Source organism: Acidovorax lacteus, from assembly GCF_039540375.1.
Classification (GTDB): domain Bacteria; phylum Pseudomonadota; class Gammaproteobacteria; order Burkholderiales; family Burkholderiaceae_C; genus Acidovorax_G; species Acidovorax_G lacteus.
The window spans coordinates 1-114,659 of record NZ_BAABEX010000007.1; the positions used below are offsets into that span (position 1 = coordinate 1).

The following is a 114,659-nucleotide window of genomic DNA, read 5'->3' on the forward strand; positions in this document are numbered from 1 at the left end:
GTACCGCTTGAGCGACTTCAGGAACAGCCCCAACGGATCTCCATGCGGCTCCATTGCGTGCACGCTTACGTTCGTCGATATCGTCGGGAGAACCATGTCTGTTCCAGAGCTTGGTACCGCTCTCGTGCGTGCTAGCAGCCATAGAGGCACAACGCTATACTGTATATAAAAACAGTATTGCCGTGTTCTGTAGTCCTCATTTCGGTCTTCGTGCGGGGGGAGCAAGCATCTCCCCACTGCCATTGCCTTCTCATTTGCAGGGCAGGGTTTGGCGCGGAAGCGAATTGCTTGCTGCGCATGCGCTGACGAACACCAGTTCAACGGGATTCGCACTGTTGGATGCTGAGCTTCCGGGTCGCGGATGGCCCCGCCAAGGGTTGATTGAAATTGGTGTGCCAGAAGGGTTCCACTGCGAATGGCGGCTTTTGCAGCCCGCACTTCAGTCTTGTGTGCAGTCACCGAGCCATGTGTACCTGGTAACACCTCCTGCTGCTTTGCAGGCAGCAGGCGTTGCTGCCTTGGGGCCGTTCTGGCGTTCTGTTGTGGGCTTGCATGCGCCTCGGTTGGCAGATGCGTTGTGGCTGGTGGAGCAGGTGTTGCAAGCGCAAGCCGATGGCATCGTCATGTTGTGGATCCCCCATTTACGAAACGATCAAGTCCGCAGGCTGCACACCAAAGCAGAGGCAGGAGGACTTCCTGTCTTTTGGTTTCGTCCCATCAAATCCGGGTCGTCCGGTGTTGCAACGCCAGCGCCCTTGCGCTTGTGGATCGAGCCTCACGACCCTTGGCATCTGGCGGTGCGCATTCTTAAGCGCCGTGCGCAACCGTGTGAGAAAACCTTGCTGATCCGAGCGTTGCCCGCAGGCGTAAAAGATGCACTCCCGTTGCCACGTGAGCAGGTCTTGGCTGCACGGGTGCAGGGTGATTCGATGCAAGGGGATGTACATGGCTGGCCACTGGGTCGCACTGAAGTTCAGTCCACCGAGCGGCGCGTTCTCACCGCCTGAGCAATGTCCGCTGGTGCAGTGGCTGTGGACACTCACCCCTCGGGTGGCATGTCTGCAGGGCGTCGTCCTGGCCGATGTGTCCATGAGTCTGCGCTTGTTTGGGGGGGAGGGCGCATTACAGCGGCGAGTGCGGGCCTGGGCGCGCGAGCAAAGCGTTCTGCTGGCGTGGGCACCCACGGGCCTTGCGGCCCAAGCGTTGCTTTCTCAGGCTTCGCACAGCACGATCCCCAAGGCTTTCGGCCCGCGGTGGTGGGAGGTATTGGATTCTTTGCCTCTCAGTGCGTTGCCTTCACTCGAAGCCTGCATGCCCGACCTGCATGCGATGGGCTGTCAGACACTCGGGCAGTTCAGGCGACTGCCCCGCGTGCTGCTGGTGCCGCGCGTGGGAGCAGCCCCCCTGGGGTTGCTCGATCAGGCGTACGGATTGCAGCCAGAGGCGTACCAGTGGCTGGCCCCAGCCGAACACTTTGAACGCAGCCTGGACTGCCCAGAGGGCGCAACCACCGTCGAGCAGTTGTTGGCGTTCGCCATCCCTTTGCTGCAAGCCTTGCAAGAATGGCTGGCAGCCCGCCAGCAGGGGGCCACTGCTTTGGAGCTGCGATGGCGATACGAGCACAGGGCGCGCGATGAGCGCGACATGCCAGGTCAGGTCTGGGTTCGTTCTGCGCATCCGATGCACCGCGTCACAGATTTCTCTGCGCTCCTGACGGCCCATCTGGCGCAGCAGGCTTTGCGTGCGCCCGTCAACCGCTTGACATTGCGACTGGAGACCTGGGTGCCTGCCGTCGCACACAGCCACTCCTGGTTGCCCGATCCTGCCCGACAGCAGATGGCGGTGGATCAGATGCTGGAGCGCATTCAGGCGCGGCTGGGTCCAGATGCAGTGCGGGTTCTGGTGCCGCATTCAGACCACCGGCCTGAGCGCATGCAGACCTGGCAGCCTGGTTTGCCTGCGCGTGCGCGCCCCAACAAGCCTGTCGCGCCCTCGCCGCCCCCGGGGTTGGTGCCTGCCTGGCTCCTGCCGGAGCCACTCGCCCTGGCGGTACGCGCGCATCGCCCGGTGTACCGCGGTCCCTTGCAGTTGCTGCTGGGGCCTGATCGGGTTGAGGTGGGGTGGTGGGAGCAGGCTCAGGGCTCGGCAGCACCGCGGGAGCGCCGAGATTACTGGCTGGCCTACAGCCCTGCAGCCGGCCTCCTGTGGGTGTTTCAGCGGCGGATGGGGCACGCGCCACCCCAGTGGTTTTTGCACGGCTTCTTTGGGTGAGGGCGGCGGACCATGACCGAGCCGCTGGCATTGCCAGACTATGCAGAGCTTTGGTGCCTTTCCAATTTTTCCTTCCTGAAAGGTGCAAGCCATCCGGAGGAACTGGTGCAGCGCGCCCACCAGTTGGGCTACCAGGCGCTGGCCATCACCGACGAATGCAGCATGGCCGGTGCAGTCCGCGCGCATGTGGCGGCCAAGGCCGCGGGTGTGCGCTTGTTGGTGGGGGCGCATTTCCATCTGGCGGCAGCGCCGCCTGGTCATGCGCCAGGCTTACCCGCATTCGCGCTGGTGGTCATTGCCTGTCATCGGCAGGGCTATGGCAACCTGTGTGCCTTCATCAGCCGGTTGCGGCGCAGCAGTGCCAAGGGCCAATACCGTTTGCTGCCAGACGAGGTGCAGTCCGACACGCTTGCAGACTGCGTGGTGCTGGCTTGCCCGGAGCGCTCTGCCACCGATGCGTCTTTGCACGCTTTGGGCCGCTGGCTGTTGGCCCGGTTCCCGGGGCGTTGCTGGATCGGCGTTGAGCAACCCTGCCGTCTGGACGACATGCGCTGGCTCCAGCGGCTGCAGGTCGTGTCGGCGAACACCGCCATTCCCTTGGTGGCGGTCGGGCATGTGCACATGCATGTGCGATCTCGCAAGCCGCTGCAGGACGTACTGACCGCCGTGCGGCACGGTCGGCCGCTGCGCGAATGCGGGGTGCTGCTGCAGCGCAATGCAGAGCAGCACCTGCGCCCCCGCATGCGGCTGGCCCAACTGTTCCCACCGGATTTGCTGGCCGAAAGCGTACGGGTCGCCGACCGTTGCCGCTTCAGTCTGGACGAACTCCGGTACTGCTATCCCCAAGAGGTGGTGCCGCCTGGCTGCACGCCCATGCAGCACCTGCGCCAGGTGACGCACGAAGGGGCTGCGCGCCGCTGGCCAGACGGCGTGCCCGAACGCATTGAGCATCAGATTGCGCATGAGCTGGATCTCATTGGCGATCTGGGCTACGAGCACTACTTCCTCACCGTGTACGACATCGTGCAGTTCGCGCGCGGGCGCGGCATTCTGTGCCAGGGGCGCGGCTCGGCCGCCAACAGTGTGGTGTGTTATTGCCTGGGCATCACCGAGGTGGATCCGGCCCGCATGTCGGTGCTGTTTGAGCGCTTTATCTCGCGCGAGCGCAACGAGCCGCCCGACATCGACATCGACTTCGAGCACCAGCGACGCGAAGAGGTGATCCAGTACCTGTATGCCAAATACGGGCGTGACCGTGCGGCCCTGACCGCCACCGTGATCCGCTACCGCCCGCGCTCTGCGCTGCGCGATGTGGGCAAGGCGCTGGACCTGCCGCCCCAGTGGCTGGACGCTGTGGCCCAGGGGCACCACTGGTTTGATGGATTGCAGGTGCGCGAAGAGCGACTGACAGAGCTGGGCCTCGACGCGCAGGACCCGAGCATTCGCCAGTGGGTGGACCTGACCGAAGCACTGATCGGCTTTCCCCGGCATCTGTCGCAGCACACCGGCGGATTTGTGCTCACGCAGGATCTGCTGTGTCGCACCGTGCCCATTGAAAACGCCGCCATGCCCGACCGCACCGTCATCGAGTGGGACAAGGACGATCTGGATGCCGTCGGGCTGCTCAAGGTGGATGTGCTCGCGCTGGGCATGCTCACGGCCCTGCGCCGGGCGCTTGATCTGATCGGCGAGCGCCGCGGCCAGCCGATGCGCCTGCAGGACATTCCGGCGGAAGATGCCGCCACCTACGACATGATCTGCGAAGCCGACACCGTGGGCGTGTTCCAGATCGAAAGCCGGGCGCAGATGAGCATGCTGCCCCGCCTGCGGCCGCGTTGCTTCTACGACCTGGTGATCGAGGTCGCCATCGTGCGGCCCGGCCCCATCCAGGGTGGCATGGTCCACCCCTACCTGCAGCGTCGGCAAGGGCGCGAGCCCGTCACCTATCCCAGTCAGGCCCTGCGCCAGGCGCTGGAGCGCACTTTGGGGGTGCCCGTGTTCCAGGAGCAGGTCATGCAGATCGCCATGCTGGCCGCCGGTTTTTCGGCCGGAGAGGCCGACGGCCTGCGCCGTTCCATGGCCGCCTGGAAGCGCAAAGGCGGGCTGGGGCATTACTACCACCGGCTGGTCGATGGCATGGTCGATCGGGGGTACGACCGTGCCTTTGCCGAATCCATCTTCGAGCAGATCAAGGGCTTTTCTGAGTATGGCTTTCCGGAAAGCCACGCCGCCAGCTTTGCGCTGCTGGTCTATGCCTCGGCCTGGATCAAGCGGCACGAGCCCGCAGCCTTTCTGGTCGCCTTGCTCAACAGCCAGCCCATGGGCTTCTACACCCCCAGTCAACTGGTGCAGGATGCGCGCCGCCACGGGGTGGAGGTGCTGCCCGTCGATGTGCAGCACAGCGAGGTCGGAGCCACGCTGCACGGGGCGGCCGTGCGCCTGGGCTTGGGCATGGTGCACGGCCTGGGGGCCGCAGAAGCCCGGCGCATCGTGCAGGCACGGGCGGTGCGGCCCTTTGCCGGCGTACAAGACCTGGCCGAGCGTGCGCAGGTGGATCGGCACATGGTGCAGCGCCTGGCAGCCGCAGGCGCGCTCGAAAGCCTGGCCGGGCACCGCCGCCAGCAGGCCTGGGCCGCCGCCGCCACCCACCGCCTGCCGCCCTTGCTGCAGGGCTCCCTGCCAGCCGATCTGCCCGTGCCTCTGCCCCCTGCGCCCGAAGGGGAGGAAGTGCTGCGCGACTACGCAAGCCTCGGGCTCACGCTGCGCTCACACCCCTTGGCCCTGCTGCGCCCGCGGCTGCAGCAGCACCGACTGCTCACGTCGGCCGAACTGCGCCAACTGCCCGACGGGGCGCGGGTCCGCACCGTGGGCATCGTCACCGTACGCCAGCGACCCGAAACCGCCAAAGGCACGATGTTCGTGTCGCTGGAGGACGAATGCGGCTCCACGCAGGTCATCGTCTGGCCGCATGTGCGCGAGGCACAGCGTGCGGTGCTGCTGGAATCGCGCCTGCTCGCGGTGCGCGGCCGCTGGCAGCGCGAAGGGGCCGTGTGCAACCTGGTGGCCGACCGCCTCGCCGATCTGAGCCATTGGCTGGGTAGCCTGGCCACGAGCAGCCGCGATTTCCGCTGAGGCGAGACACCGTCCAGACACTTTTCGGGTCGATGCATTTGTTTTTATAAATGCTGCGGTGCGATGGAATCCATTTAACAGGATGCTTGAATCTCCCTAGCATTCGCCGGAATTGGAGAAACCTCATGCAAAGCCTACTGGACCCCGCAATCCTCTTCTTCGTTTTTGGCGTGTTGGCCGGAGCCGTCCGTTCCAACCTGGAGATTCCCCCGGCCATCTCCAAATTCCTGTCGCTCTACCTGCTGATGGCCCTGGGCATGAAGGGTGGTTTTGCGCTGTCGCAGACCGGGCTGGACGCGCAGGTGTTTGCCAGCCTGGGGGCCGCCATGGCCATGGCCTTCATCGTGCCCGCCCTGGGCTATCAGCTGCTCAAGCGGCGCCTCAGTGGTTTTGACGCGGCCGCCATCGCCGCCTCGTACGGCTCGGTCAGCGCCGTCACCTTCGTCACGGCCACCCAGGTGCTTGAATCCCAGGGCCTGGCCGCCCCGGGCCACATGACGGTGGCCATGGTGCTCATGGAGTCACCGGCCATCGTCATGGCGGTGCTGCTGGCCAGCGCCATCCGGCACAACGCCGCCGCACCGGCCAGCGTTACCGTGGGCAGCGGCGGGCAGGCCGTGCTCACCGCCGGAGGCGGCAGCGGCTCGGGCGCAGCCGTGCGGCGCATCCTGCACGAGTCGTTCACCGACGGCACGCACCTGCTGCTGCTGGGTTCGCTGGCGGTGGGCTACCTCAGCGGCGAAGCCGGCAAGACCATGATGCAGCCCTTCACGGGCGACCTGTTCAAGGGCATGCTCGCTTTCTTCCTGCTCGACATGGGTCTGCTGGTGGCGCGTCACTTTGCTGCGGCCCGGTCGCAGTCGCCGGTGCTCATCGTGTACGCGGTGCTGGGCCCGGTGGTCCATGCTGGCATCGCCCTGGCACTGGCCCAGCTGCTGAGCCTGCCGGTGGCCGATACGGCACTGCTGATGGTGCTGTCGGCCAGCGCGTCGTACATCGTGGTGCCAGCCGTGCTGCGGCACGCGATCCCGGAGGCCAACCCCTCGCTGTACTTCGGCCTGTCGCTGGGCATCACCTTTCCGCTGAACATTCTGCTGGGCATTCCGCTGTACGTGCAGGTGGCACGCTGGGCCGCCGGTTGAGGCTGATTGCTATCAAAAAGTGAGCTGCTCGTGCTTGATTAATAAGCACGAGCGGCCTCAACGCCTTTGAAGCTGCCTTTGTGCCAATTGGCCAGTGTTGCGTGTGGTTCGGGAGGCTTGGGCTCCCGGGCCCGGGAGCAGTGCGCAGTCGCTACGGTCTGTGGGCCCAGGCCATGATGGGCAGGCCGCAGCCAATGTGCGCCGCGTAAGCAAAAGCCCGGGCCACTTGCGTGACCCGGGCTTTCATGTGTGGCGGAGAGGGCGGGATTCGAACCCGCGGTGGGGATTAGCCCACACACGCTTTCCAGGCGTGCGACTTAAACCGCTCATCCACCTCTCCGGAAGCCCTCTATTATAGCCATGCAATCAGGGTGTTCCCCGCAACTTGGCTGGAACGCTCCGGCACCGGGGCCGCTCATGGCGTGCGCTGCTGCGCCTGCACCATCTTCATGGCCGAGCTGATGAGCGCCGACACCTCGGTCATGTTGCTCGGCACCACCAGCGTGGTGGTTGCGTCGGCGGCCACGCGGGCGTAGGCGTCCACGGCTTTTTCGGCCACTTTGAGCTGAACGGCCTGCTCGCCGCCGGGCTGGCGGATGGCTGCTGCCACGCGCTCGATGGCTTGGGCGGTGGCATCGGCCACGGCCTTGATGGCTTCGGCTTCGCCCAGGGCCTTGTTGATCTCGGCCTGCTTCTCGCCTTCAGAGCGGGCGATGAAAGCTTCGCGTTCGCCCGTGGCAATGTTGATCTGCTCTTGCCTGCGGCCTTCGGATGCGGCGATGAGTGCGCGCTTCTCGCGTTCGGCGGTGATCTGGGCCTGCATGGAGCGCAGGATCTCGCTGGGCGGCGTCAGGTCCTTGATTTCGTAACGCAGCACCTTCACGCCCCAGTTGAGCGCCGCCTCGTCGATGGCCGACACCACTTGCGCGTTGATCATGTCGCGCTCTTCGAAGGTCTTGTCCAGTTCGAGCTTGCCGATCACGCTGCGCAGCGAGGTCTGGGCCAGCTGCGTCACCGCCATGATGTAGTTGCTCGATCCGTAGCTGGCGCGCATCGGATCGGTGACCTGGAAGTACAGGATGCCGTCCACCTGCAGCTGGGTATTGTCCTTGGTGATGCACACCTGGCTGGGCACATCGAGCGGAATCTCCTTGAGGCTGTGCTTGTACGCCACGCGGTCGATGAAGGGGACGAGGAAGTTGAGCCCCGGGTTCAGGGTGCCTGCGTACTTGCCCAGCCGCTCCTTGACCCACGCGTTCTGCTGGGGCACGACCTTGACCGAGCGGGCGATGAAGATCACCGCGATGATGAACAGGACGGCTGCGATTTCCATAAAAGCCTTTCGGAATGAGACGAGACCGCCGGCAACTTCAGTGCGGTGCCGACACGACGCAAGAACGCATTGCGGCCCTGTGGGCGCGCCGTCAGACCGGCTCGACCACCAGCCGGTTGCCCATCAGCTCTGCCACGCGGTGCAGCCCGGTGGTGGGCACCACGCCTGGCCGGTGCACAGCCACCCAGCTCGCGCCGCGGTAGCGCACCGTGGCTGTGCCATCGGGGTTCCAGTGGTCGATGTGCAGGGTCTCGCCGATGTCCAGGCTGGCGCTCTGGCCCGCGCCTAGGGCGGCATCGCCCGCGGCGCGGCGCTGGCGCACCAGCGTCCAGATGGCCACTGCGCCGCCGCCCACCAGGGCTGCTGCGAGCAACTGCACCGTGAAGCCAGCCCCCAGATGGGCCGCCAGCGCAGCCGCCGCCAGACCGAGGGCCAGCATCAGCAAATAGAAGGTTCCGGTCAGCAGCTCGGCGATCACCGCCGCGCCTGCCATCAGCCACCACAGGGTGGATTGCTCCATGGGTGTGTCCTCCGCCCGTGTTTTGTTTGTGTGCAGTGCACCACATTCTGGGTCAAAAGAATGGCAGAACCAAGGCGGGACACACAGATTCCGTACACTTCGCGCCTATTTCGTTTTTTTGGGCCGGCGGGGCACGCCTGGCATGGAGGCTGCGCATGAAATTCCGCTTTCCCATCGTCATCATCGACGAAGACTACCGCTCCGAAAACACCTCGGGCCTGGGCATCCGCGCATTGGCGCAGGCGATTGAGGCCGAGGGCTTTGAGGTGCTGGGCGCCACCAGCTATGGCGACCTGAGCCAGTTCGCCCAGCAGCAAAGCCGGGCCAGCGCGTTCATCCTGTCGATCGACGACGAGGAGTTCACCCCGGGCCCCGACCTGGACCCGGCTGTGCTGAACCTGCGCAACTTCATCACCGAAGTGCGCCGCAAGAACGCCGATGTGCCGATTTATGTGCACGGCGAGACCAAGACCGCGCGCCACCTGCCCAACGACATCCTGCGCGAGCTGCATGGTTTCATCCACATGTTCGAGGACACGCCGGAGTTCGTGGCCCGCCACATCATCCGCGAGGCCAAGGCCTACCTCGAAGGCGTGCAGCCGCCGTTCTTCAAGGCGCTGCTCGACTACGCAGAAGACGGCTCGTACTCGTGGCACTGCCCCGGCCACTCGGGCGGCGTAGCGTTCCTCAAGACGCCCGTGGGCCAGATGTTCCACCAGTTCTTCGGCGAGAACATGCTGCGCGCCGACGTGTGCAACGCGGTGGAAGAACTGGGCCAGCTGCTGGACCACAACGGCGCGATCGGCGAATCCGAGCGCAACGCGGCGCGCATCTTCAATGCCGACCACTGCTTCTTCGTGACCAACGGCACGTCCACCAGCAACAAGATGGTGTGGCACCACACCGTGGCCCCGGGCGACGTGGTGGTGGTGGACCGCAACTGCCACAAGTCCATCCTGCACAGCATCATCATGACCGGCGCGATCCCGGTCTTCCTCAAGCCCACGCGCAACCATTTCGGCATCATCGGCCCGATCCCGCAAAGCGAGTTCGAGCGTACGGCCATCGAGGCCAAGATCCGCGCGAACCCGCTGCTCAAGGGCGTGGACCCGAAGACCGTGCGCCCGCGCGTGCTCACGCTCACGCAGTCCACCTACGACGGGGTGCTCTACAACACCGAAACCATCAAGCAGATGCTCGATGGCTATGTGGACAACCTGCACTTCGACGAAGCCTGGCTGCCGCACGCGGCCTTCCACCCCTTCTATGGCAGCTACCACGCCATGGGCAAGAAGCGCGCGCGCCCCAAGCATTCGGTGGTGTATTCGACGCAGTCCATCCACAAGCTGCTGGCTGGCATCAGCCAGGCCAGCCATGTGCTGGTACAGGACTCGCAGACCGTCAAGCTCGACCGCCCGCTGTTCAACGAGGCGTACCTGATGCACACCTCGACCAGCCCGCAGTACAGCATTATTGCCAGCTGCGACGTGGCAGCCGCGATGATGGAGCCGCCCGGCGGCACCGCGCTAGTCGAAGAAAGCCTGCTCGAAGCGCTGGACTTCCGCCGCGCCATGCGCAAGGTGGCCGAGGAGTTCGGCAAGGACGAATGGTGGTTCAAGGTCTGGGGCCCCGAGAAGCTCGCCGAAGAAGGCGTGGGCCGGGCCGAGGACTGGATCATCCGCAGCGATGGCAAGGGCAAGAAGAACGGCAGCAAGTGGCACGGCTTTGGCCAACTGGCCGACGGCTTCAACATGCTGGACCCGATCAAGTCCACCATCGTCACGCCGGGCCTGAATCTCGACGGCAAGTTCGACAAGACGGGTATTCCGGCGTCCATCGTCACCAAGTACCTGGCCGAGCACGGCGTGGTGGTGGAGAAGACGGGCCTCTACAGCTTCTTCATCATGTTCACCATCGGCATCACCAAGGGCCGCTGGAACACGCTGCTGGCCGCGCTGCAGCAGTTCAAGGACGACTACGAGAAGAACCAGCCGATGTGGCGCATCCTTCCGGAGTTCTGTCAGCAGCACAAGCGCTACGAGCGCATGGGGCTTAAGGACCTGTGCCAGCACGTGCACCAGCTCTATGCCAAGTACGACATTGCGCGCCTGACGACCGAGATGTACCTGTCGGACCTCACGCCCGCGATGAAGCCCAGCGACGCCTACGCCCACATCGCGCACCGCAAGACCGAGCGCGTGGAGATCGACCACCTTGAGGGTCGCATCACCACCAGCCTGATCACGCCGTACCCGCCGGGCATTCCGCTGTTGATCCCGGGTGAGGTGTTCAACAAGAAGATCGTGGACTATCTCAAGTTCTCGCGCGAGTTCTCCAAGCTCTGCCCGGGCTTCGAGACCGATATCCACGGTCTGGTCGAGATCGAGGACGACGAGGGCAACGTGCGCTACTACGCCGACTGCGTGGCCGTGGAACCCGCGGCCAAGCCGGCAGCGGCCCCTCGTCGCAGCCGCAAGAGCGCGCCGGCGGCCTGAGGCTCGGCGCAGCGGCCTGTGCCGCGGTGCGCAGCCTCAGTGCCTCACTCACTGAGGTCCACACAGGCGCTATCGAAAACAGAGCGGCCCGTGCCTGCCAGACAAGCACGGGCCTTTGTTTTGGCACAGGGGTTTGGTGGGCCGGGGCACGGCCGCATGCGCAGGCGAGTGGCGCGGCGGGCGTTAGAACCCCTGACAGGGGCAGGCCATCGCACAGACGCCCCGCCTTCATGGCGCTGATTCGCTATCAAAAAAATAGCTGCTCGTGCTTGATTGATCAGCACGAGCAGCCATTTTGGTGCTCAGTCTGGATCCGGCCGCCCAGGGCCGGGGAGCCATCAGCCCACCGTGTCGCGGCTCACGCCCGCCGTCTGGCTGAAGCCGCCGTCCACGTAGGTGATCTCGGCCGTCACGCCGCTGGCCAGGTCGCTCAGCAAAAACGCGGCGACGTTGCCCACGTCTTCAATGGTCACGTTGCGGCGCAGCGGCGAGGCGTCGGCCACGCGCGAGAGCAGCTTGCCGAAGTCCTTGATGCCGCTGGCGGCCAGGGTCTTGATCGGGCCGGCGCTGATGCCGTTGGCGCGGATCGCGCGGCCGTCGGCGGTGCGGCCCACGGCTTCGGCCAGGTAGCGCACGCTGGCTTCCAGGCTGGCCTTGGCCAGGCCCATGGTGTTGTAGTTGGGGATGGAGCGCAGCGCGCCCAGGTACGACAGCGTGAGCAGCGAAGACTTGTCGTTCAGGTAGGGCAGGGCGGCCTTGGCCATGGCCGGGAAGCTGTAGGCGCTGATGTCGTGCGCAATGCGGAAGCCCTCGCGCGACAGGCCTTCGAGGAAGTCGCCCGCAATCGCTTCGCGCGGTGCAAAGCCGATGCTGTGCACGAAGCCGTCGAACTTGGGCCAGACCTGCGACAGGTCGGCAAACAGGCGTTCGATCTGCGCATCGTCGGCCACGTCGCAGTCAAACACCAGGGTGGAATCGAACTCGGCCGCAAATTCGGTGATGCGGTCCTTGAAGCGCTCGCCCACGTAGCTGAAAGCCAGCTCGGCGCCCTGGGCGCGGCAGGCCTTGGCAATGCCGTAGGCAATCGAACGGTTGGACAGCACGCCCGTGATCAGCAGCTTTTTGCCGGTCAGAAACCCCATGTGTGTTCTCCTTGGAATGTGGTCAGATCGCAGTGGACGCAGCGCCGGGGAGGGCGGCCGGGGCATCGGGAAATGCCCGCAAAGCCGCAGCGGCGCCGCCTGCGTGGTGCAGAATTGTCGCATGCGCCTGTGGCTGTCCTGTCTGCTCTGGATGTGTGCGCTGCCCGCCTGGGCAGCCCATGCCTATGCCCTGTGGGGTACTCCGCGCTATGCGGCCGGATTCGCGCATTTCGACTACGTGAACCCGCAGGCCCCCAAGGGTGGCGAGCTGCGCTTGGTCAGCAACCTGCGCACCTCCACCTTCGACAAGTACAACCCGTTCACCATCAAGGGCAGCGCACCGGCTTACCTGTCGCAGCTGATGTTCGACAGCCTGCTGATCGGCGCGCTCGACGAAACCGCCACCGGCTACGGCCTGCTGGCCGAAGACGTGCAGGTGGCGCCTGACGGGCTGTCGGCCACCTTCCGCCTGCGGCCCGAGGCGCGTTTTCACCACGGCAAGCCGGTGCTCGCGCAGGACGTGAAGCACAGCTTCGACACGCTGATGGGCCCGCACACCTCACCGGCCTACAAGACGCTGCTGGCCGAGGTGGCCGGGGTCGATGTGCTGGACGACCGCACGGTGCGCTATCGCTTCAAGACGCCCAACCGCGAACTGCCGCTGACCGTGGGCGGCCTGCCCGTGTTCAGCCGCGACTGGGGCGTGGAAAACGGCAAGGCCAAGCCCTTTGACCAAGTGGTCACCGACATCCCGCTGGGCAGCGGCCCCTACCGCATCGGCCCGGTGCGTTTTGGTAAAGACATCACCTACGAGCGCGACCCGAACTACTGGGCGCGCGACTTGAACGTGCGCCGCGGCACAGCCAATTTCGACCGCATCGTGGTCAAGATCTACAAAGACAACACCGCGCGGCTGGAGGCGCTGAAGGCTGGCGAATTCGACCTGATGCGCTTTTTCAGCGCGGGCGACTGGGCCCGCCGCGTGACGGGCCGCAAGTTCGACAGCGGCGAGCTGGTGAAAGGCGAATTCCGCCACCAGCTGCCCTCGGGCTTTCAGAGCTACGTGCTCAACACGCGCCGCCCGCTGCTGCAGGATGTGCGCGTGCGCGAAGCGCTGGGCCTGGCGCTGGACTACGAATGGATGAACCGCCAGCTGTTCTACGGCGCCTACCAGCGTGTGAACGGCCTGTTCGGCAACACCGCCTGCGAAACGAGCGGCACGCCCTCGGCCGCCGAACTGGCGCTGATGGAACCCTGGCGCAAGCACATTCCGGCAGCCGCTTTCGGGCCCATGACGGTGCCGCCACGCACCGATGGCGATTCGTCGCTGCGCGCCAACCTGCGCCGCGCGCAGGCCCTGCTCAAAGACGCGGGCTGGGAGGTGCAGGACGGCGTGCTGCGCAACGCGCGCGGCGAGCCCTTTGTGCTCGAATACATGGACAGCAACGAGGGCGGCATCCGCACCATCAGCCCCTGGGCGCGCAACCTGGAGAAGCTGGGCATTACGCTGCGCTTCCGGTCGGTGGACTTCGCGCTGTACCAGCAGCGGCTGCAGAAGTTCGATTTTGACGTGACCTCGCTGGCCTTCCAGGGGACGCACAACCCCGGCCAGGAGTTTGCCGACATGTTTGGCAGCCAGGCTGCCGACACCGAAGATTCGGGCAACTTCGCCGGTGTGAAGAACCCGGCCGTGGATGCGATGATCCGTGCCATGACGGGCGCGCGCTCTGAGCAGGAATTGCTGCCCGCCTGCCATGCGCTCGAGCGCATCATTGCCCACAGCCATTACCTGGTGCCGCAGTGGACGGCCTCCACCCACCGCATGGCCTACAACACCTGGCGGCTGGCGCGGCCCGAGAAGATGCCCCCGTACGCCAGCGGCGAGGGCTGGGCCATTGACACCTGGTGGGCCCGCAGCCCTGCAGGCCCGGCCGACGCACGGCGCTGACCCGCTGCCCTCAAACGCCTTGCCCACGCCCATGCTGGCCTACATCCTCAAACGCCTGCTGCTCATGGTGCCCACGCTGTTCGGCGTGCTGCTACTGACCTTTGTGGTGATCCAGTTCGTGCCCGGTGGCCCAGTGGAGCAGTACCTGGCCGAGGCCAAGGCTGGCGCGGGCGGCGGGGCCGAAGGCGGTGGCTTTGCATACCGCGGCGCGCAGGGGGTGGATCCGAAGCGCATCGAGCAGATCAAGGCGCTGTACGGCTTTGACAAACCCGCGCACGAGCGGTTTTTGCAGATGCTGGGGCAGTTTGCGCGCTTTGACCTGGGCAAGAGCTTCTTCCAGAACAAGGACGTGTGGACGCTGGTCAAGGAAAAGCTGCCGGTCTCCATCAGCCTGGGGCTGTGGACCTTCTTCATCAGCTACCTCGTGGCCGTGCCCCTGGGGGTGGCCAAGGCCGTGCGCGCGGGCTCGCGGTTCGATCTGGTCACCACGCTGATCATCCTGGTGGGCTATGCGATTCCGGGCTTTGTGCTCGGCGTGGCGCTGCTGGTGATCTTTGGCGGTCAACTGCAGTGGTTTCCGTTGCGCGGGCTCACGTCCTCCAACTGGGAGGAGCTGAGCTGGGGGGCGCGCATCGTGGACTACCTCTGGCACATCACGCTGCCCGTCACGGCCATGGTGCTCGGCAGTTTTGCCGTGACGGCCATGCTCACCAAGAACGCGTTCCTCGAAGAAATCCGCAAGCAGTATGTGCTCACGGCCCGCGCCAAGGGCTTGAGTGAGCGCCAGGTGCTGTGGAAGCATGTGTTCCGCAACGCGCTCATCCCGATCATCACGGGCTTTCCGGCCGCGTTCATCGGGGCGTTTTTTGCAGGCTCGCTGCTCATCGAAACGCTGTTCTCGCTCGACGGCCTGGGCCTGCTGAGCTACGAGAGCGTGATCCGCCGCGACTATCCCGTGGTGCTGGGCACGCTGTATCTGTTCACGCTGATCGGGTTGGTCACCAAGCTCATCAGCGACCTCTGCTACGTGTGGGTGGACCCCCGTGTCAAATTCGACTAGCGCCCTCGACCACGCCGCCGAGGCCCCCAGCCCGTCGTTGCCCACGGCCGGCGCGGCCATGTCACCGCCCTCGCTGTCGCCCTCGCGCCGTGCCTGGCTGCGCTTCAAGCGCAACCGGCTGGGCTACTGGAGCCTGGTGGCGTTCTGCGCGCTGGTGCTGCTGTCGCTGTGTGCCGAGCTGATCAGCAACGACCGGCCGCTGGTAGTGCGCTACGAGGGGCAGACCTACTTTCCGATGCTCAAGGACTACCCCGAGAAAACCTTCGGCGGCGACTTCGAGACCCCCACCGACTACCTCGACCCCTTCATCCGCGAACGGCTGACGGCGGGCTCCAACTGGGCCCTGTACACGCTCAATCCTTACGGCCCGCAGACGATCAACTACTTTGCCAAGGCGCCCAACCCCTCGGCCCCGTCGCGCGACAACTGGCTGGGCACCGACGACCGGGGGCGCGACCTGCTTGCGCAGCTGATCTACGGCTTTCGTGTGAGCGTACTGTTTGCGCTGGCGCTCACGCTCACGGGGGTGGTGCTGGGCGTGCTCACGGGGGCCATCCAGGGCTTTTTCGGGGGCAAGACGGACCTGGCCTTCCAGCGCTTCATCGAGATCTGGGGCTCCATGCCCGAGCTGTACCTGCTGATCATCTTCAGCGCCGTGTTTGCGCCCAGCGTGTCGCTGCTGCTGGTGCTACTGTCGCTGTTTGGCTGGATGGGGCTGTCTGATTACGTGCGCGCCGAGTTCCTGCGCAACCGCCAGCTCGACTATGTGAAGTCGGCCCGCGCGCTGGGCGTGGGCAATGCGCAGATCATCTGGCGGCACATCCTGCCCAACAGCCTCACGCCCGTGGTCACGTTTTTGCCGTTCCGCATGAGCGCGGCCATCCTCGCGCTGACTTCGCTCGACTTTCTGGGCCTGGGCGTGCCGCCGGGCACACCCAGCCTGGGCGAGTTGCTGAGCCAGGGCAAGAACAGCATCGACGCGTGGTGGATTTCGCTGTCCACCTTTGGCGTGCTGGTGACGACGCTGCTGCTGCTCACCTTCATGGGCGACGCGCTGCGCGATGCGCTCGACCCGCGCAAACAATGAACACGCCCCTGACCGCATGAGCGAGGCTCCCACCCTTTCTTCCACGCCGCTGCTGCAGGTCCAGAACCTGTGCGTGCGTTTTGGCCCCAAAACCGTGGTGCAGGACGTGGGCTTCACCGTGCGCGCGGGCGAAAAGCTGGCCCTGGTGGGCGAGTCCGGCTCGGGCAAGACCATCACCGCCCTGAGCCTGCTGCGCCTGGTGGCCGATGCCGAGATCACCGGCCAAGCCCTGCTGCGCGGCCGCGACCTGCTCACGCTGCCCGAACGCGACATGCGCGCCGTGCGCGGCGGCGAGATCGCGATGGTGTTCCAGGAGCCCATGACGGCGCTGAACCCGTTGATGCCCGTGGGTGCGCAGATTGCCGAGGTGCTGCAGCTCAAAAAGGCGCTGTCCGCCGACGCCGCGGCCCGCGAGGCCGTGGCGCTGCTCGCGCGCACCGGCATCCCCGAGCCCGAGCGGCGCGCCCGCGCCTACCCGCACCAGCTCAGCGGCGGCCAGCGCCAGCGCGCGGTGATCGCCATGGCCCTGGCCAGCGAACCTGCGTTGCTGCTGGCCGACGAGCCAACCACCGCGCTCGACGTGACGCTGCGCGGCCAGATCCTCGATCTGCTGGACGCGTTGCAGCGCGAAACCGGCATGGCCGTGGTGATCATCACGCACGACTTGCCGCTGGTGCGCCGCTTTGCACACCGCGTGGCGGTGATGGAGCGCGGCCAGGTGGTCGAGCAGGGGCCGGTGGCCGAGGTGTTTGCGAACCCCGCGCACCCCTACACCCGCAAGCTGCTGGCCAGCCGCCCCCAGCGCGGGCCTGAGCCCCCGTCGCCGGGCCCCGCGGCCGCGCCGCTGCTGCGCGCGGCCGACCTGCGCGTGGTGTATCCGGTGCCGCTGCCCGGCGTGCGCGGCTGGTTCCGCAAAGGCGAGTTTGTGGCGGTGCAGGGCGCGTCGCTGCAACTGCTGCCCGGGCGCACGCTGGGCGTGGTGGGCGAATCGGGCTCGGGCAAGTCCACGCTTGCGCAGGCCTTGCTGGGCCTGCTGCCCAGCACTGGCACGCTCGAAGTCGCGGGCCGCGGCTGGCAGGCCCCAGCCACGCGCAACAGCCCGCCCAACCAGGCGCTGCGCCGTGTGGTGCAGGTGGTGTTCCAGGACCCGTTCTCGTCCCTGTCGCCGCGGCTCACGCTTGAAGAAATCGTGGGCGAGGGTCTGCGCGTGCATGCGCCCACGCTGCCGCTGGCCGAGCGCCGCACGCGCGTGCTGTCGGTGCTGGCCGAAGTGGGGCTGACCGAGGCGCAGTTTCCGGGGCTGCTTGCGCGGTATCCGCACGAGTTTTCGGGCGGGCAGCGCCAGCGCATTGCGGTGGCTCGGGCGCTGGTGGTCGATCCGCAGGTACTGGTGCTCGATGAGCCCACCAGCGCGCTGGATGTGACCATCCAGCAGCAGGTGCTGGGTTTGTTGCAGCGTCTGCAACACGACAAGGGGCTGGCGTATCTGCTCATCACGCACGACGTGGAGGTCATCCGCGCGATGGCGCACGAGGTGCTCGTGATGAAGGACGGTGCCGTGGTCGAAGCCGGGTCGGTGGACGCCGTGCTGGACGCACCTCGCCACCCCTACACCCAGCGGCTGGTGGCCGCCGCGCTGGGCTGAAGGCGAGCGGCCTCGCGGCCGCGCCGGACCCTGACTGGCCTCTGGCTGACTTCTGCGCGCGGGGCGGTGCATACCAGGGCGGGCAGGCTGGCGTTCCCGGTCGCATTGTTTTCAGGCATTTGCTATACATTTGATAGCTGCTCGTGCTTGACTTATAAGCACGAGCGGCCGTTTGGGCTTCAAGTCTGAAAGGGTTGGGGCTGGTGTGTGTGCCCGCAGCCTCTGGCCGCCGTGGGCATGCGCGTGGTGCGGGTGGGCTGGGCGACAGTGCCCGCGCAGACCGTTCAGCCTTCCAGTTCGCAGGACAATCCCCCCATGCTTGTCCGATTGTTTTGCCGCCAGGCCGCCCGCGTTGTCGGGGCGGCTTTGCTCGGGGGGCTGCTGGGCGCAGCGGTGGCCGCCCCGGCTGCGTCCTCGTCCGCCCCCTTCGCTGCTTCCGCGCCTGCGGCCCGCACCACAGCCGTCGATGCCTCGATGGCCCCGCGCGTGCTGGCCTGCACCGTCTGCCACGGCAAAGAGGGGCGCTCCACCCCCGACGGCTACTTTCCGCGCATTGCGGGCAAGCCTGCCGGCTACCTGGCCAACCAGTTGCTCAATTTCCGCGACGGGCGGCGCAGCTACCCGCAGATGACCTACCTCATCGAGCACCTGACCGACGACTACCTGCGCGAGATGGCCGCGTACTTTGCGGCGCTGGACCTGCCGTACCCGCCGCCCGCTCGGTTGGACGTGTCTGCCGCGCAGATCGAGCGCGGCCGTGCGCTGGTGCACCAGGGCGATCCGTCGCGCCAGTTGCCCGCCTGCGTGCAGTGCCACGGCGGCAGCATGACCGGGGTGGCGCCCTCCATCCCGGGGCTGCTGGGCCTGCCGCGCGACTACCTCAACAGCCAGCTCGGCGCTTGGGCCACAGGCCAGCGCCGCGCCCATGCGCCCGATTGCATGGCCGACATCGCCCGCCGCATGACGGCCGAGGACGTGAGCGCTGTATCCGCCTGGCTGGCCAGCCAGCCGGTGCCGGGCCGGGGCCATCCGGCCACGCACCTGCCAGCGCCGCTGCCGCTGCGTTGCGGCGGGGTGGACGATGTGCGCATCGCCCCCGGGGGCCGCTCATGAGCGCGCGCCGTTTTCGCAAGGCCTGGCTGGGCGCCGGGCTGCTGGCACTGGCCATGCTGGCCGCAGCCTGGGTGGCGTGGATCAACCAGGCGGGCGAGGCCCCGCTGGGCCCCGACGCCGCACCCGACACCCCGGCCCAGGTGGAGCGCGGCGCCTACCTGGCCCGCGTGGGCAACTGCATGGCCTGCCACACCACCGTGGGCGGGGCCGCCTACGCGGGCGGGCGCGGTATCGAAACGCCGTTTGGCGTGGTGTTCAGCTCCAATCTCACGGCGCATCCTGAACATGGGGTGGGCCGCTGGACGCGCGATGCGTTCTGGCGTGCGATGCACCACGGTCGCTCGCGCGATGGGCGGCTGCTGTACCCCGCCTTTCCGTACACCGAATACACACGCATCACGCGCGAGGACTCGGACGCGCTGCTGGCCTATCTGCGCACCGTGCCCGCGGCCGATACGCCCCAGCGCGCGCACGCGCTGCGCTTTCCGTACAACACGCAGGCCGCGCTGGCCGTGTGGCGGGCGCTGTACTTCCGCCCGGCCGAGCACACTCCTGACCCCGCGCAATCGGCCGACTGGAACCGCGGCGCCTACCTGGTGCAGGGCCTGGGCCACTGCGCCGCCTGCCACGCACCGCGCAATGCGTTGGGGGCCACGCAAGCGGCCGAACGCCTGGGCGGAGGGCTGATCCCGGTGCAGAACTGGTATGCACCGGCGCTGAACCGCGAAGACGAGGGCGGCCTGCAGCACTGGACCGAAGCCGACGTGGTGGCGCTGCTGCGCACCGGCGTGGCACCGGGCGCATCGGTGATCGGCCCCATGGCCGAGGTGGTGTTCCGCAGCACGCAATACCTGAGCGACGAGGACGTGCGGGCCATGGCCGTGTACCTGCAGGCCTTGCCACCCGAAGGCGAGGCGCGGCCCAAGCCCGCCGCACCCCCGGCGGCCGTGATGGCGCGCGGTGCCAAGGTGTACGAGGCCCAGTGCGCCCAGTGCCACGGCAGCGACGGCCGCGGCGAGCCTGGGGCGTTTCCGGCGCTGGCGGGCAATCGCGCGGTGCTGCTACACGACCCGACCAATGTGGTGCGCGTGTTGCTGCTGGGGGGCTATCCGCCCGCCACGGCGGGGCATCCGCGCCCGCATGGCATGCCGCCGTTCCAGCAGGTGCTGGGCGACGAAGACATCGCGGCGGTGACCAGCTTTGTGCGCAACAGCTGGGGCAATCAGGCGCCTGGAGTCGGTACCATGGAGATCTACCGCGCCCGCGAGCGGCGCGGCCTCTGAGGCCCCCTGCGTGACCGAATTGTCTGCCCCCCCTGTATCGACCGACAACACCCAGCCCGCTTCGCACTGGTGGGTGGTGTGCCTGTGCGCGGGTTGGTGCGGCACTTGCCGTGAGTACCGGGCGCTGTTCGACGGCCTGGCCGCTGCGGCTTCGCCCTACGAGCGTTGGCTGTGGGTGGATATTGAAGACGATGAAGACCTGACCGGCGACCTCGACGTGGAGACCTTTCCCACGCTGCTCATCGGAGAGGGGGGCAACGCCCGTTTTCTCGGGCCGCTGCTGCCGCAAGCCGCAGTGTTGGAGCGTCTGCTGGAGAGCCTGCGCGCCAGCGCCGGGCGTCCGGGCACCGACCCGCAGGCCCAGGCGCTGCTGGCACGCATCCAGCAAGCGCACGCCTGAAGCGCTGCGCGCGGCGCAGGCCCTGGCCCGTGATGGGCATCGCCTCTTGCGGGCGATGCGGTGGCGCGGCTGCCGGCCTTCAGCAGGCAGGCAGGGCTGTGCCCTGGTTGACCGCGCCCACCGTCTGCACCAGCGTGTTCCAGTACGGGGGCAGCCCTGCCCACGGATTGCCCGTGTTGGTCGCAAAGTCGTATTCGAGCGAGGTCATGAACACATGGCCGACATTGGAGCTGGCCAGGGCGGCGCGTTGCACAGCCGCCTGCATGTCGCCGCAGGTCAGGGTGTCGTGCACCAGCACGGCGTTGCGGCGGTTGGGCTGGGCCACCATCCAGCCATTGTTCGGCAGGGGGGCGTAGGTCCGGAACGCGCTGTTGCGCCCTTCAAAGGTGACCAGCGTGTCGGCCACCGTGGCGTAGTCGGCCACCGGCCACATGCCGGGGTTGCCAATGACGCGCAGCGCTGGGTCGCGCGACTTGATGTGGTCGTAGATCGCGCGGTAGAACGCCAGCCGGTCTGTGGTGGCGGCCATCTCGTCAATGAAGAACCCGCTGACCATGCCGCGCCCGTACAGGCTCAGGTACGCGTCGATGTTGGCCCGGATGCTGTCGAGCGAACGGGTGCCTGTGCCGTAGCGGGTGAACACATAGCCCACCACTGCGCCGCCGGCCGCCGTAAAAGCCGACGCCGCGCGCTGGATGTTGGCGTCAGCACTGGTAAAAACGCCGTTGGCCGGGTTCAGGATGGCCGTGATGCGCACACCCGGCTGGGCTTGTGCTGCGGTGGCCAGCGCTTCCCAATCGCGAGTGCCATTGCCGCTGGGGTAGAAGTAGGCGGGCACCAGCACTTCGAGCGGTTGCGGCGTGGGGCGTACCCACACCGTGCGCTGCGCAGACGCGGTTTGCCCCGACACGCTGACGCTGGCCTGCAGGGTCACCGCGCCCACCGGGGCTGCGCTCCACGAGAGACTGGCCTGGCCGGTCTGGGTGCGGGCCGTTCCCGCTGACAATGCGTTGGCCGAAAAGCTCACCACGGTGCCGTTGTCCACCACCGCATCGCCTGCGAAGGCGCGCACGGCCAGTGCCAGCGTCTGGCCTTGGTTGGCGACGCTGTCTGGTGCGGGTTGCAGGAATTCCACCCGCACAGCGGGCGCTGCGGGCTCGCTGCTGCCTCCGCCACAGGCCGCAAGGCCGCCCGCCAGGGCCAGCAGGGGCCAGAAAAACGTGGGGGTGGTGCGGCGCGTGGGCATGGTCGGGTCTGGAGCAAAAGGTCAAAAACCAGACCATACCGAAATCTGCATCGCTTCGGGGGCTGCCAGACCCCGCGCCAAGGCTATTGCAGCATGAAGGTCTCGTATTCGAGCCGGTTCAGCTGCCGCGACAGCAGATACAGGCCCGTGCACAGCGTCAGCAGCGTGGACAGCGCAAAGCCGTAGCCGTACAGGGCCGCGCCTGCGTACAGCGTGAAACCCGTGAGTGCGATGTTGAGCAGCACGAACTGCAGGCACAGCAACAGCACCACGCGCCGCTGGTCGAGATAGAAAAACACGTTGAGCACCGCCATCAGGCCCACCTGCAGGCCTGCACCGATCACCTGCACATGCAGCAGCGGAAGGTACAGGCGCGAGATACCCAGCCAGGACAGCAGCCACGGGCCCGCCACGAAGGTGACGAGAATGGCGAGCGTCTGGATCTTGCCGATCTCGGCCAGCCCTTGCTGGATGGAGTACACCATTTCGTCGCGCATCGACTCGATGTATTCGAGCGATCCGCCGCTGCGCACCGCGTCGTAGAACTTGTCGTAGTACTCGACGAAGTCGGTCTCGATCCGCACCAGAAACACCGCCATGCCCGGAATGATGGACAAGTAGGCCAGGAACACCGGAATGTCGTAGATCACCGACGCACGCAGCGCACCGATGATGGGCTCCGACGTAGGGGTGAAGTACCAGAACATGAACTTGTCAGCCCAGATGCCCAGGTTGTAGAGCAGCCCGATGGCCATCAGCGAGGGGTACAGCAGGCGCTTGTCCGCAAAGTTGAAGGCGATGAGGGGGCCGGGTGTATTGAACTCGCGCACCACCAGCACCCACATGCCCACCAGCAACACAAAGTTGCCCAGTACAAAGCCCCCGAGCAAGCCTTCGAGGCCCCAGGGGCGCATCAACAACGCACTGACCACGATGAGGGTGTAGGCCATCGCGAACAGCCCGACGATGGCCTTGTAGCGCTTCATGCCGGACAGCAGCACAGTGAGCACCCATACGGCGCACATCAGCGTGAAGCCCGCAAGCATCAGCAGGCGATAGAGCACGCCTTCGTTGTCCAGCACGGTGAACAGGCCAAGCGTGCCCAGCAGCGACGACACCGCGAGCACCACCAGCAGCAGCCCGTGCAGGTTGGGCAGGATGCTGTCGCGCCGTTTCTCGAACAGCCGGTCTGAAACAAAGCGCGTGAACGCCAGTTGTACCAGGCCTGTGAGGATGAGACTGCCGGCCACGAGGTAGGTGACCGATGTCTGAAACTGCGTGACCAGCACCGATGGCGTGACCACGCTGGCGCTGAAAATCCCGATCAGCAGGATGCCCACAATCGAGAACACCCACGGGCCCGAGCCAATCACCCCCGCGTAGGCATAGGCCTGCAGCAGGCTCACCAGCGTGTTCCTGCGCAGCATCTTGCGCAGCTCAAAACCAATACCTGCCATCAGTGCACCTCGGCCGATCGGGCGAAGGCGTCTTCGTACACCTTGCGGTACCGGTCAAACATCATCGTATCTGTGTAGTACCGTTCGACCCGCGCAATGGCCGCGCGGCTGGCGGCCTCCCAGGTGGCGGTGTCCTGCAGCAGCTCTAGAGAGGCATCTGCCAGCCTCTGCGGGTCGGCGATGGGGACGATCCGGCCCGAGGCACCCAGTGCCCGGTCGTCATCGTCCAGTCCTTCGACGAGCTGCCGGCACGAGCCCACATCGGTGCTGACCACGGGCACTCCGGCGGCATAGCCTTCCAGAATCACCAGCGGCAGCGCTTCGCTGATCGACGACAGGATGGTCAGCCCGATGCGCGGCATCAGGTCTTCCACCTTCTGGAAGCCCAGGAACTTGACCTGCGATTCCAGCCCCAGGCTGCGCACGAGGTTGTGGCATTCCTGGGCGTAGGCCGGGTCCTCTTCGGCCGGGCCTGCGATCCAGCCTTCGGCTTCGGGCATCTGGTTGACCACACGGCGCATCGCGCGGATGAAGGTCTTGATGTCCTTGATGGGCACAACGCGGCCGATCAGGCACAGCACAGGCGGCGGCGTGGCAGGGCGCTTGGCCCGCATCGGTACAAAGCGCGACAACTGGATGCCGTTCGGGATGTTGAAGGTGCGCTCCGGACGAGCGCCGTCGGTGACCTGGCGCAGCCGGTTCGCTTCGTACAGCGCAATGATTGGATCGGCCGCGTCATAGCAGAAGAACCCCAACCATTCGAAAAACTGGATCCACATTTGCCGGAAGTACGACAGCTCCGTCGGATCGCGCTGAAAGACGTTGCGGTTGTCCCGGATCCACTCGCTCTTGAAGAGGTCGATCTTGCGTTCTTTGGTATAGATGCCGTGTTCCGAGAGGATCAACGGGATCTTGCGACTGCGGCTCAGGAGTGCTCCCAGGTAGCCCGCGTAGCCTGTGGAAGCGCAGTGCACGACCTTTACCGGAATCAGCTCACGGGCCACCTTGGACAGCATCCACAGGGGCTGGTACATGATGCGCACCGTCCAGAAGAAATCGACGAAGGACGGATCGGTGCAGTGGCGGCGGTAGCTGTCGCAGATGATCTCCCAGGCGCGCTCGCTGTAGAGAAAATCGTCGAGCTGCAGCTTGCCCCCGGGCTCCATGTGTCGCGTGATCTCCTGAAAGATGGACATGGCCGCCTCGCGGCCACCGGCGTTCTCGAAGCGATCCAGCAGTTGCCGCACGAGCTCGAAGGCTTCGCGATCTCCTTTGCGGCGCGCGGGTAGCCCGTGGGCGCCCAGGTGTCCGTACAGGTAGTGCTCTTCAAAGTGCACCACGTTGTCCGGCAGCTGGTAGCGGAAGGCCTGGTAGTCGTCTCTTCGGCTGCCCAGGAAAACGATGGCGAAGCGGTACTCGGGGTAAGCGCGGATGATCTGGTTGATCCAGCTGGACACCCCTCCGCTCACGTACGGAAAGGTGCCCTCCAGAATCAGTGCGATATCGGCGTCCTGGGCGTGGGGATGGCTCATGACTGCTTCCAATAATCCACGACCGGCCGCAGGCGGGGCAGGGCACTCCATTGGCTAAGCTCCTGCACCAGCGCCTGGGTGCCGCGGTAGTCACGGCGCTCAAAGCAGATCTCCGCCTCGTAGGGCAGAACCCGTGTGGCAGGAAGTCCCAGCGCGCGGGCCCGTTGATAGGCCTGTTCGGCGTCGCTCAGGCGTCCCTGCAGGTGCAGCAGGCGACCGCGCCGCAGAACCAGGGCCGGTGTGTTTGGCTCCTCCTGCAAAACCCGATCGCAATAGCGCAAAGACTCCTGGATCGCGTGCAACCGGAGGTCGCCTTGCACGAGGTCCTGGTAGATCAGTTCCCAATACAAGTCGGAGAGCCGTCGCGCAGATTCGCTGCGGGCGGCCCGGGACGCACTGCCGTCTGCCAGGGCCTCTGCCTGGCGCAGGGCGTCCAGTTCGGCATCGATAGACCGGTTGATGCGCTTTTCAAGCGTATCCAGCATGCCGTACGCCAGCAAGCGCAGGTCTTCGCTGGGGTCGCTCAGCACGGTGCGCAACAGAGGCGATGCGACCCTGCCCGAAACATACTGAAGGGCGACCATGGCGCGCATGCGCGCAGACATGGGCGCTTGGGCATTGCCGAGGAACGAGCGCAGTCCTGCTTGGCGGAAGCTGCCTTGCATGCGCTGATGCAGATCGAACTGCGGCAGTACGACCGAGTCGAATGCGTCGGCAAGCATGGGGCTGCGGTACACCCGCAAGGTGATCACAGCCAGCAGCACGCCGACAAAGCCAGCCACCGGAATGGCAAAACTCAGGCAAGCCATCAGCGAAGCGACGGCCCAGCGGGGGCGCGCGCGCGCGCCTCGTACCAGTGGAAGCAGAAACAGCGACAGCAGTGCGCTGGCCAGGGCGTGCGCCGTCAGGTAGGCCACCAGGGCGGTGTTCGAGTGACCGTCCAGCGTGAGCACGCCGGTCCACGCGGCGATCTCGAGCGACAGCGCCCCGGCGCCCAGCTTATAGCTAAGCATGGGCAAGATCCTGAATACGTTGCAGGGCCTCCACAGGGGCCTGTGCAGGCAAGGGGATCACGTGGGCGAACACGCCAGACTCCGCCAGAGGCTGCCCGCTTTTTTGTTGTGACCAGTTCTCAATCCGGCTGATATACCCCTCGGCTGTGGCGGCATCTCCGAGAGGCATCAGCAGCGCCAAGACCTGCCGCTGCGGCCCTTCAATCAGCCAGCTTTCGTCCAGTTCGCGTTTGAGTCGGAGGATTTGCTGAGGCAACTCGCGCGCCACCGCGCGCGGCAAAAACTCCAGGGCCACGATGACGCTGGGAACCCGCGTGGTTTGGCCAATGTGAGCGAGACGTTGCACTTCAAAGGCGAACTCTGCAGGACACTCTGGCAGGCGCTCGATCACCGGCTGCGCGAGGGTCTGAACGGACAGACCGTCCGTGTAGTAGCCGAGCAGCAGGTTCAGCGTTTGCAGATTTTCCTCTTGCAGCGAGAAGAACGGCATCTCGTGGACGACGAGCAGCCCGTAGGTGGTGCCACCCAGGTCTTGCATGGGCGCGACGATCAGGTATTGGCTCTGTCGCTGCGAGGCCAGGGCCTGGCTGATGTGGCAGAGCTTGCCGGTTTCGAGCGCTTGTACGACGAGGGGATCGTCGAGTTGCACCGGTCGGGGCGTGCCAATCTCCGCCAGTGGTTGCGCGATCGCTGCATCGTCGACAACCGCATGAAGCGTGGCGGTCTCCAGTTGGCAGTACTGCGCCAGCAACCGAAGCAACAATTGCGCGCTTTCAGCGGGGGCATCACTGGGGCCTAGCCGCTGGAGGGACGAAAGGGCATCCCGCATCGACATCGGTCGGCCGATCAGCTCTTGCTCCAGCCGGTCATGCGATAGCCGCAGCAGGTAGTACTGTCGCACCAGGTGCTCCAGTCGCTGGTCCAGATACATCTGGACCGTTTCAGCCCGGCGCGTTCGTGCTTGCCACAGGCTCGAAAACTCGCCCACGAGCATGACCAGGATCAGGCCGCCCAGGAAGAACACCTTGGGAAACTCCGCGAAGTGCCCGATGTTCAGTGCCAGCCAGCACAGCAGCACGATGCAGGCGCCGCCCAGGCCGGCCAACGGGCCGTACCGCAAAGCCAGAATGACGGGAGCGAGCCACACCCATGGAAAGCCTGCCTGTACGCCCAGCGGATCTTCTGCGTTGGCATACAGGCCGATCGCGACCGTCACCAGCGGCAGCAGCAGCATCTCCACGAGCATGACCGTTGGGCGGGTCTCGGTCGTGGTGAGTCGCCCCACCAGCGCCCCGGTCAACTGAAACACACGCCCCATCGTGCGTGCTTGCTCTTGCGGCGCCGCACCAACGCGGCGGCGTGCTTGCGGGGCTGTCGTGTCTTCCGTCATGTCGCAGCTCAGGCCTTGCGTGGTCAACGGGCGCTGGCCAGACCGGTTTGCAGTAGCTCACGAATCAGCTTCTGCGCCACTGCCGCCAGGGCTTCGCGGCTCCAGCCGCTTTTGCCGCCCGCAGCGCTCCAGATCACGCGTCCAGTGCCCACGTCGACGATGCGCAGGGTCACGCCAACGGCTGGCTCACCGTCAACCCCCACCTTGTAACGCCACTCTTCCACGCTCCCCGTGAGGGCATAGCGGGCCTGCTGCTCGCGAGCCCAGGCAAGAGCCTCTTCTTGGCGACGCTGGTCGCCTGCGTCGAACAAGGCTTCCTGCTGAGCACCTGCGGGGGGCCTGCCGACCGTGCCCACGCCCCGCGCGTGCAGCAGGGCCTCGGCGATGGCTTCTGCGCGCTGTCCTGCGAGCGGGGTCTCTGTATGGTTGGCAAACGGCAGTACCACCCAGCTTGCAGACTTCTCAAGCGCCGGCGGTGTACCGCGGTCGAGCGTCGTACAGGCGGAGAGGAAAACGAGCAAGCCCGCAAAGGCGGCGATCAGGAACCGGTGAATGAGAGGTCGAGAGTGGCGCATAGTCGTCTTTCGTGCAGCAGAAAACTCAGAAGTGAAGGCGGTAGGTCACTTGCAGGTCGCGGGTGCTCCCCAGGGACTGCAGACCAGATTTGCCGATGGCCCACCGGATACTCAGGTGGTCTGGCCCCAGAACGCTGCCGGCCAAGCCCAGCCGCAATCCGTACCCAGGGCCCAGTTGTGTATGCCAGGTGCGACTGACAGCAGCAAACGGCTGCAGTGCCCGGCTGTACTCGGTTTCATACCGCACGTTTGTCGAGGCCTGCAAGCCGTAGTAGCCGAAGCTTTCCGGCAGGAAATAGCCAGGATCGGTGGGGCCCGATTCGGGGGGGAGGAGCCGACGATATGCTTGGTCGATAGGGCCAAGACTGGCAGGGTCCGTGCGGCGGAATTGATGGTATGAACCAAATGCGCCGAACTCGACGCTCGGTGTCTCAATGCGCCAGGCATGCAGGTAGTCAAGCCAAGCGCGCCGACTGCTGCCGACGAGGCCCCCGGTCTGCAGATGGAAGCGTTCACTGGCCAGCGTAAGTGCCAGTACGTCGCGTCGCGTCGCTTGTAGCCGTACCGTGATGGACGCTCGGTCTTTCATTCCGGCGAGCCGGAGTGGCAGGCTTTCGTCGGACTGCAGATCACCGCCTAGAGACACTCGCACCGATAGCCCGTGGTCGAGGCGTTGTTCATGCTCGATCTGCCATGGCGTGTAGCTGGCCAGACTCTGTCGGCGAGCCACCCGCAACACGGACTCGCCATGTCGATGCGTCCACAGCCATTGGGCCGTGAATGCTTTCTCCTGGGGTGGATCAATCAGCACCCGCTGCGCCGTACTGACCCGCCGCCGACTCTCGTGGCCCAATTGGAGGGTCAGCCGCGGGTGGATGGCGATATGCACGTTTTCGGCCAGCGTCTGTTCCTCCATGCCTCCCAACCGCTCGTTGCGCGCCGTGACCTTGGCCTGGTGGCTGAAAGCAAGCAGACTCTCGGTGAGCTGCAGGTGCGTGGGGTTGTCGTCGTACTGTGCGTCCTGCGCTTCGAACGCTGCACTTTGTGCCACGCGCATGTCGCGCACGGCGCGGGCTGCGTTGACACGGTCGTAGCGGGGCAATCGCTCGTCGAAGGTTTCGAGAAGACGTCCAGAGGCTTCGCGGTCGTCTTCTGCAAGCGCCACGGTAATGTCGGCCCACAGGGGGCGGTTCACCCTCTGACTGCGGTTGCGCGCGTACTGATGCCAGAGAAACGCGCGTTCGGCGCTGTATTCGCTGGCGTCTTGCAACCATCCGATCGCGGTCTCGGCCGCAGCATTGGAGAAGCCTTGCCGCGCATCCCGATCGAGACGCAGCAGCTCCCGCAGCACCTCATGGGCGGGGTCTCCGCGCTGTTGTGTCAGCACCAGCCGGGCGCGCGCGACGCGGCGTGTCTGGTCCAGCGATTCCTCGGTCAGCCAGCGTTCACGAATCTGCGCAGGGGTCAGCCGCTGGCCATCGGGCCCCTGGCGCAGCGATTCCCATTGCCGTGCCATCAGCGTGCGACGCAGCCGCCAGGCGCGATCACTTTGCTGGTTCTGGTCCAGGGCATCGGCATAGTTCATCAGCCACAGAAAATCGTTCTCATGCTGAGGCACCCGGGGGGTCAGGTACCGGTCGAGCGCCGTTTGGGGCAAAGACAGTGCCTGGTAGGCTGCCGCGAGCGCGTCGTGCATGCTCGCATCGCGGGACCAGCGCGGCTCATGCAGTGTGAGCAAGGTGCGCAGCGATACGGCATCGTTGCCATCGATGAAAAGCCAGATCAGGGCTTGCCGCATGTCCGCCGATTCCGGGCTGATGCGCAGCCCAGCCTCGAAGTGGCTGCGGGCTTCCTGCATGCGACCCGCTTGCTGGTGGTAGCTTCCCACCAGGCGCAGGAACTCGGGCTCCTGCCGCAAGCGCGACAAAGACCTCCGTTGGGCCTTGGGGCTTCCATCGATGCGTGCGAGCAGTGCGGCGAAGCGGTCCCACTGGTTGCGGTTCTGATAAATCGTAAGGGCCTGCAGCACATGGCGTGGCTGGTCAAAACGTTCCCAGGCATGCACGGCAATCTGTGCAGCGTCCAATGGCTGATCGAGCAGCAAGAGCCGGATCAGCGCGTCATGGTCGCCCAGATCCGCATCGGGTTGTGCAAGCAGTGCGCGGTAAGCCTTGATGGCCAGAGCCTGCTTTTGCCGACCCTCGGCCAGTTGTCCGGTCAAGCGCCAGTAGTCGGCAGCGTCTTCGTCGGCTTGTGTGGGCGGGGCTGACGATTCGAGCCAGCGCAGCCCTTCATCGGCGTGGCCCTGCAGCAGGGCCAGCACCGCTGCCCGCATGGCGCGCTCTGCCGTATTCTCGCCCGGCATGGCCAGCAGCTTGCGCCAGGCCTCCAGCCCCATGGCAGGCTTGCCAGCACGCTCTGCCAGATTCGCAAACAGCTCCAAGGTGTCTGCATCGTGGGCTTGCGCGCTGAGCAGTTCGAGCGCCGGTTGGGGGTCGCCGATCCGCTCGTAGGCGTCCACCAGTTCTTCCAGGAGTTGGCGGTTGCCAGGCTCCTTGCGCAGCTGGTAGCGCAGGCCCTGCACCAGGGCCTCATCGTCAAACTGGCCCGGTGCAAGGCGCAGCACCGCTTGCCATGCGTCGTCGCGCTGCGTTTTCTGGGCCACATACAGCCAGTTCTCCAGGGCTACGTCTGGGCGTTGCGTCCAGTCTGACACTCGGGCAAGACGCTCACGCCAGAGCAGGCTGTTCGGTTGCTGCCGTACAGCAGCCTGCGCCACAGCCCAGGCATCTTCCTGCTTGCCATTTTCCAGAAACACCTCGTAGCCGAGCGTGTAGATGCGGTCATCAAAGGGCAGGGCTGGTGCCTGAGGCTGGCGTGGCCGTGCGGGCGCAGTCTGTGGCGCACTGGCTGCGGTACGCAGCGTGAGGGTCGAGCCGCCGAGCCAGGATGCGCCGTCATCGAAACGCCGCTGCGCCACGGGCTGTAGGGTCCCTGCTTGGGCCACCCCGGCCGCCGCTATGTCATCCGCCTGCAAGGCCGTCTCCGTGTCCCACTGGCGCGCCAGTGCCAGGCGCAGCAGTTGGCGCACGTAGCGGTCTGCCACGTCCGGGCGGCCTGCTGCGCGCGCCAGCTCGGTCATGAAAATCAGGATGTCGCGGTCTCCCTCCAGATCGCCGATCTCCCGCTGTGCCAGTTCGAGAGCTTCGCGTGGCTGGTTGCCGGACTGCAGGGCGCGCACCGCAGCCAGAAAGTAAGCCCGAGAACGCTGCGGGTCCTGTGTGGCGCGCCGGGCAAGCAGGTACAGATCTGCGCTGCCGGCGTAGTCGCCCACACCCAGGGCCTCCCGCGCTGCGCGCTCATAACGTGGCTCTGCTTCGACGGGATGGTCGGGGTCCATCGCCATATCACGGCTGATGCGAGCACTCAGTTGGCGTTCTCCGAACTGCGTCGCCAGCCGCATGATGGCCATCTGACGCTCAAGGGGCCACTGTTCGTTGGCGAGCGCATGCAACTGCGCACGCAAGGCGTTCATGCGCTGTTGCCGCAGTTGCGGCTCAGTGTCCGGCGTCCGCTGGTACTCGATGTATGAAAGCTCCCACAAGGCCCACAGTGCATCGCGATGCACCTCGGGTCGGGGCGACTGCAGGGCGGGTTCGAGCGTCTTGCGGGCTTCGTTCAGTTCGCCATGTGCCAGTTGACGCTGGGCCAGCAGCAGCCGCAGTTGCGGGTTTTCCGGATCGCTGCGCAGCAGGTTGTGCAGATAGGCGACCGAGAGTGCCGACTCGGAGGTCTGTGCCAGGCGACGCTCCAGATCCTGACGGGGGTAGAGCATCCACAAACCCCCGCCCACCAGCGATGCCAGCAGCGTGATCAGCCACGCGGGCGCCAGAATGGGCCGCTCAGCGGGACGCGCACTGTAGGACGATTTGCGCTGCAGCATGGGGGATACGGAAAGAAACTTGTCCAGGAACGCTGGAGGCTTGGGCTTTCGGAAGAGGCGTTGGCGCAATCGGCCGCTGGTCGGCCAGCGCGGAGCAGCCTGTCATGCCCGCGAAGCTGACCTCGATGGGCCCGTGGCCGCGGAACTGCGCTTCCACGCGCCTGCCGCCGTCGGAAGTTTTCCAGCCGACCAGTCTGGCATTGGCCTCGGTCAGGTAAGGGCCGGTGGGAGGCTCCTGAGTCGGACGGCTCACAAACCAGGCGCTGGGGCTTGCCAGGTGCGCATACACGCCCTCTGCCCCGGGTGCGAACCCCGCGACATTCCGGCTTTGGCCGAGTGTCGGGGTCCCGAGCGCGGAGGGCAGTCGCAGGGTTCGCAAATGACCGTCACCACGCACGCGCCAGCCGCCGCCTTCCTTGGCCAAGGCATAGCCATGAAAGTCTCGCACCTTGTGAATGAACTCCGAGGCAAAGATCGGATGCAGCGGCTGCGACAGCGCCCAGTTGTAGACGGTATGCAGCGCCCTGAGGCCGGCGCGCTTGCTGGCTGAATAGGTGTGGTAGTAAATGCCCACAGGCTTGATGCGCCGGGGCTTGTCGGTCATTTCGAATGTTTCCAAGACGCGCTCGAAGCCATAGAAAGGCCCGCGCCACAGGTTGGTGTACAGGTTCTCGTTGGTGATGGGTGCGTACACCTGAAGTTGCCCGTCCATCAGCAGTCCGTGTGCACCAATGGCCGTGATCGAGGGGTTGGCTTTGGTGATCGTGGTGTCACCACCGTTCATGTTCAACAAACCTGCGTCCTCCGTGATTGCGAGCGCGCGGGCATTGGGGGCTGTGTCGCCAGACCACAGCATGATCTTGACCTTCTTGCCCGGCGGTGCCAAACGTTCGTTGATGTACTGCGACGAGCCCACGATTTCACGGGTGAGGTCCATCTTGTAGCCAGGCAGGGGCAAGTGCTGGGGGAGCCTTGGGTCCTCCAGGAATCGGCCGTGAGGTCTGGACGGGTCCCACAGGTAGGGGTGGGCGAAGCTGTGACTGGCCACTTCGACGTGCGGCAGACGGAACATCCGGCGCGCGATGTCTTCCATTTCCTTGCTGTCTGCGGGATGCAGCCCGTGCGGTGCGGTTTCACCCTCCACCACCGACATGGCCGTTGGCAACTTGTAGCGCTCTAGTACCTCTTGCAGCAGCACCGCCGGAGCGAGGGGGCTGCCTGCGAATTCAGCGCGAGAGGGAAAACCGTCGCCGTCGATGTGCACCAACAGCAGGCGGCGGCCGTTCTCAGTCGTGATGTCTGGCACGGGCAGCGGCTGAAGACGCAGAGCCTGTGTCACAAAGGCAAACGGATCAATGACCCAGCGCGCAAAGTCGGTGCCTGGTACCTTGGCAAGTACGTACGGATCCAGCGCCAGCCCCCCCCACGGAGTGATCGCAGCGCCTGTGTACTCTTGGCCCTTTGCATCGCGCAGCTGCAAGAGCGAGCGGGCTTCCCGACCCACGGCGTTGTCCAGCCGGAACGGATCGGCCTGCTCCAGGTTTTCGAGTGGCATCTCGAATCCCATCATCGGATCTTGCCGAAGGATGCGCAGCGGCGAGCGTGGCGCTTCTGCTCCCACTTGCAGGCCCAGGCGTTGGGCCAGGGCCCGATCGGGGGCCAAGCCCAGGTCGCCCAGGATGGCCAGAGGCATTCCTTCGCCCATGCGCGCTTGCAGCCAACGGCTGAGTGGCCGGCGATGGGGCTCCGGCAGAAAACCCGAGAACCACGTGACCACCCCCGCATAGCGGTCTGCAAGCACACCTTCCGGCAGCGGCTCGCGTGCGTCGGCGTAGTCCACCACGTAGCCCAGGTGATTCAACGGCATCTGAAGGTAGCGATGCGGGTTCGAATACCGAAGGGCCGGTGATTCCGCGCTGCTGTAGAGAATCAGGATTCGCCGAGGCACCGGCTCGATGGCCCCCATGCCAATGGTGTGCAACTGGCTGTCGGTCACCCAGGGCGTCAGCCCGTGGGAGCGGATCTGTTCGGCTGTCTGGCGGGTCAGTTCGCGCTGGTGTGGCGGAACATAGTCGATCACCAAGCCGGGAATGCCGTGCTGCTCCTTGGCCGTGCGCAGTTGCTGCAGCAGCCACGCGCGGTCGTTTTCGGGAACTTCCTCGTATCGTTGGGCTTCTGCATTCCAGCGGCGATACAGCGACTCGGCTGCCACCATCTGCACCTTGCCCGGTACCCGTGGCAGGATTTCGAAACCGCGGTTGAGGATCAGCCGGATGCCCGGAAAGCGTCGGTGCAGCGTCTCCAGCAGACGCACCAGCCCATCCTGCTGCGCTGCTTCGTCGAACTGCTGGGCCAGGCGGTACGAGTCCAGCGTGTCCAGGAAAAAGCCTCGGTAGCCCTTGGCCCAGAGCGGGCCGACCACCTCATTCGCGAAGAACTCCGGCCACTCGGCAGGGGTCTGGTCAATGACATCGGTGCGCCAAGCGCCGTTGCGCGCCATTTTCCAGGCGGTCGGAATGCGGGCGTGGTACGGCCGGCTGGGATGGGCTTCTGCCACCGATGCATACGCATAGAGCTCCAGGCCTCGTTCGCGCCAGGTCTTCGGGTCGTGGCCGTGGTCTGCTTCCACGACCACGATGTCGAATGCCCGCCATTCGGTCAGCGGAATCGAATGGCCGTAATACAGCGCGACGGCTGGCGTGCCAAGTGGCTGCGCCTGGGCTGCGGGCCAGAGCCCCAGCCCGGCGGCACCCATCAGGGCCCAAAGCAGGCGTTTGAGAGATCGCATCAGAAAGGCTCGTGGCTTTCGTTGTGGCCGCTTGCCAGATGGGGCAAAGCGCCGATTGGCTGGAGCTTCCGCACATTGTGCGCCGCACGTGTGGCGGTCTGCAAAAAATGTGTCTTTATGTAATTATCTATCAAATGAAGCTTGGCGATTGTGGCGTAAAGTTCGGCTGCGGCAGCACATCAGCCGGATGATCGGCATGGAAGAGCCACCGGACGGCACCGCGCCGTCGCCTGAAGACCCGCGCAGGTGGCTGCGCTTGATTCAAGGAGTACCGACATGATTCTTGTGACCGGAGGGGCTGGATTCATTGGGTCACACACCTGTGTGGCGTTGGCAGAGGCCCAAGTTCCGTTTGTGATCCTGGACAACTTTTCCAACAGCCGGCGTTCGGTGGTGGATCGGCTGTCCCGGATCCTGGGCTTTGCCCCTGAGGTGGTGGAGGCAGACGTGCGCGACCGCGCTGCGCTGGACGCGGTGTTTGCGCGCTATCCGATCAATGGGGTGATCCATTTCGCAGCTTTCAAAGCCGTGGGGGAGTCGGTGCGGGAGCCGCTGGCGTACTACGACAACAACGTGGCGGGCACCGTCACGCTCTTGCAGGCGATGCGTGCGGCCCAGGTACGCACGCTGGTGTTTTCATCGTCCGCTACGGTCTATGGTGAGCCCGCGTCCTTGCCCATCCGTGAGGACTTTCCCTGCTCTGCCACCAATCCGTATGGCTGGTCCAAGCTCATGATGGAGCAGGTGCTGGCCGATCTGGACACCGCGGAGCCCGGGCAGTGGCACATTGCGCGCCTGCGGTACTTCAACCCGGTGGGGGCACACGCCAGCGGCCTGATCGGCGAAGACCCGCAGGGGGTGCCCGGCAATCTGCTGCCCTTTGTGGCCCAGGTGGCGGCCGGCTGGCGCGACCGGTTGGCGGTGTTCGGCAACGACTATCCGACGCCCGACGGCACGGGGCTGCGCGACTACATCCATGTGACCGATCTCGCGGCAGGCCATGTGGCGGCCTTGCGCTACCTGAGGGAGCATCCGGGCTTGCTCACAGTCAACCTTGGCACGGGCCGGCCGGTGTCGGTGCTCGAGATGGTGCGGGCGTTCGAGCGGGCGAGCGAAAGCCCCGTGCCGTTCGACGTGGTGGCGCGCCGGCCGGGGGATGTGGCGCGCTGCTGGGCCGATCCGGCAAAGGCCGAATCGCTGTTGGGCTGGCGGGCCGAGTTGGGCTTGGACCGCATGTGCGCCGACGCCTGGCGCTGGCAGAACGGTGTGGCGCGCATGCTGCGGGACATGGACACCCAGGGCTGAGCATCCGGCAAGGCCATCGGATGGTGGGCAGAGGCTTTGAGCCAAATGCAAGGCTTGTGCTTTTGTATGCTGGATTCGGTGCTATTTATTCAATAGCATTTGTAAGGAATCGCCTCGTGGCGGGTGGCGGGACTCTGCGCAGCCCACGCGGCCGCAAGGTGCGGCGGATAGAATGTGTGTTTTTCCCGACCAGCAAGAGCGAGAAAGGCATCCTGGTTATGACACCGCGAACTACTACACCCTGGAGGATGTCCGGCCTGTGAGCCGGTGGTTCGCGCCTGCTCGAGATCGTCGACTCCCTCATCAAAGCGCGGACCGGTTCCGCGCTTTTTTTTGCCTGCTCTCAAGGCGCGCCTCTCGGATCGACGCCCCCCATCATTCCAAAGGATTGTTCCCATGGTTCACATCACGCTTCCCGACGGTTCGCAACGCGCCTTTCCGGGCCCGGTCACGGTGGCCGAGGTGGCTGCATCGATTGGCGCAGGCCTTGCCAAGGCTGCCTTGGCTGGCAAGATCGGCGACAAGGTCGTGGACACCAGCCATCGCATCGAACAGGACAGCCCGCTGTCCATCGTCACAGCCAAAGACGCCGACGGCCTGGAAGTCATCCGCCACTCCACCGCCCACTTGCTGGCCTATGCCGTCAAGGAGCTGTTCCCCGATGCGCAGGTCACCATCGGCCCGGTGATTGAGCACGGCTTCTATTACGACTTTTCCTACAAGCGCCCGTTCACGCCCGAAGACCTGGCCGCCATCGAAAAGCGCATGGCCGAACTGGCCGCAAAGGACGAGCCCGTGGTGCGCCGGGTGCTGCCCCGCGATGAGGCGGTGGCCTACTTCAAGGGCCTGGGCGAGCACTACAAGGCTGAGATCATCGCCAGCATTCCGTCGAACGAGGACGTTTCGCTGTACCGCGAAGGCGGCTTCGAAGACCTGTGCCGTGGCCCGCACGTGCCCAGCACAGGCAAGCTCAAGCACTTCAAGCTCATGAAGGTGGCGGGCGCCTACTGGCGCGGCGACCACCGCAACGAGATGCTGCAGCGCATCTACGGCACGGCCTGGGCCAGCAAGGAGGATCTGCAGAGCTACCTGACGATGCTGGAAGAGGCCGAAAAGCGCGACCACCGCAAGCTGGGCCGCGAACTGGACCTGTTTCACATCGACGAGCACTCGCCTGGCACCGTGTTCTGGCACCCCAAGGGGTGGACGCTGTGGCAGGAGGTGGAGCAGTACATGCGCCGTGTGTACCGTGACAACGGTTACCAGGAGGTCAAGGGCCCGCAGATCCTGGACAAGACACTCTGGGAAAAAACCGGCCACTGGGACAAGTACCGCGACAACATGTTCACCACCGAATCGGAAAAGCGCGACTACGCGCTCAAGCCGATGAACTGTCCGGGCCACATCCTGATCTTCAAGCAGGGCATCAAGAGCTATCGCGATCTGCCCCTGCGCTACGGCGAGTTCGGCCAGTGCCATCGCAACGAGCCCACGGGCGGGCTGCACGGCATCATGCGCGTGCGCGGCTTCACGCAGGACGACGGCCACATCTTCTGCACTGAGGACCAGATCCAGTCGGAGGTGAAGGCCTTCACCACGCTGCTGCAGAAGGTGTACCGCGACTTCGGCTTCACCGACATCATCTACAAGCTCTCCACGCGGCCCGAAAAACGCATCGGCACCGAAGAGAGCTGGGACCGTGCCGAAAACGCGCTGGCAGAAGGCTTGCGCGCTTCGGGCTGTGAGTTCACGTATCTGCCGGGGGAAGGGGCTTTTTACGGTCCCAAGATCGAGTACACCCTCAAGGATGCATTGGGTCGCGAATGGCAGTGCGGCACCATCCAGGTCGATCCGAACCTGCCCGAGCGTCTGGAAGCGGAGTTTGTGGGTGAAGACGGCCAGCGTCATCGGCCCGTCGTGCTGCATCGCGCCATTGTTGGCAGCCTGGAGCGCTTCATCGGGATCCTGATCGAGCAACATGCGGGCGCACTGCCTGTCTGGCTGTCGCCGGTGCAGGTTTCGGTGCTCAACATCACCGATGCGCAAGGCGATTACTGTCGTGAAATCGCTGCACGGCTGCAAAAAGCGCTGCCAAATCAAGACCTTAGGGTGGTGACCGATCTGCGTAACGAAAAGATTACGTATAAAATACGCGAGCACGCCCTGAAAAAGACTCCGTACATCTTGGTGGCCGGAGACAAAGAGAAGGCGGCAGGCGCGGTCGCCGTTCGCGCCCGGGGCAACAAAGACCTGGGTGTGATGCCGGTAGAGGCCTTCGTGGAACTCATCGCCAAGGACATCGCCGCCAAATCATGATGCGAATCCGCTGCACGGCATTGGGGCTGTGCAGCGGTTCAATGTTGCCGCCTCGGGCGGCGTTTGATCGAAGGTGAGAGCCATAGCTACTGAATTTCGTGACCGTCGGCAGCGGGAAGAGCGCAAGCACCGACTGAACCGGGAAATCATGGCCCCGGAAGTGCGTCTGTCCGGCCCGGAAAACGAGCCCCTGGGCATCGTGAGTCTGGCCGAGGCCCTGCGCATGGCAGGTGACCTGGACGTGGATCTGGTCGAGATTGCGGCCACGGCGAATCCGCCAGTCTGCCGCCTGATGGACTATGGCAAGTTCAAGTACCAGGAGCAGAAGAAGGCTGCCGAAGCCAAGGCCAAACAGACGGTCATTGAAATCAAGGAAGTCAAGTTCCGCCCTGGCACTGACGACGGCGACTACAACATCAAGCTGCGCAATATCCGCCGTTTTCTGGCGGACGGTGACAAGTGCAAGATCACGCTGCGCTTCCGGGGGCGCGAGATCACGCACCAGGAACTCGGACTGGCGCTGCTGAACCGCATCCGGGATGATCTGGCCGATCTGATCGTAGTCGAGCAGTTTCCGAAGCTTGAGGGCCGCCAGATGATCATGATGATCGCCCCTGGCAAGAAGAAGCCGGCCCCGGCGGCAAAGGCTCCCGGAGAAGGCGCAGCGCCTGCGGCCTGAGACCCGCCCGAATTTTGGCTGGTCAGCAATGTGGAAGGACCTTCGGGTTCTTCGACGGCATCGCAAGCCTGGCTTGCGGTGGACGCGGAGGGAAACCTCCGCATCAAAAGTGGCTCGGGGCCAACAAGTTTGCAGATCGGTTTGCAAACGCCTCGCGAGCACAAACAACGAGGAGCATTTCAATGCCCAAGATGAAGACCAAGAGCAGCGCGAAAAAGCGTTTCCGCGTTCGTCCCGGTGGCACCGTCAAGCGCGGTCAAGCCTTCAAGCGTCACATCCTGACGAAGAAGACCACCAAGAACAAGCGTCAGTTGCGCGGTGCAGTGGCGGTGCATGAGACCAACATGGGTCACATGGCACAGATGCTGCCCTTTGCTGGCCTGTAATAACTGACGAACAAGGAGTACACACATGCCTCGCGTCAAACGTGGTGTAACGGCTCGCGCCCGTCACAAGAAGGTTCTCGCCCTTGCCAAGGGTTTCCGTGGCCGTCGTGGCAACGTTTTCCGCATCGCCAAGCAGGCGGTGATGAAGGCGGGCCAGTACGCCTACCGTGATCGCCGTACCAAGAAGCGCGTGTTCCGCCAACTGTGGATCGCTCGTATCAATGCGGCCGCTCGGGAACTGGGCCTGACCTACAGCCAGTTCGCCAATGGCCTCAAGAAGGCGTCGATCGAAATCGACCGCAAGATGCTGGCGGATCTCGCCGTGCACGACAAGGCTGCCTTCGGCAGCATCGTGGAGCAAGTCAAGGCCAAGCTGGCTGCTTGATTTCACGATGGGGTGGCTGCCCGCAGCCACCCCGCGCCATCAGCAAGGGCTAGGGCTTGAAAAGGCGCTAGCCCTTGTTTCTTCCCGGGGAGCACTATGAACGAGTTGGACACCTTGGTCGAAAGCGCCACGCGGCTGTTTGCCCAGAGCGCAACGCCTGCCGAACTGGAAAACGCCAAAGCCCAGTACTTGGGCAAGTCGGGCCAGATCACCGAACTGATGAAGGGCATGGCCCAGCTGTCGGTCGAAGACAAGAAAACCCGGGGCGCTGCCATCAACGCGGCCAAGCAAGCCATTGAAGCGGCGCTGACGGCACGCCGTCAGGCCATGGCCGAAGCGGAACTGCAGGCCCAGTTGCAGGCGGAGGCCCTGGACGTGAGCCTGCCGGGTCGCCAGCGTGGCACGGGGGGATTGCATCCGGTTTCGCTCACGCTGGAGCGTATCGAGCGCATCTTCGGCTCCATGGGCTTCGATGTGGCCGAAGGGCCTGAGATCGAAACCGACTGGTTCAACTTCACTGCGCTGAACACGCCGGCAGACCATCCGGCACGCTCGATGCACGACACCTTCTACGTGGAAGGTGGCACACCTGAGGCGCCGCTGCTGCTGCGCACCCACACCAGCCCGATGCAGATTCGCCATGCGGTGCAGCATGTCAAGCGCCACCGCGGACTGCTGGATGCAGGACAGACCATGCCCGAGATCCGGGTGATTGCACCCGGCCGCACCTACCGCGTGGACAGCGATGCCACACATTCGCCCATGTTCCACCAGTGCGAGGGCCTGTGGATCGGCGAGAACGTGAGCTTCAAGGATCTGAAGGTGGTGTTCACCGATTTCTGCCGCACCTTCTTTGAAAGTGACGACCTCGTCTTGCGCTTTCGGCCCAGCTTTTTTCCGTTCACCGAGCCCAGTGCCGAGATCGATATCCAGTTCCAAACAGGGCCACTGGCGGGTCGCTGGCTGGAGGTTGCGGGTTCCGGTCAGGTCCATCCGAATGTGGTGCGGAACATGGGCCTCGACCCCGAGCGCTACATCGGTTTTGCCTTTGGCATGGGGCCGGACCGCCTGACCATGTTGCGCTATGGCGTGAACGACCTGCGCCTGTTCTTCGATGGCGACATCCGCTTCCTGTCGCAGTTTCAGTAAGCCTTTTCCGCCGACGACCGAATATCCGGGGCCCCGGGCCCCGGCAGACACGAGCTTCCACTATGCAATTCCCAGAATCCTGGTTGCGCAGCTTCTGCAACCCTCCCCTGAGCACGGCCGAGTTGGCCGACACCTTGACCATGGCCGGTCTGGAAGTCGAAGAACTGCGCCCCGTGGCACCGCCGTTCAGTGGCGTGGTGGTGGGAGAGATCAAGGAGGCGGTGCAGCACCCGGATGCCGACCGCCTGCGTGTGTGCCAGGTGGATGTGGGGCAGGGCGCACTGCTCAACATCGTGTGTGGTGCGCCCAATGCCCGTGTGGGCATCAAGGTGCCTTGCGCCGTCGTGGGGGCCAGCTTGCCTCCGGGTGCCGACGGCAAGCCCTTTGCCATCAAGGTGGGCAAGCTGCGCGGCGTCGAAAGCCACGGCATGCTGTGCTCAGCGCGCGAACTGGGGCTGTCGGAAGACCACGGCGGACTGCTGGAGCTCGATGCTCGGTTGCCCGTGGGGCAGAGCGTGCGTGAAGCCCTCTTGCTCGACGATACGCTGTTCACGCTCAAGCTCACGCCCAACCTGGCCCACTGCCTGAGTGTGTACGGCATTGCACGCGAACTTTCGGCGTTGACCGGCGCGCCCTTGCAGCACCCCGCGTTTGCCGCCAATACGGTGGGGCATTCAGATCGTCTGCCGGTGCGCATCAGCGCGCCCGACCTGTGCGGGCGGTTCTCAGGGCGCATCGTGCGCAACGTCAACACGGCAGCCCCAACACCGCAGTGGATGGTGGACCGCCTGGCACGCTGCGGTCAGCGCAGCGTCTCCCCCCTGGTCGATATCTCCAACTATGTGATGTTCGAGCTGGGGCGCCCCTCGCACATCTTCGATCTGGACAAGATCCACGGTGGTCTGGATGTTCGCTGGGCGCGCGAAGGCGAGTCGCTCAAGCTCTTGAACGGAAACACAGTCGCACTCGATGGCAGCGTCGGCGTGATCGCCGACGACCATCAGGTGGAGTCGCTGGCTGGCATCATGGGCGGCGACGCCACAGCGGTGTCTGACGACACCCGCCACATCTACATCGAGGCCGCCTTCTGGTGGCCACGCGCAGTGGCCGGCCGCTCGCGCCGTTTCAATTTTTCGACCGATGCGGGGCACCGCTTCGAGCGTGGTGTGGACCCGGAGCTCACCGTTGAGCACATCGAGCGCATCACCCAATTGGTGCTCGAGATCTGCGGTACGCCAGACACCAGCTGCGGTCCGATCGACGACCACCGGGTGAATATGCCGACACCGCAGCCGGTGACGCTGCGCGTGGCCCGTGCCGCCAAGGTGATCGGTATGCCGTTGTCGGCCGAGCGTTGCAGCCAGGCGCTGGAGCGCTTGGGGCTGGCCCCGGCGCCCGCAGGGGAGGGTGTTCTGGCCGTCACGCCGCCGAGCTACCGTTTCGACTTGCAGATCGAGGAAGACTTGATCGAGGAAGTGGCGCGCATGGTGGGCTACAACCAGCTGCCCACCACCCCGCCGCTGGCCCCCATCACGCCCAAGCTCGCGCGCGAGGCCTCGCGCAGCGCGTTCGCCGTGCGCCGCCTGCTGGCCCAACTGGGCTATCAGGAGACCATCAACTTCAGTTTTGTGGAAGAGCGCTGGGAGCGCGAACTGGCGGGTAACGCCGAGCCGATTCGGCTGCTCAATCCCATAGCCAGCCAGATGAGCGTGATGCGCTCGAGCCTTCTGGGTTCGCTGCTGCAGGTGCTCAAGTTCAATACCGACCGTCGCGCGGACCGCGTGCGTGTGTTCGAAGTGGGCCGTGTGTTCCTGCGCAACCCGGCGGCCGTTGGCAGCGACAGTACGGTCGAGGGTTTTGACCAGCCGATGCGCGTGGCCGGGCTGGCCTATGGGGGCGCATCCAGTCTGCAGTGGGGTATCAAAGACGCTGGCGTGGACTTCTTCGACGTCAAGGGGGATGTGGAGGCCTTGCTCGCGCCCTTGCCAGTGCGCTTTGAGGCGGCCGAGCACCCGGCGCTGCACCCAGGCCGCTGCGCGCAGGTCGTGTTCGACGGACAGGTGATCGGTCATCTGGGCGAGCTGCACCCGCGCTGGCGGCAGGCGTGGGATCTGGCCCATGCGCCGGTCCTGTTCGAGCTGGACCTGGCCGCCGTGCTGCGCCGTACGGTGCCGGTGTTCGCGCCGGTGAGCAAGCACCAGCCCGTGCAGCGCGATCTGGCCGTTGTGGTGGCCGAGTCGGTGACGTACGGGCAGGTGGTGGCGGCTGTCGAATCGGCGCTGGATCGGCAATTGCTCAAATCCGTGGTGCTGTTCGACGTATTCCGTCCCAAGCCGGTGCGGGCTGGCGAAGCGCCGGCAGTCTCAGGCGGCATCGCGCCGGGTGAAAAGAGCTTGGCCCTGCGGCTGACCCTGGGCCGCGACGATGCCACCCTGACCGATGCCGAAATCGAAGCCGCCTGCCAGGCCGCGCTGCAGGCTCTGCAGCACCAGGTGGCGGCACGCCTGCGGGCATAAGCACGCCGAGAACGACGAAGGAGGGGATATGGAATTTGCAGTGGAAAGCCTGGAAACGCCCGCACTCACCAAAGCCCAGCTGGCCGACTTGCTGTTCGACCAGATCGGTTTGAACAAGCGCGAATCCAAGGACATGGTGGACGCCTTCTTTGACCTCGTTTCGCAGCGTCTCGTAGAAGGGCAGGACGTCAAACTTTCGGGTTTTGGCAATTTCCAGATCCGGACCAAAGCTCCGCGTCCCGGCCGCAATCCGCGCACCGGCGAGGCGATCCCGATCCAGGCCCGCCGTGTGGTGACCTTCCACGCCAGCAGCAAACTCAAGGAGCAGATCCAGCAGTCCGCGCCGACCGCTGCGTCGGGCACGGCGCGCGTCGATTTGTGACGCAGTTGCATCTTTCTGCGCTGCGTGGACTCCTTGGACTGGTCGTGGCGCACTGACTGCAGTACGCTTGCACCTCTTTGCGTTGCGACGTCTTTCCCTTGGGCATCATGGGCACCGTGCTTCCTCCGATACCAGCCAAACGCTACTTCACCATCGGTGAGGTGGCCGATCTGTGCGGCGTGAAGCCGCATGTTCTGCGCTACTGGGAGCAGGAGTTCACCCAGCTGCGGCCCATGAAGCGCCGCGGAAATCGCCGGTACTACCAGCACCACGAAGTGCTCATGATCCGGCGCATACGGGATCTGCTGTACGACCAGGGGTTCACCATCAGCGGTGCGCGCAACCGTCTCCAGGAGTGGGTGCAGTCCGGGCGTTCCCTGGCCGACTTCGATGCGAGCGTTCAGGTGGTGGGGAGCGCGCTGCCCACCGTCGAGCCAATCACACCGACGCAGCCGCTCGAAGGCGTGGGTGATATGCAACCTCCGGTCGCCGTGCCTGAGCGTCTTTGGACGCAAGACGAGGTGCGTCGCGAACTGCTCGAAATCCGCTCGCTTTTGTCGGTGGCCTGATTTACTTGGTATATAATCTAAGTCTTGTCGGCGTGTAGCGCAGCCTGGTAGCGCACTTGCATGGGGTGCAAGGGGTCGCGAGTTCGAATCCCGCCACGCCGACCATTCATATGAAAGCCCGGTTCCGAAAGGAACCGGGCTTTTGCGTTTGCGGGAGCTGATCGGCCTGCTTGGTCAGAAAATGCTTGGTCGTCTCCCCAGATCTGTACAGGGCCTTGCCACCTGCACCATCGTGGGGTGCGCACATGCATGTGCAAGCCCCTCGGCACACAGCTTCGGATTCCAGGCACTCTGCCTGCCCCGATCAGCGCATCACCAGCCTCGCGTCAGGAGTAGATTGCTATAAAAATCATAGCTGCTCGTGCTGATCTTTAGGGCACGAGCAGCCAAAGCGGTCTCAAGGCGTCTGTGTACCGATCTTGGGGCTGATCGGGGGCTGGGTGGGCTGGGATGGCGCCGACGGTTCAAATCCGAGTGCGCGCAGCTCTTCTTCAGTGACTTCGATCTCCACCATCTCGGGCTGCCGGGGCTCAATGGTCGTGCGTCGCTCGTTGGAGCCCGGCGGCCCCAATTCGGCTTGGCGACGGTCTTGGCCGCTGCGGCGGTCCTGGGCTTTTTTCAAGGTCATGGCAGCGCTTCCAACGCTTATGCAGGGGCTTGAATATAGCAATGCGCAGCCATCTCGGATGGCGCGACTTGAAAGGGCTGTGCCGCACCTGCGAGCCGGGTAGACGGCTGGCCGTAAGCGTGCAGCTTTTTTTGCATCTGCCCGCTGTGCACCGCGGTGCAGCGCGCGGGCACTGTGGCTGTGTACGGCCGCGCCCGCTGGGACGGCACCGCGATGGTGCTTCAGGCCTCATGACTGCAGGCCCACTTCTTGCTGGCATCTGCAGGTGCGCCCTGCTTCACGGACTGTTGGTGTTTTCCCTGTATAGACAGGTATGGCTGACTGGCCATGATGGCAGGGTCTTCATGTGGTCGTTTTTACCGAGAGAGGAGTTCCCGATGGTGCGTTTCTGGAAGCAAGGGGCGGCTGCGGCCGCTGTGGTGGCGGGCCTGCTGGGGGGCATGGGGAATGCCTTCGCGCAGGAGACCAAGATCGTGCTCGGCATGTCGGGCTGGACCGGTTTTGCGCCGCTCACGCTGGCCGACAAGGCGGGCATCTTCAAAAGGCACGGCCTGGATGTCGAGATCAAGATGATTCCGCAGAAAGACCGGCACCTGGCGTTGGCGTCCAAGTCCATCCAGTGCGCGGCCACCACGGTGGAAACGCATGTGGCCTGGAACACGAACGGAGTGCCCATCGTGCAAATCTTCCAGATGGACAAGTCCTTCGGGGCCGATGGCATGGCCGTGCGCGGCAATATCAACAGCTTTGCCGACCTCAAGGGCAAGACCATTGGCGTCGATGCGCCCGGCACGGCGCCGTACTTTGGCCTGGCCTGGATGCTGAGCAAAAACGGCATGAGCATGAAAGACGTGAAGACCGTCACACTCTCGCCGCAAGCCGCTGCCCAGGCCTTTGTGGCGGGCCAGAACGATGCGGCCATGACCTATGAGCCCTACCTGTCCACCGTGCGCGAGAACCCCTCGGCCGGCAAGATTCTGGCGACCACGCTCGACTACCCGATGGTGATGGACACCGTGGGCTGCGACCCGGCCTGGCTCAAGGCCAATCCCAAGGCCGCACAGGCGCTGACCAACGCCTACTTTGCGGCGCTCGAGATGATCAAGGCCGAGCCCGCCAAGTCGCACGAGATCATGGGTGCGGCCGTGAAGCAGACGGGCGAGCAGTTTGCGAAATCGGCGTCCTTCCTGCGCTGGCAGGACAAGGCGGCCAACCAGAAGTTCTTTGCGGGCGAACTGCAGTCCTTCATGAAGGAGGCCAGTGCCATCTTGCTGGAGGCCGGCGTGATCCGCAAAGCGCCTGAGGACTTCTCGGCCATGTTCGACGCCAGCTTCATCAAGTGATGAGCATGCGCACGGTGCCTTCCACTCCGGCGGCCCAGGCCGCCGTGCCGGTGGCCGCCACGCCTGCGGCGCGGCGGCGCTCGCTGGCGCCGCTCGAGCCCGTCAGCGCCCGCGCGCGCTGGCTGCTTGGGCTGGCGTTCTTCGTGCTGTTCTTTGCCGTGTGGGCGGCCTTCACGCTGGGCGGCTACGTGTCGCCCACGTTCCTCGCAAGTCCCGTCACCATGGTGCGCGAGGGCTGGGCCTTGTTTGCCGAGTACGGCTTCATCAAGGACATCGGCATGACCGTGTGGCGGGTGCTGGGGGGCTTTGTGCTGGCCGCCATCATCGCGGTGCCTTTGGGCATTGCGATGGGTGCTTACAAGGGCATCGAGGCCTTTTTCGAGCCCTTCATCTCGTTTTGCCGCTACCTGCCGGCCTCGGCCTTCATCCCGCTGCTGATCTTGTGGGCGGGCATTGGCGAGGCGCAGAAGATCCTCGTGATCTTCATCGGCTCGGTGTTCCAGATCGTGCTGATGGTGGCCGTCACGGTGGGCAGCGCGCGGCGCGACCTGGTGGAGGCCGCGTACACGCTGGGCGCGGGCCACCGCGGCATCGTCACGCGGGTGCTGATTCCGGGCGCTGCGCCCGAGATCGCCGAAACCCTGCGGCTGGTGCTGGGCTGGGCCTGGACGTACGTGATCGTGGCCGAGCTCATTGGCTCTTCGAGCGGCATCGGCCACATGATCACCGACAGCCAGGCGCTGCTGAACACGGGTCAGATCATCTTCGGCATCATCGTCATCGGCCTTATCGGTCTGGTGTCGGACTTCGCCTTCAAGGCGGCCAACCGCCGCATCTTCGCCTGGAGCTATCTGCGATGAGCCATGTTTCGATTGAAGGGGTCTCGCGGGTGTTCGACACCGGCCGGGGCCAGCGCACGCAGGCCCTGTTGCCGGTGGACTTCAAGGTGCGCGACAACGATTTCGTGACCATCCTCGGTCCCTCGGGTTGCGGCAAATCGACGCTGCTGCGCATCGTGGCGGGGCTGGACCAGGCCAGCACGGGGCGTGTGCTGCTCGACGGTGCGCCGGTGGATGGCCCCGGGGCCGACCGCGGCATGGTGTTCCAGAGCTACACGCTCTTTCCCTGGCTGACCATCGAGCAGAACATCCGCTTCGGTCTGCGCGAGCGGGGCATGCCTGAGGCGCAACAGAAGGAGCGCGCGGCCTACTTCATCGCCAAGGTGGGGCTGCGCGGCTTTGAGCAGCATTACCCCAAGCAGCTGTCGGGTGGCATGCAGCAGCGCACGGCCATTGCGCGCGCGCTGGCCAACGACCCCAAGATCCTGCTGATGGACGAGCCGTTTGGCGCACTCGACAACCAGACGCGTGTGCTCATGCAGGAGCTGCTGCTCAGCATCTGGGAGGCCGAGCGCAAGACGGTGCTGTTCGTCACGCACGACATCGACGAAGCCATCTTCATGGCCAACCGCGTGGCGGTGTTCAGCGCGCGGCCCGGGCGCATCAAAACCGAACTCGCGGTCGATCTGCCGCACCCGCGGCACTACACCGTCAAGACCACGCCTGCATTCATGGAGCTCAAGGCCCGGCTGACCGAAGAGATCCGCGCCGAGTCCATGGCCGCTGACGCGCACTGAGGCAAGATCGCCGCATGCCCCGATCCTCTGCCCCTAAGACCGCACGGCCTGCCCGCAAAGCCGTGCCTGCCACGCCCGCTGCACGCAAGCCGGTTGCGGCCGCTGCAAGCCCTGCGCGCCGCGCTGCGTCAGCGCCCCGGCGCGAGGGCGCATCCCCCGCCCAACCCATGGCCGGCGCGCCTGCAGCAGCGCTGTACCAGCAGCTCAAGGATTTTGTGGTGCGCAAGATCCAGGAGGGCGTGTGGCAGCCCGGCGACCGCCTGCCGTCTGAGAGCGAACTGGTCACGCAGTTCGGCATGTCGCGCATGACCGTGAACCGCGCGCTGCGCGAACTGTCGGAGCAAGGCCGCATCGTGCGTGTGGCCGGCGTGGGCAGCTTTGTGGCCGAAGACAAGCCCCAGTCCACGCTGCTGCAGATCGCCAACCTGGCCAGCGAAATCCGCCAGCGCGGGCACGACTACCGCTGCGACGTGCTGGTGGTCGAGCGCGTGTCGGCCGCGCTGGAAGTGGCCGCGGCGCTGGATGTGCGCACCGGCGACTCGGTGTTCCACACCCTGTGCGTGCACCGCGAAGACGGCGTGCCCGTGCAGCTCGAAGACCGCTACGTGAACCCGGCCATGGTGCCGCAGTTCGGTGCGCAGGATTTTGCGCAGCTGCAGCCCTCGGAGTACCTGGTGCGCAACGTGCCGTTCGACCAGATCGAGCATGTGGTGGACGCTGTGATGCCCACACCCGAACAGGCCGCACTGCTGGAAATGCCCGTGGGCGAGCCCTGCCTGCTGCTCACGCGGCGCACGTGGTCGCGTGGCGCGGTGATCACGCTGGTGCGCTGCCTGCACCCGGCCACGCGTTACCGGCTGGGCAGCCGCTTTCGCGCCGACGGGCACCCGCTCAACGGCTGAACGGCCGCTGCGGGCCCGGCCCGATTGCATGGTTTTGCGCTGCGTGATACGCTTGTATGAGCTTGTATATACAGGACTGATTCATGACCCTGGCCACCCCTGAAATCCAGCGCCCCGCCGCCGTGGGCGCTACCGCCGACACGGCCACAGCGTTGGTGCTGCAGCCCGGCCACGTGACGCTTGCGCAGCTGCGCCGTATTGCCGCTGGAGGCGTGCGCCTGCAGCTCGATGCCTCGGCGCAGGATGCGCTGCTGCAGTCGCAGGCCGTGGTGCAGCGCATCGTGGACGAAGACCAGGTGGTCTATGGCATCAACACCGGCTTTGGCAAGCTCGCGAGCACCAAGATCGCGCACGACCGGCTGGCCGAACTGCAGCGTAATCTGGTGCTGTCGCACAGCGTGGGCACGGGCGACCCGCTGCCCGACGCCGTAGTGCGCCTGGTGCTGGCCACCAAGGCTGTGAGCCTGGCGCGCGGCCATTCGGGCGTGCGGCCCGCGCTGGTGGATGCGCTGATCGCGCTGGCCAATGCCGAAGTGCTGCCCGTGATCCCGGCCAAGGGCTCGGTGGGCGCCTCGGGCGACCTCGCGCCGCTGGCGCACCTGGCCTGCGTGCTGATTGGCGAAGGCCAGGCCAAGGTGCAAGGCCGGGTGGTGAGTGGCCGCGAGGCCATGGCCGCTGTGGGCCTTGCGCCCTTCGTGCTCGGGCCCAAAGAAGGGCTGGCGCTGCTCAATGGCACGCAGGTGTCCACCGCGCTGGCGCTGGCCGGGCTGTTCGGGGCCGAGGACGTGTTTGCCGCCGCGCTGGTGTCGGGCGCGCTGTCGCTCGAAGCCATCAAGGGCTCGGTCAAGCCGTTTGACGCGCGCATCCACGAGGCCCGCGGCCAGCCCGGGCAGATCGCCGTGGCCGCGGCCGTGCGGGCTTTGCTCGAGGGCAGCGAGATCGACCCTTCGCACCCGCACTGCGGCCGCGTGCAAGACCCGTATTCCATCCGCTGCATTCCGCAGGTGATGGGCGCGTGCCTGGACAACCTGCACCACGCCGCCCGCGTGCTGCGCATTGAAGCCAACGCCGCGTCGGACAACCCGCTGGTGTTCACCGACACGGGCGAAGTGATCTCGGGCGGCAACTTCCACGCCGAGCCCATGGCCTTTGCGGCCGACATCATTGCGCTGGCCGTGGCCGAGATCGGCGCCATCACCGAACGTCGCCTGGCCCTGCTGCTCGACCCCGGCCTGTCGGGCCTGCCGCCATTTTTGGTGCGCGACAGCGGCGTGAACTCGGGCTTCATGATTGCGCAGGTGACGGCCGCCGCCCTGGCCGCCGAAAACCAGTGCCACGCACACCCCAGCAGCGTGACCAGCCTGCCCACGTCGGCCAACCAGGAAGACCATGTCTCCATGGCCACGCACGGCGCGCGCCGCCTGGCGGACATGGTGCGCAACACGGCGGTCATTGTGGGCATTGAGGCCATGGCCGCCGCACAGGGGCTGGAGTTTGACCGCCGCCCCGATGCCGTTGCACCGGGCCGCTGGCTGCCCAGCTCGCCGCTGATGGAGGCGCAGTTTGCCGCCATCCGCACGCGCGTGGCGTTTCTGGAGCAGGACCGCTACCTCGCGCCCGACATCGAGGCCATGCGCCTGTGGGCCCAGCAGGCCGACTGGCCTGCACCGCTGCTGGCCTGCCTGCCCAGCCACGCGCCCCGCGCCTGACTTGTTTTGTCGTCCCCCGTCCACCGATTTCACGTCCGGAGAGCCCCATGAACGCCAACGACGCCATCCTCCACGCCGCCCAGGCCACCGCCGCTGCGGCCGACCCGCGCCATGACCCCACCCGCGTGGTGCGCGCCCCGCGCGGCAGCCAGCTCACCTGCAAGAACTGGCTCATCGAAGCGGCCTACCGCATGATCCAGAACAACCTCGACCCCGAGGTGGCCGAGCGCCCGCAAGACCTGGTGGTGTACGGCGGCATTGGCCGCGCGGCGCGCAACTGGGAATGCTTTGACCAGATCCTCGCCTCGCTCAAGGATCTGAATGAGGACGAGTCGCTGCTCATCCAGTCGGGCAAGCCCGTGGGCGTGTTCAAGACCCACGCCAACGCCCCGCGCGTGCTGCTGGCCAACAGCAACCTGGTGCCCAAGTGGGCCACGTGGGAGCACTTCAGCGAGCTGGACCGCAAGGGCCTGTTCATGTATGGCCAGATGACGGCGGGCAGCTGGATCTACATCGGCACGCAGGGCATCGTGCAGGGCACCTACGAGACCTTTGCCGAAGCCGCGCGCCAGCACTTCGGCGGCTCGCTCGCGGGCCGTTGGATTCTGACGGCCGGCCTGGGCGGCATGGGCGGCGCGCAGCCGCTGGCCGCCACCTTTGCGGGCGCGGTGTCGCTCAACATCGAATGCCAGCAAAGCAGCATCGACTTCCGCCTGCGCACGCGCTATGTGGACAAGCAGGCGCGCGACATCGACCACGCGTTTGAACTCATCCAGCAGCACACGGCGGCCCAAGAGGCGGTGTCGATTGCGCTGCTGGGCAACGCCGCCGAGATCCTGCCCGAGCTGGTGCGCCGTGCCAAGGCCGGTGGCTTGAAGCCCGACCTGGTGACCGACCAGACCTCGGCCCACGACCTGGTCCACGGCTACCTGCCCGCAGGCTGGACGGTGGCGCAGTGGCGCGCGGCCCAGCAAGACCCGGCGCAGCACGCTGCTCTCAAAAAGGCCGCGGCCCAGTCGTGTGCGGCCCATGTGCGCGCCATGCTCGACTTCCAGCACATGGGCATCCCGGTGGTGGACTATGGCAACAACATCCGCCAGGTGGCGTTTGACGAAGGCGTGAAGGACGCGTTTGACTTCCCCGGCTTTGTGCCCGCCTACATCCGCCCGCTGTTCTGCGAGGGCAAGGGCCCGTTCCGCTGGGTGGCGCTGTCGGGCGATCCGGAAGACATCCGCAAGACCGACGCCAAGATCAAGGAACTGTTCCCCGAGAACAAGCACGTGCACCGCTGGCTGGATATGGCGGGCGAGCGCATCGCCTTCCAGGGCCTGCCCGCACGCATCTGCTGGCTGGGCCTGGGCGAGCGCCACATCGCGGGCCTGGCCTTCAACGAGATGGTGAAGAACGGCGAGCTCAAAGCCCCCATCGTGATCGGCCGCGACCACCTGGACACCGGTAGCGTGGCCAGCCCCAACCGCGAGACCGAAGGCATGCAGGACGGCACCGACGCCGTGAGCGACTGGCCGTTGCTCAACGCGCTGCTCAACACCGCGGGCGGTGCCACCTGGGTCAGCCTGCACCACGGCGGTGGCGTGGGCATGGGCTACTCGCAGCATTCGGGCATGGTCATCGTGGCCGATGGCACCGACGCTGCGGCCGAGCGCCTGGCGCGCGTGCTGGTGAACGACTGCGGCAGCGGCGTGATGCGCCATGCCGATGCGGGCTATGCCCTGGCGGTGGAAACGGCCCAGAAGCAGGGCCTGAAGCTGCCCATGGTGCCGGGCGCCCACGGGGTGCGCTGATGCCAAGCTCCGCCCGCCAGGCCGAGCCGCCTGCACACGCCGCAGGCGGCAGCATGCCCGCTGCGGACGCGGCCGCCGCTGCGCTGCCGCAGGCCGGCGGGCTGCAGTGGTTCGACCTGCGCACCGTGCCCGCCACGCCCTGGAAGAATGGCGGCGGCAGCACGCGCGAGCTGGTCTGCTGGCCGCCCGGCGCGGGCACCGACGCCTTCGGCTGGCGCGTGAGCGTGGCGCGCATTGCCACGCCCGGGCCGTTTTCGCAGTTTGCGGGGGTGGACCGGCAGATCATGCTGCTCGATGGCGACGGCGTGACCCTGCACAGCGAGGACGCAGCCCTGCAACACCGCCTGCAGCAGCGGTGGCAGCCCTGGGGTTTTGCAGGCGAGCAAGCGCTCGATTGCCGCCTGATCGGCGGGCCCTCCACCGACTTCAACCTGATGCTGCGCCGCGGCCACTGGCAGGGCGCCATGCGGGTGCTGCATGAGGCCTGCACCGTGGGCGCGGCCGGTGCCGGGCTCTGCCTGGTGCTGCAGGGCCAGTGGGCCGTGCTGGGCGGCGACAGGGCCCGCGTGCTGCACGCAGGCCAGGGCCTGTGGTGGCCCGCGCCGCCCGGCGCGCGGGTGCTGCAGCCACTGCACCCCCTGTCGCCCGAGATGGCGGCCGCACAACCGTTTGCGCCCGACGCGCGGCCCGCGCTGGTGTGGGTGGATGTGCAGCCAGTCCGTTCTTAGCCAGAATGGCTGCCTGTGCTGAATAATCAAGCACAAGCAGCTATCAAAAATATAGCATCAGGTGCCATGAACGATTCCCGTGTTGACCCCGATCCCGTGAGTGCCGATGGCCTGTGGCACGGCCTGGTGCCAGTGCCGGGCCTCGTGGCGCCCGATGTGCCGCTGCCGCCCGGTGCGCCGCTCAGCATCGCCGTACAGCAGGGCCAGATCCGCTGGGTGGGGCCGGATGCTGCCGTGCCCGCGGCCTGGCAGGCGCTGCCGCGCCGGCAGGGGGCGGGGCGGCTGCTCACGCCCGGGCTGGTGGATTGCCACACGCACCTCGTCTACGGAGGACAGCGTGCCAACGAGTTCGCCATGCGCCTGGCCGGTGCCACCTACGAAGAAGTCGCCAAGGCCGGGGGCGGCATTGTGTCGTCGGTCCAAGCCACGCGGGCGGCCACCGAAGACGAACTCTTTGCCCAAGCCGCCCCGCGCCTGCAGGCGCTGCTGGCCGAGGGCGTGTGCGCCATCGAGATCAAGTCGGGCTATGGTCTGGCGCTGGAGCATGAGCGCAAGCAACTGCGCGTGGCCCGCCGCCTGGGCGAAGCCTTTGGCGTCACGGTGCGCACCACCTTTTTGGGCGCGCACGCGCTGCCGCCCGAGTACGCAGGCCGCAGCCAGGACTACATCGACCTCGTCTGCCACGCGATGCTGCCCGCGCTGGCCGCCGAGGGGCTGGTGGATGCGGTCGATGTGTTCTGCGAACGCATCGCCTTCACGCTGGCCGAGACGGAGCAGGTGTTCCAGGCCGCGCAGAAGCTCGGCCTTCCGGTCAAGCTGCATGCCGAGCAGTTGTCGGACATGGGCGGCGCGGCGCTGGCAGCGCGTTACGGCGCGCTGTCGTGCGACCACATCGAGCACCTGTCGGCAGAGGGCATTGCGGCCATGCAAGCCGCAGGCACCGTGGCCGTGCTGCTGCCCGGCGCCTACTACACGCTGCGCGACACGCACCTGCCGCCCATCCAGGCGCTGCGCGATGCGGGTGTGCCCATGGCGGTGTCGACCGACCACAACCCGGGCACCTCGCCCGCCCTGAGCCTGCTGCTCATGGCCAACATGGCCTGCACGCTGTTCCGGCTGACGGTGCCCGAGGCGCTGGCGGGCATCACCCTGCACGCCGCGCGCGCGCTGCGCCTGCAGGATTCGCACGGCCTCGTTGCGTCGGGCCGGCCCGCAAACTTTGTGCTGTGGCCGGTGGCCGATGCGGCCGAGCTGGCCTACTGGTTCGGCCACAAGCCCGCCTGCACCATCGTGCGCCAGGGCCGCGTGTACGGAGCCCCGGCATGAACCAGATCTTTGCGGCCGATGCGCTGCTGCCCACCGGCTGGGCGCGCAATGTGCTGGTGGCCTGGGATGGGGCAGGGCGCATCACCCAGGTCACCCCCGATGCTGTCACCCCTGCTGGCGTGGCCACCGCTGCAGGCCCGCTGCTGCCCGGCATGCCCAACCTGCACTCGCACGCCTTCCAGCGCGCGTTTGCGGGCCTGACGGAATACCGCGGCCAGGCGCACGACAGCTTCTGGAGCTGGCGCAACCTGATGTACCGCTTTGCCCAGCGCACCACGCCCGAATCGCTGGAGGCCATTGCCACCTGGCTCTACATAGAGATGCTGGAGGCCGGCTACACCAGCGTGTGCGAATTCCATTACGTGCACCACGACACCGACGGCCGCCCCTATGCCGACGACGCCACCTTGTCGCTGGCCCTGCTGCGCGCCGCGCAGACAGCGGGTATGGGTATCACGCTGCTGCCGGTGCTCTACCAGACCAGCGGCTTTGGCGCGAAGCCGCCCCGGGCCGACCAGGCGCGCTTCATCCGCAGCACCGACAACATGCTCTCATTATTAGAGCGGCTCACGCCCGCTGCACAAGCACAAGCGGCGGTTTTGGGCCTGGCTCCGCATTCGCTGCGCGCCGTGCCGCCTGACAGCCTGCATGCCGCCGTGCAGGGGCTTGCGGCGCTCCATCCGCAGGCGCCCATCCACATCCACATTGCCGAGCAGACGCAGGAGGTGGAGGACTGCATCGCCTGGAGCGGCCAGCGCCCCGTGCAGTGGCTGCTGAACCATGCGCCGGTGGATGCGCGCTGGTGCCTGGTGCACGCCACGCACATGACAGCGGACGAATACGCAGGCGCGGCGCGCACCGGCGCGGTGGCCGGCATCTGCCCCACCACCGAAGCCAATCTGGGCGACGGCGTCTTCGACATGCCCCTGTGGCTGCAGCACGGCGGGCGCTGGGGCGTGGGCTCTGACAGCCATGCCTGCGTGAACGCGGCCGAGGAATTGCTGATGCTCGAATACGGCCAGCGGCTCGCGCGCCGCCAGCGCAACGTGCTCGCGTCCGACGCGCAGGCCGAGGTGGCCACCGCCATGACGCTGCAAGCCGTGCAGGGCGGGGCGCAGGCCGCGGGCCGCCTGCCGCCGGGCGGCACCGCAGGCATCGCCGTGGGCCAGGCAGCCGATTGGGTGGTGCTCGATGCGCAGCACCTGGCGTTGCAGGGCCTGCCAGCACCGGCGATGCTGTCGGCCCATGTGTTTGCCAGCCACCGCACGTCGGCCATCGACAGCGTGTGGGTGGGCGGGCAGCGCCGCGTGGCCCAGGGCCGCCATGCGCTGCACGATGCCGCCGCCGCAGCCTTTGTGGCGGCCCGTTCCACGACGGTGGCTGCTGCTTGAGGGTTTGATTCTCCGTACCGGGTCTGTATGTCTGAAACCGCACCGCCTCCCTTTGTCTTCCACCAGGGCACCGCGCCTCTGTTGGTCTCCATGCCCCACGCGGGCACCTACGTGCCGCCCGCGCTCGCCGCGCGCTTCACGGCCGAGGCACGCCAGGTGCCCGACACCGACTGGCACATGGAACGCCTGTACGCGTTTGCCAGGGAGATGGGCGCGTCCCTGCTCGTGGCCACGCATTCGCGCTACGTGGTAGACCTGAACCGCCCGCCCGATGGCGCAAGCCTCTATCCCGGCCAGAGCGTGACGGGCCTGTGCCCTGTGGACACCTTCGACGACACGCCGATCTATGCCGCAGGCGATGTGCCCGATGACGCCGAAATCGCCGCCCGGCGCGACGCCGTCTGGGCCCCCTACCACGCGCAGCTGCGTGCCGAGCTGGACCGCATCCGCGCGCAGCATGGCGTGGCCGTGCTGTGGGACGCGCATTCCATCCGCTCGGTGCTGCCGCGCTTTTTTGCGGGCAAGCTGCCCGACCTGAACCTGGGCACGGCCGACGGCGCGAGCTGCGACCCGGCGCTGGCCCAGGCGCTGCTGCATATCGCCCAGGGCGCTGAAGGCTACACGGCCGTGCTCAATGGTCGCTTCAAGGGCGGCTACATCACCCGCCACTATGGCCAGCCCGGGCAGGGCGTGCACGCGGTACAGCTGGAGATGACGCAGTGCAGCTACATGCAGGAGTCGCTGCCGTTTGACTACCAGCCTGCGCTGGCCGAGCGTGTGCAGCCCGTGCTGCAGCGGCTTTTGGCACAGGCGCTGGCGTTTGCGGGCAGCGCAGGCTAGAGCCGCCGCACACCCTGTTCGCCCGGTTTGCCCCACGGGCACCGCGTTGGGGCGCAGCGGTTACCATGTGCCTTCACGTCCGCTGTGCCTTGTGCAGCGCCCGCCGCAGCCCCCGTGGCCGCGGCCCCAGTCGCTGCACCGCACCATGTCCGATTCCGACCACTTCCACATGCCGCTGTTCCGGCCCGGCACCGCCGTGGCCTGGCACGGCCAGCCCGAAACCGTGAGCCATGTGATCCTGCGCCGCGGTGGCTTGTTTGTGTACCTGGTCGGGCATGAGGCCCCTGTGGCCGCCGAGCGGCTCGCGCTCACGCCCTCGCGTTTCACCGCGCTGCGGGTGGAGTGAACCTGCAGGCCTGCGCGCCCGGCACCATCCGGGTGCCTGCAAAGGTGCAGGTGCCGGTCAGACTGCTGCGCTGCCCGCCAGCAGCGGCCAGCTGGCCATGGCCTCGCCCATGCGGATTGCGCGGGCCGGGGCCCAGTCGGGGTTGAAGCGCATGGGCCCGCGCGGCCACAGCATGACCACGGTGGAGCCCAGCAGAAAGCGCCCCATCTCGTCGCCCTTTTGCAGCTGCACCTGGCCCGGGGCGTAGTCCCATTGGCGAACCTGCCCGGTGCGCGGCGGGTTCACCTGGCCGTGCCACACCGTGGCCATGCTGCCCACGATGGTGGCGCCCACCAGCACCAGCACGAACGGGCCGCGCTCGGTGTCGAAGTGGCACACCACACGCTCGTTGCGCGCAAACAGGCCGGGCACACCGCGCGCGGTGGTCGGGTTCACCGAGAACAGGTCGCCCGGCACGTACACCATGCGGCGCAGCGTGCCTGCGCAGGGCATGTGGATGCGGTGGTAGTCGCGCGGGCTCAGGTACAGCGTGGCGAAGTGGCCGCCCTCGTAGGCGCGTGCCGCCTCGGCATCGCCCGCCAGCAGGGCCGTGGTGCTGTAGCGGTGGCCCTTGGCCTGGAAGATCTGGTCGTGCTCGATGGGGCCGAACTGGCTGATCGCGCCGTCCACCGGGCACAGCAGGTCGGCCTGCGCCAGCGGGCGGACACCCGGCCGCAGGGCGCGCGTGAAGAAGTCGTTGAAGCTGGCGTAAGCCGCAAAGTCCGGGTTGGCGGCTTCGCTCATGTCCACGCCGTAACGGGCCGCAAAGCGCCGGATGGCGGCGGTGGTCAGGCTGCCATGCCGGCCCGAAGCCAGCCGACCGGCCAGGGTGGTGAGAGCGCGCTTGGGGAGCAGGTACTGGGGCAGGACGGACAGGCGATCGGACACAGGGGCTCCCCGTAGGATGCGGAAGCCGCGCATTCTACTGACCGCCCCGGGCCGCCTGCCGGGGGCGATCGGGTGCGGCGCAGGTGGCACGCCTTGTGCTGCACGGTGGCAACGCCCGCCCGCGCGCCACATCCAACCGGCCGCGCAGCGTGCGCTACGCTGTGCAGCGGCTGGAGGGGTCTTGCCGAAAGGGTGGTGGCAGTGGTGGTGAGGTGGTTGCGACGTACGCTGCCGTGGCTGCGGCGGTTCTGGCCTGCCCCGCTGGGCATTGATGGGGCCGAGCGGCTGCGCTTTGCCGCCGGCGCAGGCCTGGGCCTGCTGCTCACGGTGGGCCTGATGTGGTGGGCCGCCGGGCCCACGCCCGCGGGCCCCTGGGTGGCCGCGTCGTTGGGCGCCAGTGCGGTGCTGGTGTTTGGCATGCCGTCGAGTCCGTTGGCCCAGCCGTGGCCGGTGCTGGCGGGCAGCCTGCTGTCGGCCGCCATCGGCCTGCTGTGCGGCCACTGGGTGGGGCCTCCGCCGCTGGCCGCTGCGCTGGCGGTGATGCTGGCCGTGGCCTGCATGGTGCCGCTGCGCTGTCTGCACCCGCCGGGCGGCGCGATGGCGCTGTCGGCCGCGCTGTGGCCCCCGGCCGACGCGGGCTGGCTGTTGTTCCCGGTGGCCACGGGGCTGGTGCTGCTGGTGCTGCTGGCCATGGCCTACAACCCGCTCACGGGCCGGGCGTACCCGCGCCGCCTGGCGGCCGAGCCGGGCAGCCCGGGGCCTGTGGGGCAGTTCACGGCCTCCGACATCGACACCGCGCTGGCCCGCTACAACCAGGTGCTGGACGTGAGCCGCGCCGATCTGGAGGGCCTGCTCCAGTGGGCGGGCCGCGCGGCCTTCCGGCGCACGCTGGGCGAGGTGCGCTGCGCCGACATCATGTCGCGCCCGGTGATCACGGCCGCGCCCGACACGCCCCTGCGCGACGCCTGGGAGCAGCTGCGCACGGCGGGCATCAAGGCGCTGCCGGTGGTCGATGCCGAAGGCCGCGCGCTGGGCATCATCACCGCAGCCGACATGGCACGCGCCACACCGCCCGAACTGCCCGAGAGCCTGGGGCAGCGCCTGCGTTCGCTGGTGCGCGGGCGGCCGGGGGGCCCGCAGTGCGTGGCCGAGGCCATGGCCCAGCCGGTGCAGACGGCGCGCGACGACCAGCATGCGATGGACCTGATGCCCCTGTTCTCGCACGGCGGCCACCACCACCTGCCAATCGTCGATGGCGAGGGGGTGGTGGTGGGCATCCTCACGCAGACCGACCTGATGCGCGTGCTGGCCCGCCTGCTGCCGCCCGACCTGGACGCGCCGCCCGCAGACTGAGACCTGCGCACTCAGGATGCGACGGCCATGGCGGCTGCGACCACCGTGCCCGCCACGGCCGCGGGGTGCCTGTGTGCAGATGTATCGGAGCGCATCGCTGCTCCAGGCTGTTTGCTATGCATTTGATAGCTGCTCGTACTTGATTTTGAAGCACGAGGGGCCGATTTGACCTTGAAGTGCTGCAGCGCTGCCGGTGCCGCAGCGCCCGCTATCATCCGCCCCATGCGCACCCGTCTGCCGGGCCTGGACTGGCCGCAACGCTTGGGCACCACGCTGTGGGGCTGGGCCGTGGCGTGGGGGCGCATCCTGCACCTGGGCGCGGTCATGCTGGTGCTGCTGCTGTCGCCGTCGAGCTACGGCCGCCCCATGCGCCGCCGCCTGGCCTGGCACCTGGTGGCCACGGCGCTGCCCGGGCTGCCCGGGTTCGCGGTGCTGGCGGCGCTTATCAGCCTGGTGCTCACGCGCATCGTGGTGGTCACGGCCGACAGCTACGGGCTGTCGCGCTACGCACTCGAAATGGTCATCCGCGTGCTGGTGATCGAGCTCATCCCGCTCACGGCGGCGCTGTTCGTCGCCATGCGCAGCACCATTCCGGCGGGCACGCAACTGGCCAGCCTGCGCGCCACCGGCCACCTGGACGCACTGCGCGAGCGCGGGGCCGACGTGCTGCGGCTCGAAGTGCTGCCGCGCGTGGTGGCGGGCATCTTCGCGTGCTGCCTGCTCGCGGCCGTGAGCGGCGTGGTCGCGCTGGTGCTGGCCTATCTGGGCGTGTACGGCTTCACACTGGCCGGGTTGCCAGGCTACACACGCATGTTCGGCCAGGTGTTCACGCCGCCGGCCACGCTGCTGCTGGTGGGCAAGACGCTGGCCTTCAGCCTGGCCGTGGCGCTTACCCCCGTGGCCACCGCACTCGATGCGCGCCGGCCCGGCCATCCGGGTTGGGAGCTGGGCGGGCTGGCGCGCATGTTTGCCGTGCTACTGCTCATCGAACTGGCCTCGCTGGTGGGCCACTACATCTGATGTTTGCTTGACACCCCATGCCGCACACCGATCCCACCCCGTTGGACGCCACCCCGGCCGCCGCACCCGCCCACGAGGCCGCAGACGCCCTGCTGCGCCCCGTGGCGCACCTGGAGCTCAAGGCTGCGGCCCTGCTGCTGCTGGCCCTGTTGTTGGTGGCAGGCGGCGCGCTGTACCTGCTGTATGCGCGCGGTGCGTTCGAGCCCACGCAGACTCTGGTGCTCACGGCCGACAACTCCGAAGGCGTGGTCGTGGGCATGGACATGACCTTCTCGGGCTTTCCCATCGGCCGCGTGCGCCGGGTGGAGCTGGCCGAAGACGGCAACGCCCGCATCGTGGTGGACGTGGCCCGCAAGGACGCGCACTGGCTGCGCGAAAGCAGTGTGTTCACGCTGGTGCGCGGCGTGGTGGGCGACACGCGCATCCGTGCCTACAGCGGCATCCTGACCGACCCGCCGCTGCCCGCTGGGGCCGTGCGCCCGGTGCTGCGCGGCGACTCGACCGAGGCCGTGCCCCAGCTCATGGCCACGGCGCGCGAACTGCTGGCCAATCTCACGGCCATGACGGCCGAAGACGCGCCGCTGCGCGCCAGCCTGGCGCAGGTGCAGCAGCTGTCGGAACGCCTGAACGGCCCCCAGGGCGCGCTGGGCGTGGCACTGGGCAACGAGGCCGATGCGCGCAAGGTGGTGGCTACAGTCGAGCGCACGCAGGCGCTGCTGGCGCGGCTGGACGGCCTGGCCGCACGCACCGATGCGCAGGTGTTCGGCCAGGGCGGGCTGGTGCCCGAACTCACGGCCACCGTCACGCAGCTGCAGGGCCTGCTGGCCGACACGCGCGGTAGCCTGCGCAAGCTCGACGCCGTGCTGCTGGAAGCCCAGGCCGTAGGCGCCCAGACCCGCGAGGCCACCACCGATCTGGGCGCGCTGCGCGCCGAGGTGGAAAGCAACCTGCGCAAGATCGAAACCCTGGTGGACGACATCCAGCGCAAATGGCCGTTTGTCCGCGACAAGGAGCTGCGCCTGCCATGAGCCTTCGACCCATTCTGGTGCAGACGGCCCACCGCCCACGCCGCCCCGGGCGCCTTGTGGCAGCGGTGGCCGCTGCACTGCTGCTGGCCGCCTGCGCCAGCACCCCGCCCGAACCCGCCTGGCAGGCCCGCGCCAGCGGCGCGGCAGAGCGCGCACTGGCCGCCCAACTGGAAGGCCGCACAAGGGTGCAGGCTCTGGAATGGGCCAAGGCGCGCGCCGAGCTGGCGCGCACCGGCCGCGCCGACTGGCTGGCACGGCTGGAGCTGTTGCGCTGCGCAGCCGATGCCGCCGCGCTGGCGCCACCGGCCTGCGCAGCCTTCGAGCCCTTGCGCGGCGACGCGGCTGCGCCCGAGCGTGCGTATGCCGAGTACCTCGCAGGCCAGCCGCTGAGCGCCGCCGATCAGGTCCACCTGCCAGCGGCGCAGCAGGCGCTGGCGGCACTGCCCCCGGGGGCAGTGCCCGATGCTGCGCTGGCCGCCATCGAAGACCCGCTCTCGCGCCTCGTGGGCGCCGCTGTACTGTTGCGCACCGGGCGTGCCACGCCGGGTGTCATCACGCAGGCGGTGGACACGGCCAGCGCGCAAGGCTGGGCACTGCCACTGCGGGCCTGGCTGGGGGTGCAACTGCAACGGGCCCGCGCTGCGGGCGATGCCGATGCCACGGCCACCGTGCAGCGGCGCATTGCCTTGGTGGAACAAGGCCTGGCCGGGCGCTGAGGCCACGGCCGCTGCGCACTATTGCAGGCGGGCGGCCAACTGGCGTTCGATTTGCTCGCGCACCTGCGAGAACTGCTGGGCGTCCATTTCACGCGCTTCGTATTTGCGCGCCACCGACAGCAGCAGCACAGTGTTTTCGAGGTAGGTGTCCTGTGCCATCGACGGCGGCATGGCGGTCAGGCGGTCGAAGCTCTGCTGGTAGAGCGTGCTCCAGTGGAGCACGCCTTCAAGCGCCTGTCGGCGGGCGTCCTGCTGCCAGGCCACGAAAGCGGCCCAGCCCGAGTCGGAGGGCTCGGCACAGCCTGACAGGCCCAGGCAGGCTGTCAAGACCGCGCCGGCCAGTGCAGCGCGCCATGCCGTCGGGCGCGGTTGCGGGAATCGAATCGGTGGGTTCACGATCGCCCTCCACAGTGCTGGCGGCCGCCGCGATGGCGGTTGCGCTGCGCCACATGGTAGGGCCTTGCTACAGTTTTTGACAAGCCCAGTGGCTCTGCGCGAGGCGTTCCGGCCACAGTGGGCTCATCACCCCCTGTGGGCGATGGCTCTTTCGGCATCAGGGCCCGGGGATCTCGGGTCACCATTCACCCAGGGTCTCGGACAGTTGTGGCAGGGCGTCGGCTGAGCGCACGACCTCGACTGGATCGAGCAGCAGCAGGGTGGCGGCCACAGCCAACGCGACTGCGGCTCCAAAGCGCATGAACGCGTGGGTGTGGCGCGAGGGCGAAGGGTGTGGGCCTTGCATGGGGACCTCCTGGACGGCTGGCGCAGGCTCCAATGGCCCGCACAATACGGCCGCAATGGCCGGCTGCAGGTATTGCACCAAGGCCGGGTCGGGTTGTCTGTCAGACAAGCTCGATACTGGTGCCCTGACAAGCACGGCCTTCTTCAGGAGGGGCCAGTGAGAACGATGTGGGGAAGATGGTTGTGGAGTGCGGCGGGGTGTTTGCTGTCCGCGGGGGTGTGGGCGCAACCAGCGGCGACGGCAGAGGCCCCCGTGCGCCTCACGAGTCCCACTGCGCAGGGCGGCCCGCACGGCGTGGCGCCTGAGTATCCGGTGCGCAAGCGGCCGCGCGTTGGCCTGGCCCTGTCGGGCGGTGGTGCGCGGGGGGCGGCGCATGTCGGTGTGCTCAAGGTGCTCGAATCGCTGCGTGTTCCGGTCGATTGCGTGGCGGGTACCAGCATGGGCGCTGTTGTGGGTGGGGCCTATGCGGCTGGCAACTCGCCGGAGCAGATGGAACGCCTGATCGCCGAGACCGATTGGTCCGAAGTGTTCGTGGACCGGCCGCCGCGCGACGAGATCTCGATGCGCCGCAAGATCGACGAGTACAAGCCCCTGTTCTCGCCCGAACTCGGCATCAGCAATGGTCGTATCCAACTGCCCCGTGGAGTGGTCGCGGGGGTCACCATTGAGGGCTTTCTGCGCCGGCTCGCTGCTCCTGCCAGCCGCCAGAGTCAGTTCTCCGACCTGCTGGTGCCGTACCGCGCCGTTGCCGCCGACATCACGACCGGCGAGGCCGTGGTGCTGTCGCAGGGCAGTCTGGTCCAGGCCATGCGGGCCAGCATGGCAGTGCCTGGCGCGGTGGCGCCGGTCGAGATCGGTGACCGGTTGCTCGTGGACGGCGGCATTGCCAACAACCTGCCCATCGACCTTGTGCGCGAGATGTGCGCGGACGTGGTGATCGCGGTCAATATCTCGACACCGCCGCTGCGCCGCGACGAAATCACCTCGGCCTTGAGCATTGTTGGCCAACTGGTCAATCTGCTGGGCAAAGAGACCGTGGACCGGCAGATCGCATCGCTGCGCACCCCGGATGTGCTCATCACGCCCGACCTGGGCACCCTGTCCGCCGCGAGCTTCGAGCGCCAGCCCGAGGCTGTGGCGGCGGGGGAGGCGGCGGCCCTGGCGCTGGCGGACCGGTTGCGAGGGCTCGCGCTGGACGAGGCCGCGTACCAGCGATTTCTGGATGCGCGTGCCCAGACCCAGCGCGATGTGGCCGCGGTGGACGCCATCCGCTTCGAGGGGCTGCTTCGTACCAATGAGCAGGTCCTGTCCAGTCTGGTTCAGACGCGCCCGGGCGAGCCGCTGTCGCTGCGCCGACTCAATGCCGATCTGCGGCGCGTGTTCGGACGCGGCGACTTTGATGCGGTGGACTACCGCATCGACGAAGCGGATGGACTGCGAACCCTGGCGATTCCGGTGAAAGAGAAAGAGACCGGGCCGGACTATCTGCGCCTGGGGCTGGGCCTGAGCTCCGACTTTCACGGCAACGCGTTCTTCAATGTGCTGATGAGCCACCGGCGAACCTGGCTCAACCGCTACGGCGGCGAGTGGCTGACCGAGGCCCAACTGGGCCGCACCAACTACCTGCAGACCGAGTGGTACCAGCCCGTGGAGCCCGCCGGGCGCTTTTTCGTGGCACCGTATGCGCAATGGGGGCGATCGTTGCTGGATGTGTTTGCGGCCGACCAGCGCGTGGCCAGTTTCGAGCTGTCGCAGCGCCGGCTGGGGGTGGACGTGGGCGGGGTTCTGGGCACCTGGGGCGAGTGGCGCGTAGGGCCGTCGCTGCGCTGGGCCCGGGCGTCTTTGTCCACCGGGTTCAGCAGCACACGCACGGGCCGGGAGGACCTGCGCGCCTGGCGCGCCCAACTCGTCAGCGACACCTACGACAGTGCCTGGTTTCCCCGCAAGGGGCATCGGGTGGCCCTGTCGGCCACAGCGGGTGCTGCGACCAGTACCCAGCCCGCCTACCGACGCCTGGAAGGATATGGATCGGCCGCATTCAGTGTGTCTGAGCACACGCTTGGCGTGACGCTGCATGCGGGCAGCGGTCTGCACACACAGTTGCCGGTCACTGAAGGGTTTAGCCTGGGCGGCCCCTTGCGGCTGTCCGCTTTCCAGTCGTCGCAGTTCACAGGCGAACGCATGGGCTTCGCCATGCTGCGCTACTACCAACGCCTACAGCGGCTGCCCTCCTTGCTGGGGTCGGGCGTGTTCGTGGGCGGGTCGCTGGAGGCCGGACGAGTGGACCGCAGCTTCCTGGGGGGCGGCTCTTCGGGTTTGCAGCGCTCGGCATCGCTGTTCGTTGCGGCTGAGACCTTCATGGGGCCCGCCTATCTAGGGCTAGGGCTCGGACCGCGCGGTCATCGCACCTTGTACCTGCTCATCGGAGTGTCCGGATCATGAAATTTCTCTCCCTTTCACGCCACTGGCCCGTGATGTGGGCGGCTCTGGCGTGGGCCGCGCTGGCCATTGCACCGGCCTGGGCGCAGAGGGCTGTCCCGCCTGGCCCACCTGTGGCGGCGTCTGCGTCCAGCGCAGCCGTGACGCTGCCCGCTCACTATGCGCCGCCTTCCGCGGCGGTGGCCCCGGCCACCCTGCGGGTGTGGCAACGGGATGTGGTGACGTTCCGCGCCGTGCTCGCTGGGATGGACCCGGCGCAACGCGTAGAGCGAGCGCGTGAGCGCTTGCGAAGGCTGGGCCCCGCGGATGTGGATCGGCCGCTGCTCACGGTGCCAGTCGTGATAGACGGGCGCCCCGCGGTACAGATCACCTTGCAGGGCGACGTGCTCTTCACCCTGACCCAGGGAGATGTGGATGCTGCGAGTGGCCAAAGCCTGTCGGACCTTCTCACCGAAACGCTTGCCCGTCTGGGTGAACTGCGCCGCACCTGGCACGAAGCTCACGATGCGGGCCTCTGGCTACGGGGTGGGTTCTGGAGTCTGTTGGCGACGGCGTTGCTTGCCGGTGTGCTGTGGGGCGGTTTTCATCTGCAGCGCCGCTTGCGGCTGGCCCTCGGGCTGCGCTCGGTAGCACGCAGCGCAGGGGTACAGCCGTCGATCGCACGGGCTGTGATCGAGCGCATCGGCGGCGTGCTGATGGGCCTTGCCTACTGGAGCACATGCGGTATTGCCGCCTATGTGTGGCTGGCGTTTGTGCTCGGCAGCTTTCCGGTCACGCAGCCGCTGGCGCAAGCCCTGGGCCAGTGGCTTTTGTTGCGCGGGCAGGGCTGGTTGAGCGCAGCGCTGCTGAGCATCCCAGATCTGTTGACAGTGATTGTGGTGCTGGTGCTCACGCGAGCCGCGGTGGACGCTGCGGGATATGTGTTCCGCCGCGTGCAGGAGGGGCACTGGCGCATTCCGCTGCTGCACGCCGACACGGTGAGCGCTACTCGTCGCATTGCCACAGTGCTGATCTGGGGACTGGGTATTTCAATCGCGTATCCCTACCTTCCGGGGGCCGACAGCGAGGCCTTCAAAGGGCTGTCCGTGCTTTTCGGCCTGATGCTGACGTTGGGGTCGGCAGGGCTGGTGACCCAGGCCATGAGCGGGCTGGTGGTCATTTACTCGCGGGCGTTGCGTCGTGGCGATTTTGTGGAGGCTGGTGCAGTGTCGGGCACCGTACTGGAGTTGGGCCCGCTGGCATGCAAGCTGCGCACACCTCATGGGCAGGAACTGACAGTGCCCCATGCAGTGCTGATCGGTCAGCCGGTGCTCAATCACACCCGCATGGCCGAAGGTGCCGCCCATCTGCTCACCACAACGCTCACCATCGGATACGACGCGCCGTGGCAACAGGTGCATGGCTTGATGGAGCAGGCAGCCCGGGAGGTTCCCGGGCTGTTGTCTCTACCGGCACCCAGGGTGTACCAGCGTGCACTGTCGGATTTCTATGTGGAGTACGAGCTGCAGTGCTACACCCTGGAGCCGCAGGAGCGGCTGCGGCTGCTGTCGCACTTGCACGAGCGGCTACAGGATGTCTTCAATGCCGCCGGTGTTCAGATCATGTCGCCTCATTTCGTCACGCAGCCGGCCCAGGCCGTACTCGCGCGCCGGGTGGATGCCGCAGCCCCTCACCCGGCGCATTCGGCAGGCACCTGGATCCCATGACGCCGCAGCGCTTGGTCTCCGTTCGCTTTCGGCAGGCATGGCGTTCCGGCAACTGCTGGCTGCTAGAAGGGCACGATTGCGCCAAGCAAGCGGTGGGTGCACCGTACCGCTAGCCACTGGGCGGTGTGTTGGTGGGCGTTCGTCCGTTGATCGGGCCGCAGGGCCACCGGGCGAAGCGCATCTGCGGTGCGATCAAGGCGCGACGGTGCTGGCAGTTCAGTCGAATTGGGCGACCACCGGTGCATGGTCGCTGGGTTGCGGATTCTTGCGCGGAGCGCGGTCCACGCTGCACCCCGCCAGACGCCCGCGCAGTGGAGGGCTGACCAGAATATGGTCGATCCGCAGCCCACGGTTTTTCTGGAACCCGAGCATGCGGTAATCCCACCAGGAAAAGCTCTTGTCGGGCTGCTCGAAGCATCGGAAAGCATCGGTCAGGCCCAACGCCAGCAATGCCTGGAAGTGCTGGCGCTCTTCGGTGGTGTGGTGAATGGTCTCGCGCAGGCCCTCCGGGTCGAAGGAGTCCCGGTCTTCCGGGGCGACGTTGAAGTCGCCCACCAGCGCCAGCGCGGGGTGCTGGGCCAGTTCGCTGCGCAGCCATGCGTGCAGGGCTTCCAGCCAGCGCATCTTGTAGGCGAATTTGTCGGTTCCTGGCGCCTGGCCATTGACGAAGTAGCCGTTGACCACGCGCACCGGTCCCTCGGGCGTTTGGGCGGTGGCGGCAATCACGCGGGCCTGTTCATCGGCAAGCCCTGGAATGTTGCGTACGGTGTCGTGCAGCGGATACCGGCTCAGCAGCGCGACGCCGTTGTAGGTCTTTTGTCCGAAGCACTCGGACTGATAGCCCAGCGCAGCAAAGGCTTCGTGCGGGAACTTGTCGTCGGTGAGCTTGAGCTCTTGCAGGGCCAGCACATCCACGGGTTGGGTCTGCAGCCAGGCCACCACCTGGGGCAGGCGCACGGAGAGGGAGTTGACGTTCCAGGTCGCGATTTTCATGGGGCAGCGGAGTCGGAAGGGCGGGCGGGTGCCGCCCCTGATGGGGGTACAGAGGGTTCAGGTGCGGGCGCGGCTGTGTCACACCCGGCCGGGCGGGGCTGCTGCAGGATCGCCAAGGCTTCCTGCAGCATCTCCACCCAGTTGCGTTCGTAGCGGATGCCGGCTTGCAATACCAGGTGCTGCAAGGCGGCTTCGCGGCTGTCGGGGCCATCGGGGTAGTCTCGGGCTTCAAAGCTGCGGTAGAGCGCCAGCTTGGCTTCGTGGGCCTGCAGGCGCCGGTGCACCTCCTGCGCCAGTCCGTCGGCTCCTACGGTGGCGCTCGACCACAGGCGCAGCATGAGCTCGTCCCGCAGGGGCATCGGCGCCGTGGGCTCGGTCATCCAGGCACGCAAGCGTTCCATGCCCGCGGGCAGCAGGCGGTAGGCCCGCTTACGCCCGCGCGTGGGCTCCTCTGGCAACGATTCGATGCAGCCGGCTTCTTCGAGCCGGGCCAGTTCGCGGTAAATCTGCTGGTGGCTGGCGTGCCAGAAAAAGCCGATGGACTTGTCAAAGCGCGCAGCCAGTTCCGAGCCGGAACGGGGGCGTTCGACCAGTTCGGTCAGCAGGGCATGGGGCAGCGACATGGGGGCGAGGTTACACGCTTGGCGGCGTCGGGTTTGTCCGGACGCCATTTTCAATGCAACCGGTTGCATAATCTGCGAAACTTTTCTGCAACCAGTTGCATTGATGGAGCCCCGCATGGACCACTATCCCCACCTCAACCGCCCGCTGGATCTGGGCTTCACCACCTTGCGCAACCGGGTGCTCATGGGCTCCATGCATGTGGGCCTGGAGGAGGTGCCCAACGGCTTCCAGCGCATGGCCGCCTTCTACGCGGAGCGTGCGCGGGGCGAGGTGGGCCTGATCGTGACCGGCGGCATCGCTCCCAACGAGCGTGCGCGCCCCATGCCCGGCGGCGCCATGCTGACCACGGAGGAGGAGGCCGACCACCATCGGGTGGTCACGCAGGCCGTGCATGCCGAAGGCGGCAAGATCGCGATGCAGATCCTGCACTTTGGCCGCTATGCCTACCACCCGCAGCTGGTGGCCCCCAGCGCGCTGCAGGCGCCCATCAATGTACACAAGCCCCACGCGCTGACGTCGGACGAGGTGGAGCAGACGATTGCCGACTTCGTGCGCTGTGCGGCGCTGGCGCAGCATGCGGGCTACGACGGGGTGGAGATCATGGGCAGCGAGGGCTACCTGATCAACGAATTCATTGCCGCGCGTACCAACCACCGCGACGACGAGTGGGGCGGCAGCTATGCCAACCGGATCCGCTTCCCGGTCGAGATCGTGCGGCGTGTGCGCGAGCGCGTCGGTCGCAACTTCATCATCATCTACCGCCTGTCGATGCTTGATCTGGTCGAGGGCGGCTCCACGCTGGAGGAGGTGATCCAACTCGCCCAGGCCATCGAGGCGGCGGGCGCGACCATCCTCAACACCGGCATCGGCTGGCACGAAGCCCGGGTGCCGACCATCGCCACCTCGGTACCGCGCGGCGCGTTTGCATGGGTCACTCAGCGACTCAAGGGCCATGTGGGGCTGCCGTTGGTGGCCACCAACCGTATCAATACGCCGGAGCTGGCCGAACAACTGCTGGCCGACGGCGCCTGTGACATGGTGTCCATGGCGCGTCCGTTCCTCGCGGATTCGCAGTTCGTGAAAAAGGCGCGTGAAGGCCGGGCCGATGAGATCAACACCTGCATCGGCTGCAACCAGGCCTGCCTGGACCACACCTTCGGCGGCAAGATCACCTCCTGCCTGGTCAACCCGCGGGCCTGCCACGAGACCGAACTGCGCATCGAGCCGACAAGCGCTCCCCGTCGCATTGCCGTGGTGGGTGCGGGGCCTGCAGGGCTGGCGTTTGCCACCACGGCGGCAGAGCGCGGGCACCAGGTCACCTTGTTCGATGCCGCGTCCGAGATCGGTGGGCAGTTCAATATCGCCAAGAAGGTGCCGGGCAAAGAGGAGTTCCACGAGACGCTGCGCTACTTCGGTCGCCAGATTGCGCTGCGTGGCGTGAACCTGCGCCTGAACACCCGCGTGTCGGCCGCCGATCTGCAGGCGGGGGGCTTCGACGACGTCGTGCTGGCCACTGGCGTGGTGCCGCGCACTCCGGCGATCGACGGTATCGACCACCCCAAGGTGCTGGGCTATCTGGATGTGTTGCGCGACGAAAAACCGGTAGGCGCGAGCGTGGCGGTGGTGGGGGCGGGCGGCATCGGCTTTGATGTTAGCGAATACCTGGTGCACCATGGCCACACCGTGACGGATGCCGCCCAAGTGGACCGCGAGGCCTTCTATGCCGAATGGGGGGTGGATACTGCGTACGCCCGCGCCGGGGGGCTGAAGGAGCCCCAGGTGCCGGCGCCGGCGCGGCGCGTGCACCTGCTGCAGCGCAAGACCAGCAAGGTGGGCGATGGTCTGGGCAAAACGACTGGCTGGATCCACCGCGCTTCGCTCAAGGCCCGCGCCGTGGGCATGACATCGGGGGTGCAGTACCAGCGTGTGGACGATGCGGGCCTGCACGTCACGGTGGATGGCCAGCCGCAGACCCTGGCCGTGGACCATGTGGTGATCTGCGCCGGCCAGGAGCCGCAGCGTGAGCTGCTGCCCGCGCTGTTGGCCGCCGGTGTGCGTGTGCACTTGATCGGCGGGGCGGATGTGGCGGCCGAACTGGACGCCAAGCGCGCCATCAAGCAAGGCACGGAGCTGGCCGCGCGCATTGAAGTGGCCGCGCCGTTCCAGCCCGCGGCAGCACAGGCTGCGGCCGCAGCGGTGGCCAAGCCGGCGCTGTCCACCGCCTCGACGGTCAAGGAACTTCTGGCCGACGAGGCGGCCAAGGCGATCCTCGAGCGCTACCTGCCGGGCTTCTCGGCCCACCCGCAACTCGCCATGGCCAAGGGCATGCCCCTGACCACCGTGGCGCAGTTCTCGCAGGGGCTGATCACGGCCGAATTGCTGCAGAAGATCGATGCTGCGCTGCAGACCACAGCCTGATGTCCCCCACGCCAACGCAGAACCCAAGGAATCCCATGACGCTGCCCTCGACTGTTCCCGCCGCTGTGGCCCAGAGCCTGGCGCACTGGCACGACATGGTCGCGCGCAAAGACCTGAGCGACATTGCGCGCATCGTGCATCCCGAGGCCACCTTCCGTTCGCCCATGGCGGTGCACCCGTACCGCCCCGCTGCGGCGCTGGTCTTGGCGCTGCAGACGGTGGTGACCATCTTCGAGGACTTCGAGTACCACCGGCAGTTTGCAAGCGACGATGGCCTGGAGGTGGTGCTGGAGTTCAGTGCGCGCGTGGGCGACAAGCAGCTCAAGGGCATCGACATGGTCCGCTTCGATGCGGAAGGCCGGATCGTCGAGTTCGAGGTGATGATCCGCCCGCTCAATGCGCTCCAGGCCCTGGGGGCCGAAATGGGCGCCCGCCTGGGGCACAAGATGCCCGACTACAAAGCCAAGGCCTGAACGGCCTGCATGCTTAAGGCGCGCCGCGGCGCTCGTAGCGCACGAAGCTGAAGGGCAGGCCCGTCGCGCTGGTGTGCTCGGAGCGTGCGGCCTCGCGCCACTCGGGCCCGAGGGCGGGGGCAAACGCGTCGCCTTCAAAGTCGGCCGCGATTTCCGTGACCTCCAGCACCGCGGCCGCCGGCAAGGCTTCCGCGTAAATCTGCGCGCCACCGATCACCCAGACCACCGGGGCGTCGGCCGCGAGCTGCAGTGCCTGCGCCAGGCTGCCGGCGCTCCGTGCGCCGTCGGCCTGCCAATCGGTCTGTCGGGTCACCACGATGTTGGTGCGCCCGGGCAGCGGCCGAAAGCGGGGTGGCAGTGAGTCCCAGGTCTTGCGCCCCATGACCACCGGGCAGCCCTGCGTCAGCGCTTTGAAGTGCGCCATGTCTTCGGGCAGGTGCCAGGGCAGCTGGTTGTTGCGGCCGATCACGCCATTGGCGGCGCGGGCATAGATCAGGTGCAGTGCCATGGCGGTTCAGATGTGCAGGAAAGCCAGCAGGCCCACGCCCAGGCCGACGGCCGCAACGCCGTACATGCCGAACTCGAGCCACTTCTTGCGTGTCAGCAGCGCGATGGCCGCCAGCGCAATGGCCACCTGCAGGGCAGTGGTGGCTTGTGCCCAGCGGTGGTGCTCGTGCATCTGGGCGTCGGATTGCTCATCCCAGCGCTTGGCGTCGGCCTCCAGCTTCTCGGCCTCGGCCTTGATCTCGCTCTTTTCCCTGTCGTAGCGGTCCACCTTGGCTTGCTGGCGTGCTTTGTCCGCATCGCTGGGCGAAAGGTCGCGTGCCATCTCGGCCAGGGACTGCTTCGTGCTCTTGGACTGGTAGTAGTTCCACTGGTTGGAGGCTTCGGTTTTCTTGATGGCCGCGTTGTTTTTGTACAGCCCGGCGTTGGCCTGTGTGGCGCCACCCTGGTAGGCAAAGATGGCGCCGACGGTGGCCACGACGGCGGTGAACATCGCGATCTTGTTGGTGGCTGTGCTGTGCGCACCCTCTTCGGTGTCGGCATGTGCCGCAGGCCCGTGGCCGCTGTGTGCGGCGTGCTCAAGGGCATGGTCGTGGGGGCCGTGGACGTGAAAACCGCCAGAAGACATCGGGTGCAGTCAGTGGAGTGGAAAGGGCGGCCGGGCAAGCCCCCGGCCATGAATGCGCAGGCTCGTGCTCAGACCGCCACCGGTGCCTTGATGGCTGGATGGCACTGGTAGTCCTGCACCACGAAGTCTTCGAGCGTGTAGTCGAACAGGCTGTCGGGGCGGCGCTGGATGTGCAGCGTGGGATAGGGGTAGGGCGTGCGCGCGAGCTGGGTGCGGACCTGCTCGTGGTGGTTGCTGTAGATGTGGCAGTCGCCGCCAGTCCAGATGAAGTCGCCCACGTCCAGGTCGCACTGCTGCGCCACCATGTGCGTGAGCAGCGCATAGCTGGCAATGTTGAACGGCACGCCCAGAAAGATGTCCGCGCTGCGCTGATACAGCTGGCACGACAGCGTGCCGCGGGTGCCCGGGGCCTGCGGCGGTGCCACATAGAACTGAAAAAACGCGTGGCACGGCATGAGCGCCATCTTGTGCAGCTCTGCCACGTTCCAGGCGCTCACGATGATGCGGCGTGAGTCGGGGTTGGTGCGCAGCGTGTGCAGCACCTCGCTGATCTGGTCGATGTGCCCGCCATCGGGCGTGGGCCAGCTACGCCACTGCACGCCGTACACCGGTCCCAGGTCGCCGTCTTCACGCGCCCATTCGTCCCAGATGGTGCAGCCGCGCTCCTGCAGCCAGCGCACGTTGCTGTCGCCGCGCAGGAACCACAGCAACTCCAGAATGATGCTCTTGAGGTGCACCTTCTTGGTGGTGACCAGCGGAAAGCCTTCGCGCAGGTCAAAGCGCATCTGGTGGCCGAACACGCTGCGCGTGCCGGTGCCAGTGCGGTCGGGCTTGTCCACACCCTGCTCGAACACCAGGCGCATGAAGTCTTCGTATTGCGAGCGCGCAGGGCGGCTGGCAGCGGGGGAAGGTGCGAGGGTCATGGCAGACAGCAATCGGCGCGAAAAAAGCCGCCCGAGGGCGGCAGGGGCACGGCCAAGGCGGCCGGCGCCCCATTCTATGCTGGCTGGGCGCTGCGTGCCCGGGGGCGCACCGTGCCTTGGGGCGCGCGCCGCGGGCCAGATCAGCCGCGCAGTACCCGCCCGGGGTTGAGAATGCCCAGTGGGTCCAGCGCCTGCTTGACGGCGCGCATCATGCCCAGCGCGGCCGGCGACTGGTACAGCGCAAGCTTGTCGGCTTTGAGTTCGCCGACCCCATGCTCGGCCGAGAACGAGCCACCAAACGCTGCCACGGCTTCGTACACAAGGTGGTTGACCTGGGCTTCATGGTCGCGCAGAAAGGCCTTGGGGTCGCCCTCGGCGGGTGCTTGCACGTTGTAGTGCAGGTTCCCGTCGCCCAGATGGCCGAAATTGACCAGGCGCACGCCCGGAATCTCGCGCTGCAGCAGCGCATCGGTATGGGCCACAAAGGCCGGGATGCGCGAGATCGGCACCGAGATGTCGTGTTTGATGTTCAGGCCCTCTTCGGCCTGCGCGAGTGGAATGCTCTCGCGCACATGCCACAACTGCTGCGCCTGGGCGATGCTTTCGGCCACCACGGCATCGGCCACGCAGCCAGCCTCCAGGGCCGCTTCGAGCAGGGCTTCGAAGCGTTCGCGTGCATGGGCTTCGGATTCGTTGTCGGAGTTTTCCAGCAGCACGCACCAGGGCGCATCGGCCAGGCCCAGAAACGGCACGCGCAGCTGCGGCATGTGTTTGCCTACCAACTCCAGCGCAAACTGCCCCATCACTTCGAAGCCCGTGAGCCCGGCGCCCAGATAGCGGTGCGCAAGGCCAAGCAGCGCCACGGCCTGTTCCATCGACGGCACGGCCGCCCAGGCCGTGAGCCGCGCCGCGGGCAGCGGAAACAGCTTGAGCGTGGCCGCGGTGATGATGCCCAGCGTGCCTTCGCTGCCGATCAGCAGATGCCGCAGGTCGTAGCCGGTGTTGTCTTTGCGCAGGCCCTTGAGCCCGTCCCACACCTCGCCCTGGGCGGTGACCACTTCCAGGCCCAGGCACAGGTCGCGCGCATTGCCGTAGCGCAGCACCTGCGTGCCGCCCGCGTTGGTGCCCAGGTTGCCGCCAATCGTGCAACTGCCCTCGGCCGCAAGCGACAGCGGAAACAGCAGCCCCGCCTCACGCGCCGCGGCCTGTACGTTCTGCAGGATGCAGCCGGCCTCCACGGTCATGGTGAGGTTGTCGGAGTCGATCTGGCGCACGGCCTGCAGGCGGGTGAGGCTCAGCACCACCTGCGTGCCCGAGGCGTCAGGGGTGGAGCCGACGGCCAAGCCGGTGTTGCCACCCTGCGGCACGATGGCGGTGCGCGTGGCCGCGCAGGCGCGCACCACGGCGGCCACTTCGGCGGTGCTGCCCGGGCGCACCACAGCCAGGGCCTTGCCGCGCACGCGGCGGCGCCAGTCTTGTTCCCAGGCGGTCAGGTCGCCTTCGGTCAGCACATGCGCAGCGCCCACCGTCTGGCGCAGGGTGTCGAGCAAATCGGTCATGGAGGGGTCGGGTACAGAGGGCAAGGGAGGGTCAGCTTCGGGGGGCGTCCGCCGCCGCGGCCTGGGCCGCCTGCAGGCGAGCGTTGCGCTGGCGCAGCCGCACGTGCATGCCGCAGGCGGTGAACAGCAGCAGGCAGAGCACGACCTCGACCATGGCCAGCCACGAACTGGGCGCGCGGTCGCTGACCGCGCGCACGACGCCTTCTGCAAAGTACAGCCACACCACCAGGCTGACCCAGCGGTAGGTGTACATGCGGTTCTTGAGGATGCCGGCCAGCGGGATGCACAGCGGCAGGGCTTTGAGGGCCAGCCATGAGCCGCCGGGCCGCAGCGGTGCGAGCACCAGTTCCCACGCCAGGCACAGCACGATCAGCCCGATGAGGCTGCCGGTGGCCAGCCAGCGGGTGGCCTGTACGCCGGGGTCGGTAGGGGACAAGGTGGGCACGTTCATGGTCGGGCAAAGAGGGTGACGCCAGCGCGCGGGGCCAGATGGCCCACAATGCGCGCTGTTTCAACACAGGGGCTGCGCGTATGGAGGGTGGGGTCGGTTTCACGCCAGGTGGCGGCGGCGCGGGCGCGCCACGCCGTGGATCATATCGGCCATGGCGCTGACGCCCCGAGCCCTGCTGCGGGAAGCCGCACTGCGCGTGGAGGCTCTGTGGGCCGGGCTGTCGCGCTTTCCGTGGCGCACCACCGGCCATACGCTGCGCGAGCGTTTCCGGGAGGACCGGCTCGGCCTGACGGCCAGCAGCCTGACCTTCACCACGGTGCTGGCGCTGGTGCCCTTCGTCACGGTGGCGCTGGCCTTGTTCACGGCTTTCCCGCTGTTTGCCAAGGTGCAGGACGTGACGCAGCGCTGGCTGGTCGAAAGCCTGGTGCCCGACGCCATTGCGCGGCAGGTGCTGGGCTACCTCACGCAGTTTGCGGCCAAGGCGCGCAAGCTGGGCACGGCGGGCTTCAGCCTGCTCGTGATCACCGCGCTCGCGTTGATCCTGACCATCGACCGCACGCTCAACAACATCTGGCGGGTACGCCGCCTGCGGCCGCTGGGCCAGCGGGTGCTGATTTACTGGGCGGCCATCACGCTGGGGCCGGTGTTGCTGGGCGCCAGCCTGGCGCTAACGTCGTACGTGATGTCGGCCTCAAGCGGGCTGGTCAACGCACTGCCCGAGGGCCTGCGCCTGCTGTTCGATTCCATCGAATTTGTGGTGCTCGCAGCCGGTATGGCGGCTCTGTACCACTACGTGCCCAACACGCCGGTGCGATGGCGACACGCCTGGACCGGGGGGCTGTTCGTGGCCTTGTGCATGGAGCTGGCCAAAAAACTGCTCGCCGTGTACCTGGCCACCGTGCCCACGTATTCGATGGTGTACGGCGCATTCGCCACGCTGCCCATCCTGCTGGTCTGGATCTATGTGGCCTGGGTGATCGTGCTGCTCGGGGCCGTGGTCACGGCCTACCTGCCCAGCCTGCTGGCGGGCGTGGCGCGCGTGGGCACGGGGCCCAGCTGGCATTTCGAGCTGGCGCTGGAGACCCTGGCCGCACTGCAGCAGGCCCGCAGCACACCGCCCCACGGGCTGCTGCCGGGGGAGCTGGCCCAGCGCCTGCGGGTGGATGCGCTGCAACTCGCCCCGGTGACGGAAGCGCTGCTGGGCCTGGGCTGGGTCGGCGCGGTGCACGACCCAGCGGCCAGCGGCAGCGACGCCGCGCCGCTGCGACTGGTGCTGCTGGCCGACCCCGCCACCACCCCCGCAGAGCCGCTGCTGGCGCGCCTGCTGCTGCAGCGCAGCGGCACGCTCGAGCCGCTGTGGCAGCGCGCCGCCGTGGCCGACTGGCGGCTGGCTGATTTGCTATCAAAATAATAGCTGCTCGTGCTTGATTAATAAGCACGAGCAGCCTGTTTGGCTTGAAGTCTCAGAAAGAGATCTTGCCCGTCCAGAGGTCCTTGTACATCACCCAGTCGCCCATGAAGCTGTAGAGCGGGCGCTTGAAAGAGGCGGGCTTGTTCTTCTCGAACCCGAAGTGCCCCACCCACGCAAAGCCGTAGCCACACACCAGCCCGAGCAGCAGGAACCCGGGCTGGCCGGTGGCGACCAGCGCGGCCAGGCACAGCAGCGCCAGCGTGGAGCCCACGAAGTGCAGGCGGCGGCAGGTGCGGTTGCTGTGCTCGCGCAGGTAGAAGGGGTAGAAGTCGGCAAAGCGCCGGAACTGGCGCGGGTCCACGGCCTCGTCGGTGGAGGGCGTACCGGTGGGGCCGGGGGGCGTGGGGTGGGCTGAATCCATGGCGTGTCTCCTGCAGGTGGGGCGCTCGGCGCGGCCCTCTGCGCGTTTTGTACGCCAGCGGCGACGCGTTGACCAGCGGGGCAGCCCGCAGCGGCTGTCGCGCGGTGATCTTGCCGCCCAGCGCCCGGCCCGCGGGGGGGCGGGCAGGGCGCGGGCCGCCACGCCCGTTCAAGCCACGGGCCGTGCCAGAAAGTCGCGGATCGCGAACAGCGTGTCTTCGGGCGCCTCGGTCATCTGGTGGTGGCCCACGGGCAGCATGGCCACCTGCACGGGCACACCGGCCTGCCGTGCGGCCTGCACCAGGCCTTGCGCAGCCTTGGGCGGGGTCATCTGGTCGTGCGCGCCCAGCGCAAACAGCACCGGGCAGCGCACCTGGGCCATGGCTTCCTCGCCGCGCGCATAGCGGTCGCAGGCGACAAAGCCGCGGTGGAACACATCGCCCGTGGGGTTGCTGCGCAGCACGCGGCGGCCCAGCGCCATGCCTGTGCCAAACACCCAGTAGCCCGCGCCCGACGGCGATGCGAGTGAGCTGCGTGAAAACACGTTGACCATGCGCAGCGCTTTCTCGGGCGCGGTCTGCGAGGCTTCGATGAGGGCAGGCGATACCTTCATGGGATAGGCTGTGCCCACCAGCACCAGGTGGCTGGCGCGCTCGCCCAGGCGCGAGGCCGCTTCGAGCACGATCAGCGAGCCCCAGCTGTGCCCCACCAAAGCGGCGCGCGCAATGCCCAGCGCATCCAACAGGCCGATCACGGTGGTGGCGGCGTCTTCCACGCTCGCGGGCGCGGGGCCCGCACTGCGGCAGTGGCCGGGCAGGTCGATGGCCAGCACGTTCCAGCCGTGGTGGGCCAGGTAACGGCTTTGCAGGCCCCAGACGCTGTGGTCGTTGAGCACGCCATGCACCATGACCACCGTGGGCTGGGCCGGGTTGAAGGCCTTGCCCCCGGTGTAGCAGTACAGGTCGTGGCCGTGGACGGAAACATGCATCAGGCGGCCCCCCCTTCGCTGTGTTTTTCTGCGGCCTTCAGGGCGCGTTTCAGGTCGTCGATCAGGTCGTCCGGGTCTTCGAGGCCGATGGACAGGCGGATCGTGCCCTGCGTGATGCCGGCGCCTGCCAGCGCCTCGTCGGCCATGCGGAAGTGGGTGGTGCTGGCCGGGTGGATGACCAGGCTGCGACAGTCGCCCACGTTGGCCAGATGGCTGAAGACCTTGAGCGTTTCGATGAACTTGCGGCCCTGGGCGCGGTTGCCGCGCAAGTCGAAGCTGAACACCGCGCCCGCGCCGCGCGGCAGCAGTTTTTGGGCCAGCGCGTGGCTCGGGTGGGTGGGCAGCAGCGGGTGGCCCACGCGTTCGACCATCGGGTGGCTGGCGAGGAACTCCACCACCTTCTCGGTGTTGCGCATGTGGCGCTCCATGCGCAGCGGCAGGGTTTCGATGCCTTGCAGGATCAGCCAGGCTGTGTGCGGGCTCATGCAGGCGCCAAAGTCGCGCAGGCCCTCGCGCCGTGCGCGCAGCAAAAAGGCGCCCACCGTCGATTCCTCGCTGAACACCATCTGGTGAAAGCCGTCGTAGGCGCGGCTGAGTTCGGGAAAGCGCCCCGAGGCGTCCCAGTCGAAGCTGCCGCCGTCCACCACCACCCCGCCGATCACCGTACCGTGGCCCGACAGGAACTTGGTGGCCGAGTGGTACACCAGGTCGGCGCCGTGCTCGAACGGACGGATCAGCCAGGGCGAGGTCAGGGTCGAATCCACCAGCAGCGGCACACCGGCCTCGTGCGCGATGGCGCTCACGGTCGGGATGTCGAGCACGTCAAGGCCGGGGTTGCCCACCGTCTCGCCAAAGAACAGGCGCGTGTTGGGCCGCACGGCCGCGCGCCAGCCGTCGATGTCGCCCGGGCGCACAAAGGTGGTGTCGATGCCGAAGCGGCGCAGCGTGTAGTGCAGCAGGTTCTGCGATCCGCCATACAGCGCCGTGCTGGCCACGATATGGCTGCCTGCGCCCATGAGCGTGGCAATCGCCAGGTGCAGCGCGGCCTGGCCGCTGGACACGGCAATCGCGCCCACGCCGCCTTCCAGTGCGGCCACGCGCTGCTCGAGCACCGCGTTGGTCGGGTTGCTGATGCGGCTGTACACATGACCCGGACGCTCCAGGTTGAACAGCGAGGCTGCATGGTCGCTCGACTCGAACACGAACGAGGTGGTCAGGTGGATGGGCACCGCACGCGCGCCCGTCGCGGGATCGGGCGTGGCGCCCGCATGCAGGGCGAGCGTGTCAAAGCCAGGGTCGGAATAACCGGGCATCCGTGTGTCTCCTTGGTTGTCTTGGCAGCGGCGATTGTGGGCTATATTCGCTGCGACCTTACGACTGCGCGTTCCTCCCGGAGACCCCCATGAAAGTCAGCGACATCCTTCGCGTCAAGGGCAACACCCTCTACACCGCGACGCCCGACGAGCCTCTGGCCCACGCGGCGGCCGTGATGGCCGAGAAGGACATCGGGTCGCTGGTGGTCATGGAGCACGGCGACCTGGTCGGCATGCTCACCTTCCGCGAGGTGATCCAGGCGGTGGTGCGCAACGGCGGCACCGTGGGCACCATGCTCGTGCGCACGGCCATGGACGACGCACCGCTGACCTGCACGCTCGAGACCGACATGGACGAGGTCCGCCGCATGATGCTGGACCGCCATGCCCGCTACATGCCCGTGATGGACAAGCGCATGCTCATGGGCGTGATCAGCTTCTACGACGTGGCCAAGGCCGTGGTGGACAGCCAGAACTTCGAGAACCGCATGCTCAAGGCCTACATCCGCGACTGGCCTGCCGAAGAGGCTCCCAAGGCCTGACGGCCGCGCAGGCTCATGCGCATTCCGGCCTTCGCCCTGCGCGCATGGCTGCTTTGGCTGGCGGGCCTGCTGTTCTGTGTGTTGGGCTGGGCGCAGCCGGTGGCGGTGTCGCTGTCGGGGTTGGCTGAGCCGGCCTCGCTCGATACGTACGCGCTGGTGCTGGAAGACCGCGACAAGCGCCTCACGCCCGATGAGGCGCTGACCCAGGCGCATCTGCCTTGGCGTGCCGCTGACGGCGTGGTCAATTTCAGTTTTTCGGATTCTGTGTACTGGCTGCGCCTGCGGCTGCACAACGACGGGCCCACCTCCGTGACCCGGTTGCTGGAGGCAGGATCAGCCTTGCAGGACATGGTGGACTACCACCTTGTACGTCAGGGCCGCATCGTGCAAACGGTGGAGACGGGGGACCGCCGCCCCTTTGACCGACGGCCCTTGCCCTATCGCTACCCGGTGTTCCCGATCGCGCTCGCGGCCGGAGAGACGGTGGAGGTGCTGCTGCGCCTTGACACCCATGACGGACTGTTCGAGGCGCTGCCCTTGCGTTTGCGCACACCCGCCGGGTTTTTGCACCACAGCCAGATCGAAAACGTCGCCTTCGGAGCCTACTACGGAGCCGTTGTGGCGCTGCTGCTTTACAACCTGCTGCTCAGCGTGCTGACGCGCGACCGGGTGTTTGTGCTGTATGTGCTGTACCTGGCGTCCTACACCGTCTGGAACCTGTGCTTCACGGGTTTCGGGCTTCAGCACCTGTGGCCCGAGAACCCCCACCTCGGCCACACGCTGATCTCGACCACGGTGCCGTTGATCGCATTGACGCTCACGTTGTTTTCCATGCACTACCTGCAGACCGCCACGCGCGTGCCGCGGGTGCACCGGATGTTGCGCTGGCTGGCGGTGCTGGCGGTGCTGCACCTGCCTTTGGCCTGGCTGGATTGGTACGCGGCGCTGTTCCTCACGGTCATGCCATTGCTGGCATTGCTGCTGCCACTGCTGCTGGCCGCTGCGTTCGTGATTGCACGACAGGGCTATCGGCCTGCACTGTTCTACCTGGTGGCCTGGGCACCACTGGCCGTGGGGGCAGGGCTGACGCTGGCCAAGATTGTGGGCTGGATCGAGGCTTCGCCGCTGGTGGAGTACAGCCTCAACATCGGCTCGGCGCTGGAGTTCACCCTGCTGGCGCTGGCGATGGCCGATGCGCTGAACCGGCTCAAGGCCGAGAAACTGCAAGCCGAGCAGCAGGCCCTGCAAGTGCAACGCGCGTTGGCTGCCGACCTGGAGGCCAAGGTACGCGAGCGCACCCAGGCCCTGGAGTCGGCCAACGCCCAGTTGCAGCAAGTCGCCATCACCGATGCTCTGACCGGCGTGTACAACCGCCGCTCGTTCGATGCGACCCTGCGCCGCGAATACAACCGCTGCCTGCGCCAGGGCCTGCCTCTGGCGCTGTGCGTGATGGACATCGACCACTTCAAGCCCTACAACGATGCCCTGGGGCATCAGCAGGGCGATCAGGCCCTCGTGGCGGTGGCGCAAGCACTGGCGGCTCGCGTACAACGTTCCACAGAGTATCTTTTTCGACTGGGTGGCGAGGAGTTCGCGGTGCTGATGGTGGACGAAGGCCGTGAGCGGGCGCTGCGGCAGATCGAAGCCTTGCGCGATGCCGTGGAGGCCATGGCGTTGGAGCATCCGGCCAGCCCGCGCGGCTGCGTCACCCTGTCGTGCGGACTGGTATGGGTTGCGCAACCGACCGTGGAGCAGACGCCTGACGTGCTGTATGCCGAGGCCGACAAAGCCTTGTACCGGGCCAAGCAGGCCGGGCGGAACCGCACCGAGATGGCACCATGAGCCTGTGATCTGCCGCCAGCGGCGCGTGCAGGACCGCACGCAGGTGGAACCAGGGCCTGTTCGCAGCGGCACAACAGAGTGACCAGCCCCTAGCCCGATGCACCCGGGCGGGCGAGCCAGCCCGGCAGCGCCGCAGGATCGAGTGGCCGCGCAAACAGATAGCCCTGCATCACGGGGCATCCGTGGGTGCGAAGCCACTCGTGCTGCTGGCGCGTTTCCACGCCTTCGGCGACTACCACCATGCCCAGGCTGTGCGCGATGCTGAGCACCGAGACGGTGAGTGCTCGGGCTGCGTCGCTGCCTTCGAGGTCCTGCACGAAGGCCTTGTCCAGCTTGAGCTCTGAAATGGGCAGCCGGTGCAGGTAGCTCAGGCTCGAATAGCCGGTGCCGAAGTCGTCGAGCGAGAGGCGAAAGCCCCGCTGGTGCAGAAGCTCGATGTTGGCGAGCGTCACGGGGCGTGCGTCCATCATCACGCTTTCGGTGATCTCCAGTACCACATCGCCTGGTTGCAGCCCATGCTGCGCCAAGGCCGCACTGATCTGGTCGGCCAGCTCGGGCCGGTGGAAGCTGCGGCCCGACAGGTTGACCGACACCGAAGGCACGGCACATCCCGCCCGCCGCCAAGAGGCCAACTGCGCACAGGCGGTGTCGAGCAGCCACAGCGTGAGCTCGTGGATCAGCCCTACCTCTTCTGCCAGCGGAATGAACTCTGATGGGGGCACGGGACCCCGCTCAGGGTGGTGCCAGCGCGCCAGGGCTTCGACGCTGTGCAGCACGTGCGCGCCGGTACTCAATACCTGTGGCTGGTACTGCAGGGTCAGGGCCTTGCGCGCCAAGGCATCGCGCAGGGATCGTTCCAGCGCCACACGGTCGAGTGCGCGCTGGTTCATCTCGGCACTGAAAAGCTGCAGGCTGTGCTGCGCATCGGCCTTGGCCTGGGACATGGCCTGCCCTGCGTGGCGCAAGAGCGCATCCACATCGCTACCGTCGTCCGGGTACAGTGCAATGCCGATGCTCGCACTGGGTCGGTACAGCTGTCCGTGGACCTGCAGGGGCTCCGCCACGGCTTTGAGCTGGCTCTGAGCGATCTGCACTGCCTGCACAGAATCGACCCCTGAGAGCATCATCACGAACTCGTCACCCGACAGACGGCCAATCAGGTCGTGCGGGCGCAACCCCGCCGACAGCCGCTGGGCCACGGTGCACAGCAGCAGATCACCCGCCGCATGACCTTGGGCGTCGTTGATCTGCTTGAAGCGGTCGAGGTTGACAAACAGCACAGCGCCTGGGTGCTGCGCACGCGCCAGCAGCGCGAGCGTACGCTCCGCAGAGGCACGAAACAAGGCCCGGTTGGGCAGGCCGGTCAACCCGTCGTAGAAGGCCAGCTGGTGGATCCGCTGGCGAGCTGCGTCGCGTTCGATGGCCAGAGCGCACAAATGCAGGCAGGCCCCCACCAGGCGGTGGTGCAGTGCGTCCGGTGCGCGTGGCTCGCGGAAGTAGAACGCAAAAGTGCCCACGACCCGGCCCTGGTGGTCCACGATCGGACTGGACCAGCAGCCGCGAAAACCCGTCGGTGCGAAGAGTTCACGGTAGTCCTGCCAGAGCGGATCGGTCTGGATGTCGTGCACCACCACCGGCTCTGCGCGGTAGGCCGCGGTGCCACAGGAGCCCACTGCCGGGCCGATGGGCAGGCCCTCAAGGGCCGCACTGATTTCAGGCGGCAGTCCGGGTGCGGCCAGAGGGCGCAGGCGACCGTTGGAGTCCACCGCCAGGATGGAGGCCGTCACCTCGGGGGCAATGCGCTCGACTTCGCGGCAAACGAGAGCCATGAGATCGGGCAGCGCCAGCTCCTTGACCATGCCTTCGAGCACGCGCTTTTGCAGCACCTCGTGCATCTTGGTCAGGGTGATGTCGGTCAGCACCGTGATGCTGCCCCCCGGGCCACCCGAGGCTTCGTCGGCGGTATTGATGACCAGCGACACCCAGCGCGGCTGGCCGTCGCGCCGGTACATCAGGGCTTCACCGTGGTAGCGTCCCTCATGCTCGATGCAGTCGCGAATGTCCTCGAGAAACCCCCGGTCAGAGTGTTCGCCCAGCAGCACATCGCTCAGGTACTGGCCCATCACATCGGCGGGTTCGTAGCCGAACAGCCGCGTGAAGCCCTGGTTGACATACACCACCCGGCGGTGGCGGTTGCTCATGACGATGGCGTCGTCGGACGCATCCAGCGCCCGGCGCAGTGGTCCGTCGGCCAGCCGCGGCAGCAAGGCTGTGCCCCGTGGCACCTCGCGAGAGGTGGCGTGCAGGGGCTGCGGCAGGGACGTGGGCATGGGCTCGTGGGGCGCTAGGGGCTTGATCGCTTGACCCATGCTAGCAACCGCACTGGGGACTGCCAAGCAGCATTTGGCATTTTGCGCCATGGCCAACCGGCGCAGGCGCTTGGGCGCGGGCCGGCGGCGCTCTGGGATAATCCGGCGCATGAGCGGCAACACCATCGGCACCCTGTTTACCGTCACCAACTTTGGTGAATCCCACGGCCCTGCAATCGGTTGCGTCATCGATGGTTGCCCACCCGGCATGGCGCTGACCGAGGCCGACATCCAGGGCGACCTGGACCGCCGCAGACCCGGCACCAGTCGCCACGTGACCCAGCGCAACGAGCCCGATGCGGTCGAGATCCTGTCGGGCGTGTACGAAGGCAAGACCACTGGCACCCCGATCGCGCTGCTGATCCGCAACACCGATCAGCGCAGCAAGGATTACTCGGCCATTGCCCAGAGCTTCCGGCCGGGCCATGCCGACTACACCTACTGGCACAAGTACGGCATTCGCGATCCGCGCGGCGGTGGCCGCTCGTCGGCGCGCATGACCGCCCCCACGGTCGCGGCTGGCGCTGTGGCCAAAAAGTGGCTGCGCGAGCAGTTCGGGGCCGAGTTCCGCGCCTGCATGACCCAGCTGGGCGAGTTGCCCATGCCTTTCGAGAGCTGGGAACATGTGCCGCACAACCCGTTTTTTGCGCCCTGCGCCGATGTGGCGGCGTTCGAGGACTACATGGACCGCCTGCGCAAGGCCGGTGACTCGTGTGGCGCTCGCATCCGCGTACAGGCCACGGGCGTGCCTGTGGGTCTGGGCGAGCCGCTGTATGACAAGCTCGATGCCGACATCGCCTACGCCATGATGGGCCTGAACGCCGTCAAGGGCGTGGAGATTGGCGCCGGGTTCGCCAGCGTGGCGCAACGCGGCACGGTGCATGGCGATTCCATGTCGCCCGAGGGTTTTCGCAGCAACAACGCGGGCGGCATCCTGGGGGGCATCAGCACGGGGCAGGACATCGAGGTGTCGATCGCGATCAAGCCCACCAGCTCGATCATCAGCCCGCGCGAATCCATCGACGTGCACGGCCAGAGCCAGGAAGTGATCACCAAGGGCCGCCACGACCCCTGCGTGGGCATTCGCGCTGCGCCCATTGCCGAAGCGCTGCTCGCGCTGGTGGTGATGGACCACGCGCTGCGCCACCGTGCGCAGTGCGCTGACGTGCGCGTGCCCGTGGGGCCGATTCCTGCCAGCGCCTGAAGCGTTGCACGCGGCGGCTGTGCTGCCTCGCGCCAGTCTCAGGGCGGGCTCGCCCGCTCTCCGCGCAGGCTCGCCAGCAGGTTCAGCGGGTTGAAGCCCGTCACCAGCCCCGTGGCCAGCAGCACCAGCGCACCACCCCAGAACATGCCGGGGCCCAGGGGCTCGTTCAGGAACAGGTGGCCCCAGGCCACGCCGAACAGCGGAATCATGAAGGCCGAGCTCATGGCCGCCACGGGCGACACCTGGGTCAGCACGCGCAGGTTGAGCCAATAGGCCAGGCCCGAGGTCACGACGCCCATCACCGCCACCGCTGCCAGCGCTGAGGGCGTGAAGCGCGCCTCAGGCAGCGACCAGGCCGCCCCTGGCAGCAGCATGACCAAGGCCGTGCCGTGGATGCCCGCCGCTACCGCCAGGGGCGACATGCGCTGGGTGGAGCGTTTCATCCAGGTCGTCGAGACCCCATAGCAGGCGGCCGCTGCCACACAGGCCAGCGCTGCCAGCAGCAGGGCGGGTGTGGGCTGCACAGGGCCCAGTTGCACGATCAGCGCCACGCCCACAAAACCGCAGAGGCAACCCAGCCACTTGCGCGCACTCAGCGTGTCTTCTTTCATCCAGGCGGCCGTCAGCACACCAAACGGCACCACCATGGTGTTGAGCAGCGAGCTGTAGCCTGCGGGCAGCCGCAGCGCAGCCCAGGCGTAGAGCAGAAAGGGCAGTGCCACCGTGAGCGCGCCCAGGCCCACGAGCTCCTTCCAGTGCTGCCAGGGCCAGCGCTCGCGCGCCAGCCGCATGATGAGCATCAGCGTGACCGTGGCCAGGCCAATGCGCAGCGCGGCCATGACATTGGGCCCCATCACCGGGCTGGCCACGCGGATGAACAGAAACGATGCGCCCCACAGCGCAGACAGCAGCACCAGCTGCAGGAAATGGCGGGTTTTCACGGCGCTGATTGTGCGGCACTGCCCTTGGGTTTGCCGTGGTTCGTGTGGTGCAACTGTTAAGAGTAAAAATAGCTGCTCGTGCTTATTAAGCAAGCACGAGCAGCTATTAAATCGATAGCAAGTCGGTGGTAGAAGGTGTGTAACGTCCGTGACTTGCGCCGGCCTGCCGATGGCCTCCTGCACGAGCGCTGGTTCAGGCCGGAGCCGGAGGGTGGGCGCGGGCCATGCGCAGTCGATGTGCTGCGCTGCGCCCGCTACTTGCGCACTTCGTCCACGAGCGCGCGAAACTCGTCGATGTCTTCGAAGCTGCGGTACACGCTGGCAAAGCGCACGTAGGCCACCTTGTCGAGCTTCTTGAGTTCGCGCATCACCAGTTCGCCGATGCGACTGGACAGCACTTCGCGCTGGCCAAGGTTGAGCAGCTTTTCCTCGATGCGTTCGATGGCCGAGTCGACCTGCTCGGTGCTCACCGGCCGCTTGCGCAGGGCCAGGTTGAATGAGCCTTGCAACTTGGAACGGTCGTATTCAATCCGTCGGCCGTCTTTCTTCACCACCGCCGGAAAACTCACCTCCGGCCGCTCATAGGTAGTAAAGCGTTTGTCGCAGCCACCGCAGCGGCGGCGGCGGCGAATGAACACCCCGTCGTCGCCCACGCGGGTTTCAACGACCTGGGTTTCGGGGTGTCCGCAGAACGGGCATTTCATCGGGCGATGTCTGGCGGGGGCCAGGGGCCGTAACCACCCGCGCTTGCGCGCAGGTGGCCGGGCCGCCAGGCTCAGCGATAGACCGGGAAGCGCGAGGTCAGCGCATGCACCTTGGCACGCACTGCGGCCAGGTGGGCCTCGTCACGCGGGTTGTCCAGCACGTCCGCGATCAGGTGCGCCGTGGCGCGGGCTTCTTCGTCCTTGAAACCGCGGGTCGTCATGGCGGGGGTGCCCACGCGCACGCCGCTGGTCACCATCGGCTTTTCAGGGTCGTTGGGGATCGCGTTCTTGTTGATGGTCATGTGGGCGGCGCCCAGCACGGCCTCGGCTTCCTTGCCAGTGATGCCCTTGGAGCGCAGGTCCACCAGCATCACGTGGCTCTCGGTGCGGCCGCTCACGATGCGCAGGCCCCGCTCGGTCAGTGTCTCGGCCACGATGCGGGCGTTGGTGATCACCTGCTGCTGGTACTGCTTGAACTCGGGGCTCAGCGCTTCCTTGAAGGCCACGGCCTTGGCCGCGATCACGTGCATGAGCGGACCACCCTGCAGACCCGGGAAAATGGCGCTGTTGATGGCCTTTTCGTGCTCGGCCTTCATCAGGATGATGCCGCCGCGCGGGCCGCGCAGGCTCTTGTGGGTGGTGCTGGTGACCACGTCGGCATGCGGCACCGGGTTGGGATACACGCCTGCGGCGATCAGGCCCGCGTAGTGGGCCATGTCCACCATGAAGATCGCTCCCACGTCCTTGGCCACCTTGGCAAAGCGGGCGAAGTCGATGCGCAGGCTGTAGGCCGAGGCTCCAGCCACGATCAGCTTGGGCTTGTGCTCGTGGGCCTTGCGCTCCATCGCGTCGTAATCGATCTCTTCCTTCTCGTTCAGGCCGTAGGACACCACGTTGAACCACTTGCCCGACATGTTCAGCGGCATGCCGTGCGTAAGGTGGCCACCTTCGGCCAGGCTCATGCCCATGATGGTGTCGCCGGGCTTCAGGAAGGCAAGAAACACCGCTTCATTGGCCGATGCACCGCAGTGCGCCTGCACGTTGGCGGCGTCTGCACCGAACAACTGCTTGACGCGGTCAATGGCCAGTTGCTCGGCCACGTCCACATATTCACAGCCGCCGTAGTAGCGCTTGCCGGGGTAGCCCTCGGCGTACTTGTTGGTGAGTTGTGTGCCCTGGGCCCACATCACGGCGGGCGAAGCGTAGTTTTCGCTGGCGATCAGCTCGATGTGCTCTTCCTGGCGGCGGTTTTCGGCCTGGATGGCAGCAAAGAGCTCGGGGTCGGTCTGTTCGACGAGGATATTGCGGTGGTACATGGCAGTCCTATGAACGTTGTGTCCCTTGGAATCAAGGGCTGCCCAGGCGAACGGCGGAACACGAACCGGCCACAGCCGGCTGCGGCACGCTCCCCGGTGGTTCACGGGCAATGACTGCCCGCTGGTTTCCACGTCAGCGGCGGGGCAAGTGCCCCGCGCCTATCGCCAGTCGCGTACCCCACTAGTTTAGCCCAGCCGCGCGGTCTGGTGCTGGCGCGCCCCCATCCGCTGGGGCCTATCTGCTCGGGGGGGGGCGTTCCGGGATGCCCGTGTCGGTCGCATGTGCTGGCGAAACGGGCCACGCGATCCTTCCGGCCCGCCAGCATGGCGGGCCCCACGTACCCCTGGGGCGCATCTGGCCCCTGGAGGTCTGCCGCTCGCTCAGGGGGTAGCGGGCGTCGCGGCCGATTCAAGCAGCGCGAGCTTTTCTGCCGCGGGTGCTTTGGCGCTTTGGGGTGTTGTGGCTGCGCTGGCAGGCGCCGCGGCGGCCGTCGGTGCTGGGGTGGGCACTGCCACAGGGGGCTGCAGCGGCACGTTGCGGCCTGCCGCCACCTGCTGAAGACGCCCATGCTCGGCCAGCACCTTGGCCACATAGCCGCCGTCTTCCGGCAGATGTGCTGCGCCAACGTAGAAACGCAGCCCGCCTTCGACCGAGCCCGCGCGGGCAATGCACTCCTGCAGCACCTTGGCGCCTACGCGCAGGTTGCTCACAGGATCAAAGGCGGCCATGTGGCCTCCGAAGTACTGGTACTTGTCGGTGTGTACACGGGTCATCACCTGCATCAGCCCCTGGGCTCCGACCGCGCTTTGTGCAAAGGGGTTGAAGTTGGACTCGATGGCCATCACCGCCAGGATCAGCATGGGATCGAGCTTCATGGTGCGCCCGATTTCATAGGCTTCGGCCACGATGGCGCTCAGTGGCTCGGGGGCCACGCGGTATTTGCGGCTGAGCCACAGGGCCAGCAGGGCCTGCTCACGAGGCAGGTCTTGTGGATTGGCCGCCGTGGCGCGCTCGATGGCATCGGGCTCCACTGGCAGGCCGGCCATGGCCACATGGCGGTCACGCAGCCACTCGCGCAGCTGGGCTTCGCCGCTTTCACGCAGATCGGGGCGTGCCACGAGCGTGATGGCCACGAAGGCCACGGCGAGTCCCAGCAGGGCGAAGCCGTTGTGGGTCAGTTCAAGAAATCCGCTCATCACGCGGGCCGCAGTATTTCGCAGGCCTGAGACGATGCGTCCTGTCGCTGTCATAGCTCTTCCTTTCCGAGGCCTGTGGCGCATGGCAGCCGGTGCATGCATCGGCTGCGGGGCGCGTAGGCCTTGATTGGTAGCCCTGGTTCCTGCACCGCGCGCTCAGCACCACCGAAGGGTTGCGCGGTACCTCAGGATCCAGTTCGCCGGGGTCGGCAGCGGCTTGGGGTTTGTACTAGCCTGTTGTGGGGCTGGCGGATTCTAGGAGGAGGTTTAATTCCTGGTCAATACTTAAAAATTTCTTCTTAATACATTTTGAAAATATCAATGCTGTACTTTTGCACAGTAGTTTGCTGGCAACATGCAGCCGGCAGCACTCCGTAACGATGGGACGCGGTCGGTCCACCGCAGCGGCGTCAGGCAGTGCTCGGGACCACGGTGGTTCCGGTGGAAAGAGGGCTCCAATCGCGACCGTTGGTCCATTGAAAATCATCGTTTGCCGGGCGTGCTGTGCTTTGTTATCGTGAAGTCGCCTGCAAACGCGGGCATCGCCAGCCGGGTCTGATCCCCCTCCGAAAGCATGCAGTGCCAAGGTGCAGCGGAGACGACAGGCTGGCACCCTTGAGGAGCAATCCCTTGCTCCTGCGGGCCGGGACCAGCATCCTCCCGGCCGCGCTGATGTGCAGGACCTTGTGTCCGCCGTCTGGCCCGGTGCCCTGTACCAACCAGGGCGCCGGGCTTTCTTTTTGAGGTGGCGCCGCGTGTACAAAGGGCGCGCACGGCCATGTCGCGTCGCCTGCTGCGCGGCCCTTATTCCGGTGTGTCGCCCCGTTGCACTGGGTTCATCTGGCGGGTGGCGATCTGAACCCGGTCAAAATACAGCCTTTGGGTGCAGAGGCAGGGCCGTGGGCTCGCTGTACCCGGGCTGCTGGCACACAAGGCCCTTGTGGCCTTTTGGCCGTGTTTGATGGGCTCCGATTCATGTTTTCTCTTTTTTCGCGCAACACCATGTCCGACGCACCCGATGTGACCCCGGCTCCGGCCAAAACCTCCGAGCCCCACCCTCTGGATGCCCTGACCGGTGGTGCTTTTTCTGCCCAGACCTCTGGCGAGCGTTCGGCCCGCATCCGCGAGTGGCTGGCCACCCAGCCCGCGCTGGACGCTCTGCAGGAAGTGTTCAAGGAGTTGAGTGCGCGCGACAAAGGCGCAGCCCGTGCGGTACGGGAGCGCATGGATGAGATCCGCCGCGCCCGGGATCAGGAGGCCATTGCGGTCGAATGGGCCGAGAAGGCCACGCGCTTGCTGGAGGGCGCGAGGCTGAACATCGCCGATGCGTTGGCGTGGCAGCGCGACGCCGCGAAAGCGGGAGCCCCCTTGTCTCGTGAGCCGCTCTCGGCTCTGAAGACGCAACTGTCCGAACGGGTGAAGGTGATTGAAGACCTGCAGCACCGTGTGCAGGTGCAGCGCGAAGCCGCAGTGCTCCTCACGCAACGCATCGAGGTACTGTCGACCAAGCCCTGGCGCGACGCACAGGCGGCGCTGGAGACCTTGCGTGCCGATGTGCAGCGCTGGCAAGACCAAGCTGGTGAATTGAGCGCCGACGCTGCATGGCCGAGCGTTGAAGCCCGTTTTCCGCCCCAGTTGGATGCCGCCCGTACGCAATTGCTGGTGGTATGGGATGCTTTTCAACTGGCTCTGCAGCAAGCGGTGGCTGCAGCCGAAGACGCCTCTGCGAGCTTGCCCCCGGTACCCGTGTGGGCCGACGAACTGCGGGTGGCTCGCGGCGAAGTGCCGGTGGCCGCATCGGCTGCAGAGCCCAAGCCCGCGCGTGCAGCGCGCCCGGCCGCCAACGACGGTCCGGTGCGAGAGCTGGCCCGGCAGGCCGTCGAACCCGCCGTGGTGGCACTGGAAACCCAGACGGCGCAGGGCCATGCCAAGCCCATGGCCGATGCGGCCGGCAACTTGCGCGGCTTGCTGCGCAAGCACGGCCGCTGGATCGACCAGGCCCTGGAGGCGCGTGTGCACGCGGCTCTGGTGGCGGCAGGAGAGCTGCAGGGCTGGCAGCGTTGGGGGGCCGACCAGGTACGCGAGGAACTGATCGCCAAAGCGCAGGCGTTGCTGCAGCGCCCGGCCGGTCAGGCCTTGGGCGGACGCAAGATTCAGGAGAGCCTGCGCCAGCTGCGTGAACAATGGAAGCAGGCGGACCAAGGTGGCCTGCCCAACCATGCGCTGTGGAAAAAGTTCGATGAAGCCTGCAATGCGGCGCACAAGGTGGTGGAAGCGTGGCTGGAGCGCGTGCGCACCGAGGCGGCGGAACACAAGGCACAGCGCCTGGCCCTGATTGAAGAAGTCAAGGCGTGGGCGGCCGAGCACCGTGCGGCAACCGACTGGAAGGAGATGCAGCGCGCGCTGCGTCAGTTCGCCGAACGCTGGCGTGACAGTGGCCATGTGGGCGACAAGCTGTTTGCGGAGCTGCAGCCCCTGTGGAAGGACGCGATGGTTGCCGCTTCTGCGCCTCTGGAGGCGGCTCAGGCCGCAAGCCTGCAACGCCGCGAGGCCATGATTCAAGAGGCTGAACAGCTGGGTGCTGCCGCCACGCTGCGCATCGACGCCATCAAGGCGTTGCAGCAACGTTGGCAGGCTGAAGCGCAGGCCGTGCCGCTGGACCGCAAGCACGAGCAGCGTCTGTGGGATGCGTTCCGAAAGCCCTTGGACGACGCTTTTCAGCGCAAGTCGAGCCAGCGCGACCGCACCGCAGAGCCGTTGAACGCACGCGACCGTGCGGTGCTGGAGGCCTCGAAAGAGGTGCAAGCGGCAGCGGCCAGTGGCGATGCCCAGCGCATTCGTGCCAGTCTGCAAGCGCTCGAAGCGGCCATGCAGGCGCCAGCTGAGCCTGCCGAGGCTGCCGCATCCGCGGCGGCGCAGCAGGCTCCTGCCGCAGAGGCTGACACCGCTGTTGCGCCGGCTGTGCCTGTGGCTGCACCGCGCACGGTGGTGGCCGTGCGCGGCGACGACCGTCCGGGTGCGCGCAAGGATCTGGCCGCAGCGCCTGCGCGCGGTGCAGACCGCCGGGATGCGCGAGGCGCTGGTCGTGACGGCCGGGGAGATCCTCGCCGCGACGAGGGGCGTCGTTTCGGTAGTGGCGTGCGTGATGGCGCCCGACCGGAATCCCGTGGCCCGCGTTTGGGCGATACCGCGTTCCGTGCCCAGCGCGATGCGGTAGAGCATGCCCAGATGGCGCTGCGCAAGCTGGCGGCGCAGGCCCACGGCGAGGTGCTGACCCAATTGCTGGGCGCATGGGAGCAGCGGAACGCGAGCTTGGTGCCTTCTGCACAGGACCTGGGCAGCAGGGTCAGCCCGGCCGTACGCGCCGCTTGGGTGCAAGCGCTGGGTCACGCTGCCCAGGGCGATGGCCGTGCGTTGATGCTGCGTTTGGAGATTGCCGCTGATGTGCCATCACCAGCCGATCAGTTGTCAGAGCGCCGCTTGCTGCAATTGCAGTTGCTCACGCGCCGCAACGATCCGGCGCCCGACCAGACCTGGGGGCACGATGTCGCGTCGCTGCTCAAGACAGGGCATGAAGCCGCACTGGCGCGCCGGCTGCAGTCGGTGCTCAAGGCGCTGCTGCGCAAGGCTTTATGACGTCTGGCAGTCGCGTTGCATCAAAAGCGGGCCTTAGGGCCCGCTTTTTTTGCGGGGTGTGGAACGTCGGTGAGGGGCTGCGCTCTGTATTGCCTGAGCAGACGCGAGGGGGCCGCATCGTTGATTCAGCGACTTGCCGAGAGAGCCATGAAAAAAGCCGTCCAGAGGACGGCTTTTTGTATTTTGGTGCCCAGGAGAGGACTCGAACCTCCACGATGTTACTCGCTAGTACCTGAAACTAGTGCGTCTACCAATTCCGCCACCTGGGCATTTCAGGAAAGACTCAAATTATACAGCAGTTTTTGTGCGTGTTTGCAATGCTCTGTGCGATGGCTGTTTCGCGTCGGATGGGGGCGATGCGTTGCCGGACTGATCAGGTTCAGAGGAACGAAGGGTTGCGGCTTGCCGGTGTCGCAGGGCGGCGCTGGCGTGTGCCGAGCCGGCCAACAAAAAAGCCGCCAGAAATCTCTGGCGGCTTTGGATATTTCAAAAACCTTGGAGTGGTTCTCGTTAAACTTGGTGCCCAGGAGAGGACTCGAACCTCCACGATGTTACTCGCTAGTACCTGAAACTAGTGCGTCTACCAATTCCGCCACCTGGGCATTTCAGGAAAGACTCAGATTGTATATCAAAAAAAACGCCGTCAACAGCAACACCAGCCTCCTGTCGGACGAAATTGAAGGCACCGTGCAGGGGCATCGCGACGGCCACGGCTTCGTGGTGCGGGACGACGCCGAACCCGACATCTACATTCCCCCCAACGAGATGCGTGCCGTGCTCCACAAGGATCGCGTGCGGGTGCGCATCGTGCGGCACGACCGCCGAGGACGCCCCGAAGGCCGCGTCGTCGAGATCATCGAGCGTCCCGCACAGCCCATCATCGGGCGGCTGCTGCAGGAAAGCGGCGTCTGGCTGGTGGCACCGGAGGACAAACGCTACGGCCAGGATGTCCTGATTCCCAAGGGCGCTACCGGTACGGCCAAGCCCGGGCAGGTGGTGGTGGTCGAACTCACCGAGCCGCCCGCGCTGTTCGGCCAGCCCGTGGGCCGCATCACCGAAGTGCTTGGCGAGGTGGACGATCCGGGTATGGAAATCGAGATCGCCGTACGCAAATACGGTGTGCCGCATGAGTTCTCGGACGACTGCCTGGCCCAGGCCAAGGCCCTGCCCGACAAGGTGCGCGCCACCGACAAGAAGCGCCGCATCGATCTGACCGATGTGCCGCTGGTCACGATCGACGGCGAAGACGCGCGCGACTTTGACGACGCCGTGTATTGCGAGCCCGCCCGCGTGGGCCGCGGCAAAGGCTGGCGCCTGCTCGTGGCGATTGCCGACGTGAGCCACTACGTCGAAACGGGCAGCGCCATCGACATCGATGCCTACGACCGCGCCACCAGCGTGTACTTTCCGCGGCGTGTGATTCCCATGCTGCCGGAGAAGCTCTCCAACGGGCTGTGCTCGCTCAACCCCGACGTGGACCGCCTGTGCATGGTGTGCGACATGCTGATCAACGCCCAGGGCGAGATCCATGCGTACCAGTTCTACCCGGCAGTGATGCACAGCCACGCGCGCTTTACGTACACCGAGGTGGCGGCCATTCTGGCCAACACCCGCGGGCCCGAGGCCGCGCGCCGCCAGGCCCGCGTGCAGGATCTGCTGAACCTGCACGACGTGTACCGGGCCTTGCTGGCCGCACGCCAGCAGCGGGGTGCGGTGGATTTCGAGACCACCGAAACCCAGATCGTGTGCGACGAAAACGGCCGCATCGAAAAGATCGTGCCGCGCACGCGCAACGATGCGCACCGGCTCATCGAAGAAGCCATGCTGGCCGCCAACGTCTGCAGCGCCGACTTCATCCAGCAAAGCCAGCACCCCGGGCTGTTCCGCGTGCATGAGGGACCGACGCCCGAGAAGCAGGAAATCCTGCGCGGCTACCTCAAGGCCATGGCCGTGGGCATGAGCATCAGCGACAACCCGCACCCCTCGGAGTTCCAGGCGATCGCAGCTGCCACCAAGGACCGTCCAGACGCTCAGCAGATCCACACCATGCTGCTGCGCTCCATGCAGCAGGCCATCTACACGCCGATCAACAGCGGCCACTTCGGGCTGGCGTTCGAGGCCTACACCCACTTCACGAGTCCGATCCGGCGCTACCCCGATCTGCTGGTGCACCGGGTCATCAAGGCCATCCTGGGGGGCTCGCGCTACCAGTTGCCAGCGCTGCCCACCCCGGGGGAGGCGCATGCCAAGCTGGCCAAGCGCCTGGCCTCGCGCGTGGCTGCGCCCACCATGGCCCCGCGGCGTGAGCCTGCGCGCACGCGCGACACCCAGGCCTGGGAAGCCGCAGGCCTGCACTGCAGCGCCAACGAGCGGCGTGCCGATGAAGCCAGCCGTGACGTGGAGGCCTGGCTCAAGTGCAAGTACATGCGCGAGCACCTGGGCGAAGAGTTCAGCGGCGTGGTCAGTGCTGTGACGAGCTTTGGCGTCTTCGTCACGCTCGATGCGCTGTATGTCGAAGGCCTGGTGCACATCACGGAACTGGGGGGCGAGTACTACAAGTTTGATGAAGCGCGGCAGGAGCTGCGTGGCGAGCGCACGGGCATCCGCTATGCGATTGGCGCGCGGGTGCGCGTGCAGGTCAGCCGCGTGGACCTGGACGGCCGCAAGATCGACTTCCGCCTGGTGCGCGAGGGCGAGGAACTGCTGGGCCGCGCACTCAAAGACAAAGGTCTGGCGACCGATGCGGCTGGCGGTGCGGGACGCAAGAGCCGCGACGCGTCCTCTGGCCGCAAGACTGGCAAGTCGCATGCGGTGTCCGTGGCTGACGAGGCGGAGCCGATCCGCGGCCGCGGTTCGCGCGCGCCTGCCAGCGGGGCCAAGGCCGTGGCCAAGAAGACCACCCCGGGCAAGGCGAGCAAGGGCAAGGCCCGCAAGACACGCCGGGGCTGACCGCAGCGGTGGCGCTGCTGAGGAGCGGCGGGCGCACTGCAGGATTCCGCAGTGCCGCAAAGAGGGGCCTGCAAAGCGGGCTCGCAGGCGGTTGTGCGGTCATTTGCTATGATTTCGATAGCTGCTTGTGCTTGTTTTATAAGCACAAGCAGTCCTTCTAAGGCGATTTCTGCAAGGTGGTCAGGAACTGGGTGTAGCGCCAAGCCGTGCCCTTGGGGTCTTCCATCATCGGCAAATGGCCGATGCCTTCGAGGCGCTGCGCATGGCCTTGGCGCAGCAGACCCTGCAGCACAGGCAGCCCGGACACATCGAATACCCGGTCCTGCGCTCCCCACAACACCAGTGTGGGCACCGGCAAGCCGCCCGCGGCCTGCAGGCGTTCTTGCAGCAGGAAGCGGTCTTTGAGCTGTGCGTCCCACAGCCGTGCGTTGGACGCAGCGTTGCCCACGGCCGTCTCGCGGCTGACATGCAGGATGGGGTAGGGTAGCAATGGCCGCTGCTCGAAGACCAGGTTCATCATGGCCTCGAAGGCTGCTGCGTCCTGCGCCACCAGCGGGCGCTGGCCAGCGTCGATCTGCTGGTCCATGGGGCTGGGTTGGGGGGAGCGCACGCCATGCGGCGCACCGATGAAGGCCACGCTCGCCACACGCTGCGGATGCTGCAGGGCGAACAACGCGGCGACGGTGCCGCCCATCGAATTGCCGGCTAGGTGCACGCGCTCCAGGCCCAGCGCGTCCATCCACGCGGCCAGGCGTTCGGTGTGGGCCGCATAGTCGTAGGGTGCGCGGTCCAGCCGCGTGCTTTCGCCAAAGCCTGGAATGTCTGGTGCCAGCACGCGGACCTGCCCCGGCAGTGTGCGGGCAAAGTCCACCCAGTGGTCTTTTTCGGCGAATATGCCGTGCAGCAGCACCACCGGCAGGGTGTCGGGCGCCTGCGAGTCGGGTGTGTCTGGCGCAGAGTCGAGGTAATGGATGGTGTGCGCGGCGGCCACCACCTGCTGGGCTTCCAAGCCCGACAGGCTGCGGTTGAATTGCAACAGATACGGTGCGACCGCATAGGGCATGCCGTACCAGACGCTGGTGATACCCAGCGCCACCAGGGTCACAAGGAAAAAGGCGATGCGTTTCACGCAAGGGTCTCCAGGAAAGAGGGATCGAATCAGGGGCTGCGGCCCCCAGACGGTTTCAGCGCGTGCTGTGCGCTGCAAACCCGGCAAGCCTACGGATGCGGGCCGCCGCTGGCTTGCAGGTTTGGGCTGAGATGAGCCCGTTGCGCGGCAATGCCCTCACCATGGGGGTCGATCGCTCCCTGTACATGGGCGAGATGCCTGCGTCGGGCTGGCATTGCCATGCCGCGCCGGTGCTGTTGCTGGGCTTGTCCGGGCGCTTTGCCCTGCACCGTGCGCCCGGGCAGTTCGAGCACTGCCACAGCGCGTTGGTGGACGCCGGGGTCTGGCACCTGTTCGACCCCTGTGGTGAGCGGGTGGCGCTGGTGTACCTGGAACCCGACGCGCCCGAGGCACGCGCGCTGCGCACCGTGCTCGCGTCGGCCGGCGGCGTGATGCTGGACATGGCCAGGCCCGTCGTCTCACGCAGCGCCACCGAAACCGCCTTGCACAGCTTCGATCTGCCCCGCCTGCTTCAGTGCGGGGTGCCCGATGCGGTGCCGCCGCTGGACGCGCGGGTGGCCCGCAGCCTGCAGGCACTCCGCCAGCCGCAGGCGGCGCGCATGGGGCGTGGCGATCTGGCGGCTGGCGTGCACCTCTCAGCCTCGCGCTTCAACCACTTGTTTCGCGCCGAAATGGGCGTCAGCCTGCGCAGCTACCGGGTCTGGTCGCAGGTGCGGCTGGCCATGGCGGGGCTCGCGCTCAGCCCCCGGCTGACCGACGCCGCGCTGCACGGTGACTTCGCTGATTCGGCGCACTTCAGCCGCATGTTTCGGCAGACCTTTGGCATGACGCCGTCCAGCATCACCCGCCCCTTGCGCAGCGTGACCTTGCTGCGCTGACGGGCAGGCGATGGGGCGCCGTGCGCTGTCACGGCTTGGGGCTGGTGCGGCGTGCGCGGCACGTGGGCAGGGCGGCGCGCCCTCTCAGCCGCCCACCCGCCGGGCCAGGGCACCGGCGGTCAGCGGTGCGCCTGCGGGCCAGACGTCGGCCGCAAGACCGTGGCGGTACACGGCCGCTCGCGCCGCCGCCATCGCCCCAAGCCCCCGGGCCAGGCCTGCACCGACCATGCCCGCCAACACATCGCCCGTGCCCCCGGTGGCCAGCAGCGCATTGCCTGTGGGGTTGAGGCTTGCAGCGCCATCGGGCGCGGCCACCACGGTGCCCGAGCCTTTGAGCACCACCACGCAGCCAAAGCGCAAGGCCAGTGCGCGGGCCGCGGCCAGACGGTCGGCCTGCACCACGGCTGTGGTGGTGCCCAGCAGCCGGGCGGCTTCCAGCGGGTGGGGGGTGATCACGGTCGGCAGGCCCTGTGCGGCGCGCGCCGTCAGCAGCGACTGCAGCGCGGCATCGGCCGCCACCGCGTTGAGGGCGTCTGCGTCCAGCACCAGGCGCGCAGACCGTGCCAGCACGGCGGGCAGCCGCGGCACCACGGCCTGGCCGCCCCCGCAGCCGCACACCACACTGAGTTCGGCCAGGGCCAGTGCGTCAAAGCGCCGCAGCATCAGCTCGGGCAGCGCGCTGGCGGCGGCCGGGTGCTCGTCGTCCATCAGGCACACCATGACCCGGCCCGCACCGCTGTGCAAGGCAGCCGACGCGGCCAGCAGCGCCGCGCCAGTCATGCCCATGCCCCGCGCGGCCAGGCCTTCGCCCCCGACGATGGCCACGTCGCCGTAGCTGCCTTTGTGGCTGGCGTGCGCCCTGTGCTGCGGGGCGGGCGGGCCTTGCAGCCATGCGCTCGGTGCTTCAGTGGCGGCGGCGTCCAGAACGTCCAGCCAGACCGTGCCCGCTGCATCGCGTCCCGCGGCGGTGAACAGGCCGGGCTTGAGCGTGAGCAGGCTCAGGGTGTGGCGTGGCCCGGCGGTGGGCGGTGGGCTGGCCTCTGGCTCCAGCCCCGGTGCGAACTGGCCGGTGTCGGCGTCCAGCCCGCTGGGCAGGTCTACCGCCAGCACCGTGGCCGGGCTGTGGCGCAAGGCTTGCAGGCAGGCGAGCAGTCGTGCGTCGGGCGTGCGCGGGTTGGGCTGCGGTGCCGACGATGCGCCCAAGCCCAGCAGGGCGTCGATGCACAGGTCTTGCGGCCCCAGGGCTGCAGGCGGCGTGGTGCTCCTGTCCAAGCCGGCCGCCTGTGCGCGCTGCCAGGCGGCGCGGGCGTCGGGCGGGCAGCGGTCGGGCTGGCCGAGCCAGGTCACCGCCACCGCGTAGCCGCTGCGCTGAAGGTGCACAGCGGCTTCGAGCCCGTCGCCGCCGTTGTTGCCCGGGCCGCAGGCGATCCAGATACGGCGGGCGTGGGGCGCCAGCGCCTGGGCGAGCTGCGCCACGGCCCGTCCGGCGCGTTGCATCAGCGCATGGGGCGGCAGTGCAGCGGCCGCCGCGGTTTCGATGCGGCGCGTGGCGGCGGTGTCGAACAGGGGGTGCGGATGGTCGGCGGTGATGCGTTGCATGGGCGGGCGGGCAGTGCGCTGCGGGTGCAGCAGCGCCGATTGTGCCCCTGCGCCTGCCTCTGCCCCTATGCCGGGGCCTGCACCGGCCAGCGGCCGCTTTGCGTCGGCTAGGGAAGCTCTGCAAAGCGCCCTGCGGTCTGCGCGGTCACGGCCTCGGGCGGTCCGCTGCCTTGCTTTTCTTGCCCATAGCGTGGCCATGGGCTGTCAAAAGCGCCTTGCGGTCCATCCCGACCCGCACCCGCGCATCCTCGCGAGGGTGATGCAGAACGTCCCTAGAAGCGGCGCAGGGCGAAAGGCGTGAGATCCACCACGCCCGGCTGCCGGGCCAGCTGGTCGGCCAGGCCGCGGGCCGCTCCGCAGGCCAGGGCCCAGCCGTTGGCCCCATGCCCGAGGTTGAGCCACACACCGGGCGGCCCGCCCGCCGCAATCACCGGCGCACCGTCGGGCAGCAGCGGGCGCACCCCTCGCCACACCTGCACGCCGCTGCGCAGCTGCGCGCCGCCCGGAAACCAGTGGTTGAGCGTGCGGTAGAGCCGCGCCACGGTGGGTTGGTGGTGACCGGCCGGTGCGCTGCCCATTTCGGCCCCGCCCGAGATGCGTACGCGTTGCCCCAGGCGGCTGATGCTGAGCTGCTCGGCTCCATCGACCACACTGCCCAGCGGGGCGTGCAGCGGCTCACGCAAGGGGGCGCTGACGGTGTAGCCGGCCACTGCGGCCAGCGGCAGGCGCAGGCCCAACGGGCGCAGCAAGTGCGCGGCATCGGCCCCGGCGCAGACGATCACGGCATCGGCCTCGAAGCTGTGGTGTGCAGCGTTGTCACCGCCGCCCGCCTGTCCGGCCGTCGGGGCGGCGCGCAGCTGCAACTGGGGGCGCATGCCCGTGCCGGACTGCAGCGCCAGCACCTGCGTTTGAAAGCGGAAGTCGGCCCCCAGGGCCTGCGCGTGCTGGCGCAACTGGTGGGCGGCCAGGCGGCAGTTGGCGGTGAGGGCATCGGGCAGTTCCAGGGCCAGCGCCAGCGGAGCTTCGGGCGACAGGCCGGGTTCGCGCTCTCGGGCTGTGGCCGCGTCGATCTGCCGAACGACCACGCCGCTGTCGCGCAGCTGCTGCAGCACGGGCTCCCAGCGGCGCAGCTCGGCTTCGGTGCGCAGCAATAGCAGGCGACCGGTTGCGGCCTCTAGCTCGAGGCCGTGGCGCAGGGTCAGCGCCTCCAGGCGCTCGCGCCCAAAGCGTGCCAGCGCCTCGATGGCGCGCACCGGTGACGTGCCTTGCTGGGCGTGGCGACGCCACTGACGCCGCCAGAGCCAATCTGGCAAGCTCTGGCGTCCGCGCACCTGCGCCCACAGGCCCAGCCACTGGCCGGGCTGCGTCAGGGATGGATGGCTCCAGTCGTGCAGCAGCCCCGGACCCATCAGCCCGGCGGGCGCAAAGCTCGCGCCTTCTGCCGCAGCGGTGTGCCGGTCGAATACGGTGACCTCGTGGCCGTCATGGGCCAACTCATACGCGGTGGCAACGCCGACGATACCGGCGCCCACAATGGCAATCTTCATAGGGGGTCAAATCGGCTGCTCGTGCTTATCAATCAAGCACGAGCAGCTATTATTTTTGTAGTACTTCTTCAATGCGGCCCGACACGGCCAACACCGCATCATCGTGCAGTGCAGCATGCCAGACCATCAGCCCCACGGGGAGTTCCCCGGCGGCGTGGCAGGGCAATGAAAGTGCGCAGCCGTCCAGCAGGTTGACCGCGCTGGTGTTGCGCAGCAGTTGGGCATTGGCGGCAAAAAAGGCGGCGTCGCGCGCTTCGCCAGGCGCCACGTCTGCCAGCAATGGCGCGACGATGGGCACGGTGGGCGAGAGCAGGGCGTCGTAGCCCTGCATGGCGCGTTCCATGCCAGCGATCCAGGCGGCGCGCTCACGCTGCAGGGCTATGTAGTCGGCCGCGCTCAGCTCTGCGCCCTTGAGGATGCGCTGGCGCACACGAGGGTCGTAGCGATCGCCTGCGCGGGCGATCAGATCGCGGTGCCAGGCGTAGGCCTCTGGGGCCGAGAAGCCATAGGCCGGTTGGTGTGCCAGCAGCGGCAGGTCGATGGTGTCAATGCGTGCGCCGGCCGCTTGCAGGCGTGCCACGGTGCGATCGAACACCCGTGCCACATGGGTGTCGAGTCCGTCGAGCATCACGGTGCGCGGCACCGCCAGACGCCAGGCCGACAGAGGGGCAGGGCTGGGTGTGACGCTGCGCTGGGCCAGAATTTCGTGTGCCAGCACGGCGTCGCGCACCGTGCGGGTGATGGCGCAGGCGGTGTCGAGCGTGGTGGACAGCGGGATGGCCCCGGCCGTGGGTACCAGGCGTGCGGTGCTCTTGAAGCCCACCACCCCGGTGAGCGCGGCCGGAATGCGGATGGAGCCGCCGGTGTCCGAGCCCAGCCCGATCCAGGCCGCACCACAGGCGACCGAAACGGCGGCGCCACTGGACGAGCCGCCCGGCACCCGCGGCGCGCCCGGAATGGCCCCGTAGCGACCATCCCACGCCACGGCGGCCGGCCCGTGCGGATTGGTGCCGACGCCGGAAAACGCAAACTCCACCATGTGTGTGGTGCCCAGCAGTACCCCGCCTGCCTGGCGCAGGCGTGCCACGGCGGGGGCGTCGCTGGTCGCAGGGGCTGCATCCGCCAGCACCACCGAGCCGGCGCAGGTGGGCAGGCCGGCCACGTCGAACAGGTCTTTCACCGACACGGGCAGACCCGCCAGGGGGCGGGCGGCCAGGCCAGGGCGCTCGGCCTCGGCGCGGGCGCTGTCGGCCATCAGCCGGGTAAAGGCGGGGGCAAAGCGCGGGTCCTGGGCACGCTCGAGGCTTTGTTCGACAGCCTGCCTCCCAGAGGCGGCGCCGCTGCGCACCAAGGAGCGCAGCGCGGTCAGGTCGTGGTGCATCGGTGTGCTAGAATCTTCGGGTTTTGCTGGCAGGTGGCCAGCGGTTGTTCCAACGCGGTGGCCCGGCAGGGCAGCGGTGGGGCAGCAGGTGTCACCACGGCAATTCAATCGCAAACAGCCCTGTCAAGGTGCTGCGCGGTGGCAAAGCCTTTTGCACACGGCGCGGTGATCGGGGCTGATTTTAGACCCAACCTTCGGAGTACCTCTATGTCCGTCACGATGCGCGAAATGCTGGAAGCCGGTGTCCATTTTGGCCACCAAACCCGCTTCTGGAACCCCAAGATGGCCCCCTTCATCTTCGGCCATCGCAACAAGATTCACATCATCAACCTGGAAAAGTCGCTGCCGATGTTCCAGGAAGCCCAGAAGTTCGCCAAGCAACTCGCAGCGAACCGCGGCACGATCCTGATGGTGGGCACCAAGCGCCAGGCGCGCGAAATCCTCGCCACCGAAGCGCAGCGCGCCGGTGTGCCGTACGTGGACCAGCGCTGGCTGGGCGGCATGCTGACCAACTTCAAGACGGTCAAGACCTCGATCAAGCGCCTCAAGGACATGAAGGCCCAGGCGGAAGCCGGCCTCGACTCCATGAGCAAGAAAGAGCAGCTGACGTTCATGCGTGAGATCGAGAAGCTCGAAAAGGACATCGGCGGCATCCAGGACATGAACACGCTGCCCGATGCGATCTTCATCATCGACGTCGGTTTCCACAAGATCGCTGTGGCCGAAGCCAAGAAGCTGGGCATTCCGCTGATCGGTGTGGTGGACTCCAACCACTCGCCCGAAGGCATCGACTACGTGATCCCCGGCAACGATGACTCGGCCAAGGCTGTGGCGCTGTACGCCCGTGGCATTGCCGACGCCATCATCGAAGGCCGCGCCAACGCGGTGAACGACGTGGTCAAGGCCGTGTCGGCCGAGAGCGGCGACGAATTCGTCGAAGTGGAAGAGTCCGCAGCCTAAGCGGCTTGGCTCCGCGACTTGTCGCGTACGAAAGCGGGGCTCCAGACAGCCCCCTTTTTTTTAGTCCGAATCTTGTAACGAACTGAATACACCGGAGAGAAGAAGATGGCCGCAATCACCGCAAGCATGGTCGCCGAACTGCGTGGCAAGACCGATGCCCCCATGATGGAATGCAAGAAGGCCCTGGCAGAAGCCGACGGCGACATGGCCAAGGCCGAAGAGCTGCTGCGCGTCAAGCTCGGCACCAAGGCTGGCAAGGCTGCATCGCGCATCACCGCCGAAGGCGTGGTCGCCAGCTTCATCAATGGCAACACGGGCGCACTGATCGAAGTCAACAGCGAAACCGACTTCGTGAGCAAGAACGACAGCTTTGTGGCCATGGCCAAGGCTGCTGCCGAACTCGTGGCCAAGCACAACCCCGCCAGCCTGGAAGCTTTGGGCGCGCTGGCCTACGAACAAGACGGCTTCGGTCCCACCCTGGAAGACGTCCGCAAGGGCCTGATCGGCAAGATCGGCGAGAACATGTCGTTCCGCCGCTTCAAGTATTTCTCGGGCTCCAAGCTGGCCTCGTACCTGCACGGCTCGCGCATCGGTGTGGTCGTGGAGTTCGAAGGTGACGAAGTGGCTGCCAAGGACGTTGCCATGCACGTGGCTGCCATGAAGCCCGTGGCCCTGACCAGCGCCGATGTGCCTGCGGACCTGATCGCCAAGGAGCGTGCAGTCGCCGAAGGCAAGGCCGACGAGGCCAACAAGGAACTCGTGGCGGCTGGCAAGCCCGCACAGAGTGCCGATATCGTGGCCAAGCGCATCGAAGGTGCCGTGCAGAAGTACCTCAAGGAAGTCTCCCTGGCCGACCAGGTCTTCGTGAAGGCAGCTGACGGCAAGCAGACCGTGGCCCAGATGCTCAAGGCGGCCAACACCACCGTCAAGGGCTTCACGCTGTACGTGGTGGGCGAAGGCATCGAGAAGAAGGTCGACGACTTCGCGGCCGAAGTGGCTGCCCAGGTGGCAGCGGCCAAGGCTGCCGCCTAAGCCTTCATCACCCCCAGTTCTCCTCCAACGCACGCAAAGGAACCGCCCATGACCCCAGTCTCTCCAGCCCACAAGCGCATCCTGCTCAAGTTGTCTGGTGAGGCCCTCATGGGCGACGATGCGTTCGGCATCAACCGTGCCACGATCGTGCGCATGGTGGAGGAGATCGCCGAAGTCACGCGTCTGGGTGCGCAGGTCGCCGTGGTCATCGGTGGTGGCAACATCTTCCGCGGTGTGGCGGGTGGTTCGGTGGGCATGGACCGTGCCACGGCCGACTACATGGGCATGCTGGCCACGGTGATGAACGCGTTGGCCCTGGCTGACGCCATGGACAAGCAGGGTCTGACGGCCCGCGTGATGTCGGCCATTGCCATCGAGCAGGTGGTGGAGCCTTACGTCCGTCCCAAGGCGCTGCAGTACCTGGAGGAGGGCAAGGTGGTCGTGTTCGCTGCTGGCACCGGCAACCCGTTTTTCACGACCGACACGGCCGCTGCCTTGCGCGGTGCGGAGATCGGTGCCGAAGTGGTGCTCAAGGCCACCAAGGTGGATGGTGTGTACACCGCCGATCCGCACAAGGACCCGACGGCCACCCGCTATTCCAAGCTCAGTTTTGACGAGGCCATGTCCCGCAATCTGGGCATCATGGATGCCACGGCCTTTGCTCTGTGCCGCGACCAGCGACTGCCGGTGCGCGTGTTCTCCATCATCAAGCATGGCGCGCTCAAGCGTGTGGTCATGGGTGAGGACGAGGGCACGCTGGTGTACGCCTGACGCGTTCCTTGCCGCCCCCTGGCGCACCGCATTTCGGTCCCTGATTCCGCTCTGAGGAGAGAACATGACGACGATTGCCGACATCAAGAAGAATGCCGAATCCAAGATGGACCAATCCATCGCGGCGTTCAAGAACAATCTGCAGAAGATCCGCACCGGTCGTGCCAACCCTGCTCTGCTGGACGCGGTGCAGGTTGAGTACTACGGTTCGATGGTCCCGCTGAGCCAAGTGGCCAACGTGGCGCTGCTGGATGCTCGCACGATCAGCGTGCAGCCCTGGGAAAAGGGCATGGGCTCCAAGATCGAAAAGGCGATCCGGGAAAGCGATCTGGGCCTGAACCCGGCATCGATGGGCGATCTGATTCGCGTGCCGATGCCTCCGATGAGCGAGGAGCGTCGCAAAGAGATGACCAAGCTGGCCCGCAACGAAGGCGAGAGTGCCAAGATTGCCGTGCGCAACTTGCGTCGTGACGCGAATGATGCGATCAAGAAGCTGGTGAAAGACAAACTTGCATCGGAAGACGACCAGAAGCGCGCGGAGGCCGATGTGCAGAAGTTCACCGACAAGCACATCGCCGAAATCGACACCCTGGTAGCGGCCAAAGAACAAGACATCATGGCGGTGTGATGCACCGACCAGACGGCGGCCCCGGTGGGGCCGTTCCCCACCATGTGGCCATCGTGATGGATGGTAACGGCCGTTGGGCCACCCGGCGTTTCATGCCGCGTCTGGCCGGGCATCGGCAAGGAGTGGAGTCGCTGCGGCGCTGCGTGCGGGCGTGCGTGGAGCGCGGCGTGCGGGTGCTCACGGTGTTCGCGTTCTCCTCGGAGAACTGGAACCGCCCGACCGAAGAAGTGTCTGGCCTGATGGAGCTCTTGGCTGGTGCTTTGGTGCGTGAGGTGCCAAGGCTGCGAGACGATGGGGTCCAGTTGCACTTCGTCGGCTCCAGAGAAGGCCTGTCCGTGAAGGTGGTGGAAGGTTTGTCGCAGGCGGAACGCGACACGCGGCACAACCAGCGCCTTGTGTTGAACGTGTGCTTCAACTACGGAGGCCGTTGGGATATTGCGCAGGCCGCAGCGCGTCTGGCCGAGCAGGGTCTGCCGATTACGGAAGACGGTTTGCATTCGGCCATGGGCATGTCGCATGTGCCCGACCCCGATCTGCTGATCCGCACGGGCGGAGAGATGCGCATCAGCAACTTTTTGCTCTGGCAGATCGCATACTCCGAGTTGTACTTCAGTGATCGGCTTTGGCCTGATTTCGACGAAGCGGCTCTCGATGAAGCGATCAACGCTTTTGCGCGCCGCGAGCGACGCTTCGGAAAAACGTCCGAACAAATCCAGAGCGAACAGGCCACCGAGGCGGGGTCCTGAGCGCCCCCTATCTGAGTTCGCCCCGAGGAGGCCTGCATGCTACGTCAGCGCGTCATCACGGCACTGGTCCTGCTGGCCATTCTGCTGCCGGCCCTTTTCTATCCCTCCACCGTGCCGTTCGCGGCCGTCGTGCTGGTGCTCATGGCCGCGGCTGCTTGGGAATGGGGGCGGCTGAACGGACTAGGTGCTGGTCCCAGTGTGTTGTTGGGAGGCGTCTGCACGGTGTTGTGCGGCGCGACGTGGCTGCTGGGAGGGCTGCATCTCGACTGGTCGGTGGCCTGGCTGCTGGGAGGGGCCGCTTGGGTGCTGGCCTCTGCCTCGCTGCTGCGCAGCGGTGTCGCGGGCTGGCCTCGTTGGCCGCTCATGTTGCGTCTCATCTTGGGTGTCGCAGTGCTCTGGCTCGCATGGCTGGCTGCGGTACAGGCTCGGCTGATCGGCATCAACTTTCTGCTCTCGACACTGCTGCTGGTCTGGGCGGCGGACATCTGTGCATATTTCGCAGGTCGCGCATTTGGACTGAAGTTCACCCAGGGTCGGCTGGCACCATCCATCAGTCCAGGCAAAAGTTGGGAGGGCGTCTGGGGCGCGCTGCTTGGCGTCTGTTTGATGGCCGTAGTCTGGGTCTATGCAGACAGCCGATGGGCTGCCTCCGTGCCCAGCCTGTACACACGCATGGCATCTGCTGGGTGGTGGATACTGGCGCTTGGTACGGTTTTTCTCGTGGCCATGAGCGTTGTAGGTGATCTGGTGGAGTCCCTCATCAAGCGCAGCGCGGGTGTCAAGGACAGCAGCGGTCTGCTGCCCGGGCACGGCGGAGTGCTGGATCGCGTCGATGCGCTTTTGCCCGCTTTGCCCCTGGCCATGATGCTCAGTTCCTGGACGACACGATGACACACACGATCACCGTTCTGGGTTCTACCGGTTCCATCGGAACCAACACGCTGGATGTGGTGGCACGCCACCCCGATCGCTATGCGGTGTTCGCCCTGAGCGCTTCGACCCAGGTCGACGCGATGCTGTCGCAGTGCGCTCGCTTCAGGCCTCGCTACGCTGTCATGGCCAGTGCGGTACATGCCCGGGCTCTTCGTGAGCGGATTGCGGCCGAGGGTTTGCCCACAGAGGTCGTGGATCGTCCAGATGCGCTGGAGTGGATTTCGGCCCACGATGAGGTCGATATGGTGATGGCGGCCATCGTCGGTGCGGCAGGCCTTGCCCCCAGCCTCGCAGCCGCACGTGCGGGCAAACGTTTGCTGCTGGCCAACAAGGAGGCGTTGGTTGTCGGAGGCGATTTATTCATGCGCACCGTGCGCGCCTCAGGAGCCACGCTGTTGCCCATCGACAGTGAGCATTCCGCCATCTTCCAGTCGCTGCCTGAAGACCCAGCCACCTGGCCCAACCGTGTGGAGAAGATCATCCTCACGGCGTCTGGTGGACCTTTTCGTACTCGATCGCCAGAAACCCTGCGCGATGTGACTCCGGCGCAGGCCTGTGCGCATCCCAACTGGAGCATGGGGCGCAAGATTTCGGTCGATTCTGCGACCATGATGAATAAGGCGCTTGAGGTCATCGAGGCGCGGTATCTGTTCGGCGTTGGACCAGAGCAACTGGACGTTGTGATCCATCCGCAAAGCATCGTGCATTCGATGGTGCAGTACCGCGACACTTCGGTCGTGGCCCAGTTGGGCACGCCCGACATGCGGGTGCCCATTGCTTACGGCCTGGCCTGGCCTGAGCGGATCGCATCGGGTGCCAATCCCTTGGACTTTCATGCCCTTTCGGCGATGACCTTCGAAGCGATCAGCGACCATCGGCACCCCGAGCGGTACCCGGGCTTGTCGCTGGCCTGGCAGGCTCTGCGAGCCCCCGAAGGAACCACCGCGGTGCTCAACGCCGCCAATGAGGTCGCGGTCGAACAGTTTTTGGCTGGGGGACTTCGCTTTGATCAGATTCACGCAGTGAATCTTGCAACTTTGGAAGCACTGCAGCCCTCCAAGGTGGACTCGTTGCCCGCGCTTCTGGATCTCGATGCCCAGGCGCGCCGGGTGGCGTGGGAGCAGGTGCGTCGTTGCGCCAGCTCGGAGCGGGTGTCCTGCTAGCAAGGAGTTGGCATGCTGTTGACCGTGATCGCCTTCGTTACAGCGCTGGGAGTGCTGATCGCCATCCACGAATATGGCCATTACCGTGTGGCGGTGGCCTGCGGCGTCAAGGTGCTGCGGTTCTCGGTCGGGTTTGGTACGCCGATCTGGCGCTATCAGCGGCCTGGCTCCCCGACGGAGTTCGTGCTGGGCGCTTTTCCCTTGGGTGGATACGTGCGCATGCTGGACGAGCGCGAAGCACCAGTGGAGCCGCACGAGCGCCATCTCGCCTTCAATCGGCAACCGCTGCGTGCTCGGGCTGCGATCGTGGCGGCGGGGCCGTTGGCCAACCTGGCGTTGGCAGTGGCGTTGTATGGGCTGGTGAACTGGATCGGCATCCAGGAGCCCAAGGCGCTTTTGGCCAGTCCTACGGTCGGCTCGGTAGCTGCCAGCGCGGGTCTGCGTGGCGGTGAGCTGGTGCATCAGGTGGCTTTGGGGGATGACGAGTGGGAGCCCGTCCGCTCGTTTGAGGGTTTGCGGTGGGAGCTGACAAGGGGGGCGCTGGAGCGCCAGGCAGTACGCTTGGAGGTCGAGCCCGCGCCAGGTGCCCCGCGGCGCGAGGTGTTGCTGGACCTTTCAGATTTTGATGTCCGCGAGGCCGATGCTCAGCTTTTTCGGCGCATCGGGATCACTGGGCCGTGGACAGAGCCGGTGATGGGTGAGATCGCGCCAGGGGGAGCGGCCGAGAGAGCTGGCCTGCGTGCGGGTGATGTGATTCGCAAGGTGGGTGCCGTGGCGATTGAGGACGGTCAGCAGCTACGCGAATGGATTCGGCGGAGTGGTGAATCGCAGGTGCCAAAATCTGAAGCTTGGGAGATCGAGCGGAACGGACAGAGGGCGGTGCTGCAGGTGCAACCGGACCGTGTAGAGGAGGGCGGGCGCAGCCTGGGCAGGATTGGTGCATATGTCGGGGCGGTGCCCGAGATGGTCACCGTGGATTACGGTCCAATCGAGAGCCTGTGGAAAGGTGCGGTGCGTACCTGGGAAGTGTCGGTGCTGACGCTTCGCATGATGGGGCGCATGGTGATTGGCGAGGCATCCCTGAAGAACCTCAGCGGGCCTCTGACCATTGCCGACTACGCGGGGCGTTCGGCTGCGCTCGGATGGACGCAGTACCTCATGTTTCTGGCCTTGATCAGCGTCAGTTTGGGGGTGCTGAACCTGTTGCCGCTGCCGGTGCTCGATGGCGGGCACCTGATGTATTATCTTTGGGAGGGTGTGACCGGCAAGGGCGTCTCTGATGCCTGGATGGAACGCCTGCAGCGTGGTGGGGTGGCGGTGCTTCTGCTCATGATGTCTATCGCGCTGTTCAACGACATTACCCGGCTACTGGGCTAACTTTGCTGCCGACCCCGCCCCGGGGCTCGGTACCGTTCACTCATGAAGAAACACTTTTACTGCCTGGGGGCACGTACTGCGTCGGCAGTGGCGGCCATGCTGTTCGTTGCGCAGGCTGCTTGGGCCCTGGAGCCTTTCAAGGTGCGCGACATCCGCGTCGAAGGTCTGCAGCGGGTAGAGCCTGGTACGGTGTTCGCTTCGATCCCGCTGCGTGTCGGGGATGACTACAACGATGACAAGGGCGCGGCGGCCATTCGTGCGCTGTTTGCGTTGGGTCTTTTCAAGGATGTGCGGCTGGAAGCCGACGGCAATGTGCTGGTGGTGGTGGTCGAGGAGCGGCCCACGGTAGCGGATGTTGACTTCGCGGGTACGCGCGAATTCGACAAGGATGCCCTCAAGAAAGCCATGCGCGACGTGGGTCTGACCGAAGGGCGGCCTTACGACAAGGCGCTTGCCGACCGGGCCGAGCAGGAGCTCAAGCGCCAGTACATCAATCGCAGCCTTTACGGTGCTGAGGTTGTGACCACGGTCACACCGATCGAGCGCAACCGCGTCAACCTGACCTTTACAGTGACCGAGGGCGAGCCGGCTCGGATCAAAGACATCCGCATCGTGGGCAACAAGAGCTTCAGCGAATCGACGCTCAAGGGCCTGTTTGATCAGAACACGGGAGGTTGGCTAAGCTGGTACACGAAGTCCGACCGGTACTCTCGCGCCAAGCTCAACGCGGACCTTGAAACGCTGCGCTCGTACTATCTGCAGCGCGGTTTCGTGGAGTTTCGTATCGACTCCACCCAGGTGGCCATTTCGCCGGACAAGAAAGACATCTCGATCACCGTCAACGTGACCGAGGGTGAGCGTTTTGTGGTGTCTGGGGTGAAGTTGGAAGGTAACTATCTGGAGCGCGAAGACGAGTTCAAGCCGCTCGTGGCCATCCGACCCGGCGAGCCGTACAACGCTGACCAGGTGACCGAGACCACCAAGGCATTCTCTGAGTATTTCGGGCGTTTCGGATTCGCTTTTGCGCGCGTGGAGGCGGTACCAGAGATTGATCGCGAGACGAACCGCGTACAGATCGTGTTACAGGCCGAGCCGTCCCGCCGCGCTTACGTCCGGCGTATCAATGTCAGCGGCAACAACCGCACTCGCGATGAAGTGATTCGCCGCGAGTTCCGGCAGTTCGAGGCGTCTTGGTACGACAGCGAGAAGATCCGTCTGTCCCGCGACCGCGTGGACCGTCTGGGTTTCTTCACCGAAGTCAATGTTGAAACGCAGGAAGTCCCTGGCGCTCCGGACCAGGTGGATTTGGTGGTCAATGTGACCGAGAAGCCCACAGGCTCGTTGCAACTGGGGGTGGGGTTCTCCAGTGCCGAGAAGGTGGCCTTTTCGTTTGGCATCAAGCAGGAGAACTTTATGGGCTCCGGCAACTACCTCGGGGTCGATGTCAACACCAGCAAGTACCGCCGTACGTTCGTCTTCAGCACGACCAACCCCTACTTCACGCCCGAGGGAATTTCGCGAACGCTGGATCTGTACTACCGAACGGACAAGCCGTACGAGGACCAGGGCGGTAACTACCAACTCGTGACCACTGGCGCTGCGGTGCGTTTCGGTGTGCCGTTCAGCGAGACCGATACGGTGTTTTTCGGTGGTGGCTTGGAGCAGACCCAGATCAAGCCCGGCACGAACATTCCCGCTACCTACTTGGCGTATGCCGAGAACTACGGCTACAAAAGCAATTCGGTCCCCCTGACCATCGGCTGGTCGCGCGATGACCGCGATAGTGCGTTGGCGCCCAATTCGGGCCGCTATCAGCGGTTGAACTCCGAATGGTCGGTTGCGGGCGATGCACGCTACGTGCGCGCCAACTACCAGTACCAGCAGTACATCCCGCTGAACAAACGCTTTACCGTGGCTTTCAACGGGGAGTTGGGTTTGGGCAAGGGGATGAATGGGCGCCCGTTCCCGGTGTTCAAAAACTTCTACTCTGGTGGCCTGGGCTCGGTGCGGGGCTTCGACCAGGGAACCCTCGGCCCACGTGACGTAACGGGTGCCTCGCTGGGCGGGCCCAAGAAGGTCACCCTGAATGCTGAGTTGATCGCTCCGTTCCCGGGGGCTGGCAATGACCGCACGCTTCGAGTCTTCACCTTCGCAGACGTCGGGAATGTGTACGGCGAAAACGAGAAGATCAGCTTTGCCGACATGCGCGCCTCGGTGGGCTTGGGCCTGAGCTGGATCTCGCCGCTCGGGCCGCTGCGTCTTGCGTTTGCCCAGCCGGTGCGCAAGTTCGCGGGCGATAAAATCCAGAAACTTCAATTCCAGATCGGAACGTCCTTCTAATGAAATCTCTTTTCCGTCCTATTGCCCTCGCGTTCGCTATCGCCGTCGCGGGTGTAGCTTCCGTGGCGCATGCCCAAGAATTCAAGATTGGTTTCATCAACACGGAGCGCGTGCTTCGCGAGGCCAATACCGCCAAGGCGGCATCCGCGAAGCTTGAACAGGAGTTCTCGCGTCGGGAAAAAGAACTGAACGACCTTGGAAATTCGCTCAAGGCCGCTGGTGAGAAGTTTGAACGCGAGGCGCCGACGATGTCGGAAAGCCAGCGCGCAGCCCGTCAACGCCAACTGTCTGATCAGGACCGCGACTTTCAGCGCAAGCGCCGTGAGTTTCAGGAAGACCTGAACGTACGTCGCAATGAGGAAATGAGCACCTTTCTGGACCGGACCACGAAGGCAGTTAAGGCCATGGCGGAGCAGGAGAAGTACGACTTGATCGTCGATCAGGCCGTGTACATCAATCCCAAGCACGACATCACCGACAAGGTCATCAAGGCCTTGAACGCCTCGTCGGGTAAGTAAGCCTTCAGTTCGATTGGGGAGCGCGTGAGTCTGCACCTGGGTGCATTCGTGCAGGCTTTGGGCGGTACCCTGATCGGGGCTTCGCCCGAAACACGGGTGGAGCGCATTGCTCCGCTGGAGCAGGCCGGGCCGCGAGATCTGAGCTTTCTCAGCCACGCGCGCTACCAGCACTTGCTGCAAACCACCCGAGCGGGTTGCGTGATCGTGTCACCCGCTTTGCAGGCCGCCGCGCAGGCGCGCGGCGCGTGCATTGTGGTTCTAGACCCCTATGCGTACTTCGCCAAGGCTACGCAGCTTTGGCGCCAGCACCATGATCCCGTTAAGCCCCGCGGTATACACCCATCGGCAGTGGTGGATCCCGAGGCGCAGGTGGACCCTACCGCTTGGGTGGGGCCTCTCTGCGTCGTGGGGCGCGGCGCACGCATCGGCGCGGACACCGTGCTCGCGTCCCGCGTCACGCTGGGCGACAGGTGCGTGGTCGGTGACCGCTGCATCCTGCATTCTGGCGTGGTCATCGGCGCGGATGGTTTTGGTTTCGCGCCAGAGCAGGGCCGCTGGGTCAAAATCGAGCAACTGGGTGCTGTGCGCATTGGCAACGACGTCGAGATCGGTGCGAACACGTGTATCGACCGAGGGGCCCTTGAAGACACGGTGATCGAAGACGGCGTGAAACTCGACAACCTGATCCAGGTGGGGCACAACGTGCACATCGGTGCGCACTCCGCCATGGCTGGGTGCGTTGGGATTGCGGGCAGCGCCCGCATCGGCGCGCACTGTACCGTGGGTGGCGGTGCCATCGTGCTGGGCCATCTGGAGCTTGCGGATCATGTGCATGTGTCTGCGGCCACCGTGGTCACGCGTTCGCTGAACCGTCCGGGTCAGTACACCGGCATGTTTCCCATTGATGACAATGCCCGCTGGGAGAAGAACGCTGCCACCCTCAAGCAACTGCATGGGCTGCGTGACCGCGTCAAGGCGCTGGAGCAGGCGCTCAAGGCAGCCCACAACAACAACGGATGACGACTCGATGATGGATATTCACGCAATTCTCAAGCAGCTTCCGCACCGGTACCCCTTTTTGCTGGTGGATCGGGTGGTGGAGCTGGAGAGCAACACCCGCATCAAGGCGATCAAGAACGTAACGTTCAACGAGCCTTATTTCGGCGGGCACTTTCCTGGCCGTCCTGTCATGCCGGGCGTGTTGATTCTGGAGGCCTTGGCCCAGGCGGCCGGCTTGCTGGCGTTTGATGCCATGGGCAAGGTACCCGACGAAAACAACATCTACTACTTCGTGGGCATCGACGGCGCGCGTTTCAAGCGTCCGGTGGAACCCGGGGATCAGTTGATCCTCACGATCACCATTGACCGGGTGCGCGGCGGTATCTGGAAGTTCAAGGGCATTGCCAGCGTCGGCGAGGAAGTCGCTTGCGAGGCCGAGCTCATGTGCACCATGCGCAGCGTGGGTTGA

General features: G+C 66.4%; 92 protein-coding genes, 4 tRNA genes, 1 pseudogene and 1 riboswitch. Of the genes and pseudogenes, 59 read left to right on the forward strand and 38 right to left on the reverse strand.

The genetic code is table 11. The features are described 5' to 3' along the window. Positions 1–182: 182 nt before the first annotated feature. The gene (gene imuA, locus ABD866_RS03515; RefSeq protein WP_345062463.1) at positions 183–1,007 is read left to right on the forward strand and encodes a translesion DNA synthesis-associated protein ImuA; all 825 of its coding nucleotides are present in this window, start codon (positions 183–185) and stop codon (positions 1,005–1,007) included. Positions 1,008–1,296: 289 nt separating this feature from the next. Here the strand turns inward: imuA and ABD866_RS03520 are convergent, their stop codons facing one another. Next, positions 1,297–1,911, reverse strand: a complete 615-nt coding sequence (locus ABD866_RS03520) for a hypothetical protein (protein WP_345061202.1) — start codon at positions 1,909–1,911, stop codon at positions 1,297–1,299. A 372-nt stretch (positions 1,912–2,283) separates the two neighbouring features. On the opposite strand from ABD866_RS03520, the gene ABD866_RS03525 reads away from it, so the two are divergent. Both ABD866_RS03525 and ABD866_RS03530 read left to right on the forward strand, forming a co-directional pair. Next, positions 2,284–5,403: an error-prone DNA polymerase gene (locus ABD866_RS03525; RefSeq protein WP_345061204.1), complete on the forward strand. Its 3,120-nt coding sequence runs from the start codon at positions 2,284–2,286 to the stop codon at positions 5,401–5,403. Between the two features lie 125 nt (positions 5,404–5,528). Further along, on the forward strand, positions 5,529–6,545 hold the full coding sequence (locus ABD866_RS03530; protein WP_345061206.1) for a sodium-dependent bicarbonate transport family permease: 1,017 nt from the start codon (positions 5,529–5,531) through the stop codon (positions 6,543–6,545). Positions 6,546–6,795: 250 nt separating this feature from the next. Here ABD866_RS03530 and ABD866_RS03535 read toward each other — a convergent pair. From ABD866_RS03535 to ABD866_RS03545, 3 genes are all read right to left on the reverse strand, one after another. Beyond that, positions 6,796–6,885, reverse strand: a tRNA-Ser gene (locus ABD866_RS03535). 75 nt (positions 6,886–6,960) lie between these two features. Then, complete coding sequence (locus ABD866_RS03540; protein WP_345061208.1) at positions 6,961–7,878, reverse strand: SPFH domain-containing protein; 918 nt, start codon at positions 7,876–7,878, stop codon at positions 6,961–6,963. A 91-nt stretch (positions 7,879–7,969) separates the two neighbouring features. Then, positions 7,970–8,398 carry an NfeD family protein gene (locus ABD866_RS03545; protein WP_345061211.1) on the reverse strand — a complete coding sequence of 143 codons (429 nt, stop codon included), beginning with the start codon at positions 8,396–8,398 and terminating at the stop codon, positions 7,970–7,972. Between the two features lie 155 nt (positions 8,399–8,553). Between ABD866_RS03545 and ABD866_RS03550 the strand changes: the two genes are divergently transcribed. Further along, complete coding sequence (locus ABD866_RS03550; protein ID WP_345061212.1) at positions 8,554–10,893, forward strand: Orn/Lys/Arg family decarboxylase; 2,340 nt, start codon at positions 8,554–8,556, stop codon at positions 10,891–10,893. A 338-nt stretch (positions 10,894–11,231) separates the two neighbouring features. On the opposite strand, the gene fabI is transcribed toward ABD866_RS03550, so the two are convergent. Continuing rightward, positions 11,232–12,035, reverse strand: a complete 804-nt coding sequence (gene fabI / locus ABD866_RS03555; protein ID WP_345061214.1) for an enoyl-ACP reductase FabI — start codon at positions 12,033–12,035, stop codon at positions 11,232–11,234. Between the two features lie 121 nt (positions 12,036–12,156). On the opposite strand from fabI, the gene ABD866_RS03560 reads away from it, so the two are divergent. The 7 genes from ABD866_RS03560 to ABD866_RS03590 all read left to right on the forward strand — a co-directional run bounded on the left by ABD866_RS03560 (position 12,157) and on the right by ABD866_RS03590 (position 20,571). Then, positions 12,157–13,983 (forward strand): extracellular solute-binding protein, encoded by a 1,827-nt coding sequence (locus ABD866_RS03560; protein WP_345061216.1) that lies wholly within the window; start codon positions 12,157–12,159, stop codon positions 13,981–13,983. Between the two features lie 31 nt (positions 13,984–14,014). Then, a complete protein-coding gene (locus ABD866_RS03565; RefSeq protein ID WP_345062465.1) occupies positions 14,015–15,043 on the forward strand; it encodes a microcin C ABC transporter permease YejB in 1,029 nt (342 codons plus the stop codon). 58 nt (positions 15,044–15,101) lie between these two features. After that, positions 15,102–16,130, forward strand: coding sequence for an ABC transporter permease (locus tag ABD866_RS03570; RefSeq protein WP_345062467.1), 1,029 nt, complete (start codon positions 15,102–15,104; stop codon positions 16,128–16,130). A 16-nt stretch (positions 16,131–16,146) separates the two neighbouring features. Further along, positions 16,147–17,775, forward strand: a complete 1,629-nt coding sequence (locus ABD866_RS03575; protein ID WP_345061218.1) for an ABC transporter ATP-binding protein — start codon at positions 16,147–16,149, stop codon at positions 17,773–17,775. Positions 17,776–18,090: 315 nt separating this feature from the next. Then, complete coding sequence (locus tag ABD866_RS03580) at positions 18,091–18,888, forward strand: c-type cytochrome (protein WP_345061220.1); 798 nt, start codon at positions 18,091–18,093, stop codon at positions 18,886–18,888. Continuing rightward, complete coding sequence (locus ABD866_RS03585; protein ID WP_345061222.1) at positions 18,885–20,171, forward strand: c-type cytochrome; 1,287 nt, start codon at positions 18,885–18,887, stop codon at positions 20,169–20,171. The genes ABD866_RS03580 and ABD866_RS03585 overlap by 4 nt, the downstream gene beginning before the upstream one ends. A gap of 10 nt (positions 20,172–20,181) precedes the next feature. Continuing rightward, positions 20,182–20,571, forward strand: a complete 390-nt coding sequence (locus ABD866_RS03590; protein WP_345061224.1) for a thioredoxin family protein — start codon at positions 20,182–20,184, stop codon at positions 20,569–20,571. A gap of 79 nt (positions 20,572–20,650) precedes the next feature. Here ABD866_RS03590 and ABD866_RS03595 read toward each other — a convergent pair whose 3' ends face one another. The 8 genes from ABD866_RS03595 to ABD866_RS03630 all read right to left on the reverse strand — a co-directional run bounded on the left by ABD866_RS03595 (position 20,651) and on the right by ABD866_RS03630 (position 34,515). After that, positions 20,651–21,817 carry a spherulation-specific family 4 protein gene (locus ABD866_RS03595; RefSeq protein WP_345061226.1) on the reverse strand — a complete coding sequence of 389 codons (1,167 nt, stop codon included), beginning with the start codon at positions 21,815–21,817 and terminating at the stop codon, positions 20,651–20,653. A gap of 83 nt (positions 21,818–21,900) precedes the next feature. Continuing rightward, on the reverse strand, positions 21,901–23,274 hold the full coding sequence (pelG, locus tag ABD866_RS03600) for an exopolysaccharide Pel transporter PelG (protein ID WP_345061228.1): 1,374 nt from the start codon (positions 23,272–23,274) through the stop codon (positions 21,901–21,903). Next, positions 23,274–24,806, reverse strand: coding sequence for a GT4 family glycosyltransferase PelF (gene pelF, locus ABD866_RS03605; protein WP_345061230.1), 1,533 nt, complete (start codon positions 24,804–24,806; stop codon positions 23,274–23,276). Before pelF ends, pelG begins: the two co-directional genes overlap by 1 nt. Continuing rightward, positions 24,803–25,819 (reverse strand): hypothetical protein, encoded by a 1,017-nt coding sequence (locus ABD866_RS03610; protein ID WP_345061232.1) that lies wholly within the window; start codon positions 25,817–25,819, stop codon positions 24,803–24,805. The genes pelF and ABD866_RS03610 overlap by 4 nt, the downstream gene beginning before the upstream one ends. Then, the gene (locus ABD866_RS03615; RefSeq protein ID WP_345061234.1) at positions 25,812–27,209 is read right to left on the reverse strand and encodes a PelD GGDEF domain-containing protein; all 1,398 of its coding nucleotides are present in this window, start codon (positions 27,207–27,209) and stop codon (positions 25,812–25,814) included. Before ABD866_RS03615 ends, ABD866_RS03610 begins: the two co-directional genes overlap by 8 nt. Before the next feature lie 23 nt (positions 27,210–27,232). Continuing rightward, entirely contained in the window at positions 27,233–27,784 is a 552-nt protein-coding gene (locus ABD866_RS03620) for a penicillin-binding protein activator LpoB (protein ID WP_345061236.1), read from the reverse strand. 25 nt (positions 27,785–27,809) lie between these two features. Next, positions 27,810–31,727, reverse strand: coding sequence for a tetratricopeptide repeat protein (locus tag ABD866_RS03625; RefSeq protein WP_345061238.1), 3,918 nt, complete (start codon positions 31,725–31,727; stop codon positions 27,810–27,812). Beyond that, positions 31,687–34,515, reverse strand: a complete 2,829-nt coding sequence (locus ABD866_RS03630) for a bifunctional glycoside hydrolase/polysaccharide deacetylase family protein (protein ID WP_345061240.1) — start codon at positions 34,513–34,515, stop codon at positions 31,687–31,689. Before ABD866_RS03630 ends, ABD866_RS03625 begins: the two co-directional genes overlap by 41 nt. A gap of 276 nt (positions 34,516–34,791) precedes the next feature. Here ABD866_RS03630 and galE point away from each other — a divergent pair, with 276 nt between their 5' ends. The 10 genes and pseudogenes from galE (at position 34,792) to ABD866_RS03680 (ending at position 44,307) form a co-directional block, all read left to right on the forward strand. Beyond that, a complete protein-coding gene (galE, locus tag ABD866_RS03635) occupies positions 34,792–35,820 on the forward strand; it encodes a UDP-glucose 4-epimerase GalE (protein WP_345061242.1) in 1,029 nt (342 codons plus the stop codon). Positions 35,821–36,216: 396 nt separating this feature from the next. Continuing rightward, positions 36,217–38,136 carry a threonine--tRNA ligase gene (gene thrS, locus ABD866_RS03640; RefSeq protein ID WP_345061244.1) on the forward strand — a complete coding sequence of 640 codons (1,920 nt, stop codon included), beginning with the start codon at positions 36,217–36,219 and terminating at the stop codon, positions 38,134–38,136. 73 nt (positions 38,137–38,209) lie between these two features. Beyond that, positions 38,210–38,815 carry a translation initiation factor IF-3 gene (gene infC / locus ABD866_RS03645; protein WP_345061246.1) on the forward strand — a complete coding sequence of 202 codons (606 nt, stop codon included), beginning with the start codon at positions 38,210–38,212 and terminating at the stop codon, positions 38,813–38,815. 182 nt (positions 38,816–38,997) lie between these two features. Then, positions 38,998–39,201, forward strand: coding sequence for a 50S ribosomal protein L35 (gene rpmI, locus ABD866_RS03650; RefSeq protein WP_013519334.1), 204 nt, complete (start codon positions 38,998–39,000; stop codon positions 39,199–39,201). A gap of 25 nt (positions 39,202–39,226) precedes the next feature. After that, the gene (gene rplT, locus ABD866_RS03655; RefSeq protein ID WP_005795139.1) at positions 39,227–39,586 is read left to right on the forward strand and encodes a 50S ribosomal protein L20; all 360 of its coding nucleotides are present in this window, start codon (positions 39,227–39,229) and stop codon (positions 39,584–39,586) included. A gap of 96 nt (positions 39,587–39,682) precedes the next feature. Then, on the forward strand, positions 39,683–40,735 hold the full coding sequence (pheS, locus tag ABD866_RS03660) for a phenylalanine--tRNA ligase subunit alpha (RefSeq protein ID WP_345061252.1): 1,053 nt from the start codon (positions 39,683–39,685) through the stop codon (positions 40,733–40,735). A gap of 62 nt (positions 40,736–40,797) precedes the next feature. Continuing rightward, positions 40,798–43,251, forward strand: a complete 2,454-nt coding sequence (gene pheT, locus ABD866_RS03665; RefSeq protein WP_345061255.1) for a phenylalanine--tRNA ligase subunit beta — start codon at positions 40,798–40,800, stop codon at positions 43,249–43,251. A 16-nt stretch (positions 43,252–43,267) separates the two neighbouring features. Then, positions 43,268–43,633, forward strand: a pseudogene (locus ABD866_RS03670) (integration host factor subunit alpha); the annotation flags it as partial. A gap of 107 nt (positions 43,634–43,740) precedes the next feature. Next, a complete protein-coding gene (locus tag ABD866_RS03675; protein WP_345061257.1) occupies positions 43,741–44,202 on the forward strand; it encodes a MerR family transcriptional regulator in 462 nt (153 codons plus the stop codon). Between the two features lie 28 nt (positions 44,203–44,230). After that, positions 44,231–44,307, forward strand: a tRNA-Pro gene (locus ABD866_RS03680). Positions 44,308–44,599: 292 nt separating this feature from the next. Here the strand turns inward: ABD866_RS03680 and ABD866_RS03685 are convergent. After that, on the reverse strand, positions 44,600–44,830 hold the full coding sequence (locus tag ABD866_RS03685; RefSeq protein WP_345061259.1) for a hypothetical protein: 231 nt from the start codon (positions 44,828–44,830) through the stop codon (positions 44,600–44,602). A gap of 440 nt (positions 44,831–45,270) precedes the next feature. Here ABD866_RS03685 and ABD866_RS03690 point away from each other — a divergent pair, with 440 nt between their 5' ends. The 11 genes from ABD866_RS03690 to ABD866_RS03740 all read left to right on the forward strand — a co-directional run bounded on the left by ABD866_RS03690 (position 45,271) and on the right by ABD866_RS03740 (position 56,853). Then, on the forward strand, positions 45,271–46,173 hold the full coding sequence (locus tag ABD866_RS03690; protein ID WP_345062469.1) for an ABC transporter substrate-binding protein: 903 nt from the start codon (positions 45,271–45,273) through the stop codon (positions 46,171–46,173). Positions 46,174–46,178: 5 nt separating this feature from the next. Beyond that, positions 46,179–47,033 carry an ABC transporter permease gene (locus ABD866_RS03695; RefSeq protein WP_425549548.1) on the forward strand — a complete coding sequence of 285 codons (855 nt, stop codon included), beginning with the start codon at positions 46,179–46,181 and terminating at the stop codon, positions 47,031–47,033. Continuing rightward, the gene (locus ABD866_RS03700) at positions 47,030–47,809 is read left to right on the forward strand and encodes an ABC transporter ATP-binding protein (protein ID WP_345061263.1); all 780 of its coding nucleotides are present in this window, start codon (positions 47,030–47,032) and stop codon (positions 47,807–47,809) included. The genes ABD866_RS03695 and ABD866_RS03700 overlap by 4 nt, the downstream gene beginning before the upstream one ends. A 167-nt stretch (positions 47,810–47,976) precedes the next feature. Further along, complete coding sequence (gene hutC / locus ABD866_RS03705; protein WP_345061265.1) at positions 47,977–48,711, forward strand: histidine utilization transcriptional repressor HutC; 735 nt, start codon at positions 47,977–47,979, stop codon at positions 48,709–48,711. An 83-nt stretch (positions 48,712–48,794) separates the two neighbouring features. After that, positions 48,795–50,420 (forward strand): histidine ammonia-lyase, encoded by a 1,626-nt coding sequence (gene hutH, locus ABD866_RS03710; RefSeq protein WP_345061267.1) that lies wholly within the window; start codon positions 48,795–48,797, stop codon positions 50,418–50,420. Positions 50,421–50,467: 47 nt separating this feature from the next. Further along, positions 50,468–52,222 (forward strand): urocanate hydratase, encoded by a 1,755-nt coding sequence (hutU, locus tag ABD866_RS03715; RefSeq protein ID WP_345061269.1) that lies wholly within the window; start codon positions 50,468–50,470, stop codon positions 52,220–52,222. 101 nt (positions 52,223–52,323) lie between these two features. Further along, entirely contained in the window at positions 52,324–52,950 is a 627-nt protein-coding gene (locus tag ABD866_RS03720; RefSeq protein WP_345062471.1) for a HutD/Ves family protein, read from the forward strand. Between the two features lie 66 nt (positions 52,951–53,016). Next, positions 53,017–54,276, forward strand: coding sequence for an imidazolonepropionase (gene hutI / locus ABD866_RS03725; protein ID WP_345061271.1), 1,260 nt, complete (start codon positions 53,017–53,019; stop codon positions 54,274–54,276). Next, positions 54,273–55,667, forward strand: a complete 1,395-nt coding sequence (locus ABD866_RS03730) for a formimidoylglutamate deiminase (RefSeq protein ID WP_345061273.1) — start codon at positions 54,273–54,275, stop codon at positions 55,665–55,667. The genes hutI and ABD866_RS03730 overlap by 4 nt, the downstream gene beginning before the upstream one ends. 27 nt (positions 55,668–55,694) lie before the next feature. Further along, a complete protein-coding gene (gene hutG / locus ABD866_RS03735; protein ID WP_345061275.1) occupies positions 55,695–56,507 on the forward strand; it encodes an N-formylglutamate deformylase in 813 nt (270 codons plus the stop codon). A gap of 145 nt (positions 56,508–56,652) precedes the next feature. Next, positions 56,653–56,853, forward strand: coding sequence for a hypothetical protein (locus ABD866_RS03740; protein WP_345061277.1), 201 nt, complete (start codon positions 56,653–56,655; stop codon positions 56,851–56,853). Between the two features lie 57 nt (positions 56,854–56,910). Here ABD866_RS03740 and asd read toward each other — a convergent pair whose 3' ends face one another. Then, a complete protein-coding gene (gene asd / locus ABD866_RS03745) occupies positions 56,911–57,780 on the reverse strand; it encodes an archaetidylserine decarboxylase (protein WP_345061279.1) in 870 nt (289 codons plus the stop codon). Positions 57,781–57,987: 207 nt separating this feature from the next. Here asd and ABD866_RS03750 point away from each other — a divergent pair, with 207 nt between their 5' ends. The 4 genes from ABD866_RS03750 (at position 57,988) to ABD866_RS03765 (ending at position 61,897) form a co-directional block, all read left to right on the forward strand. Continuing rightward, positions 57,988–59,133 carry an HPP family protein gene (locus ABD866_RS03750; RefSeq protein WP_425549540.1) on the forward strand — a complete coding sequence of 382 codons (1,146 nt, stop codon included), beginning with the start codon at positions 57,988–57,990 and terminating at the stop codon, positions 59,131–59,133. Between the two features lie 222 nt (positions 59,134–59,355). Then, positions 59,356–60,153, forward strand: a complete 798-nt coding sequence (locus tag ABD866_RS03755; protein WP_345061283.1) for an MlaE family ABC transporter permease — start codon at positions 59,356–59,358, stop codon at positions 60,151–60,153. Positions 60,154–60,170: 17 nt separating this feature from the next. After that, positions 60,171–61,181 (forward strand): MlaD family protein, encoded by a 1,011-nt coding sequence (locus ABD866_RS03760; RefSeq protein WP_345061285.1) that lies wholly within the window; start codon positions 60,171–60,173, stop codon positions 61,179–61,181. Further along, positions 61,178–61,897 carry a hypothetical protein gene (locus tag ABD866_RS03765; protein WP_345061288.1) on the forward strand — a complete coding sequence of 240 codons (720 nt, stop codon included), beginning with the start codon at positions 61,178–61,180 and terminating at the stop codon, positions 61,895–61,897. Before ABD866_RS03760 ends, ABD866_RS03765 begins: the two co-directional genes overlap by 4 nt. 18 nt (positions 61,898–61,915) lie before the next feature. Here the strand turns inward: ABD866_RS03765 and ABD866_RS03770 are convergent, their stop codons facing one another. Next, positions 61,916–62,293: a hypothetical protein gene (locus tag ABD866_RS03770; RefSeq protein ID WP_345061290.1), complete on the reverse strand. Its 378-nt coding sequence runs from the start codon at positions 62,291–62,293 to the stop codon at positions 61,916–61,918. Positions 62,294–62,471: 178 nt separating this feature from the next. Beyond that, complete coding sequence (locus tag ABD866_RS03775; RefSeq protein ID WP_345061292.1) at positions 62,472–62,639, reverse strand: hypothetical protein; 168 nt, start codon at positions 62,637–62,639, stop codon at positions 62,472–62,474. 252 nt (positions 62,640–62,891) lie between these two features. On the opposite strand from ABD866_RS03775, the gene ABD866_RS03780 reads away from it, so the two are divergent. Together ABD866_RS03780 and ABD866_RS03785 are read left to right on the forward strand one after the other, a co-directional pair. Next, positions 62,892–65,081, forward strand: a complete 2,190-nt coding sequence (locus tag ABD866_RS03780) for a patatin-like phospholipase family protein (RefSeq protein WP_345061294.1) — start codon at positions 62,892–62,894, stop codon at positions 65,079–65,081. After that, positions 65,078–66,784: a mechanosensitive ion channel domain-containing protein gene (locus tag ABD866_RS03785; RefSeq protein WP_345061296.1), complete on the forward strand. Its 1,707-nt coding sequence runs from the start codon at positions 65,078–65,080 to the stop codon at positions 66,782–66,784. Before ABD866_RS03780 ends, ABD866_RS03785 begins: the two co-directional genes overlap by 4 nt. A 216-nt stretch (positions 66,785–67,000) precedes the next feature. Here the strand turns inward: ABD866_RS03785 and xth are convergent, their stop codons facing one another. Together xth and ABD866_RS03795 are read right to left on the reverse strand one after the other, a co-directional pair. Beyond that, entirely contained in the window at positions 67,001–67,777 is a 777-nt protein-coding gene (xth, locus tag ABD866_RS03790) for an exodeoxyribonuclease III (protein ID WP_345061298.1), read from the reverse strand. Further along, positions 67,774–68,400: a PadR family transcriptional regulator gene (locus tag ABD866_RS03795; protein WP_345061301.1), complete on the reverse strand. Its 627-nt coding sequence runs from the start codon at positions 68,398–68,400 to the stop codon at positions 67,774–67,776. Before ABD866_RS03795 ends, xth begins: the two co-directional genes overlap by 4 nt. 115 nt (positions 68,401–68,515) lie before the next feature. Here ABD866_RS03795 and ABD866_RS03800 point away from each other — a divergent pair, with 115 nt between their 5' ends. Next, complete coding sequence (locus tag ABD866_RS03800) at positions 68,516–70,819, forward strand: oxidoreductase (protein ID WP_345061303.1); 2,304 nt, start codon at positions 68,516–68,518, stop codon at positions 70,817–70,819. Between the two features lie 35 nt (positions 70,820–70,854). Next, positions 70,855–71,292: a nuclear transport factor 2 family protein gene (locus ABD866_RS03805; RefSeq protein ID WP_345061305.1), complete on the forward strand. Its 438-nt coding sequence runs from the start codon at positions 70,855–70,857 to the stop codon at positions 71,290–71,292. Between the two features lie 13 nt (positions 71,293–71,305). Here ABD866_RS03805 and ABD866_RS03810 read toward each other — a convergent pair whose 3' ends face one another. From ABD866_RS03810 to ABD866_RS03830, 5 genes are all read right to left on the reverse strand, one after another. Beyond that, complete coding sequence (locus ABD866_RS03810) at positions 71,306–71,800, reverse strand: dihydrofolate reductase (RefSeq protein ID WP_345061307.1); 495 nt, start codon at positions 71,798–71,800, stop codon at positions 71,306–71,308. A 6-nt stretch (positions 71,801–71,806) separates the two neighbouring features. Next, complete coding sequence (locus tag ABD866_RS03815) at positions 71,807–72,424, reverse strand: DUF4337 domain-containing protein (protein WP_345061309.1); 618 nt, start codon at positions 72,422–72,424, stop codon at positions 71,807–71,809. A gap of 68 nt (positions 72,425–72,492) precedes the next feature. Further along, the gene (locus ABD866_RS03820) at positions 72,493–73,347 is read right to left on the reverse strand and encodes a thymidylate synthase (RefSeq protein WP_345061311.1); all 855 of its coding nucleotides are present in this window, start codon (positions 73,345–73,347) and stop codon (positions 72,493–72,495) included. A 140-nt stretch (positions 73,348–73,487) separates the two neighbouring features. Next, complete coding sequence (locus tag ABD866_RS03825; RefSeq protein WP_345061313.1) at positions 73,488–74,906, reverse strand: FAD-binding oxidoreductase; 1,419 nt, start codon at positions 74,904–74,906, stop codon at positions 73,488–73,490. A 31-nt stretch (positions 74,907–74,937) separates the two neighbouring features. Next, on the reverse strand, positions 74,938–75,357 hold the full coding sequence (locus tag ABD866_RS03830) for a DUF2069 domain-containing protein (RefSeq protein ID WP_345061315.1): 420 nt from the start codon (positions 75,355–75,357) through the stop codon (positions 74,938–74,940). A gap of 151 nt (positions 75,358–75,508) precedes the next feature. Here ABD866_RS03830 and ABD866_RS03835 point away from each other — a divergent pair, with 151 nt between their 5' ends. Beyond that, entirely contained in the window at positions 75,509–76,768 is a 1,260-nt protein-coding gene (locus tag ABD866_RS03835; RefSeq protein ID WP_345061317.1) for a YihY family inner membrane protein, read from the forward strand. A 52-nt stretch (positions 76,769–76,820) separates the two neighbouring features. On the opposite strand, the gene ABD866_RS03840 is transcribed toward ABD866_RS03835, so the two are convergent. The 3 genes from ABD866_RS03840 to ABD866_RS03850 form a co-directional block, all read right to left on the reverse strand. Then, on the reverse strand, positions 76,821–77,189 hold the full coding sequence (locus ABD866_RS03840) for an Mpo1-like protein (protein WP_345061319.1): 369 nt from the start codon (positions 77,187–77,189) through the stop codon (positions 76,821–76,823). Positions 77,190–77,357: 168 nt separating this feature from the next. Beyond that, positions 77,358–78,176 (reverse strand): alpha/beta fold hydrolase, encoded by an 819-nt coding sequence (locus ABD866_RS03845; RefSeq protein ID WP_345061321.1) that lies wholly within the window; start codon positions 78,174–78,176, stop codon positions 77,358–77,360. Further along, complete coding sequence (locus ABD866_RS03850) at positions 78,176–79,489, reverse strand: O-acetylhomoserine aminocarboxypropyltransferase (protein WP_345061323.1); 1,314 nt, start codon at positions 79,487–79,489, stop codon at positions 78,176–78,178. Before ABD866_RS03850 ends, ABD866_RS03845 begins: the two co-directional genes overlap by 1 nt. Before the next feature lie 89 nt (positions 79,490–79,578). On the opposite strand from ABD866_RS03850, the gene ABD866_RS03855 reads away from it, so the two are divergent. Both ABD866_RS03855 and ABD866_RS03860 read left to right on the forward strand, forming a co-directional pair. Further along, the gene (locus ABD866_RS03855; RefSeq protein WP_345061325.1) at positions 79,579–80,031 is read left to right on the forward strand and encodes a CBS domain-containing protein; all 453 of its coding nucleotides are present in this window, start codon (positions 79,579–79,581) and stop codon (positions 80,029–80,031) included. A 15-nt stretch (positions 80,032–80,046) separates the two neighbouring features. Continuing rightward, positions 80,047–81,873 (forward strand): sensor domain-containing diguanylate cyclase, encoded by a 1,827-nt coding sequence (locus ABD866_RS03860; protein WP_345061327.1) that lies wholly within the window; start codon positions 80,047–80,049, stop codon positions 81,871–81,873. An 89-nt stretch (positions 81,874–81,962) separates the two neighbouring features. On the opposite strand, the gene ABD866_RS03865 is transcribed toward ABD866_RS03860, so the two are convergent. After that, positions 81,963–84,203, reverse strand: a complete 2,241-nt coding sequence (locus tag ABD866_RS03865) for a sensor domain-containing protein (RefSeq protein ID WP_345061329.1) — start codon at positions 84,201–84,203, stop codon at positions 81,963–81,965. 148 nt (positions 84,204–84,351) lie between these two features. On the opposite strand from ABD866_RS03865, the gene aroC reads away from it, so the two are divergent. Then, positions 84,352–85,446 carry a chorismate synthase gene (gene aroC, locus ABD866_RS03870; RefSeq protein WP_345061331.1) on the forward strand — a complete coding sequence of 365 codons (1,095 nt, stop codon included), beginning with the start codon at positions 84,352–84,354 and terminating at the stop codon, positions 85,444–85,446. A gap of 38 nt (positions 85,447–85,484) precedes the next feature. Here the strand turns inward: aroC and ABD866_RS03875 are convergent, their stop codons facing one another. From ABD866_RS03875 to ABD866_RS03890, 4 genes are all read right to left on the reverse strand, one after another. Next, positions 85,485–86,396 carry a DMT family transporter gene (locus tag ABD866_RS03875; RefSeq protein WP_345062473.1) on the reverse strand — a complete coding sequence of 304 codons (912 nt, stop codon included), beginning with the start codon at positions 86,394–86,396 and terminating at the stop codon, positions 85,485–85,487. A gap of 245 nt (positions 86,397–86,641) precedes the next feature. Next, positions 86,642–87,091 carry a transcriptional regulator NrdR gene (gene nrdR, locus ABD866_RS03880; protein ID WP_345061333.1) on the reverse strand — a complete coding sequence of 150 codons (450 nt, stop codon included), beginning with the start codon at positions 87,089–87,091 and terminating at the stop codon, positions 86,642–86,644. 71 nt (positions 87,092–87,162) lie between these two features. After that, positions 87,163–88,407: a serine hydroxymethyltransferase gene (gene glyA, locus ABD866_RS03885; protein WP_345061335.1), complete on the reverse strand. Its 1,245-nt coding sequence runs from the start codon at positions 88,405–88,407 to the stop codon at positions 87,163–87,165. 33 nt (positions 88,408–88,440) lie between these two features. Next, a riboswitch (ZMP/ZTP riboswitch) is annotated at positions 88,441–88,590 on the reverse strand. Positions 88,591–88,788: 198 nt separating this feature from the next. Next, the gene (locus tag ABD866_RS03890; protein ID WP_345061337.1) at positions 88,789–89,658 is read right to left on the reverse strand and encodes a lytic transglycosylase domain-containing protein; all 870 of its coding nucleotides are present in this window, start codon (positions 89,656–89,658) and stop codon (positions 88,789–88,791) included. 948 nt (positions 89,659–90,606) lie between these two features. On the opposite strand from ABD866_RS03890, the gene ABD866_RS03895 reads away from it, so the two are divergent. Further along, positions 90,607–93,240: a DUF349 domain-containing protein gene (locus ABD866_RS03895; protein WP_345061339.1), complete on the forward strand. Its 2,634-nt coding sequence runs from the start codon at positions 90,607–90,609 to the stop codon at positions 93,238–93,240. 184 nt (positions 93,241–93,424) lie between these two features. On the opposite strand, the gene ABD866_RS03900 is transcribed toward ABD866_RS03895, so the two are convergent. Continuing rightward, positions 93,425–93,509: transfer RNA gene (locus ABD866_RS03900), tRNA-Leu, on the reverse strand. A 248-nt stretch (positions 93,510–93,757) separates the two neighbouring features. Continuing rightward, positions 93,758–93,842, reverse strand: a tRNA-Leu gene (locus tag ABD866_RS03905). Positions 93,843–93,861: 19 nt separating this feature from the next. Between ABD866_RS03905 and rnr the strand changes: the two genes are divergently transcribed. Continuing rightward, positions 93,862–96,189, forward strand: coding sequence for a ribonuclease R (rnr, locus tag ABD866_RS03910; protein ID WP_345061341.1), 2,328 nt, complete (start codon positions 93,862–93,864; stop codon positions 96,187–96,189). A gap of 157 nt (positions 96,190–96,346) precedes the next feature. Here the strand turns inward: rnr and ABD866_RS03915 are convergent, their stop codons facing one another. After that, positions 96,347–97,318 carry an alpha/beta fold hydrolase gene (locus ABD866_RS03915; RefSeq protein ID WP_345061343.1) on the reverse strand — a complete coding sequence of 324 codons (972 nt, stop codon included), beginning with the start codon at positions 97,316–97,318 and terminating at the stop codon, positions 96,347–96,349. A gap of 131 nt (positions 97,319–97,449) precedes the next feature. Between ABD866_RS03915 and ABD866_RS03920 the strand changes: the two genes are divergently transcribed. Next, positions 97,450–98,196 carry a helix-turn-helix transcriptional regulator gene (locus tag ABD866_RS03920; RefSeq protein WP_345061345.1) on the forward strand — a complete coding sequence of 249 codons (747 nt, stop codon included), beginning with the start codon at positions 97,450–97,452 and terminating at the stop codon, positions 98,194–98,196. A gap of 84 nt (positions 98,197–98,280) precedes the next feature. On the opposite strand, the gene ABD866_RS03925 is transcribed toward ABD866_RS03920, so the two are convergent. The 3 genes from ABD866_RS03925 to ABD866_RS03935 all read right to left on the reverse strand — a co-directional run bounded on the left by ABD866_RS03925 (position 98,281) and on the right by ABD866_RS03935 (position 102,723). Then, on the reverse strand, positions 98,281–99,795 hold the full coding sequence (locus ABD866_RS03925) for an NAD(P)H-hydrate dehydratase (RefSeq protein WP_345061347.1): 1,515 nt from the start codon (positions 99,793–99,795) through the stop codon (positions 98,281–98,283). Positions 99,796–100,067: 272 nt separating this feature from the next. Beyond that, complete coding sequence (locus ABD866_RS03930) at positions 100,068–101,342, reverse strand: FAD-dependent oxidoreductase (RefSeq protein ID WP_345061349.1); 1,275 nt, start codon at positions 101,340–101,342, stop codon at positions 100,068–100,070. Positions 101,343–101,391: 49 nt separating this feature from the next. Further along, positions 101,392–102,723 (reverse strand): amidase, encoded by a 1,332-nt coding sequence (locus ABD866_RS03935; RefSeq protein WP_345061351.1) that lies wholly within the window; start codon positions 102,721–102,723, stop codon positions 101,392–101,394. Between the two features lie 207 nt (positions 102,724–102,930). Between ABD866_RS03935 and rpsB the strand changes: the two genes are divergently transcribed. The 12 genes from rpsB (at position 102,931) to fabZ (ending at position 114,659) form a co-directional block, all read left to right on the forward strand. Beyond that, positions 102,931–103,683 (forward strand): 30S ribosomal protein S2, encoded by a 753-nt coding sequence (gene rpsB, locus ABD866_RS03940; RefSeq protein ID WP_345061353.1) that lies wholly within the window; start codon positions 102,931–102,933, stop codon positions 103,681–103,683. 105 nt (positions 103,684–103,788) lie between these two features. Then, on the forward strand, positions 103,789–104,715 hold the full coding sequence (tsf, locus tag ABD866_RS03945) for a translation elongation factor Ts (RefSeq protein WP_345061355.1): 927 nt from the start codon (positions 103,789–103,791) through the stop codon (positions 104,713–104,715). A gap of 48 nt (positions 104,716–104,763) precedes the next feature. Continuing rightward, the gene (gene pyrH, locus ABD866_RS03950; RefSeq protein ID WP_345061357.1) at positions 104,764–105,486 is read left to right on the forward strand and encodes a UMP kinase; all 723 of its coding nucleotides are present in this window, start codon (positions 104,764–104,766) and stop codon (positions 105,484–105,486) included. Positions 105,487–105,550: 64 nt separating this feature from the next. Continuing rightward, a complete protein-coding gene (gene frr / locus ABD866_RS03955; RefSeq protein WP_345061359.1) occupies positions 105,551–106,114 on the forward strand; it encodes a ribosome recycling factor in 564 nt (187 codons plus the stop codon). Continuing rightward, positions 106,114–106,860 (forward strand): polyprenyl diphosphate synthase, encoded by a 747-nt coding sequence (gene uppS, locus ABD866_RS03960; RefSeq protein WP_345061361.1) that lies wholly within the window; start codon positions 106,114–106,116, stop codon positions 106,858–106,860. Before frr ends, uppS begins: the two co-directional genes overlap by 1 nt. Positions 106,861–106,896: 36 nt before the next feature. After that, positions 106,897–107,751: a phosphatidate cytidylyltransferase gene (locus ABD866_RS03965; RefSeq protein WP_345061363.1), complete on the forward strand. Its 855-nt coding sequence runs from the start codon at positions 106,897–106,899 to the stop codon at positions 107,749–107,751. Beyond that, positions 107,748–108,956 carry a 1-deoxy-D-xylulose-5-phosphate reductoisomerase gene (gene ispC, locus ABD866_RS03970; RefSeq protein WP_345061365.1) on the forward strand — a complete coding sequence of 403 codons (1,209 nt, stop codon included), beginning with the start codon at positions 107,748–107,750 and terminating at the stop codon, positions 108,954–108,956. The genes ABD866_RS03965 and ispC overlap by 4 nt, the downstream gene beginning before the upstream one ends. A 12-nt stretch (positions 108,957–108,968) precedes the next feature. After that, positions 108,969–110,333, forward strand: a complete 1,365-nt coding sequence (rseP, locus tag ABD866_RS03975; RefSeq protein WP_345061367.1) for an RIP metalloprotease RseP — start codon at positions 108,969–108,971, stop codon at positions 110,331–110,333. 42 nt (positions 110,334–110,375) lie between these two features. Continuing rightward, a complete protein-coding gene (bamA, locus tag ABD866_RS03980) occupies positions 110,376–112,673 on the forward strand; it encodes an outer membrane protein assembly factor BamA (protein WP_345061369.1) in 2,298 nt (765 codons plus the stop codon). Then, positions 112,673–113,191 carry an OmpH/Skp family outer membrane protein gene (locus ABD866_RS03985; protein WP_345061371.1) on the forward strand — a complete coding sequence of 173 codons (519 nt, stop codon included), beginning with the start codon at positions 112,673–112,675 and terminating at the stop codon, positions 113,189–113,191. Before bamA ends, ABD866_RS03985 begins: the two co-directional genes overlap by 1 nt. A 24-nt stretch (positions 113,192–113,215) precedes the next feature. Beyond that, positions 113,216–114,211, forward strand: coding sequence for a UDP-3-O-(3-hydroxymyristoyl)glucosamine N-acyltransferase (gene lpxD, locus ABD866_RS03990; protein ID WP_345061373.1), 996 nt, complete (start codon positions 113,216–113,218; stop codon positions 114,209–114,211). 7 nt (positions 114,212–114,218) lie between these two features. Further along, a complete protein-coding gene (fabZ, locus tag ABD866_RS03995; protein ID WP_345061375.1) occupies positions 114,219–114,659 on the forward strand; it encodes a 3-hydroxyacyl-ACP dehydratase FabZ in 441 nt (146 codons plus the stop codon).

Excerpts from the sequence above, each read along its gene's own strand:
- ABD866_RS03520 (WP_345061202.1), bottom strand. The coding sequence starts at position 1,911 with ATGCGGCACCAGAACCCGCACTGCATCTGGACCCAGCCGCGCCTGAAT.
- ABD866_RS03525 (WP_345061204.1), top strand. The coding sequence starts at position 2,284 with ATGACCGAGCCGCTGGCATTGCCAGACTATGCAGAGCTTTGGTGCCTT.
- ABD866_RS03530 (WP_345061206.1), top strand. The coding sequence starts at position 5,529 with ATGCAAAGCCTACTGGACCCCGCAATCCTCTTCTTCGTTTTTGGCGTG.
- ABD866_RS03540 (WP_345061208.1), bottom strand. The coding sequence starts at position 7,878 with ATGGAAATCGCAGCCGTCCTGTTCATCATCGCGGTGATCTTCATCGCC.
- ABD866_RS03545 (WP_345061211.1), bottom strand. The coding sequence starts at position 8,398 with ATGGAGCAATCCACCCTGTGGTGGCTGATGGCAGGCGCGGCGGTGATC.
- ABD866_RS03550 (WP_345061212.1), top strand. The coding sequence starts at position 8,554 with ATGAAATTCCGCTTTCCCATCGTCATCATCGACGAAGACTACCGCTCC.
- fabI (WP_345061214.1), bottom strand. The coding sequence starts at position 12,035 with ATGGGGTTTCTGACCGGCAAAAAGCTGCTGATCACGGGCGTGCTGTCC.
- ABD866_RS03560 (WP_345061216.1), top strand. The coding sequence starts at position 12,157 with ATGCGCCTGTGGCTGTCCTGTCTGCTCTGGATGTGTGCGCTGCCCGCC.
- ABD866_RS03565 (WP_345062465.1), top strand. The coding sequence starts at position 14,015 with ATGCTGGCCTACATCCTCAAACGCCTGCTGCTCATGGTGCCCACGCTG.
- ABD866_RS03570 (WP_345062467.1), top strand. The coding sequence starts at position 15,102 with ATGTCACCGCCCTCGCTGTCGCCCTCGCGCCGTGCCTGGCTGCGCTTC.
- ABD866_RS03575 (WP_345061218.1), top strand. The coding sequence starts at position 16,147 with ATGAGCGAGGCTCCCACCCTTTCTTCCACGCCGCTGCTGCAGGTCCAG.
- ABD866_RS03580 (WP_345061220.1), top strand. The coding sequence starts at position 18,091 with ATGCTTGTCCGATTGTTTTGCCGCCAGGCCGCCCGCGTTGTCGGGGCG.
- ABD866_RS03585 (WP_345061222.1), top strand. The coding sequence starts at position 18,885 with ATGAGCGCGCGCCGTTTTCGCAAGGCCTGGCTGGGCGCCGGGCTGCTG.
- ABD866_RS03595 (WP_345061226.1), bottom strand. The coding sequence starts at position 21,817 with ATGCCCACGCGCCGCACCACCCCCACGTTTTTCTGGCCCCTGCTGGCC.
- pelG (WP_345061228.1), bottom strand. The coding sequence starts at position 23,274 with ATGGCAGGTATTGGTTTTGAGCTGCGCAAGATGCTGCGCAGGAACACG.
- pelF (WP_345061230.1), bottom strand. The coding sequence starts at position 24,806 with ATGAGCCATCCCCACGCCCAGGACGCCGATATCGCACTGATTCTGGAG.
- ABD866_RS03610 (WP_345061232.1), bottom strand. The coding sequence starts at position 25,819 with ATGCTTAGCTATAAGCTGGGCGCCGGGGCGCTGTCGCTCGAGATCGCC.
- ABD866_RS03615 (WP_345061234.1), bottom strand. The coding sequence starts at position 27,209 with ATGACGGAAGACACGACAGCCCCGCAAGCACGCCGCCGCGTTGGTGCG.
- ABD866_RS03620 (WP_345061236.1), bottom strand. The coding sequence starts at position 27,784 with ATGCGCCACTCTCGACCTCTCATTCACCGGTTCCTGATCGCCGCCTTT.
- ABD866_RS03625 (WP_345061238.1), bottom strand. The coding sequence starts at position 31,727 with ATGCTGCAGCGCAAATCGTCCTACAGTGCGCGTCCCGCTGAGCGGCCC.
- ABD866_RS03630 (WP_345061240.1), bottom strand. The coding sequence starts at position 34,515 with ATGCGATCTCTCAAACGCCTGCTTTGGGCCCTGATGGGTGCCGCCGGG.
- galE (WP_345061242.1), top strand. The coding sequence starts at position 34,792 with ATGATTCTTGTGACCGGAGGGGCTGGATTCATTGGGTCACACACCTGT.
- thrS (WP_345061244.1), top strand. The coding sequence starts at position 36,217 with ATGGTTCACATCACGCTTCCCGACGGTTCGCAACGCGCCTTTCCGGGC.
- rpmI (WP_013519334.1), top strand. The coding sequence starts at position 38,998 with ATGCCCAAGATGAAGACCAAGAGCAGCGCGAAAAAGCGTTTCCGCGTT.
- rplT (WP_005795139.1), top strand. The coding sequence starts at position 39,227 with ATGCCTCGCGTCAAACGTGGTGTAACGGCTCGCGCCCGTCACAAGAAG.
- pheS (WP_345061252.1), top strand. The coding sequence starts at position 39,683 with ATGAACGAGTTGGACACCTTGGTCGAAAGCGCCACGCGGCTGTTTGCC.
- pheT (WP_345061255.1), top strand. The coding sequence starts at position 40,798 with ATGCAATTCCCAGAATCCTGGTTGCGCAGCTTCTGCAACCCTCCCCTG.
- ABD866_RS03675 (WP_345061257.1), top strand. The coding sequence starts at position 43,741 with ATGGGCACCGTGCTTCCTCCGATACCAGCCAAACGCTACTTCACCATC.
- ABD866_RS03685 (WP_345061259.1), bottom strand. The coding sequence starts at position 44,830 with ATGACCTTGAAAAAAGCCCAGGACCGCCGCAGCGGCCAAGACCGTCGC.
- ABD866_RS03690 (WP_345062469.1), top strand. The coding sequence starts at position 45,271 with ATGGGGAATGCCTTCGCGCAGGAGACCAAGATCGTGCTCGGCATGTCG.
- ABD866_RS03695 (WP_425549548.1), top strand. The coding sequence starts at position 46,179 with ATGCGCACGGTGCCTTCCACTCCGGCGGCCCAGGCCGCCGTGCCGGTG.
- ABD866_RS03700 (WP_345061263.1), top strand. The coding sequence starts at position 47,030 with ATGAGCCATGTTTCGATTGAAGGGGTCTCGCGGGTGTTCGACACCGGC.
- hutC (WP_345061265.1), top strand. The coding sequence starts at position 47,977 with ATGGCCGGCGCGCCTGCAGCAGCGCTGTACCAGCAGCTCAAGGATTTT.
- hutH (WP_345061267.1), top strand. The coding sequence starts at position 48,795 with ATGACCCTGGCCACCCCTGAAATCCAGCGCCCCGCCGCCGTGGGCGCT.
- hutU (WP_345061269.1), top strand. The coding sequence starts at position 50,468 with ATGAACGCCAACGACGCCATCCTCCACGCCGCCCAGGCCACCGCCGCT.
- hutI (WP_345061271.1), top strand. The coding sequence starts at position 53,017 with ATGAACGATTCCCGTGTTGACCCCGATCCCGTGAGTGCCGATGGCCTG.
- ABD866_RS03730 (WP_345061273.1), top strand. The coding sequence starts at position 54,273 with ATGAACCAGATCTTTGCGGCCGATGCGCTGCTGCCCACCGGCTGGGCG.
- hutG (WP_345061275.1), top strand. The coding sequence starts at position 55,695 with ATGTCTGAAACCGCACCGCCTCCCTTTGTCTTCCACCAGGGCACCGCG.
- ABD866_RS03740 (WP_345061277.1), top strand. The coding sequence starts at position 56,653 with ATGTCCGATTCCGACCACTTCCACATGCCGCTGTTCCGGCCCGGCACC.
- ABD866_RS03755 (WP_345061283.1), top strand. The coding sequence starts at position 59,356 with ATGCGCACCCGTCTGCCGGGCCTGGACTGGCCGCAACGCTTGGGCACC.
- ABD866_RS03760 (WP_345061285.1), top strand. The coding sequence starts at position 60,171 with ATGCCGCACACCGATCCCACCCCGTTGGACGCCACCCCGGCCGCCGCA.
- ABD866_RS03765 (WP_345061288.1), top strand. The coding sequence starts at position 61,178 with ATGAGCCTTCGACCCATTCTGGTGCAGACGGCCCACCGCCCACGCCGC.
- ABD866_RS03775 (WP_345061292.1), bottom strand. The coding sequence starts at position 62,639 with ATGCAAGGCCCACACCCTTCGCCCTCGCGCCACACCCACGCGTTCATG.
- ABD866_RS03785 (WP_345061296.1), top strand. The coding sequence starts at position 65,078 with ATGAAATTTCTCTCCCTTTCACGCCACTGGCCCGTGATGTGGGCGGCT.
- xth (WP_345061298.1), bottom strand. The coding sequence starts at position 67,777 with ATGAAAATCGCGACCTGGAACGTCAACTCCCTCTCCGTGCGCCTGCCC.
- ABD866_RS03795 (WP_345061301.1), bottom strand. The coding sequence starts at position 68,400 with ATGTCGCTGCCCCATGCCCTGCTGACCGAACTGGTCGAACGCCCCCGT.
- ABD866_RS03800 (WP_345061303.1), top strand. The coding sequence starts at position 68,516 with ATGGACCACTATCCCCACCTCAACCGCCCGCTGGATCTGGGCTTCACC.
- ABD866_RS03805 (WP_345061305.1), top strand. The coding sequence starts at position 70,855 with ATGACGCTGCCCTCGACTGTTCCCGCCGCTGTGGCCCAGAGCCTGGCG.
- ABD866_RS03810 (WP_345061307.1), bottom strand. The coding sequence starts at position 71,800 with ATGGCACTGCACCTGATCTATGCCCGCGCCGCCAATGGCGTGATCGGC.
- ABD866_RS03815 (WP_345061309.1), bottom strand. The coding sequence starts at position 72,424 with ATGTCTTCTGGCGGTTTTCACGTCCACGGCCCCCACGACCATGCCCTT.
- ABD866_RS03820 (WP_345061311.1), bottom strand. The coding sequence starts at position 73,347 with ATGACCCTCGCACCTTCCCCCGCTGCCAGCCGCCCTGCGCGCTCGCAA.
- ABD866_RS03825 (WP_345061313.1), bottom strand. The coding sequence starts at position 74,906 with ATGACCGATTTGCTCGACACCCTGCGCCAGACGGTGGGCGCTGCGCAT.
- ABD866_RS03830 (WP_345061315.1), bottom strand. The coding sequence starts at position 75,357 with ATGAACGTGCCCACCTTGTCCCCTACCGACCCCGGCGTACAGGCCACC.
- ABD866_RS03835 (WP_345061317.1), top strand. The coding sequence starts at position 75,509 with ATGGCGCTGACGCCCCGAGCCCTGCTGCGGGAAGCCGCACTGCGCGTG.
- ABD866_RS03840 (WP_345061319.1), bottom strand. The coding sequence starts at position 77,189 with ATGGATTCAGCCCACCCCACGCCCCCCGGCCCCACCGGTACGCCCTCC.
- ABD866_RS03845 (WP_345061321.1), bottom strand. The coding sequence starts at position 78,176 with ATGCATGTTTCCGTCCACGGCCACGACCTGTACTGCTACACCGGGGGC.
- ABD866_RS03850 (WP_345061323.1), bottom strand. The coding sequence starts at position 79,489 with ATGCCCGGTTATTCCGACCCTGGCTTTGACACGCTCGCCCTGCATGCG.
- ABD866_RS03855 (WP_345061325.1), top strand. The coding sequence starts at position 79,579 with ATGAAAGTCAGCGACATCCTTCGCGTCAAGGGCAACACCCTCTACACC.
- ABD866_RS03860 (WP_345061327.1), top strand. The coding sequence starts at position 80,047 with ATGCGCATTCCGGCCTTCGCCCTGCGCGCATGGCTGCTTTGGCTGGCG.
- ABD866_RS03865 (WP_345061329.1), bottom strand. The coding sequence starts at position 84,203 with ATGCCCACGTCCCTGCCGCAGCCCCTGCACGCCACCTCTCGCGAGGTG.
- aroC (WP_345061331.1), top strand. The coding sequence starts at position 84,352 with ATGAGCGGCAACACCATCGGCACCCTGTTTACCGTCACCAACTTTGGT.
- nrdR (WP_345061333.1), bottom strand. The coding sequence starts at position 87,091 with ATGAAATGCCCGTTCTGCGGACACCCCGAAACCCAGGTCGTTGAAACC.
- glyA (WP_345061335.1), bottom strand. The coding sequence starts at position 88,407 with ATGTACCACCGCAATATCCTCGTCGAACAGACCGACCCCGAGCTCTTT.
- ABD866_RS03890 (WP_345061337.1), bottom strand. The coding sequence starts at position 89,658 with ATGACAGCGACAGGACGCATCGTCTCAGGCCTGCGAAATACTGCGGCC.
- ABD866_RS03895 (WP_345061339.1), top strand. The coding sequence starts at position 90,607 with ATGTCCGACGCACCCGATGTGACCCCGGCTCCGGCCAAAACCTCCGAG.
- ABD866_RS03920 (WP_345061345.1), top strand. The coding sequence starts at position 97,450 with ATGAGCCCGTTGCGCGGCAATGCCCTCACCATGGGGGTCGATCGCTCC.
- ABD866_RS03925 (WP_345061347.1), bottom strand. The coding sequence starts at position 99,795 with ATGCAACGCATCACCGCCGACCATCCGCACCCCCTGTTCGACACCGCC.
- ABD866_RS03930 (WP_345061349.1), bottom strand. The coding sequence starts at position 101,342 with ATGAAGATTGCCATTGTGGGCGCCGGTATCGTCGGCGTTGCCACCGCG.
- ABD866_RS03935 (WP_345061351.1), bottom strand. The coding sequence starts at position 102,723 with ATGCACCACGACCTGACCGCGCTGCGCTCCTTGGTGCGCAGCGGCGCC.
- rpsB (WP_345061353.1), top strand. The coding sequence starts at position 102,931 with ATGTCCGTCACGATGCGCGAAATGCTGGAAGCCGGTGTCCATTTTGGC.
- tsf (WP_345061355.1), top strand. The coding sequence starts at position 103,789 with ATGGCCGCAATCACCGCAAGCATGGTCGCCGAACTGCGTGGCAAGACC.
- pyrH (WP_345061357.1), top strand. The coding sequence starts at position 104,764 with ATGACCCCAGTCTCTCCAGCCCACAAGCGCATCCTGCTCAAGTTGTCT.
- frr (WP_345061359.1), top strand. The coding sequence starts at position 105,551 with ATGACGACGATTGCCGACATCAAGAAGAATGCCGAATCCAAGATGGAC.
- uppS (WP_345061361.1), top strand. The coding sequence starts at position 106,114 with ATGCACCGACCAGACGGCGGCCCCGGTGGGGCCGTTCCCCACCATGTG.
- ABD866_RS03965 (WP_345061363.1), top strand. The coding sequence starts at position 106,897 with ATGCTACGTCAGCGCGTCATCACGGCACTGGTCCTGCTGGCCATTCTG.
- ispC (WP_345061365.1), top strand. The coding sequence starts at position 107,748 with ATGACACACACGATCACCGTTCTGGGTTCTACCGGTTCCATCGGAACC.
- rseP (WP_345061367.1), top strand. The coding sequence starts at position 108,969 with ATGCTGTTGACCGTGATCGCCTTCGTTACAGCGCTGGGAGTGCTGATC.
- bamA (WP_345061369.1), top strand. The coding sequence starts at position 110,376 with ATGAAGAAACACTTTTACTGCCTGGGGGCACGTACTGCGTCGGCAGTG.
- ABD866_RS03985 (WP_345061371.1), top strand. The coding sequence starts at position 112,673 with ATGAAATCTCTTTTCCGTCCTATTGCCCTCGCGTTCGCTATCGCCGTC.
- fabZ (WP_345061375.1), top strand. The coding sequence starts at position 114,219 with ATGATGGATATTCACGCAATTCTCAAGCAGCTTCCGCACCGGTACCCC.